Raw genomic sequence first — 111,660 nt, 5'->3', positions numbered from 1 at the left:
CGCCACCGAGACCTCGGAGCCGCTCGCGATGAGAATGACGTCAGGCGCACCGTTCGCGGCCTCGGCGAGCACGTAGGCGCCCTTCGAGACATGGTGCGCGGCCGCCAGCTCGTCGCCGGAAGCCAGGTCAGTGCCGCGCGCAAAGACCGGAATGTTCTGCCGGGTCAGCGCGATGCCCGCGGGGGAGCGGCGCTCGAGCACAGCCTTCCAGGCGTGGGCGGTCTCGTTCGCGTCGGCCGGCCGCACGATCGACAGCCCGGGAATCGCGCGCAGCGAGGCCAGCTGCTCGATCGGCTGGTGAGTGGGACCGTCTTCGCCGAGGGCGACGGAGTCGTGGGTCCAGACGTAGGTGACGGGCACGTTCATGAGCGCGGCGAGACGCACAGAAGGGCGCATGTAGTCGCTGAAGATGAGGAACGTGCCGCCGAACACACGCGTGCGGCCGTGCAGCGCAATGCCGTTGAGGATGGCGCCCATTGCGTGCTCGCGGATTCCGAAGTGCAGGATGCGGCCGTAGGGGTTCGCCTTCCACTCGTGCGTCGAGTGCTCGGTCGGCGCGAACGAGCCTCCGCCCGCAATGGTCGTGAGGTTCGACTCGGCGAGGTCGGCAGAACCGCCCCAGAACTCGGGCAACACGGCGGCAATCGCGTTGATGACCTTTCCCGAGGCAGCCCGCGTCGACACGCTGCTGCCGCCCTCGAAGACGGGAAGTGCGGCGTCGAGGTCTGCGGGCAGCTCGCCCGCCTGCATGCGGTCGAGAAGCACCTTGCGCTCAGGGTTCGCGGCAGCCCATGTCTCGAACCGGTTGTTCCACGCGGCGTGCCGTTCGCGCCCTCGATCGACTGCAGCACGCGTGTGCGCGATGACCTCGTCGCTCACGACGAAGTGCTGCTCGGGGTCGAAGCCGAGAATCGTCTTGGTCGCCGCGAGCTCGTCGCCGCCGAGCGCCGAGCCGTGGATCTTGCCGGTGTTCTGCTTCGTCGGGGCCGGCCAACCGATGATGGTCTTGAGAATGACGAGACTCGGCTTCGAGGTCTCGGACTTCGCCGCCTCCAGAGCCGCATGCAGCGCGTGCACGTCTTCGACGTACTCGCCGGTCTTCTTCCAGTCGACGGTCTGTACGTGCCAGCCGTAGGCGGCGTACCGCGCCGCGACGTCTTCGGTCATGGCGATGTCGGTGTCGTCTTCGATCGAGATCTGGTTCGAGTCGTAGATGGCGATGAGGTTGCCGAGCTGCTGGTGCCCGGCGAGCGATCCCGCCTCGCTCGTGACGCCCTCTTGCAGGTCGCCGTCGCCGGCAATCACATAGATGTGGTGATCGAACACGCTCTCGCCCGCGGGCGTCTCGGGGTCGAGCAGACCGCGTTCGAAGCGCGCGGCGTAGGCGAACCCCACCGCCGACGCGAGGCCCTGACCGAGCGGGCCGGTGGTGATCTCCACGCCGTCGGTGTGACCGTACTCGGGGTGGCCGGGAGTCTTCGATCCCCAGGTGCGCAGAGCCTTGAGGTCGTCGAGTTCGAGGCCGTAGCCGCCCAGGTAGAGCTGCACGTACTGCGTGAGTGAACTGTGGCCCGCCGAGAGAATGAAGCGATCGCGGCCGAGCCACTGGGGGTCGCTCGGGTCGTGCTGCATGACCTTCTGGTGCAGCAGGTAGGCCACGGGGGCGAGCGACATCGCCGTGCCCGGGTGGCCGTTGCCGACCTTCTCGACGGCGTCGGCGGCGAGAAGTCTCGCAGTGTCGACGGCGTCGTTGTCGATCTGGTCCCAGGTGATGTCGGTCATGGCGTCGAAGAGCCCTCTCTCGAATCGGATGCGGACGTCGTCCGCCCTGCACGGACCACTCCCGCACAGGGCGTCGTCGACCCCCGCCAGTATAGAGAGGGCTGTATGCCTCGGAGGGTGCAGGGCAACCTCTATGGTCACCTCCCGTAGACTCAGCCCAGCACCGCCCTCACGACAAAGGGAGCCATGGATACCGCGCTCGAGCACGCCGTCATGACGCGACCGCGAGGAATCCGCCGCACCATCGCGGCCTACGTCGCGCTGACGAAGCCGCGCGTCATCGAGCTTCTTCTCGTCACGACCGCCCCTGTGATGATTTTGGCTGCCGAAGGCCTACCGAGCATCTGGCTGGTGCTCGCCACCCTCATCGGCGGTGCGCTCTCGGCTGGATCGGCCGGCGCTTTCAACATGTATATCGATCGCGACATCGATCGGCTCATGAAGCGCACGAGCAACCGTCCGCTCGCGACGGGGGAGATCTCCGATCGCTCTGCCCTGGTCTTCGCCTACACGATCGGCGTGGTCTCGATCGTCTGGCTGGCGCTCACGACGAATTGGCTGGCAGCGGCCCTCTCGCTGGCCGCCATCGTGTTCTACGTGGTGATTTACACTCTCGTGCTCAAGCGCCGCACCGAGCAGAACATCATCTGGGGCGGCATCGCCGGGTGCTTCCCGGTGCTCATCGGCTGGAGCGCCGTCACCGGCTCACTCGACTGGCCGCCGTTCATCCTCTTCCTGGTCGTCTTCCTCTGGACCCCGCCCCACTACTGGCCGCTCTCGATGAAGTATCGCGATGACTACGCGGCGGCCGAGGTGCCGATGCTCGCCGTCCTGCGCGATCGAGCGACGGTCGGGGTGCAGGTGATCCTCTACGCCTGGGCGACCGTCATCGCCTCGCTCCTGCTCATCCCGATCGCACCTATGGGCGCGCTCTATACGGCCGTCGCCGTGCTGTCGGGCGGCTGGTTCATCATCGAGAGCCACCGGTTGCACGGCCGCGCCGTCCGCGGCGAGGAGGCCGCTCCGATGCGTGTCTTCCACGCGAGCATCACCTACTTGACGCTTCTGTTCGTCGCCGTGGGCATCGACCCGCTGCTGCCGTTCTAGCGCCTCGGAGCGTGCGGGTCAGCGAACGCTGGCGAGCTGCGCGTCTGCGGTCGACTCGACGAGTCGCTCCGACTGCATGCGCCGCAGCGTGAGCAGCACGAGCGTGACAACGGCGATGAGCACGCAGGCGAGCACCATGTGGATGCCCACGAGCAGCTCAGGAAGCCCGAGCCGTGCCTGCGCGAGCCCGACGACGATCTGCACGACCTCGACGGCGAGCAACGCGGTCACCGCTCGACGCAACGGAGCCAGCCCGAGCCGCAGTGCCACCACGAGCAGCAGAACGCTCAACCCGAAGGTGATGTAGGCGGGCCACGAGTGCACGTGCTGCAGCAGTTCGGAGTCGAGCCCGTTGCGAGCGGCGCCGCCATCACCGGCGTGCGGCCCCGAGCCGGTCACGACAATGCCGACGAGCACCGTGATCCACGCGCCCGCTGCCGTCGCGAGCGCGAGCCACTGCACGGGCCGCGGTACGAGCAGCTCGCCTGTCGTGCGGCCGCGGTAGACGCGATGCACGAAGACGACGGCCAGCGCGACGAGCACCGCCGATACGACGAAGTGCAGCCCGACGATCCACGGGTTGAGCTGCGTGAGCACCGTGATCCCCCCGATCACGGCCTGCAGGGGAATTCCGAGCCCGAGCGCGACCGTGAGCCGCAGCAGTTCAGGACGCTCGCGTCGCATGCGCAGTACCGAGAGGAAAGCCAGGATCGCGATGATCACGAGCACGAAGGTCAGCAGCCGATTGCCGAACTCGACGATGCCGTGAATACCCATCTCGGGAGTGGCCACGAACGAGTCTTCGGTGCACCGAGGCCAGGTGGGGCAGCCGAGACCGGAGCCGGTCAGGCGCACGGCTCCACCGGTGCCGACGATGAGTGTCTGACTCACGAGCGAAGCCCAGGCGATGACGCGCACGCGGCGGTCGGCAGTCGAGGCGGGCAACCACTGATACAGCCGGTTCACAGCCAGCTTCCTCCTCTTTCAGCATCCTCCCTGTAGAATCAAGGAGCTCTCCATCAGTGACGATCGTGGGTTCATCGGGCAGTCGAACTGCCCCGCACGACCCGTCGTGCGCCAGTGTAGATGCGCTGGATGAGCATCCGCCGCACGGTGCCGCGCACCGCAGCCGCGAACCGCGGTGCGTGTCGAGAGCGGGAATGTCCTGACCGAATAGCGGGTTGGGTTCGGCAAAGAGAAGAGGAACATCGTGTCTGACGTGCTCATCGACCGACCAGAACTCGAAGGCCTCGGGCAGTACGAATTCGGCTGGTCCGACTCTGACATCGCGGGCTCCACGGCGCGCCGCGGCATCGACGACAGCGTCGTGCGCAACATCTCGACCCTGAAAGATGAACCGCAGTGGATGCTCGACCTGCGCCTGAAGGGCTTGAAGCTCTTTGGCCAGAAGCCCATGCCGCTCTGGGGCGCCGACCTGTCGGGCATCGACTTCGACAACATCAAGTACTTCGTGCGCTCGACCGAGAAGCAGGCGACCACGTGGGAAGAGCTGCCGGAAGAAATCAAGAACACCTACGAGAAGCTCGGCATCCCCGAAGCTGAGCGTCAGCGTCTCGTCGCGGGTGTGGCCGCGCAGTACGAGTCGGAGGTCGTGTACCACCAGATTCGTGAAGACCTCGAGGCCCAGGGCGTCATCTTCATGGACACCGATACGGCGCTGCGCGAGCATCCCGAATTCTTCACCGAGTACTTCGGCACCGTGATTCCGGCCGGCGACAACAAGTTCGCCGCCCTGAACACGGCCGTGTGGTCGGGCGGCTCATTCGTCTACGTGCCGCCGGGCGTGCACGTCGAGATTCCGCTGCAGGCCTACTTCCGCATCAACACCGAGAACATGGGCCAGTTCGAGCGCACCCTGATCATCGCCGACGAGGGCTCGTACGTGCACTACATCGAGGGCTGCACGGCTCCGATCTACAAGAGCGACTCGCTGCACTCGGCTGTCGTCGAGATCATCGTCAAGAAGAACGCCCGCGTGCGGTACACGACGATTCAGAACTGGTCGAACAACGTCTACAACCTCGTCACCAAGCGCGCTGTGGCGCACGAGGGCGCGACGATGGAGTGGATCGACGGCAACATCGGCTCGAAGGTCACGATGAAGTACCCGTCGATCTTCCTCATGGGCGAGCACGCCAAGGGCGAGACGCTCTCGGTCGCCTTCGCAGGCCCCGGCCAGCACCAGGACGCGGGCGCGAAGATGATCCACATGGCGCCGTACACCACGTCGTCGATCGTTTCGAAGTCGATCGCCCGTGGCGGCGGTCGCGCCGGGTATCGCGGTGAGGTGCGCGTCGACGCGACCGCGCACCACTCGGCCAACACCGTGCGCTGCGATGCGTTGCTGGTCGACACGATCTCGCGGTCAGACACCTACCCGGCGATCGACATTCGCGTCGACGACGTGCAGCTCGGCCATGAGGCGACGGTGTCGCGCGTGAGCGAAGAGCAGCTGTTCTACCTGCAGTCGCGAGGCTTGCCCGAAGACGAAGCCATGGCCATGATCGTGCGCGGGTTCATCGAACCCATCGCGCGCGAGCTGCCCATGGAGTACGCACTCGAACTCAACAAGCTCATCGAGATGAGCATGGAAGGCAGTGTCGGCTAGATGAGCTCCACCTCTACGACCCCGTCCGTCGACGAGGCCGGGCACGCCGGCGCGCGGCCGCACTCGCACGGCCCCGGTTCCCCGGTGCCGGTGCAGACACGCTCTGACCGCTTCGCCTCGGCCGTGCACGGCGACTTCGCCGACGTCACCGGTCGCGAGCTCGAGTGGCGGCTGACTCCGGTCGCCGCGGTGCGCGACCTGATCGACGACGAGCTCGACGGCTCGCCGTTCCCGGCTGTCGTGTCCGAGGCCGATGGTGTCACCACCGAGTGGATCGACCGCACCGACGCGCGCATCGGCACCGCCGGTCTCGCGGAAGAGCGAGCGGCCGCCAACGCCTGGTCGCGGTTCGAGGAGGCGCTGTCAGTGACCCTCACGGCTGAAGAGCCCGTTGTCGTGACGATCGACCGCGCCGGTGCCGACAGCACTCCCCGGGCCGCCCACACGATCATCACCGCGAAACCGAACGCTCGCGGGCTCGTCATCATCGACAACCGGGGCTCTACGCGGTTGAGCGAGAACGTCGAGGTCGTCGCCGAGGCCGGCAGCGATCTCACCGTCGTCAGCCTGCAGGAATGGGATGACGAGTCGGTTCACCTGTCGAGCCAGTTCGGCCGTGTCGATCGGGATGCTCGCCTCAAGCACGTCGTCGTCTCACTCGGCGGCTCCGTCGTGCGGGTGAACCCCTCGGTGCACCTCTCCGGTGCCGGTGCCGATGGCCAGTTGCTCGGCCTCTACTTCGCCGACGCCGGCCAACACCTCGAGCAGCGTGTCTACGTGCACCACATCGCGCCTCACACGATCAGCCGTGTCAACTACAAGGGCGCTCTCAACGGTCAGGGTGCTCGCACCGTCTGGGTCGGCGATGTGCTCATCGGCCGCGATGCCACGGGCACCGACTCGTACGAGCAAAACCGCAACCTGGTGCTGAGCGACGGAACGCGCGCCGACTCGATTCCCAACCTCGAGATCGAGACCGGCGACATCGCGGGGGCTGGTCACGCCAGTGCTACCGGGCGCTTCGACGACGAGCAGCTCTTCTACTTGCGTTCGCGCGGCATCGATGAGCAGGAGGCCCGCCGGCTCGTGGTGCAGGGCTTCTTGATCGACGTCGTGCAGAAGATCGGCAACGCCGAGCTCGAGGCACGGCTCGTCGCAGCGATCGAGCGCGAGCTCGAAGCTGTCGAGGTGGTGTGACATGGCGGCAACCCGCGTCTGCGGCCTCGACGAGTTGAGCCCGGCGAGCGCCAAGAAGGTCGTCGTTGACGGCCGCCCCGTCGCCGTTGTCATGGATTCGGCCGGCGCAGTGCATGCACTGGGCGACACCTGCACCCACGGTGAGATCTCGCTGAGCGAGGGCTTCGTCGAAGATGACGCGATCGAGTGCTGGGCACACGGCTCGAAGTTCGAGCTCACCACGGGCAAGCCCCGCAATTTTCCGGCCTACGAGCCGGTACCCGTCTACGCCGTCACCGTGGAGAACGGTGACGTGCTGGTAGACGTCGACACGATCCAGACCCCGTAAGGAAGATTCAGACATGTCAACTCTTGAGATTCGCGACCTGCACGTCAGCATCGAGACCGACCAGGGCTCGAAAGAAATCTTGCGCGGCGTCAACCTCACCATTAACTCGGGCGAGACGCACGCGATCATGGGCCCGAACGGCTCGGGTAAGTCGACGCTCGCGTACACGATCGCCGGCCACCCGCGCTACATCGTCGACACCGGCTCAATCACGCTCGACGGTGAGGATGTGCTCGCGATGAGCATCGACGAGCGCGCCCGCGCCGGGCTCTTCTTGGCCATGCAGTACCCGGTCGAGATTCCCGGCGTGACGGTCTCGAACTTCCTCCGCACGGCGAAGACGTCGCTCGACGGCGAGGCCCCTGCGCTGCGCTCGTGGATCAAAGACCTGCGCGGCTCGATGGAAGCCATGCGCATGGACACCTCGTTCGCCGAGCGCAACGTCAACGAAGGCTTCTCGGGCGGCGAGAAGAAGCGCCACGAAATCGTGCAGCTCGAACTGCTCAAACCGAAGATCGCCGTGCTCGACGAGACCGACTCCGGCCTCGATGTCGACGCTCTCAAGGTCGTCTCCGAAGGCGTCAACCGCGTCAAGGAGAACACCGGGCTCGGCGTGCTGCTCATCACGCACTACACCCGCATTCTGCGGTACATCACGCCCGACTTCGTGCACGTGTTCGTCGACGGCGCCGTCGCTGAAGAGGGCGGCCCTGAACTGGCAGAGCGCTTGGAGAACGAAGGCTACGATCGCTACCTGACCGGGTCTTCCGTAGGCTAGGCGCATGCCCACCGCACTCGAACCGCAACTCTTCGACAAAGTCGAAGAAGGGCTGAAAGACGTCGTCGACCCCGAGCTGGGCGTCAACATCGTCGACCTCGGCCTCGTCTACGACCTCGCCTGGGATGAAGAGAGCGACGCGCTCATCATCTCGATGACTCTCACCTCCGCCGGTTGCCCGCTCACCGACGTGATCGAGGAGTCGATCGCGAACTCACTCGACGGCATTGTCGAGCAGTTCCGCATCAACTGGGTGTGGATGCCCCCGTGGGGCCCCGAGCGCATCACGGACGACGGCCGCGACATGATGAGAGCGCTGGGATTCTCGATCTAACGTGATCTACGCGAAAGGGCCCTTACCGAATGCGGTAGGGGCCCTTCGTCGCGCTAGAGCTACTTCTGTTGCGACCGCTCTGCCGCCGCCCACAGGGCGGGCAACAGTGCGGCGGCAATGGCGGCCTTGATCAGCCCGCCGATGATGAACGGGTAGAAGCCCGCGACGAGCACCGACTGCAGGTCGTTGGGCAGCCCGAGCTGGCCGAGCGAGACGGCGAGCCAGGGCAGCCCAATGGCGAACACGACGAGCGAGCCGCCGATGAAAGTAATGATCGGCTTGTACCAGCCGCGGTCCCAGGCGCGCTCGGCGGCCCAGCCGACGAGGGCGGCCGAGACGATGAACCCGATGATGTACCCGCCGGTCGGGCCGAGCAGCACGCTCCAGCCACCAGAAGCGTCGCTGTAGATCGGCAGACCGAGACCGCCGAGCACCGCGTAGAGCGCGAGCGAAGCGGCACCGCGAGCGGCACCGAGGCTCGCACCCACGAGCAGCACCGCGAGCGTCTGGCCGGTGACCGGAACGGGCCAGAGCGGAATCGCGACCTGGGCGAGCACGGCGACGAGCGCGGTGCCGGCGACGACGAGCGCGATGTCGCTCAGCCAGGTGCGGGTGACCACACGGTCGACGAGAGTGGGGCGCAGCAGGGGAGTGGTGGCAGTCGTCACGACGGGCTTCCTCACGAGAAGTCGGGTGCAGGGGACAGCGTTAGACTATCGGGCTGGCCCCCGCTGACGGGTCTGGCCGAATCCCACCAAAGAAACGGACTTTCGCTGTGCTCGCTGTGCAAGACCTCGAGATCAGGGTCGGAGCGCGCCTGCTCATGGAGAACGTCAGCTTTCGCGTGGACAAGGGCGACAAGATCGGTCTGGTCGGGCGCAATGGCGCCGGCAAGACCACGATGACCCGCGCACTCGCCGGCGAAGGGGCACCGACGGGCGGCTCGATCACCCGCACGGGCGAGATCGGCTATCTGCCGCAAGACCCTCGTGCGGGCGACCCTGAGCAGCTCGCGCGCACGCGCATTCTCGATGCCCGCGGCCTTGGGCAGCTCGTCATCGACATGCAGCAGGCCTCCATCGACATGGGCAGCGCGGATGCCGCGGTGTCGGAGAAAGCCATGGATCGCTATGGACGGCTCACCGACCGCTTCCAGGCGCTGGGCGGATACGCGGCTGAAGCCGAAGCGGCGGCGATCGCGAGCAACCTGTCTCTGCCCGATCGCATTCTCAGCCAACCGCTCAGCACGCTCTCGGGCGGTCAGCGGCGCCGCATCGAGCTGGCCCGCATCCTGTTCAGCGATGCCGAGACGATGATTCTCGACGAGCCGACGAACCACCTCGATGCCGACTCGGTCGTGTGGCTACGCGAGTTCTTGAAGCAGTACCAGGGCGGTTTCATCGTCATCAGTCACGATGTGCAGCTCGTCGAGGAGACGGTCAACCGCGTGTTCTACCTCGACGCCAACCGCCAAGTCATCGACATCTACAACATGGGCTGGAAGCACTATTTGCGCCAGCGCGAGGCTGACGAAGAGCGCCGCAAGAAAGAGCGCGTCAACGTCGAGAAGAAAGCCACGTCGCTGCAGTTGCAGGCGGCCCGGTTCGGCGCCAAGGCATCGAAGGCCGCCGCCGCGCACCAGATGGTCGCCCGCGCCGAGAAGATGCTGTCAGGGCTCGACGAGGTGCGCGCTGTCGATCGAGTCGCCAAACTGCGCTTCCCCGAGCCGGCGCCGGTCGGCAAGACGCCGCTGCAGGCCAAGAACCTGTCGAAGAGCTACGGCTCGCTCGAGATCTTCACCGCCGTCGACCTTGCCGTCGACAAGGGCTCGCGCGTCGTCATTCTCGGGCTCAACGGAGCGGGCAAGACGACGCTGCTGCGCATTCTCGCGGGCGTCGACGCTCCCGACACGGGTGTTCTCGAACCGGGCCACGGCCTGCGCGTCGGCTATTACGCGCAAGAGCACGAGACGCTTGATGTGAGACGCAGCGTGCTCGAGAACATGATGAGCGCGAGCGAGGCCATCACCGAGCGCGAGGCGCGCAGCGTGCTGGGCTCGTTCCTCTTCGTGGGCGACGACGTGCAGAAGCCCGCCGGCGTGCTCTCGGGCGGCGAGAAGACCCGCCTGTCGCTCGCGACGCTCGTCGTCTCGAAAGCCAACCTGCTGCTGCTCGATGAGCCGACCAACAACCTCGACCCCGCCAGCCGAGAAGAAATCCTCGGCGCGCTCGCGAGCTACGCCGGCGCCGTCATTCTCGTGAGCCACGACGAGGGCGCCGTCGAGGCGCTCAACCCGGAGCGCGTGCTCATCATGCCCGACGGCGTCGAAGACCTCTGGACGGCTGATTACGCGGAACTGATCTCACTCGCCTGACCGGGGCAGCGGCGCACGTGCGCCGATCGGGGTCGGGATGCTCGCTCAGCGCTCGCGAGCATCCAGAATCGCATCTTCGACCTCGGCGTCGAGACCGCGCTTCGGTGTCGGCAGCGCCTCGCCTGTCTCGGCCGCACGCGCGGTGCGGTGCTCTTGCCGCAGCGCCCAGCCGAAGCCGACGAAGCCGAGCAGTGCGAAGAGGTACCACTGGAACGTGTAGCTCAAGTGCGGGCCCTCGTCGTTCACGGGCCGAGTCGCGGCTGTCGGCCGTTCGGCGACGCTGGGCGACTCGCTGTCGAGCAGGCCGTAGGCACCGGTGATGACTTCGCCGGCATCGATGCTCTCGGCGAGCTCGGGTAGATGGATGGTGGCGATCTGACCTTCGGGTGCCCCGCGGCCCGCGATCGTCGGCTCGCCAGGCTTGAGACGCACGACGACCTGCACGCGGCCCTCGGGCGGTGCGGGCACGACGTCGGGGGAGTCTTGTGCTGAACCGACAGGCAGCCAGCCGCGGTCGACGATGAAGACCTCGCCCGAGTCGAGCAGCAGGGGCGTCAGCACCTCAAAGCCCGGGCGGGCGTTGAGCGGCCGGTTGCGCACGAGAACCTGCGACTCGAGCAGGTATTCGCCCTCGAGGGCGACGGGCGACCACTCGCTCGCGGGGTCGAGCTCGGCACCGGGCGGCAGCACCTCGCGCAGCTCGACGGGCACCGAATCCCAGTTCTCGGCGATGACGCGCATCTCAGCGACCACCTCAACCCGACGAGACCACTGCCACTGGGCGAGCAGCACGCAGACCACCGCGAACACCGTCGTGAACGCGAGCCAGCCGAGCCACCGGCGCGTCAGGGCCAGCGAGAGGATGCTCATCGAACGCTATTCTGCCGCGTCGGGCAACCGCTCGACGACGACACCGGCCGGGGTGATCGTCACGGGGAAGCCACGGGCCGCCACGTAGTCGTAGAGGTAGTCGCGGTGTTCATCGCACGCGAGCCAGATCTTGACCCGCTCAGGACCGTGAATGCGCGGGTTGCGCCAGTTCACGGCCCAGTCGGCCGACTCGCGGCAGCCGCTGCGCGAGCAACGGATGCTGCTGATCGCCCCCGGCAGATCGATCACGAGGCTCCGTCGCGCGACACGTACGGCAGGAGTGCGCCGGGGCGCTCGACGGCCGGACCGCTGCGGTTCACGACCGTGTTCGCGGCGATCACGGCGAAGTAGGGGAGGGCGATCGCGCCGAGGGCGGGAATCAGCAACCACCAGCCCGGTGTGAAGAAGCACGCCGCGATGCAGATCATGCGGATACCCATGGCCGTCGCGTACCGCACCATGCGAACCTTGCGCTCCTCATCGGGAGACATCGGCAGGCTCGTGATGGCACTCGACGGTTGGCTCGGCACCTCAGAATCGTAGCTCTCGACGTTGCGCATATGCTGGGGAGCCATGACCCCAGGTACGTCTTCCCCCCGCACCGTTCTCGTCACCGGCGGCAACCGCGGCATCGGCTTCTCGATCGCCGAAGAGTTCATCGCGCAAGGCCACCGGGTCGCCGTCACCGCACGCTCAGGCAGCGGCCCCGAAGGCTCGCTCACCGTGCAGGCCGACGTCACCGACTCCGCCTCCCTCGACGCGGCGTTCACGACCGTCGAGGCCGAACTCGGCCCGGTCGAGGTCGTCGTGGCCAACGCCGGCATCACCCGCGACATGCTGCTCATGCGCATGAGCGACGACGACTTCACCGACGTCATCGACACGAACCTCACGGGCGCCTTCCGCACCGTCAAGCGCGCCTCGAAGGGCATGCTGAAGGCTCGCTTCGGCCGCATCGTCCTCATCTCGAGCGTCGTCGGCCTCTACGGCTCGGCGGGTCAGGTCAACTACAGCGCCTCGAAGTCGGCACTCGTCGGCATGGCCCGGTCGCTCACGCGCGAGCTCGGCGGGCGCGGCATCACCGCGAACGTGGTTGCTCCGGGCTTCATCGAGACCGATATGACGGCTGCGCTGCCCGAGGACCAGCAGAAGGCGTACCAGCAGTCGATCCCCGCTGGCCGCTTCGCGACTCCTACCGAGGTTGCCCGCGTCGTGACGTGGCTCGCGAGCGACGACGCCGCGTACATCAGCGGAGCCGTCATCCCCGTCGACGGCGGGTTGGGTATGGGCCACTAAAGGCCCAGCACCGCCAGCACGACCGAGAGGTCACGCTCCGGCACGCTCACGTGCGCCGCGTCGCGCACGACGGGCTTCGCGTCGAACGCGATCGACAGCGCGGCCGCCTGCATCATGGCGAGATCGTTCGCGCCGTCGCCGATCGCCACAGTGCGGGTCAGCGGCACGTCGAACTGGTGCGCCCACTCGAGCAGAGCATCCCGCTTCGCGGCTGCGTCGATGATCGCACCCGTTGTGCGCCCCGTGAGGCGGGCATCGGTGACCTCGAGCCGGTTCGCCCGGTGGGCATTGAGCCCCAGCCGGGCCGCGATCGGGTCGAGCAGTTCGTGAAAGCCTCCCGAGACCACGGTGACGGCGCCGTCAGCGGCGTGGATGCCCTCCACGAGCTGTTCTGCCCCGCGCGTGAGCTCGACGCGCGCCGACACCCGCTCGAGTGCAGCCGCCTCGAGGCCCTGCAGCGTTGCGACGCGCTCGACCAGCGAGCGGCTGAAGTCGAGCTCGCCCGCCATCGCCCGCGCGGTGATCGCGGCGACCTGCTCGAGCGATCCGGCCTCCTCGGCCAGCAGCTCGATGACTTCTTGCTCGATGAGCGTCGAGTCGACGTCGAGCACGACGAGAAACCGTGCCATGGCGGGGCTCCTCGAAGGCTTAGAAGTCGGTCAGCTGATGTGCACGCCCTTGCCGGCTACCGTGATGCCGGTCTCGGTAACGGTGAGCCCCCGGGCGATGTCGGCCGCGTGGTCGACGCCCACCTGAGCGCCGGGGGCCACGACGACCTCTTTGTCGAGAATAGCCCGCCGCACGACGGCACCTGCGCCGATCACTGTGCGCTCGAAGACGACCGCGTCAGTGATCGTTGCCGATTCGATCGTCACCCAGGGTCCGATGACGCTGCGTTCGATGTGCGAGCCCGAGATCACCGAGCCGAGCGAGACGATCGAGTCTATGACGGCACCGGTCGAGCCGCTCGCATCGCGCACGAACTTGGCGGGCGGTGAGTTGAGCTGCTGCGCGTAGATCGGCCACTCAGAGTTGTACAGGTTGAACACCGGCAAGGCCGAGATGAGGTCTTGGTGAGCATCGAAGAACGACTCGATCGTGCCGACGTCGCGCCAGTAGAACTTGTCACGATCGGTCGAACCCGGAACATCATTGAGGTTGAGGTCGTAGACAAAGGCTTCGCCGCGCGTGACGAAATCGGGCACGATGTCGCCACCCATGTCGTGCGACGAGTCGGCGTCGTCGGCGTCACGGGTTACGGCGTCCATGAGCACATCGGCGTCGAACACGTAGTTGCCCATCGACGCGAGAACCTCGTGCGGAGCATCCTGCAGCCCGATCGCGTTCTTCGGCTTCTCGTGGAAGGCGGCGATGCGCTGGGGGTTCGCGGGGTCGGTCTCGATGACGCCGAACTGATCGGCCAGGGCGATCGGCTGACGGATACCGGCCACGGTGACGCCGGCACCGTTGGCGATGTGGGCATCGATCATCTGCCGGAAGTCCATGCGGTACACGTGATCGGCGCCGACCACGATGACGATGTCGGGCTTCTCGTCACGGATGAGGTTGAGGCTCTGGAAGATGGCGTCGGCCGACCCCGAGAACCATCTCTTGCCGAGCCGCTGCTGGGCTGGCACCGACGCGACGTACGAATTGAGCATGCCGCTCAAGCGCCAGACCTGGCTCACGTGACGGTCGAGCGAGTGGCTCTTGTACTGCGTCAGCACGACAATCTGACGCAGCCCTGAGTTGATGAGGTTTGACAAAGCGAAGTCGATCAGGCGGTAGCCACCGGCGAAGGGAACCCCGGGCTTGGCGCGGTCGACCGTGAGGGGCATGAGGCGCTTGCCCTCGCCGCCGGCGAGCACGATTCCGAAGATCTTGGGTGTCGACATGGCCCCACACTAGGCGAGCCACGCGTGCAAGGGGAGAGGCAGGCTGTACTACCGTCAACTCATGCGCGTCGACGTGATCAGCCGTGAATACCCGCCCGAGGTCTACGGGGGAGCAGGTGTGCACGTCGCCGAGCTCGTGCGGGCCCTGCGGCACACGCTCGACGTGCGCGTGCGCTGTTTCGGGGCGCCGCGCAACGAGGCCGACACGCACGCCTACCTCGTGCCCGGCACGCTCAGCTCGGCGAACCCTGCTCTCGCGACGCTGGGCGTCGACCTTGCGATTGCCGATGATGTCGATGGCGCCGACCTGGTGCACTCGCACACGTGGTACGCGAATGCGGCTGGCCAGCTGGCTCAGCTGCTGCACGGTATCCCGCACGTCGTCACGGCACACAGCCTCGAGCCGTTGCGTCCGTGGAAGGCCGAGCAACTCGGCGGCGGCTACCGCGTCTCGCGGTGGATCGAGAAGAACGCTTTCGAAACGGCGGATGCTGTGATCGCCGTGAGCGAGGGCATGCGTCGCGACATTCTGCGGTGCTACCCCGAGATCGACGAGTCTCGGGTCTCGGTGATCCACAACGGCATCGATCTCGACCGCTGGCAGCGCGTGATCGACCACGACGCGGTGCGGTCGCTCGGCATCGACCCTGATCGCCCATCCGTGGTGTTCGTCGGCCGCATCACGCGGCAGAAGGGTCTGCCCTACTTGCTTCAGGCGGCCCGTCGTCTGCCTTCCGACGTTCAACTGATCTTGTGCGCCGGAGCACCTGATACGCCCGAGATTCTGCGCGAAGTGCAGCACGGCGTCGCCGCGTTGCAGGCCGAGCGCACCGGCGTCGTGTGGATCGAGCGCATGCTCTCGCCGCTCGAGCTCTCGGCCGTGCTGTCGAGCGCCACGACCTTCGTCTGTCCGAGCGTCTACGAGCCCTTAGGGATCGTGAACCTCGAGGCAATGGCGTGCGGAGTCGCCGTCGTCGGCACGAACACCGGCGGCATTCCTGAGGTCGTCGACGACGGCGTCACGGGGCGCCTCGTACCGATCGACCAGGTGCACGACGGGTCGGGCACGCCGCTCGACCCCGAGCGCTTCATCGCCGATCTCGCAGCCGTGCTCACCGAGGTCGTGGCAGACCCCGACGCGGCGCGGGCGATGGGTGCCGAGGGGCGCAAGCGCGCCGAGCACATGTTCTCGTGGGACACGATTGCGTCGCGCACGAGCGAGCTCTACGCCGGTCTGCTGGTCTGAGAGCTGCCGGCTCGGTGCTCTACGCTGGAGCCATCATGGCCAGCGTTCTTGAGTTCGACAGCGTCTCTCTGACCCGTGACGGCACGGGCATTCTCGATCAGGTGAGCTGGCAGGTGAACTCTGACGAGCGGTGGGTCGTGCTCGGGCCCAACGGCGCCGGCAAGACCACGCTGCTGCAGCTCGCCGCCTCGCTCATGCACCCGACGTCGGGCACCGCCGTCGTGCTCGACGAGCGGCTCGGCTCGACCGACGTCTTCGAGTTGCGGCCGCGTATCGGCTTCGCCTCCACAGCGCTGGCGCGCCGCATCCCGGGCGATGAGCGCGTGCTCGACGTCGTCATGACGAGCGCGCACGCCGTCACGGGCCGCTGGAACGAGCAGTACGACGAGGTGGATATTCGCCGCGCCCAGCGCGTGCTGCGAGAGTGGCACCTCGACGACTTCGAAGACCGTCTCTTCGGCACGTTGAGCGACGGCGAGCAGAAGCGCGTGCAGATCGCGCGAGCGATCATGACCGACCCCGAGCTGCTGCTACTCGACGAGCCTGCTGCGAGCCTCGACCTCGGCGCCCGCGAAGAGCTGCTGCAGCTGCTCGGTGCCTACGCGAGCGAGCCGAGCTCACCCGCCATGGTCATGGTGACGCACCACGTGGAAGAGATTCCTCCCGGGTTCACGCATGCGCTGCTGCTGCGTGAGGGCCGCATCGCAGCCTCGGGCCCGCTCGACGAGGTCATGACGGCGGCCAATCTGAGCCTGACGTTCGGCCTCTCGCTGTCGGTCTCGCACGACGACGGCCGGTTCGCCGCGCGCGCCCACTGATCGCGGCTGTTCGCGCCGCCCTCTGCTATTCTCGATAGCTGGGCCTGACGGGCCCATCATCGTGCCCCGGTGGTCTACCACCGGCCAAGACTTCTCAAGGAATCCGTTCATGAAGACTGACATTCACCCCGAGTACGCGGCGATCGTATTCCGCGACCTCGCCTCGGGCGAGACGTTCCTCACCCGTTCAACGGTGACGAGCGAGAAGACGATCGACCTCGACGGTGTGACCTACCCGGTCATCGACGTCGAGATCTCGTCGGCCTCGCACCCGTTCTACACGGGCAAGCAGCGCATCATGGACTCGGCCGGTCGCGTCGAGAAGTTCAACCAGCGCTTCAAGGGCTTCGGCAACTAGTCAACCTTCTGCATCACGAAGGGCCCCGCCGCTGGTGGGGCCCTTCGTTGTTGCCGCCGGGAGCGCCTACTGGTCTCTCGAACGCGGACACTCCACCGACTAGGTGATGCGCGCGCGAATGCGCCAAACGGCCAGCGCCGTGAAGACGAGCCCGTAGACCAGCAGCAGACCTGCGACGACGGGCACCGGAACGACCTCGCCCCCGATCACGGTGGTGATGCCGTAGAACTCGCTGAGCGCGGCGGTGGCTGCGGATTCGTCGCCGACGAGAGCGGTGAGGCTCTCAGCCGTGAACTGTTGCCTCATCAGCATGGCCGACTGGGCGAAGGGCAGCGCGTTGACGAGGTCGCGCACACCCGACGGAAACAGCCCGACCGCGATGAACGCCCCGGCGAGAAAGCCGATGAGGGTGCCCACGACCGTCGACAGGGCAGAGAACGCCGCGGTCGTGCGCAGGAACGAGGCCACGAAGGCCCACACCGCGGCAAAGGCGCAGCACGAGAGAGTGATCCAGACCAGGGTGGCCACCACCTCGGCGAAGCCGATCGTCACTCCGTCGACAAAAAACAGATAGGCCAGGCTCACCATCAGCACGATGACGGTCATCACGAGTGCAACGACGATGGTGGCGAGCAGATAGCCGAGCACCAGCTGCCACTGGCGGATCGGCGACACCAGGAAGTCTCGCACTCGGCCCGTCGCGGCGTCGTCGACGAAGACTCCGAGCGCGCCGAGCGAGGTGGTGCTCGAGGTCATCGCGATGATGCCGGCGAACATCCAGGTGTCGACGAAGGCCCGCACGTCTGACATCGTCGCATCCGGGAATGAGGATGCGATCGAGCGCGCCTGCAAATCGGAGAGGAACAGCGCGTAGAGCACGAAGACGATGAGGGCGCCCAGAAGCGAGAAGGCGACGCCTGCGCGGTCGCGGAAGAAGAGCCGCAGATTGCGCCCCATGATCGTGACAGCGAGTCTCATCACGCCCCCTCTGGCTCGGGCGTGCGCCCCGTGAGTGCGAGAAAGACGTCGTCCATCGAACCGTGCCGAAATTCGAAGTCGAGCACGTCATCGCCGTGGTCAGCGATGAGTCGTCGAGCTACGTCGGCACCGTCGACGCGCATTTCGATCACCTCACCGTGCTCGCGCACCTCGAGCCCGTGGACTCGGGCGAGCTTCGTCAACGCCGAGCGATTGCGCGTGGTCACCGAGAGCACGCTCGAACTGTGGCGAGTTCGCAGCTCGGCCGGCGAGCCCTGAGCGATGATGCGGCCTCGTTCAATGATGCTCACCTGATCGGCGTTCTCGGTCTCTTCCATGTAGTGCGTCGTCAAGAAGACCGTCAAGCCGTGACGATCGCGCAGGTCGTGGATGGTCGACCACACCACGGCGCGGCTGGCCGGGTCGAGGCCCGCGGTGGGCTCGTCGAGGAACAGGATCGACGGTGAGTGCAGCAGCGCGCGAGCGATGTCGACCCGGCGACGTTGCCCGCCCGAGAGGGTGCCGTACCGCCTGTCGAGAAACTCCTCCACGCCGATGAGCGCACCGAGTTCGGCGATGCGATCGTCGATCTGCTCACGATCGGCGCCGTAGAAGCGGGCCCGGGTGCGAAGGTTCTCGCGGGCGGTAAGCGGCGCGTCGAGCATCGACTCTTGAAAAACCACTCCGATGCGCTCGCGCACCGGCTCGGGATCGCGGCGCACGTCGTGGCCGTCGACGACGATCTCACCGGCATCGCTCGAGAGCACCGTGGTGATGCAACCGATGGTCGTTGATTTGCCCGCCCCGTTGGTGCCGAGAAAAGCGAAGACACTGCCTGCCTGCACCTCGAAAGAGATCTCGTCGACCGCGACGAGATCGTCGTACCGCTTGGTGAGTCTGCTCACCGAGATCGATGACGCACCTGGCATGCGGAGAGTGTGGCAGACCGCGGGCGAATTCGTCAGTGGCGAACGGGCCAGCCGCGGTCGACTGTGAAGGTGTGATCGCGCTGCGTGCGCATGTAGTCCTCGAAGCTACTGGCCTGCTGGTCGTGCCAGGCGGCCTGCGCGGTCTGCAGCTCCTCTAGCGTGGCAGGCAGAACAGCGGCATGCTGCTCTGCGATCGCGCGGGCCACGAGCCCGGCGGCGATCGCGTCGACGCCCGCGTCGTGCGCCCCGTCGAGAGCGACGCTGTAGTGGGCGGCAGCGGCCTCCAGCGTGCGCTTGCCCTTGCGGTAGCGGTCGACGGCCTTGTCGATGACGAGCGGGTCGATGACGGGAGCCGGGTCGACGAGAGGCGCGACGCCGTGCCGGGCGGCCTCACACGCGAGCAGGGTCAGGTCGTAGGGGGCGTTGTAGACCACAAGGGGCGTGCCGCGGCCGAGTACGGCGCGCAACTCGTCGACAATCTCGGTGACGACCTCGACTGCCGGGCGGCCCTCGGCGCGAGCACGCTCAGTGCTGATGCCGTGGACCGCTGCAGCGCCCTCCGGAATCTCCACGCCCGGATCGGCGAGCCAGTCACGCCTCGAGACGACAGTGCCGCTGGCATCGAGCAGGGCCACGCAGGCGGTGACGATGCGCGAGGTGCGAACATCCACCCCCGTGGTCTCGAGGTCGAACACGGCGAGGTCGCGCTGCAGCAAGGTCACAGAGTCAGCCTAGAGCGGTGCTCTGACTGCGACACAGCGGCACACCCCTCGCCGCTATTCGGCGTGCAGCCAGTAGAAGCTCTGCGTGCCGAGCGTCAGCGTGAGGGTTCCGTCGTCGTTGACCGCCGGGAAGGGCGCACCGCCGAACAGGTCGCGCAGCTGAGCACCCTCGAGCCCGGGCGCCGTGATGGTCGCCGACACCGGGTTGTGAGCGAACGAGAACACGCACAGGATGCGCTCGGCGGCATCGCCGAGGTGCGTGCCGGTGCCGCGGTACTCGCGCACGAAGGCGAGCACCGACTCGTTGTCGGTCTCGAGAATGCGCATCGTGCCGAGCCCGAAGGTCGGGTGAGCCTTGCGCACGTGGATGACGTTGCGAATCCAGTGCAGCAGCGACCGCGACTGCGCCAGCTGGCTTTCGACGTTGATCTGGTTGTAGTGGTAGACGAGCGACTGCACGACGGGCAGGTAGAGCTTGCCGGGGTCGGCGTGGCTGAAGCCGGCGTTGCGGTCGGGCGTCCACTGCATGGGCGTGCGCGAGCTGTCGCGGTCGGGCAGCCAGATGTTGTCGCCCATGCCGATCTCGTCGCCGTAGTACAAGAACGGGCTGCCGGGCAGGCTGAACAACAGAGCGTGCGCGAGTTCGAGCTCTGCGCGCGCATTGTCGAGCAACGGCGCGAGTCTGCGGCGAATGCCGATGTTGGCGCGCATGCGCGGGTCGTAGGCGTACCAGCCGTACATCGCCTGCCGGTATTCCTCGCTCACCATCTCGAGCGTGAGCTCGTCGTGGTTGCGCAGGAACACGCCCCAGGCGCTGCCTTCGGGTGCGGGAGTCTCTTCGGCCATCTGCCGCTGCAGCTCGGTGGCCTGCTGCGACCGGAGGGCGTAGAAGATGCGGGGCATGACGGGAAAGTCGAAGGCCATGTGGCACTCGGGCTCGTCATCGGTGCCGAAGAACGCGGCGACCTCGCTCGGCCACTGGTTCGCCTCGGCGATGAGGATGCGCCCGGGGTACTCGCGGTCGACCATCTCGCGCAGCTTAGCCACGAACTGATGCGTCTCGGGCTCGCTCTCACCCGAACCGCCGTCGGTCTCGTAGAGGTAGGGGATCGCGTCGAGGCGGAACCCGTCGACTCCGAGATCGGCCCAGAACCGCACGACATCAAAGATCTCGTCGTGAACCTTGGGGTTCTCGAAGTTCAGGTCGGGCTGGTGCGAGAAGAAGCGGTGCCAGTAGAACTGCCGGCGAATCGGGTCGAAGGCCCAGTTCGACTCTTCGGTGTCGACGAAGATGATGCGCACGTCTTCGTACTTCTCGTCGGTATCGCTCCAGACGTAGTAGTCGCCGTAGGGCCCCTCGGGGTCTTCGCGCGAGGCCTGGAACCAGGGGTGCTGATCGCTCGTGTGGTTGATGACGAGGTCGATGACGATGCGCATGTTGCGCTCGTGCGCCTTGGTGACGAGCTCACGGAACTCTTCGATCGTGCCGAACTCGGGCAGTACCGAGTTGTAGTCAGAAACGTCGTAGCCGCCATCGCGCAGCGGGCTCTGAAAGAACGGCGGCAGCCACAGCGCATCGATGCCGAGCCACTGCAGGTAGTCGAGCTTCTGGATCAAGCCGCCGAGGTCGCCGGTGCCGTCACCGTTCGAATCCATGAACGAGCGCACCATGACTTCGTAGAAGACGCTGCGGCGATGCCACTGCGGGTCACGGGTCAGGCCGGGCAGGGTGATGGGAGCGGTGAACGACACCTGCCTAGACTAATCACGATGGCCGCCCCCTCTCCGTATGCCGCCGACCTCGCGCGGATCTCCTCGGTCGACCGCACGTCCGAGGTGCTCGGTGCGCGTACGCACTGGGTCGAGTACGGGCCGGTCGATGCTGAGCGCACGCTCGTGCTCGTGCACGGCTTTCGCGGTGACCACCACGGGCTCGGTCCGGTCGTGGCGCAGCTGCCCCACGTGCGCTTTATCGCTCCAGACCTGCCGGGCTTTGGCGCGAGTGCGCCCCTCGCGGCGGGCGCGCACGACCTGGCCGGCTACACCGCCTGGCTCGAGGCCTTCTTGCGCACGACGGGAGTACACGGCACCGCGGTGCTGCTCGGCCACTCGTTCGGCTCGATCGTCGTCGCGGCGGCTGTCGCCTCAGGAGTGCCCACACCCCGCGTGATTCTCGTCAACCCGATCGGGCAGAACGCCCTCGCAGGCCCTCGCGGAGTGCTCACACGCCTCGCGGTCGGGTTCTACCGCGTGGGCGCGGCCTTGCCAGAGAAGCTCGGCTTCGCGGTGCTGCGCAGTCGCCTCGTCACCCGCATCATGAGCGTCACGATGGCGAAGACCGACGACAAGGCGCTGCGCCGCTGGATCCACGAAGAGCACGACCGCTATTTCTCAGCGTTCGCCACCCGGCAGAGCCTGCTCGAAGCGTTTCGTACGTCGGTCTCGCACGATGTGAGCGAGTTCGCGGCGAGCATCCACCAGCAGACGCTGCTCGTCGTGGCCGACCACGACGACATCACGCCTCTCGAGGCCCAGCGACGCTTGGTGACCATGTTTCCGGATGCTGAGCTCGCGGTCATCGAGGGCGTCGGGCACCTCATCCACTACGAGAAGCCCGTCGAGGCTGCTGCCGCGATCGAGACGTTCTTGTCATGAAGATCGTCGTTGATTGCCGCTACGTGCGGTTTCCGCGCCACGACGGCATCAGCCGGTTCACGGCGGGTCTCGTGGATGCTCTGCGCGGCCAGCTCGCCGAGTCCGAGGCGCTCGAGCTGCTGATCAGCGACGAAGGCCAACTCGCCATGCTGCCCGAGGGTCTGCCGTGGCATCTCGTGAGCGGCCCCACGAGCCCGCGTGAGCCTTTCGTGGCGCGCCAGGTCAACCGAGTGTCGCCCGACGTCGTGTTCAGCCCCATGCAGACCATGGGGGCGCTCTGGCGGCGCTACCCGCTCGTGCTGACACTGCACGACCTCATCTACTACGCGCATCCCACGCCGCCGCGCGATCTGCCGTGGCCGGTGCGGGTCGGCTGGCGGCTCTACCACCTGGCGTGGTGGCCGCAGCGGGTACTGCTCAATCGGGCCGACGCCGTCGTGACGGTGAGTGAGACAACGCGCGCGCTCATGATCTCGAAGCGGCTCACGAAGCGCTCGATCACGGTCGTGCCGAACGCAGCGGATCGGCCCACGACGGTGACGCCGCGCACGCGGCCTGAGGGCATCGAGCTCGTCTACATGGGCTCGTTCATGCCCTACAAGGGTGTCGACACGCTCGTCGAGGCGCTGCACCTCCTGCCCGGGGCGCGACTGCACCTGCTGAGCCGCATCCGGCCCGCCGAGCGCGAGCGATTCGAGGCGGCCGCACCCGCGGGGTCGCTCGTCGTGCACAACGGCGTGAGCGACGACGAGTACGCCGAGCTTCTCGACGGTGCCACGGCACTCGTGACGGCCTCGCGCGACGAGGGCTTCGGCATCCCGCTCGTCGAGGCCATGGGGCGCGGCACGCCCGTTGTCGTCAGCGACATCCCGATCTTCCGCGAGATCGGCGGCGACACGGCGCTCTATGCGGTGACGGGGGATGCTGAGGCCTTCGCCGCGCGCATCACCGAGCTGCTGGAACCGGGGGAGTGGGAGCGACGCTCGGCCGCTACTCCCGCCGAGGCCGCGCGCTTCGACTGGGGCCGCTCGGCCGCGGTGCTGCTCGAGCTGCTGCGCGAGCAGGCCGCGCTCGGCCACTCGCGTCGCTAGCGCCTGGGCTGGGGCGTCGTGGCCGGCGCGCTCCCGAATCCAAGGACCCCCGTCAGCGGGTGCCGATGTCGGCGAGCTCGCCGCCCGCCCACTCGATGAGTTGCTGCGGGGCCGCCGGGAACACATCGTAGGCGCTGCCCGCGGCCGACCACACGGTCTCGAAGCGCAGCAGGTCGCGGTCGACGACCGTGCGTACGGGGGCAGGATGACCGAGCGGGGGCACGCCGCCGATCGAGAAGCCCGTCGCCTGCTTGACGGTGCTCGCGTCGGCCTTCTCGATGCGGGCTCCGACCACGGCGGCGAGAGCCTCGAGGTCGGCGCGGTTGTCGCCGCACACGAGAGCGATCAGGGGCTCACGGTGGTCGTCAGCGTGCACGGCGACGAAGACGAGCGACTTGACGATCGCGCCGACCGCGCAGCCGACGGCAGCAGCGGCTTCGGCGGCGGTGTGGGTGGAGTCGGGCATCCGTCGGGGCGTGATGGGCAAGTGCGCCGTCGCCGCGAGAAATCGTTCGGGGCCGCTCGCCATCAGCGGCCTTCGCGGGCAGCGAGCGCGTTCTGCTGCTCGAAATCGTCGGCGAACGGAAAGATCGACTGCTCATCGATCGGGTCGTCGAAGGCGACGAGTTCGAGGGCTCCGTCGGCGTGACGGAACGAGTGCACCGATCCGTTCGTGATCATGCCGCGGTGCCGACCGGGCTCGACCGACTCGAGCACGCTGCGGATCACGCCGCCGTGCGCCACGACGATGATGGCCTCACCGGGGTGCCGCGCCGCGAGATCGTGCAGGGCGTCGACGGCGCGCACGGCGACGGCCTCGCGGGGCTCGCGCCCGGGAACCTCGGCGCCATCGGGGTAGAGAGCGTCGATCTCCGTGCCCGTGAGGCCTTCCGCGGCGCCGTAGTCGCGCTCGACGAGGCGCGGCTCGAGCTCTGGCTCGGCGAGTCCGACATGCGCGCCGATCAGACGCGCGGTCTCGGCGGCACGCGAGAGCGGTGACGCGACAAGCGCGTTCCAGCGTCGGCTGGCTAGCAGCGCGCCGGTCGCACGGGCCTGGTCGCGCCCTGTGTCGTTGAGGGGAATGTCGGTCGAACCCTGGATGCGCCGTTCGCGGTTCCAGTCAGTCTCGCCGTGGCGCACGAGTGCGAACACCGTCATGAGGATTCCCTTTCGATCAACTTTCCAACCCTAAGGGGGCGCGGGCCCCGCCTAAGATCGACCCTGCCTACGTACATCCGGTTGCGGCGTCCGTCGAGAGGCAGTGCAGAGAACCACATGACGAAAAGTTGGCCAATCACTGTTCTCGCCATCGTGGTCTGCCTCGCAGGTATCGCTCTCATTCTGGCGTTACGACTGTTCCTCGTTGGAGCGTCAACAGCGCCTGAGATCGCCGTAGTGGTGGGAAGCGGGCTATTCCTCGTAGGAGTCCATGGCCTGGCCGTCTATTGGTTGATCCGTCCGGTGTCCTGGGCCCTGATTGTGACAACGGTGCTTGGTCTGTGGGCGGTCGCCGACCTGCTCGGTGGGCTGGCCTGGGATTCAATCGCTTCGGCGGTACTAGGGGTTGTCGTGATCACCCTTAGTTGGTTCCCGAATGTCCGCGCGCACGTGAAGCCGGCGGCTGCCGAGTAGTCGCGCCGGCGTGCGCTTCTAAGGCAAGAGGCCGGCTAGGGCAACAGAGCCTCGCTCAGCGCGGCGAGCGTCTCGGTGGTGCCCGCATCAATCTTAAGGGCCGCACGGCTGTCGGCCTTCGTCTCGCCGCGGTTGACGATGACGGTCGGAATGCGCTTCTTCGCGGCCTGGCCGACCAGACGGATGCCCGAGTTCACCACGAGCGATGACCCGAGCACGAGCAGCGCATCGGAGCGGGCCACGATGCCACGGGCCTCTTCGAACTTCACGGGCGGCACGAACTCGCCGAAGAAGACGATGTCGGGCTTGAGGGTTCCGCCGCAGACCGAGCACTCGGGCACCGAGAAGCGTGAGATGTCGGCGACCTCGGCATCGCCATCCGGATTCATCGTCGCGTCGGCGTCGGTCAGCCAGGGGTTGAGGCGGGCGATGCGCTCGGCGACGGCGCCGCGGTCGAAGGTCTGGCCGCAGTGCAGGCACGTGACGCGGTCCATGCTGCCGTGCAGGTCGACGACGCGCCGGCTGCCGGCGCGCACGTGCAGGCCGTCGACGTTCTGGGTGACCACTCCGCTGACGATGCCGCCGAGCTCGAGATCTGCAAGCGTGCGGTGGCCGGCGTTCGGGCCGGCGGCGGCGAAGCGCGCCCACCCGAGGTGGCTGCCCGCCCAGTAGCGCTTGCGGTACGGCTCGTCAGAGAGAAACTGGCTGTAGGTCATGGGCGTGCGCACGGGGGCGCCCGCACCGCGGTAGTCGGGAATACCAGAGTCGGTGCTCACCCCGGCCCCGGTCAGCACGGCGATGCGTCGCCCGCGCAGCAGCTCGATCGCCTGCTCGACGACGGCGCGCGCAGCCGCATCGAGCTCGACGAGCGGTGCGGCGATCGACATGGGGCCTCCGGTGGTTCACTCGCAGACTAGAACGCTCTGGTTTCGGATATGTTTCCGGAGGCTGGCAGGGCGACTGGTGGCCACCGAGCAGAGAGCGGGCATCCATGCACATCGTGCACATCACGACGCTCGACGAACCCGCCCTCGCCGACTACGCGCGTCTCACCGATGTGGCCCTGAGGCGTGTCACCGAACCCGAGGGCGGCCTGTACATCGCCGAATCGATCACCGTGATCGGCCGCGCGCTGCGGGCTGGGCACCGACCGAGATCGGTGCTCACGAGCGAGCGCTGGCTGCCCGAGCTGCAGGCGCTGCTGGGCGACCACGACGTCACGGTTTACGTCGGCGCGCCCGGGTTGCTCGAAGAGCTCACGGGGTTCCACCTGCACCGTGGGGCCCTCGCGAGCATGCACCGCCCCGAGCCGCTCGACCTGACGACGCTGCTGCGGGATGCTCGGCTGGTGGTCATCGTCGAAGACGTCATGGATCACACTAACGTCGGCGCGATCTTCCGCTCGGTGGCGGGCCTCGGCGCGGATGCCGTGCTCGTCACGCCGCGCTGCGCCGACCCGCTCTACCGCCGCAGCGTGCGCGTGTCGATGGGCACCGTGCTGCAGGTGCCCTGGACGCGGCTGCCGGAATGGGACGAGGCCGTGCCGGTGCTGCACGAGGCTGGGTTCACGATCGCCGCGCTGGCCCTTGCTGATGACGCCGTCGGACTGCGCGACTTCGCGGCGACGGCACCCGAGCGCGTCGCGATCGTCGTCGGTGCGGAGGGCGACGGGCTGAGTCGGGCTGCGCTCGACGCGGCCGACGTCGTCGTCACCATCCCCATGGCGCACGGCGTCGACTCGCTCAACGTCGCGGCCGCGAGCGCCGTGGCTCTCTACTCGTTGCAGACCTAGTCGACCGCGATCGCGCGCAGCAGCAGGGCCTGCTCGGGCGCGAGCAGTGGCACGGGCAGCCCGAGATCGGCAAGCAGGCGGCCCGTGATCGTGATGCCGCCCTCGGCGAGCCACGCGGGGGGAGAATCCTGCACCGTGCGCGGCGCCCCGCCGACCGCGAGTGGTTCGATGCGATAGCGACGGTCGGGGTCGAGCCCAGGAAACCGCAGGGGCGGGGGCACCGACACCGGCGCCGTCGCGAGGGTCACGAGGGCGATCAAGGCCTCAGCGTCGTCTGGGGCGACAAGTCCGTGCACGTAGCGGTCGTCGACTGCTTCGTCGGTGCGCACCGTGCGACCCGAGATCAGCAGCGGGCGCAGCAGCTTGACGGTCGCGACCCACTCGCGCAGCGCGTCGAGCTGGGCGGCATCGGCCGTCGTGATGTTCCACTCGATGCCCGCGCTGCCGAAAATCGCCGTGGCGAGCCGGAACGAAAGGTCGTGCGTGCGACCCGTGATGTGGGCGCGCGGGGCGCCGACGTGGCCGCCCATCATCTCGGGCGGCATGAGCAGCCCGCTGTACCGCTGGATGCGCTGGCGGTCGAGAGCGTCGTTGGTGTCGCTCGTCCAGAAGCGGTGCACGCGGCTCGCCATGCCCAGATCGACGCGCGCGCCACCCGATGCGCAGCTCTCGATGGCGACGTGCGGAAAACGGGCGGTGAGGTCGTCGATGAGCCCGTAGACGGCTCGAGTGTGAGCCGCTGCGGTGCCTGCGTGCTGATCGCGGTTATGGTCCCACTTGAGAAAGGCGATGGGGTACTCGGTGAGCAGCGCGCTGAGCGCCTCGAGCACGTGGCCCCGCGCGGCAGGCACGGTCAGATCGAGGGAGTGCTGAAAGCGCCAGGTAGGGGGATGGTGGGTCTCGGTCTCCGTGGACGTTTCGGCGAGCATCCACTCGGGATGCTCGCGCGCGAGCCGCGACTCGGGGCTCACCATCTCGGGCTCGACCCACAGCCCGAACTCCATGCCGTGGGCGACAACCGCGTCGGCGAGCGGGTGCAGGCCGGAGGGCCAGCGCTCAGGGTCGACCGTCCAGTCGCCGAGAGCGCGGCGGTCGTCGGTGCGGCCCGTGAACCAGCCGTCGTCGAGCACGAAACGCTCGATTCCGAGATCCGCCGCGGCATCGACGAGAGGCAGCAGCGACTCGAGGGCATGGTCGAAGTAGACCGCCTCCCAGGTGTTGAGCACGACCGGCCGGTGCGTCGGGGGAGTCAGGGCGCGCACGAAAGGGTGCAGGCGGTCGCTCAGGCCGTCGAGGCCCTCGCTCGACCAGGCAAGCATGGTCTCGGGCGCGGTGTAGGTCTCGCCTTTACCCAGCACGACCTCGGCCGGGTCGAGCAGCTCGGTGGCGAGCAGGCGGCGGTGGCCCGTTGGCAGCGACTCGACGCCCGTCGTGCTGTTGCCGCTCCAGGCGTGGTGCATCGCCCACACTTCGCCGGAGCGGAAGCCGAAGCCGGGCGTGCCGAGCACGGTGAGAAAGGGCGCGTCGTGGCCGGGGCGGCCTCGACGCTGGTCGCGCAGGTGCAAGCCGTCGCGCACGGCACCCCGCTGCGGCATCCGCTCGCCCGCCCAGACGCCCGTGAAGTCGAGCAGGTCGCTCGCTCGTGCGGGAACCGGCAAGGTCGCTGCGAGGCGATGCAATTCGACGCCTTCGGGGGCCTCGGCGCGGGCATCCAGGCCGATGACGAGCACGCCCTGGGGCGTCAGCCGGGCGTGCCAGCCGACCGTGAGCAAGGGGCCGTCGTCGTCGTGCACGACCAGCTCGATCGACACGGAACTCTCATCGAGCTGTGACAGCCCGGTGCGACGGATGCGCAGCGGCAGGCGGGCGGGCCCGCTGGCCGAGCGGTGGGCGATGAGAGCCGGGAACCCGCTCCAGCCCTCTGCGGGGCCGGCGAGAATCGACGGCACGAGTGGCAGATCAGGCGAGCTGGGGGCGACCGCGGGTAGTGCGGTCGCCACCTGCTCGAGCATGAGCGGCTCGACCGATCCGAGGTCGTGACCCCAGTGCGCGAGCCGTGGCACGGCCGTGCCGCGGGCGTCGAGCACGAAGCTGACACCCGCGGCACGGAGGTGGAGAAGCGAGATACCTACTCCTTGACGGGAATCGAGGCCGCCTTGAGGGCTGCGATCGTGGAGGCCTGACCGGCGGTCAGGGCTTCCAGGAGCGTACCGTTGCCCGAGACGGCTCCGGAGAAGCCGTCGGCGACATCGTTGTAGACCTGCGTCATCGTCGGGCCCCACGTGAAGTCGGGGTTGACGTTGTTGCCGGCCTCGGCGAACACCTCGTAGATGTTCTGACCGCCGTAGAACTCCACACCCTCCGAGAACGCGGGCAGGTTGGCGCCCTCGATCGTGGCGGGGTAGATGTTCGCCGTGCGGTTCATCGCCGTGAGCGCGTCAGCATCGGTGTTCAGCCACAGAGCGAACTGCGCGGCCTCGTACGGGTGGTCAGAGCCCTTGAGCACGGCGGTGGTCGAGCCACCCCAGTTGCCCGCTGCGCTCGCGCCGGCCTCCCACTGCGGCATCGGGGCGACTGCCCAGTTGCCGGCCGTGTCGGGCGCACCGCTCGCGATGGTGTTGGCACCCCAGACGGCCGAGACCCAGGTCCACAGCTCGCTCGAGTTGTACGCGGCGTTCCACTCGTCGGTCCACGGCGGGTACACCGCGACGAGGTCGTTGTCGATCAGGCCCTGCCAGTACTCGGCCACCTGAGTGGTCTCGGCACCGGTCAGGTCGACCGTCCACCCGTCGGCGTCGTTCGAGAACCACTGGCCGTCTGCCTGCCACACCAGGCCTGCGAAGGCGTTGATGTCGCTCTGCGAGAAGTTGTTGATGTAACCGCCCTGCTCACGGATCTGCACGGCTGCTGCCTCGTACTCCTCCCACGTGGTCGGAATCGCGATGCCCGCAGCCTCGAAGAGGTCAGCACGGTAGAACATGGCCATGGGGCCGGTGTCTTGCGGAATCGCGTAGACCGCGTTCTCCTCGCCGAAGGTGACCTGGCTTCAGGTCCAGCCCACGAACTGGTCTTCTGCTTCGAGGATGCCTTTGCAGGCCGCGATGTTCTCGAGCCCGTCTTGCACGCGGAAGTTCGGCATCGCGTCGAACTCGATCTGACCCAGGTCGGGCGCGTTGCCGGCCGCGAGCTGGTTGAAGAAGTTCTGGTAGGTGCCGCCGTTGCCGTTGGGGCCGGTCTGCACCTCGACCTGAATGTCGGGGTTCTCGTCGTTCCAAATCGCCACGGCCTCTTCGACGCCGGGCAGCCAGCTCGTGAAGGTCAGGGTGACCGGTCCGTCAGAGGGAGCGCAGTCGCCGCTCGCGCCGGGGGCGTCGGTGCCGCCGGTCGCGCAGGCCGTGAGTGCGAGCGCGGAGATGGCCGCAACGGCCCCCGCACGCGCGAATCGCGTGATCGCCATGCTGTGTTCCTTTCGGTTGGTGGTGCTGGTGGTGGTGCTCCGCTCGACCGCGCTGCGGTCGAGGGCCTGCCGGCGGCTCACTTGAGACCGCCGTTCGCCAACCCCGACTGCCAGAACCGCTGCAGCGCGAGGAAGGTGACGATGAGGGGGATGATCGACAGCAGCGACCCGATGACGACGAGCGCGCGGATGTCGGGAATCTGGCTGACCTGCGTGTTCCAGACGTAGAGGCCGAGCGTGACAGGGAACAAGTTCTCGTCGCGCAGCATGATGAGCGGCAAGAAGAAATTGTTCCAGATCGCCACGAACTGGAAGAGGAAGATCGTGACGAGCGCAGGTGCCATGAGGCGCGTCGCGACGGTGAAGAAGGTGCGCACCTCGCCGGCGCCGTCGATGCGTGCTGCCTCGATGATCTCGTCGGGCACGCTCGCGGCCGCATAGATGCGCGAGAGGTACACGCCGAAGGGGCTGACCAGGCTCGGCAGCAGCACGGCCCAGATGGTGTTCGTCGCACCGGCCTGACTGAAGAGCAGGAAGAGCGGCAGGGCGAGCGCAGTGGCGGGCACGAGCACGCCGCCGAGGATGACGTTGAAGAGCGTCTCGCGACCACGGAAGGTGTACTTCGCGATCGCGTAACCGGCCATCGCGGCGAAGAGCGTAGCCAGCAGTGCTCCGACTCCCGCGTAGAGCGCACTGTTGGCGAGCCACTGCAGGAAGACTCCGTCACGGTAGGTCACGAGCGCCGCGATGTTGTCGAACAGAGCGAAGTCGGCGAACCAGAGCGGGTTCGTCGTGGTGAAGTCGCTGCGGGTCTTGGTCGAGGCCACGAGCAGCCACCAGAGCGGCGTCAAGAAGTACAGCGTGGCCACGATCATGACCGCCATGGCGACCGTGCGCGACACCGCGCTCTCGCGGATGCCGCCGTCGCGAGCGGGCTTCTTCGCGCCCTGCGTGCGCAGCGTGCGGGTGTCAGTCGATTCGGTCATGATGTGGTCCTCCGCTGCGTGAGCTTGAGCACGGTGAACGAGAGCACGAAGGTCGCCAGTGCGAGCACGACCGACATGGCGGCGGCGAGGCTGATGTTCGGCACCGACGCGGTGGAGTAGATCGTGAGGTTGGGGGTGAAGGTGCTCGTGACGGCGTTCGAGAAGCTCTGGAACACCTGCGGCTCGGCGAGCAGCTGCAGCGTGCCGATGATCGAGAAGATGCCCGTGAGCACGAGAGCGGGCACCACGAGGGGGATCTTGATCGAGAACGCGATGCGGAACTGGCCCGCGCCGTCGAGTCGAGCCGCCTCGTAGATCTCTTGAGGTATCGAGAGCAGGGCTGAGTAGATGATGAGCATGTTGTAGCCGACATACACCCACGTGACGACGTTGGCGATCGACCACAGCACCGTCTCAGCCGACAGGAAGTCGACGGTCGACGTCACCGCCGTGAAGGGCGACAGGTTGGGTGAGTAGAGGAAGCCCCACATGATCGCCGCGATGACGCTCGGCACGGCGTAGGGCGCGAAGAACGCGAGGCGGAAGAACTTGGTGCCCCGCACGAGAGGCGAGTCAAGTAGCAGGGCCAGGAGCAGCGCGACGCCGAGCATCACAGGCACCTGCACGACCCCGAAGAGCAGCACTCGACCGATGGATGCCCAGAACGGCTCGTTCTGGAACACCGCAATGTACTGGGTCAACCCGCCGAAGACCTGCACCGCCGGGCCGAAGGTGCCCTCGCGCTCGACCGTCAGCAGCGACTGATAGATCGCGTACAGGATCGGCACGAGGTAGAAGAGCACGAACAGCGACCCGAAGGGGATGAGGAAGACGGCGAGCGCCTTCTTGTGACTGACGGCGTTCGAGGCCTTGACGGCAGTGTCACGCGCCACGATCGCTCCTCTCTGACATGACGACGCGCACCGAGCCGCCGGCTAGCGGAGTGGCGTCATCGACCGTCTCGCCCGAGACCAGGTCGAGACCCGCGACCGGCACCGTGAGGGGCAGGTCGCGATGATTGATGATGAAGGTGAAGTCGGCGGAAGGCGAACGCCTGGTGACGATGTCGACATCGAAACCCACCTCGACGATCGGAACGTCGGAGTCAGCGCACAAGCGGCGCAACAGGGCGAGCAGCCCGTCGTCGTCGAGCATGGTCGCGGTGTACCACGCGGCGCCCGAGCCGACAGCCCGACGCGTCAGAGCGGGGGATGCTGCGGCCGGCCCGTCGACGAAGGTCGCGATCACCTCGGCATCGGCCACGCGCACCGACTCGCTCCAGATGCTGCCGCGCGCACCGGAGGAGAGTGTCACGGTGGCCTCGGCGGCGAGCGGACGGAACTCGTCGATCGTGAGCCCGAGAAAATCGCGGAAGGCGCCGGGGTAGCCGCCGAGGCGGATCGCGTCGCTCTCGTCGACGATGCCGCTGAAGGGCGTGACCAGCACGGTGGCGCCGGTCGAGGCGGCGTGCGCGATCGACGCGGCCTCAGCATCCGTCAGCGTGTAGAGGGTCGGCACGACGACCAGGTTGTAGCCCGACAGCTCGGCGTTCGGCGCGACGAGATCGACAGTCACGCCCAGGGCGCGCAGGGCGCGGTGATAGCGGTGCGCCTCGGGCAGGTAGCGCAGCAGGCTGCTCGGCTGCGAGTCGCCTTCCGCGGCCCACCACGCCTCCCACGAGAAAACGAGAGCAGCGCGCGCGTGAACGCGCGAGCCGACCACCGGGGTAAGCCTGTCGAGCAGTGCTGAGAGCTCGATGCTCTGCGCCCAGCCCTCTCCGGCCGTTCCGCTGTGCGGCAGCAGTGCCGAGTGGAACTTCTCCGCGCCGCTGCGCGATGCCCGCCACTGGAAGAAGCAGATCGAGTCAGCACCGCGGGCCACGTGTCCCAGTGCCGTGCGCACCAGTTCGCCCTCGCGCTTCGCGTGATTGACCGGCTGCCAGCTGACGGCGCTCGTCGAGGTCTCCATGAGCATCCACGGCCCTCCCTGCGCGAGCCCGCGCGTGAGGTCGGCGCTGAACGCCAGCTCGGCCAGTGGGTCGGCGAGACGGTGGTCGAGGTAGTGGTCGTTGGCGATGAGGTCGAGCTCTGGCGCCCAGTCGGTGTAGTTCTGCGTCTGGATGTGCGCCGTGACCATGAGGTTCGTGGTGACGGGAGCCTTTGAGCGCTCGCGCAGCACGGCAGCCTCGGCCCGGTAGTACTCGAGCAGCGCGTCGGAGGAGAAGCGCTTGAAATCGAGCAGCTGCGCCGGGTTGCCTGCTGAACGCGTGGTGCGGGGCGGCAGCACGTCTTCCCACACCCCGTAGCGCTGGCTCCAGAACGCCGTGCCCCACGCAGCGTTGAGGTTCTCGAGGGTGCCGTACCGGGCGCGCAGCCAGGTGCGGAACGCCATCGCCGACTCGTCGCAGTAGCACAACGCGTTGTGGCAGCCCAGCTCGTTCGACACGTGCCACAGCGCCACAGCGGGGTGAGAGCCGAAACGATCGGCCATGGCGGTGACGAGCTCGAGCGCCCTCTGCCGGAAGACCGCAGAGCTCGGGCACCATGCCTGTCGCCCCCCGGGCCACGCGACGGTGCCGTCGGCGGCCTGCGGCAGCGTCTCGGGATGCAGGCGCGCGAGCCACGGAGGCGGCGAGGCTGTGCCCGTGCCGAGATTCACGCGGATTCCGGCTGCGTGCAGCAGCTCGATGATGCGATCGAGGCGACTGAAGTCGAAGGGGCCGGGCTTCGGCTGCAGCTGCGCCCAGCCGAAGATGTTGATGGCGACCAGGTCGACGCCCAGTTCGCACATGAGGGCGATGTCGTCGTGCCAGACCGCCTCATCCCACTGCTCGGGGTTGTAGTCGCAGCCGAGGGTGATCGTGCCCGTCGCCCAGCCCGGCACGAGCGTCAGCTCGCTGCTGAGGGTCAGGGGAGTGGTCACAGTCCGTCCTTCCGGGGCGGGTCAACATCGTCGTTGCTCCGAACCCCCTCCCCTGGGAGCGTGCACAGATCGATGTGACCTGTTGCCCGGGTGGGTTTTCTGTGAGCGCTCACAGAGTAGACAGACCATCGCGCTCCTGTCAACACTTCGTCGACCGGTGCGCCACCGTCGGCCCCCTCGCCGCCTGGTTACACTGAGCGCGTGTCCGATTCGTTGACCCGACTCAAGCGCGCCACGATCTTTGACGTGGCGGCAGAAGCGGGCGTGTCGCGAGGCACGGTCTCGCGCGTGCTGAACGGCGAACCCTACGTCTCAGCAGCTGCTCGAGAAGCGATCGAGGCCGCGATCGCGAAAGTCGGATACGTGCGCAACACGGCCGCCCGTAATCTCGCCAAGCAGTCGTCCGGGGCGATCGCGCTCATCGTGCACGAGCCCGACTCGGTCTTTATCGACGACCCGAACATCGGGGCGATTCTGCTCGGCGCCAACGCGGCGCTCTCGTCTGCCGATTATCAGCTCGTCTCGTTGCTGATCGACACCGACCGCGACTCTGAACGCGTGACGGGGTACCTCGGCGGCGGCTTCGTCGACGGGGCCATCATCGTCTCCGCGCGCGAGGGCGACCCCATCTCGCAAGCCATCGCCGATCTGCGTCTGCCCGCCGTGATGATCGGTCGACCCGACAACCAGCCTCAGCTGCCCTGGGTCGGCATCGACAACCGAGGGGCCGCCCGCGAGATCACCTCGCGCCTGATGGCCACGGGCCGTCGTCGCATCGGCATGGTCGCTGCTGGCCTCGATCGCGACAGCGGCCGCGATCGCCTGGCCGGGTTTCAGGATGCTCTCGGTGCCCGTTTCGAGAGCGCTCTCGTCTCGCAGCAACGCTTCTACACCTATGCGGCAGGAGTGGCCGGCATGCGCGAGCTGCTCGAGATCGCCCCCGACATCGACGGCGTGTTCGCGGCCTCAGACGCGGTCGCGGCGGGAGCCATGGAGACTCTGAGATCGGCTGGTCGGTCGGTACCCGCAGACGTCGGCATCATCGGCTTCGACGACAGCTCGTGGGCGCATCGAGCACAACCCGAGCTCTCGACGGTGCGCCAGCCCGCCGGCCAGCTCGGCGCGCGGGCCGCCGAACTCGTGCTCGAGCAGGTGCGCTCGGGCGCACCGACCGATCAGGGCGTGATGCTGCCCACGGAGATCGTTTGGCGCCACTCGGCGTGATGGTGTTCGACAGGCGATGACAGAGGCGCAGACGGTCCGGCGACGACGGGCGGGTGCGGTAGCGGCTGCGGCCGTCACCGCAATGGTGCTGGCGGCCTCGACCTACGCGGGCTTCGCGCTGCTGGCCCCGCTCGAGCCGATCGAGCCGCAGATGCTCGAGCTTGAGACCGTCGCGACGCCTGCTGCCGAAGTCGCGCTGCCGAGTTACGGCGGCAGTGCGATCGGCGATGCCGAGAGTGATCATCTCTTCGCCGGCGTCGATGTCGACACGCCGCGTCCGATCGCCTCGTTGACCAAGGTGATCACGGCGCTCGTGGTGCTGCACGAGCATCCGATGGAAGCGGGAACCGACGGTGCGACCCTCACCTTGACCGCAGCCGATAGCCGACTCGTCTCGCGGTACGCGGCCATCAACGGCACGACGGCACCGGCTCCGGCCGGCGGCACGATCACCCAGCGGGCAGTCATCGAGCTCATGATGGTGCACTCGGCGAACAACTATGCCGAGACGCTCGCGGTATGGGCATTCGGTTCGGTCGACGCCTACCTATCTGCGGCTCGCAGCTGGCTCGATGAGAACGACCTGATGGGCATCAGCGTCGCAGATACGACCGGGTTCTCGCCCGAGAATCGCGCGAGCCCGCGCTCACTGCTGCGGCTCGCTCGCATCGCCACGGCTGATCCGGTGGTCGCTGCCGCTGCCGCGCTGCCCCGCGTCGCGGTGCCTGGCATCGGCAGTTTCGAGAACCGCAACCTGATCATCGGCGTCGACGGAGTCTCCGGGCTGAAAACAGGCACCCTGCGTGCCTCGGGCTCGTCGCTGCTCTTCTCGGCCGAGCACGCGGGGCCGACCGGCGAGCATCGAGTCGTGGGCGTCGTGCTGAACGGCCCTGACGGACCGCGCGTCGCCGCAGACGCCCGAGCGCTCTTGCTGAGCGTGCGCGACGACTACCACGAGGTAGAGCTGGTCCCTGAAGGTTCACTTGTCGCGCGCTATACCTCTCCGTGGGGCGACATCGCCGAGGTGCGCACCGCCAGCGGGGTAGACGACGTGGTGTGGGGCGAGATGGTGTCGGTCGTGTCAGCGCGGGCGTCTGACCTGCAGCCCGGAGTGGACGTCGACGACGAGCCGACTCTCGAGGTGCGCTATGCCAGTGAGCGCGTGCGCGTGCCTCTGCAATGGATCGGGACGATCAACGAACCACCGCTCGACTGGCGTCTCGCGCAGCCCCTCAAGGAGCTCATCGCGGCGCTCGGTGTCGGTTAGTCCGGCAGAGTCGGCCGCTTGGGGCGCACGAGGTCACCCGACGATTGGTGGCGAATGCGCCTGACCACCCACGGCACGAGGTACTCACGCGCCCACCCCATGTCATCGCCGCGCGCCGAGCGCCACGAGCGCACCGGCAGAGGCTCGGGGTGCAGGGGTTCAAGATCATGCGCGACACCGAGAGCGTCAAGCGTCATGATCGCGATCGTGTGGTGGCCCAGGGGAGAAAAGTGCAGGCGGTCGGGCGCCCACATCTGCGGGTTCTTGAGCTGGCGCAACGCCCACATGTCGGCGACGATCGCGTCGTGTTTGGCTGCGACGTAGCGCAGGTTCTCGTTGTAGATGGCGACTTTGCCGCGCACGCGACGCAGCACCGGGGTCATGCCGATGTCGGGGCCGTTGAACATGACGACCGTGGCGCCGTTCGACCGCAGTCGGCCGATGGTGTCATCGAACAGCTCAGCCACCTGGTCGGGGTCGGTGCCCGGCCGGATGATGTCGTTGCCTCCGCCCGAGATAGAGATGAGGTCGGGGCGCAGCGCGAGCGCAGCATCCACCTGCTCGTCAGCGATCTGCTGCAGGAGGCGACCGCGAATCGCGAGGTTCGCGTAGGCGAAGTCTTCGGTGCGCTCGGCGAGCACCTCGGCCACGCGGTCGGCCCAGCCGCGGGTGCCCCCGGGGCTCTGCGGCTCGGGGTCTCCGATGCCCTCGGTGAACGAGTCGCCGATCGCCACGTAGCGCGACCACGGGTGAAGCTGAGGCATAGCCATAGCCTGTCAGACCTATCGCCCCCCGCGCACGCTGTGCCACAGTGGAACACCCCAACGAAAGGAGAAGCCCATGGGCTTTCTCGCATTCCTCCTCCTCGGCCTCATCGCCGGCGCCATCGCGAAGGCGATCTTGCCGGGCAAGCAGGGTGGCGGCTGGATCTCGACCCTGATCCTGGGTGTCATCGGCGCCTTCGTCGGCGGCTGGATCGGCAGTCTGCTCGGTCTGGGCTCGGTCGACGAGTTCTTCAGCATCGGCACCTGGTTGCTGGCCATCGGCGGTTCGATTCTGGTGATTCTCGTGTGGGGCCTCATCACCCGCAAGCGCTAAGTCTCATCCGCACCGCGAACGCCCCTCGCGTCTCTGCCGACCGTCAGCGCACGGTGACAGGATGGCCGCGTGGGGCGTTCGTCATGAGCAAGCAAGACGGTAGCGGTCGGCTGGTCACCTCGACCCCGACCGCTGACCTCAGCGCGCACATTCTGCACCTCGACATGGACGCCTTCTTCGCCTCGGTCGAGCTGCTCGACCGGCCCGAGCTGCGCGGTCACCCCGTCATCGTGGGACACCGCGGGGCCCGCTCCGTCGTCACTGCCGCCACCTATGAAGCCCGTCGCTACGGCGTCAACTCGGCCATGCCGATGGCAGTCGCTCTGCGACGCTGCCCGCACGCGGTCGTGCTTGAACCGCACTACGAGCGCTACACCGCGGCGTCGAGCGCGGTCATGGGCATTCTCGGTGACGTGACGCCTCTCGTCGAGCCGCTCAGCATCGATGAGGCGTTCCTCGACGTGGCGGGAGCGGTCGGCCTCTTCGGGCCGCCGTACGCGATCGGCACGGCGCTGCGAGCGCGCATCCGCGCCGAGACGGGTCTCGTCGCCTCGGTCGGCGCCGCTTCGACGAAGTTCGTCGCCAAGCTTGCGTCGGGCCGTGCCAAACCCGACGGCCTGCTCGTCGTGCCCGCGACCGCGACCCTCGACTTCTTACACCCCCAGCCGGTCACGGCGCTCTGGGGAGTCGGCGCGGCTTCAGCTCAACGACTCGAGAGGCTCGGCCTGCGCACCATCGGCGATGTGGCCGATGCACCGCTCGACGCCCTCACCCGCGCTCTCGGGCCGGCCAATGCTGGGCACCTGCACGCTCTCGCGAACGGGCGAGACGCGCGCTCGGTGACTCCGGAACGTCTCGAAAAGTCGATCGGTCACGAGGTGACCTTCGAGCGCGACATCACCGATCGCGCCACGATCGACCGCGAGCTGCTACGACTGGCAGACCGGGTCGCCGAACGGCTGCGTCGCGGCGGCTGGGTGACCCGCACGGTCTCGGTCAAACTGCGCTTCGGCGACTTCGAGACCATCACGCGCTCGCAGACGCTCGCTGAGCCGACGGATGTCGCGCAGCGCATCGCGACCGAAGCGCGCGCCCTCTATGCGGCGTCGCCCGTCGTCGGTCGTGGCCTGCGACTCATCGGCGTGCGCGCCGAGAATTTGCTGCCGACAGGCGCCGTCGCGCGTGGGCTGTGGGACGACGACGAGGGATGGCGCGAGGCCGAAGGAGCCATCGACGCGTTGGCAGAGAAGTTCGGGCGCGGCGCCGTGCAGCGGGCATCCCTGCTGCGCGACCCTTCGCCTCGGCGCGGAAGCGTGCCCAACGGCGGGGGCGACTGACGCGATCCGCGCGACGGCGACTCCTGCCGCACCGCCCAGCGACGTCGGAGGGCTGGGCTAGCATCAAGGTCTCGTGACTGCTTCTTTCCGCCGTGCCCCGCACGTGGGCACCTTCGCCGCGGAGCACCTGTCACCCGCGTATCCCGAGCGCGCCGCACGCGGCACGGCCGACAGGCTGAGGGCCTGGCAGGCCGAGGCTCTCGATCAGTACTTCGAGACCGAGCCTCGCGACTTTCTCGCAGCGGCGACCCCGGGTGCCGGCAAGACGACCTTCGCCCTGCGACTCGCGGCCGAGCTGCTGGCGCGCCGCACCGTCGAACGCGTCATCGTCGTCGCACCCACCGAGCACCTGAAGCGGCAGTGGGCCGACGCGGCGCATCGGGTGGGTATCCGTCTTGATCCGGCGTTTCGCAACTCGTCACGCCTGATTCCGCGCGCGTTCCACGGCGCAGCGGTGACCTACGCGCAAGTCGCCGCACAGCCCTTCGTGCACCGCGTGCTCGTCGAGCAAGCGACGACGCTCGTGATTCTCGACGAGGTGCACCACGGCGGTGACGCCCTCAGCTGGGGCGACGCCATGCGCGAGGCGTTCGGCGGCGCCACCCGCAGGCTCTCGCTGACGGGCACGCCGTTCCGCAGCGACACGGCGCCAATTCCCTTCGTGAGCTACGTGCCCGACGCCGACGGCGTGCGCCTCTCGCAGACCGACTATCAGTACGGCTACGGGCGCGCGCTTCGGGACGGCGTCGTGCGGCCCGTCATCTTCCTCTCGTACGGCGGCCGCACGCGGTGGCGCACGACCACGGGCGACGAGATAGAGGCCGTGCTCGGCCAAGACGACACCGCAGACATCACGGCCCAGGCCTGGCGCACGGCGCTCGACCCCGGCGGCGAGTGGATAAGCGGTGTGCTGCGAGCGGCCGAGACTCGGCTGACTGAAGTGCGGCATGCGATTCCGGATGCAGGCGGCCTCGTCATCGCCACCGACCAGGCGACCGCGCGGGCCTATGCAGAACTGCTGGCCTCGATCGCGGGGGAAGAGCCGGTCGTGGTGCTGAGTGACGAAAGCGGCGCGTCTGCCCGCATCGCCGAGTTCGCAGAGTCGGAAGCACGCTGGCTCGTCGCCGTGCGAATGGTCTCCGAGGGCGTCGATGTGCCGCGGCTCGCGGTGGGCGTCTACGCCACGAGCGCCTCGACGCCGCTCTACTTCGCGCAGGCGATCGGGCGGTTCGTGCGCGCCCGCCGACGCGGTGAGATCGCATCGATCTTCGTGCCGAGCGTGCCGAGCATCCGTCGACTGGCGAGCGAGCTCGAGCGCGAGCGCGACCACGCGCTCGACCGGGCGAGCGATGAGCTGCTCGACGATGCCCTGCTCGCGGCGGCCGAGCGGGAGGAGAAGGCGAGCGAATCCGAACTCGCCGAGTTCACGTACCGGGCGCTCGAGTCGAGCGCGATGTTCGACACCGTGCTCTACGAGGGCGACACCTTCGGATACCTCGCGGAGGTCGGCAGCCTCGAAGAGCTCGACTTTCTCGGCCTGCCCGGCATTCTCGAGCCTGACCAAGTGCGCGAGGTGCTGCACGCCAGGCAGCAGCGCCAGTCGCGCCGCGCGGCCGAACGGCCTGCCTCGCAGCCGGCACCGCAAGCGCTCTACCGTTCTCTCACTGAGCAGCGGTCGCTGCTCAACAGCCTCGTCGGTCTGCGGGCGAAGCTCACCGGTCAGCCGCACGGGCACATCCACGCCGAGCTGCGGCGGCAGTGCGGCGGGCCCGCGGTGGGCCAGGCGACGGTCGCCCAGCTGCAGGCGCGCATCGACACGCTGCGTCGGCAGCTGCACGGCACGTAGGCACCCAGCTCGCCGCGGCATGATGGGGGAGTGCGTGATACTCCCTACCTCGCCGTCGACGAGCAGCTGTTCGAGGCGAACCTCACGGCCATGGCCGAGCACGCCCGCCAGCTCGGGGTCGCACTGCGCCCGCACGCGAAGACGCATAAGAGCGCCGAGGTTGCGCGGCGTCAGCTTGCGCACGGTGCGGTCGGACTCACCGTCGCGACCGTCAGCGAGGCCGAGATCTTCGCCGACGCCGGGTTCGACGACCTGTTCATCGCCTACCCGATCTGGGCTGAAGGGCCCCGCGCGCCTCGCCTGCAGGCACTAGCTGGTCGTGTGCGGCTGCGTGTCGGCGTCGACTCGATCGAGGGGGCGCGGATGCTCGCGCACGCGGTCGCGAGTGGCGAGCATCCCGCACCGCTCGCCGTCGCGGTCGAGGTCGACAGCGGCCATCACCGCACGGGAGTCGCACCCGACCAGGCCGGCACTGTGGCCGCCGCGGCCGCCGAGTACGGTCTACGGGTCGATGGGGTCTTCACCTTTCCGGGGCACTCGTATGCCCCCGAGGCGCGGGCGAGCGCGGCCCACGACGAAGCGCTCGCGCTCGAGATCGCGCGCGAGGCGCTGCTCGGCCTCGGCCTGGCGTGCCCGGTCGTGAGCGGCGGCTCGACACCCAGTGCCGACGCCGCCGAGGGGCGGGCGAGCGGGGGCGTGCTCACCGAGTTGCGGCCCGGGGTGTACCCGTTCTTCGACGCGCAGCAGTGGGAGCTCGGCACGGCCGGCCCTGGTCGCATCGCACTCACCGCCGTCGCAACCGTCGTGAGCGTGCGCGGCTCGCGCGTCGTCGTCGATGCGGGCAACAAGGTTCTCGGGGCCGATCGCGCGGGGTACGCGAGCGGCTTCGGGAGACTGCCCGCGTCGCCTGAGGCCCGCATCGTGGCACTCTCTGAACACCACGCGACGATCGAGTTCTCGGCCGCCGATGCGGCGCCCGCTCTCGGCTCGCGAGTGCGCATCGCACCCAACCACGTCTGCGCGGCCATCAACCTCGCCGACGAGCTCGTCGTCGAGCAGAACGCGCGCGAGGTGACGGTCTGGACCGTCGATGCGCGCGGGGCCAACACGTGAGGGTTCAGACCCCGGCCGTCGGGCGCCGTTACCACGAGGCTCTGAGCGAGCCTCGACGACCCTGGTGGGTCGCCACTCTCGCACTGCTCACCTTCGCGGGTCTCGTGGTCATGGTCAGTGTGCTGTTGTCATTCGCGGCCCTCGAGATCGATCTGCGGCTCGGTCTCTCGACGCTCGACAGCGTCGCTGACGGTTCGATCGTCATCACACCGACGGTGTTTCTCGCGAACAACCTCGTGCTCGCAGCGCTCATCCCGATCTCGATGCTGTTGCAGTGGGCGTTCTTCGGCGTGCGCCCGCGATGGATGCTCTCCGTCACGGGCGCATGGCGCTGGCACCTCGTGCGCCGCTCGGCACTGTTCATCGTGCCGATCTTCTTGCTCTACACCGGGGGTGGGCTCGCTCTCGCCACGGTGTCGCTCATCGAGCAGCCGCCCAGCGGCACGACGATCGCCCTGCTCGTGATGATCGTGCTGACCACTCCGCTACAGGCGGCGGGCGAGGAGTTCGGCTTCCGCGGCTTCCTGACCCGCACGGTCGGGTCGTGGTCAGACCGACCAGGAGTGTCGTTCGCACTGGGCACGGCCACGGCATCGATCGTCTTCGCCCTCGTGCACCTCGCGGCCGACCCCTGGCTCATCGCCTACTACCTCGTGTTCGCAGTGTCGATGTCACTGATCGTGCGCGCGACAGGCGGGCTCGAGATCGCGGTGCTGATCCACGCACTCAATAACGTGCTGCTGCTCGGACCTGCCGTCGTGCTGAGCTCGCTTGAGGAGTCGTTTGACCGCGGCGTCGGCTCAGCAGGGCCGCTCGCGCTCGTACCGATGGCCGTGATCGCGATCATCACGCTCATCGTGCTGCGCTGGGCGCCTCGGCAGCTAGATGTTCGAGCGACGCGCACGAACGAAGCAGTACAGCCCGTAGACGATCAGGCCGAGGGCGACGAGTATGAGCATGATCGCTCCTAGCGGCAGCTCGGCGACTGACCGGAAGGCCTCGTCGAAGCCGCCTGCTTCTGAGGGGTCGACCGTGACCGCCGTGATGACGAGCAACACACCAACGGCTATGAGAGCAACACCCTTCGCGATGTAGCCGACGGTGCCGAGCACGATCACGGCCTTGCCGAGGTCGCCGCGCGGAGTGCGGATGTCGTCGAGAAAGGTGCGGCGCACTCCTTTAGCGATGAAGAAGCCGCCCACGGCGACGACGCCCGCGCCGGCGGCGATCAGCGCAGCGATGCCGAGCGGAGACTGCACGAGAAACGTGCTGACCTCGCGTACGTCGGAGTCGGTGTCGACCCGACCGCCGAGACCGATCGTGACGGCGGGCACGGCGAGGGCTCCGTAGGCCAGCGCTTTGGCGAGCATGATCAGACCGCGCTTCCAGTCGCGTGGGAGCAGATGCTCGAGCACGGCTTCCAGCAGCATCCAGAGAGACAGTGCCGCGAGACCTGCGGCCAATACCCAGATGAGCACGATGCCGCCGGGGGTCTGGGCGACTGCCCGCAATGCGCCGCCTGGGTCGGCCTCGTCGGCGCCGACTCCGAGGGCGACCGAGATAGCGAGCACGCCGATGAGCACGTGCAGCAGACCATTGACGGCGAACCCGGCGCGAGCGGCGCGTTCGAACCATGAGCTTTCGTGCACCTTGTCGACCTTCGCCACGGCACGCTTCACCGTCTTCTTCACGTCGTCGACCATGTGCCCAGGGTAGGTCTGCGACGTGGTGCTGCCCATGCCTTGACCGAGCCTCCGAGAGCGGCTAGCGAAGGAGCGGCGATGCAGCCTGACGCGTAGGCACAGGTGTTGCTGGTCGTCAGTCGAGCGTGCGCATCAGTGCGACGCGCGCATGCCCCGGACCGTCGTAGTCGGCATAGGCGGTGACGCCTTCGATCTGCTGGTCGCCGTGCGTCGTGAAGCCCAGGGCTTCATGGAAGGCCTGCGAGCCGCGATTCGCCGGGCTGGTGATGGCATCGACTCGAGTGCAACCGATACCTCGGGCGGCGGAGAAGAGCCTCTCGTAGAGACCGGCGGCAATGCCTCGACCGCGCCACTGCGGATCGACGCCGACGAAGTGGATATATACCCGGTCGGGGTGCGTCGCCGAGTGGAAAGCGATGAGGAAGGCGGCGAGATGAGGGCCGCTTCCCTCGTTGGTCACCTCGACGACCTCGCTGAGCACCGTGAAGTGCTGGAAGAACAGTCGCGGTAGCAGCAGGCCCAGCTCGGGCGCCTGCGGTGTGCCCCACCACTCGCCGACTGCGGCGATCACCGGCAGGTGGTCGCTCTCGCGCAGCGGCCGGCTCGTGAAGCCGGCGGGAAGTGCGGGCGGGGAGTTCATCATGAGTCGATCGTAGGGTTTCGCGCAAACGGCTAGCGGAAGTCACGGCTCGGCATCGTGACGCGCAGTGGCAGCGACTCGACGCGGTCGGCGACGATGTTGACGACGCCCTCGGGTGAGCGCTCGAGCGTGCCCCGGACGATGAGGGCGCGGCTCTCGCGCACCGTGCGGCGGTAGCGGCCCCACAGCCCGACCGAGCAGATGACGTTGACGAGGCCCGTCTCGTCTTCGAGGTTGAGGAAGGTGATGCCGCTCGCGGTCGCGGGCCGCTGGCGGTGGGTGACGACGCCCGCGACCTCGACGCGACGCCCCGGCTCGGCCTGCCGCAGTTCGCGCGAGCTCAGCACGCCGCGTTCGCGCAGCAGAGCGCGCACGAAGCGCACGGGGTGGTCGCCGGGCGCGATGCCCGTCGACACGAGGTTCGCGACCATGACCTCGTACTCGTCGAGGTCGGTGAACAGCGGCGGCTGCACGGCCGTGACCACCCCCGGCAGATACTCGGGCCGGGCCTGCGCCGCCGCACCCGCCGCCCACAGCGCCTCGCGCCGTGACAGGCCGAGCACGTCGAAGGCGCCGGCGGTGGCCAGCGCCTCGACTTGGGGCCCCGTGAGCCCGGTGCGGTAGACGAGCTCGGTGAGGTCGCGGAACGGGCCGCCCCGATCGCGCTCGGCGACGATGCGCTGGGCCGTCGGCCGACCGATCCCGGTGACCTCGGCGAGCCCCAGCCGCACCGCGAGCTCACCGTCGCGGCGGTGCAGCGCGCAGTCGGCGAGGTAGCCGTTCGTCGACGCGGGCTCGAACTCGGGCACGGGCGGCTGCTGGCGGTGGATGCACTGCTCGAGGCCCGTGGGCGACGCGCGGCGAGCATCCGCAGCCACCGGTTCATGCGCTGACGCGGCCACCAGATCGATGCGCTCGAGCCCGGCCTCGACCCCCGACCGCAGGATGCACGGCGTGCGCACCTCGACGCCGTGACGTTCGGCGTCGGCCGTGAGACTGGCGGGCGCGTAGAAGCCCATCGGCTGGGCGCGCAGCAGTGAGGCGAGGAAGACGCCCGGATAGTGCAGCTTGATCCACGAGCTCGCGTAAACGAGCAGCGCGAAGCTGATGGAGTGGCTCTCGGCGAAGCCGAAGTTGGCGAAGGCCTGAATACGGCCGTAGATCTCGTCGGCGAGTTGGCCGGTGATGCCGTTGCTCGCCATGCCGGCGTAGAGGGTCTCGCGCAGAGAGTCGATGCGCTCGAGGCCGCGCTTGCTGCCCATCGCGCGCCGCAGCAGGTCGGCGTCGTCGCCCGTGCAGCCGCCGACCGCCATCGCCACTTGCATCAGCTGCTCTTGAAAGATCGGGATGCCGAGGGTGCGCTCGAGCGGCTCGACGAGCTTGGGGTGGTCGTAGGTGATGGGCTCGTGCCCGAGCTTGCGGCGCACGAAGGGGTGCACGGCGCCGCCCTGAATGGGGCCCGGCCGCACGAGCGCAATCTGCACGACGAGGTCGTAGAACTTGCGCGGCTGCAGGCGCGGCAGCAGACCCATCTGCGCGCGGCTCTCGACCTGGAAGACGCCGATCGAGTCGGCGCGGCAGAGCATGTCGTAGGTCGCCTGCTCCTCTTTCGGCAGGGTCGCGAGCTCCCACTGCTCGCCCAGGTGATCGCGCATCAGGTCGAACGAGTACTGCAGGGCGGCGAGCATGCCGAGGCCGAGCAGGTCGAACTTGACGAGGCCCATCCAAGCGCAGTCATCTTTGTCCCACTGCAGCACCGTGCGGTTCTCCATGCGCGCGTGCTCGATCGGCACGATCTCGCCGACGGGCCGGTCGGTGAGCACCATGCCGCCCGAGTGGATGCCCAGATGCCGAGGGTAGGTGAGCACCTGCTGCGCGAGATCGACGACGGGCTCGGGAATGTCGTGGTCGTCGCTCGAGAGCACCGCGCCCCAGCGCTCGACCTGCTTGCTCCAGGCGTCTTGCTGACCGGTGGAGTAACCGAGCGCGCGTGCCATGTCGCGCACGGCGTTCTTCGGCCGGTAGCTGATGACGTTCGCGACCTGCGCGGCGTTGCGGCGTCCGTACTTCTCGAAGACGTACTGGATGACCTCCTCCCGCCGATCAGAGTCGAAGTCGACGTCGATGTCGGGCTCTTCGTCGCGCAGGGCCGACAGAAAGCGCTCGAACGGCAGCTGATAGCCGATCGAGTCGACCGCCGTGATGTCGAGCAGGTAGCAGACGGCCGAATTGGCTGCCGAGCCGCGGCCCTGGCAGAGGATGCCGAGCCCGCGGGCGTACTGCACGATGTCGTGCACGATGAGGAAGTAGCCGGGAAAGTCTTTTTGCTCGATCACCTCAAGCTCGCGTGCGATGCGGGCACGGTCGGCGTCGCTGGCCTCGGGATACTTGTGCGGCACAGCCGCCCACACGAGCTCGCGCAGCCAGCTCATCGGAGTGTGGCCGGGCGGCACCTCCTGCTTCGGCAGGTTCGGCTTGGCCTGCCGCAAGCTGAAGCCGAGCTCGGTCGCGAGTTCGACGCTGCGCGCCACGGCCCCGGGGTACCGCGCGAACAGCCGCTGCATCTCTGTGCCGCTGCGCAAGTGCGATGTACCGGCCGCGGGCAGCCAGCCCTGCATCTCGTCGAGGCTGCGGCGCGCGCGCAGGGCGGCGAACGCGGTCGCGAGGGGGTACCGCGCTGGAGTCGCGTAGTGCACGGCGCCCGTCGCGACGACCGGCAGCCCGCGCTCGGCGGCGAGAGCGGCGAGCACGTCGTTGTGCACGGTGTCGAGGGGGCGGCCGTGATCGAAGAGCTCGATGCAGACATTGGATGCTCCGAACCGGTCGACGAGCGCGTCGAGCTCGGCGCCCGCCGCGGCGATGTGGGCGCGCGTCGGCCGCGCGCGGGCGACGCCATCCGAGAGAGCACCGTCGTTGCCCGCGCGCCTGGGCTGTGCTTGTTCAAACAGCCGACCTTCCAAGGCCGACCGCACCGCGCCCTTGCGGCAGCCGGTGAGGATCATCCAGTGGTCGCCAGCCGTCGCATCGCCGCCGCGGCCCGCGTGCTCGGCGAGCACGTCGAGGTCGTAGACCGGGCGGCCCTTCTCGGCGCCCGCGAGCTGAGCGTCGGTGATGGCGGCGGCGAGGCGGTGGTAGCCGGCCTGCCCGCGCGCGAGCACGAGCAGGTGGGTGCCCTCGGGGTCGGGCACGCCCTGCTGCGGGCCGGTCAGATCGAGCGAGAGTTCGGCGCCGAACACCGTCGTGATGCCGTACGGCTCGGCCGCTTCGGCCATGCGCACGACGCCGTAGAAGCCGTCGTGGTCGGTCATCGCGAGCCCGGTCAGCCCGAGCCGCGCGGCCTCTTCGAGCAGCTCTTCGGGGCTCGAGGCGCCGTCGAGAAAGCTGAAACTGGAGTGCGCGTGCAGCTCGGCGTAGGGCACGATCGTTGCGGGGTCGGGCTGCTCGATACCTCGACGCTGGTAGGCCCCGCGCTTGTGCGACCACGCGGGGGAGTCGCCCGCATCGCCCCCGAGCGGCGGGCTCGAGCCGGGGCGCGAGCCCTCGCGCAGGTTGCGCTCGAACTCGCTCCACGGTATCGGCGGGTTGTGCCAGCCGGCCATCAGCGCGACCCCGCCGTGCGAGTGCGCTCAGCCGATGCGCACTCAGTCATAGCGCGCCTCGGCCCACCAGCTGCTGCCCTCGAGCACGAGCAGCCAGGCGATACCGGCAGCGTCGACCACCTGCAGACGATGCAGTCGCCGGCGACGGATGCTCCACCACTGCTCGTCGAGCGGCCACGGCCCCGCCCACGAGGTCACGGGCCGTGTCGTTCCGCCCGCAGCGGGGGCGAACCCGGCGGGGGCGGCGGAGAGCCGCATTCGGTCATCGATGCCGACCGGGGCACCCAGCGCGTCGACGACCGTGACCGCATGCCGCGAGGGGAATACGGTGCTGGGCGCCGGTTGCGGCAGGGCGCCGGGCCAGGGCCGCTCGACGGGCCGGGTGATGACGGCGCGGTCACCCCAGGGCACGAGCACGGATCGCTCGGCGAGCGTGCGACCGCCCGTGCGCTGCGCGGTGAGCACGGCCTCGTGGCCGAGCAGGCTCTGCACGCGCGAGAGGGCGTGGTGCACGCGCTCATCGGGGGCGCTGCCCCACAGCCCCGGCTCGTGGTGGGCGAGGTCGTCGACGCTCTCAGGCACGATGCGCACGCGGGTGATGGCCGACCGCAGACCTGGCCCGCGGTCGGCGTCGGCTCTGGTTCCGGCGGTGCGCGTCTCGCCGCTGAGCTGCCAGCGCACGCGGTCGACGATCTCGCTCGCGCGGAACGATCGCGGGTGCAGCCACGCCCGCTCGGTTTCGGTGCCGTGCTCGTCGCGAAACCCGATGCGGATCGCGGTGGCGACGAGCAGCCGGCCGGTGAGGCTCTCGACGAGGTCGTCGGCGAGCTGCCGCACGGCGAAGGCGAGCTGGTCGACGCGATCGAGGGGCGGCTCGAGCTCGAGCACGCGCTCGAGGTCGGGCGGGGGAGTACGGGGCACGAGCATCGTCGCATCGGCCGCACCCGCGAGGGCGTGCCGATGGGCTCCGGCTGCACCGAGGCGGTCGCGCACGGCGTCGGCGGGCAGTGCGGCGAAGTCGCCGAGCGTGCGTACCCCGAGCCGCCCCAGCAGCGTCGCGAGGTCGGGGTCGCCGAGCGTCGTCACCGAGAACGGGGCGAGGAAGGGTGCGGATGCTCCGCTCGCGACAATCTGCACCCCACTGTTCTGATGCGCATCGGAGGGCGCCACCGTGCGCGCGGCGAGCTCGGCCGCGAAAGTTCCGTCGGCGATGCCGATGCGCGTGTCGACCACGTCGTCAGCCCGCACGGCCCCGCGCAGCGCCAGTGCTGCGGCTTTCTCACCTCCGTAGTAACGGGCAGGCCCGCGCGCGGCGAGGGCGAGCAGGCCGGGGCGCACGACCTGCACTCCGGCGACGAGCCCTTCGACGACGTCGATGAGCGGCGCGAACAGCCGATGGTCGCGCCCCTCATCGAACGGCACGACAACGAGACTCGTGCAGAGCGACTGGGCTTCGCGTCGACGCTGCCCCGCGCGCACTCCTTCTGCCCGCGCGGCAGGCGAGCACGCGACAACCCGGTTCGCCGCCATGACGGCGATCGGTGCGCCCGCCGCAGCGAGCCCGTCGCGCACGGCCGCGATGACGGGCCAGTCGGGCACCCACAGCACGAGCGTGCGCTGCATCAGCCGACCTGCCTCGCGAGCTCGGGCGAGCCCTGCCAGCGCTCGCGCGCCCGGTCGGCCGCGACGCCCCGATCGAGGCGACGGATGCCCAACTCGGCATCCGGCATCATCAACCGTCCGCTGCGGGGTCGGCCGCCGCGCTTCGAGCTCACGGTTACCGTCACCTCTCGCTCACTGAGATAGCCGTGGCCATCGCCCAGCCCCGACCAGCGGCTCTCGGTGAGGCTGATCATGGCTTCGGCCTGGGGCCACGGCCCGAGCACGAGCAACGTCGAGCCGCGCTCGCGCAGCCGCCCGGCGAGCTTGGCGATGGCGCCGTCGCTGGCCGCTCGCCCGGGGCGCACGACGACGATGCCGAGCGCATCCGCAATAGATGCCGTTACCGTCAGCCACGCATCGCCCGGATGCGGCACGAGCACGAGCCGGTCGAGGTCGATGCCGACGCTCTCGGCGGCCTCGACGCCGAACTCGGGCATACCGATAACACCGCACCACGAGCCCGCTTGCGAGGGGCCGGCGAGCAGCGCCATGACGAGCGCGCTCGAGGGGCTCAGCGCGTATGTTGCGCCCTCACGCAGCCCGCCGTCGGGCAGCAGGTCGGCGAGCGCCTCGTGGGTGGGCATGAGCCGCGAGTCGAGCCGAGTGCGTTGCAGCGCGTCGATGCGGGCCTGCAGCGCCTGCACGGTCTCGACCGACTGGATGTGCGACTGCCCATCGCGCGCACCCGCCCCGCCGAGGTCGACAGCGGGGGAGAGCGCGAGTGCGGGCATCTCTCCATGATCGAACATACGTTCGAATATGGCAACCTGCACCGACATTCACCCGGCGTGTCGCGAACACCCTCCGCAGACTTCAACGGATGCGGAAGAACACGAACCTGCATCACGAAGTTCCGCATCCGTTGAAGCTTGTCGATGCCGCACATCTGACACGGACGAGCACGGCCATTCGCGCTAACGTTTCAGCGTGCTGATCGTGCTGCGCGGCAATTCAGGCTCCGGCAAAAGCACGATTGCGCGACCGCGGGCATCCCCTCGTCCTCGAGGGAATCTTCTCTGCACCGAGCTACCAGCGGATGCTTGAGCGGCTCGCGCAGGCGGCAACCGTTGCGTACTTCTTCGCTTTTGACCTCACGCTCGAAGAGACATTGCGAAGGCATCGCCACCGCCCGCAGGCCCTCGAATTCGGCGAAGACAAGATTCGAGACTGGTACCACGGCTGGCAACCACTCGACTTCGTCGCCGAGCATCGCATTACAGCTGACGAGACTGCCGAACAGAGCGTCGAACGAGTTCTGCTGACCTGCGGACTGCCGGTTAAGGACCTTTCCGCACCCTGAGCAGTTCCTCCGCATCCCGCCCACGGGCGCGCTGACTTCGAGACGATAGAGGCACGCCACGCGACGAGGAGGATGCCCATGCAGAGCGAGTTCGCCGCCAAGATCTTCGGAGACCGCGAAGACCCGCACGTGCGGCTGCAGAAGCTGTTCGACGACTTCTCGACCACTATGGGAGCCCCACCGAGCGCCCGCACCTGGACAGCCGACGTGTTGAAAAAGCGCCAGATCGATCCGAAAGAGAACCCCGACCAGGCCGTCGCCGCCCTGCGGCAGGCGTACCCCAGGCTCACCGCCAAGGTCGCTCGCTATCTCGTCGACGACGCGCGCATGCGCTAGCTCAGGTCGCGCCCTCGAGTAGCTGCGCGCGAGCATCCCGCCCCATCGCCCGATAGGCGACCGCCCAGTCGTCGGCGCGCGCCATCACCAGGCCGCGCCACGAGGCTCCCGCGCGAGCGGGCACGGTGACAACTCCGTCGTCAGTGCGGATCGCGAAGCCCACGAGCACGTCGATGCTGTGATCGCCTGCGTCGACCGTGAACAACGCCTCGGTCGCGAACCGCGGATGCCCTCCGGGGGCTCGCTGGGCCCCCAGCCCCTTCGCCGCGAGAACGCGTTCAACAGCCTCGACCGTGCCCGGCGGCAGCACGAGATCCCAGTCGTGCGCTTCGTCGGTCAGCCCGAGCGAGACCAGCAATCCAGAACCTCCGACGACAGACAGCACACCCTCGACGGCCAAAGCCTGCTGCAGCGCACGCACGGTCTCGAACGGGGGAGTGCGCGGCATCACGACAGCTCCGCCACCCGTCGTCGCAAGAAGGCTGCGCCCGCGGCATCGTTCACGAGCCGTGGCTCAGTCGCGACCTCGAAGGGCCGCTCGAGCATGCCGTCAGCCGGCCGCACATCGAGGTGCGTGACGGGAATGCCCCGCGCGTGCACCGCGTCAGCCATGAGGTAGTCAGAGCGCGAGTCGCCGACCGACCACCAGCGCTCGGCTGTGACGCCGCGCGCGGCGAACCAGTCGAGGGCGCGGTCGGCGCCGCGATCCTTGTCGAGCAGCACAGATTCGACATCGGTCGAGATGATCGTGGGGTCGATGCGCCACGGCACGCCGCCTACGGCATCGGGATGCTCGCGATCGCCGTACCGCACCCCGAACTCGAGCCCGCACATGAGCGCGAAGGCCTCGTCCTGGAAGCGTGACTGCGCCGCCTGATACTCGGCCGGGGTCACGTCGGTGCTCGCCTCGAGCGAGATCATGACGTGCTTCGCCTCGTCGACGAACATCGTCTCGGCATAGCGCTCGCGCGCGAGACCCTCGACCGCGTCACGCACGGCGGCGGGAATCGCGAGGGCTGCGTCGATCTCGAGCTCTCCGAGCCCGTGCGGAGTGAGCGGTGCCCAGCAGCCGCCCTTCTCGAAGACTCCGAAGACGTGAGAGCGAGCATCCAGACCCCCCGCCATCAGCCGCGCCACGACCTTCTCGCGCATGAAGGCGTCGCTGCGCCCCGTGATGAAGGCGATCGGGATGCCCGCCGCGGCGAGCGTCAGCAGGTCATGGAGGATCGAGTCGATCGCGATGCGGCGCTCGATCGGGCTCGCGATGGGGCCGTCGACGTCGAGCAGCAGGCCGAAGGGGGCAGGAGTAGTCACGGGGTTCCTCAGAAGACTCGGTCGGTGTCGACGCCGCAGTGCCGCAGCACCTCAGATGAGAAGCTCGCGGTGCCGATCGCGAGCACGGTCGGCGCCGAGCGCAGCAGCGCAGGAAGGTCGTCGGCGGTCGCCCACTCGCCCGGCCACTCGTCGCGTTCAGGGTAGTGGAGGTGCACGCGCTCGAGGCCGACGAAGACGACCCGGCCGGCGAGCGTGGCCACGACGGTGCGGAACCCGTCGAGATCCTTCTCGCGCGGAACCGACACGAGCGTGAGTGCAGGCTGAGCACCGGTCTCGCGCTCGACGTGCGCAAGGGCGTTCTCGAAACCGTCGCGGCTGACAGCAGAGTCGACGAACACCGTCGAGTCGTCGAGCTGGTGGCGCGAGAGCCGGCCCGGGTAGTGCACCCTCGCGGCGGCGGCACGCACCTGCTGGGGTGTGGCATCCGGCCGACCGAGTTCGGCGAGCAAGCGACGTGCCGCGATCATGCCGTGCGCCGCGTTCATGCCGCCCAGTCCTTCGGCGACGACGCCCGCGTACGGAGCGCGAGTTGTCGCGTCGACGCGCATCCGGTCAGTCCCGATCGCGTCGCAGTGACGTCGGATGACCGCCTCGGCCTCCTCGCTCTGCGCAAGGTGGCTCACGAAGCGGGTGCCGGGCCGCGCGGCGCCAACCTTGTCGTCGGCGATCGTCGTAATCGTGGGGCCCAGCAGGTCGGTGTGCTCTCGAAAGACCTCGGCCATCGCGAGGCCGGCGAGCCCGACTCGCCCGAGGTCGTCGCGTCGGCCGCCGATGCCCGCCTCCAGCACGAGCACCTCGCAGCCGGTCGCGGCGAAATGGACGAGCCCTGCCATGAGAAAGAAACCGCTCGGGGCGATGTAGCCGTCGGCTGGCGCGGGTAGAGAGCGCAGCGCGGCGTCGACCCGCTCGAGCAATGCCGTGTAGTCGTCGAGCGGCAGCACAGCGCCGTTCACACGCAGCCGATCACGATTGGTCACGAGGCCAGGGCTGAAGACCGTGCCGACCCGCAGCCCCGTCTCCGCGAGCAACGCCGAAGCATAGGCAACCGTCGTGCCCTTGCCTTTCGAGCCGACCACGCCGAGTGCGGGGGCGGGATGCTGCACCTCGACCCCGAGAGCCGCGGCGAGCATCCCGAACCGCGAGGGGTCTGCGCGCTGCCCGGGCGACCGCGCGCTCCACTCCCGAAATGCCGTGCGGGATTCGAGGGTGTCGAGGTCAGGCATGCCGGGCAGAATGTCCCCATGACCCGTCACTGGAATGGCACCGCCATCGTCTTCCTCGTTCTTGCCATCGCCGGCCTTATTGGCACGTGGACCTACAACATCATCGCCATCGTCGAGCAGAACGACTTTCTCGGCGACTGGTTCAACAACGGGCCGGCCGTCGGATCGCTCACGATGGACCTGCTCATCATGGCAGTCGCCGCGTGCGCGTTCATCGTTATCGAAGGCCGACGCCTGGGCATGAAGCACCTGTGGGCCTACATCGTGTTCTCGGGGTTCACGGCGATCGCCTTCACGTTCCCGCTGTTTCTCGCGAACCGCGAGCGCGTGCTCGAGCGACGTCGGGTGGAGGGGCAGTCGACGTCGGAGGCGACCGGTACCGTACCGGCATGACAGGCGCATCGACCATCGAGGTACTGCCCGCCACCGGGCGTTTCGACGACTTCACGGAAGTCGTCGGCGTGAAGAAGCAGGGCGCGGGCGGGTGCTGGTGCATGAGCTATCGCGATTCTCGTGTGAGCAACGAGGAACGCCCTGCCTACATGGCGCGGGAATGCGCCGCTGAACCCGGCCCCGGGGTACTCGTCTACGTCGACGGCGAGGTCGCGGGCTGGTGCTCGGTGGCCCCACGCTCGACCTATCGCCGACTCATGAACTCGCGCACGATTCCGCACCTCGATGAGCGCGACCCGTGGTCGATCGTGTGCTTCGTCGTGCGCCCCGGCTACCGCAAGCGCGGTCTCATGCATGTGTTGCTCGACGGCGCGGTCGAGCATGCTCGGGCCCACGGGGCCGCGGTCGTCGAGGGGTACCCCGCAGAGACGGGCGGCGACCGCATCGACCAGATCTCTGGCTACGTCGGCACGACAGAACTCTTCGAAGAGCACGGATTCACCCGTGCAGCAGAGACGACTGCGCACGCGGGTCATCGCGTGCGCTGGCTCATGCGACGCGAACTCTGACACGATCGCGCCGTAGACAACGAACGGCCCCGGGCTCTCGCCTCGGGGCCGTTCACGGTATTGCTACCGCACTGTCTCAACCAGTTCTTCGACGCACACAGTGTCTGTGCGCGAGGGGGGACTTGAACCCCCACGCCCTTTCGGGCACTAGCACCTCAAGCTAGCGCGTCTGCCATTTCCGCCACCCGCGCTGGTTGTGTCCGCTAACCCCAAGGGGCCGCGCGACCGGAGACGACATTATCACGAACCCGGCGGTGCGAATCGCGCGAGGTAGCGTGGGGGCATGGCTCCGGATGCTCAGCTCGACTCACTCAGCGACACCGCACGCATCGCCCGTGACCTCATCCGGTTCGACACCACCAACTACGGCGAGGGACGCAGCAAAGGCGAGACCGAGGCGGCCGAGTACGTCGCGGCGATACTGCGCGAGCTGGGGCTCGAGCCTGAGCTGATCGACTCTGAGCCTGGGCGCACGAGTGTCGTCGCCCGCGTTCAAGGCCGGTACGAGCATCCCGTCGATCGCAGCCGCGGCGAGCGCCCCGCTCTCGTCGTGCACGGCCACCTCGATGTCGTACCCGCTGACCCGGCGAACTGGAGCGTCGACCCGTTCGCGGGGGAGGTGCGCGACGGCATGCTGTGGGGCCGCGGCGCCGTCGACATGAAGAACATGGACGCCATGATGCTCACTGCGCTCGGCGAGGTCATCGCCAGCGGCGGGCCGAATCGCGACCTGGTCGTGGCCTTCTTCGCCGACGAAGAGAATGGCGGAAAATACGGCTCGCACCACCTGGTGACGACACGGCCCGAGCTCTTCGCGGGCGCGACCGAGGCCATCAGCGAGGTCGGGGGCTATTCGGTCGACCTGGGGGGCCAGCGCGCGTACCTGCTGCAGACGGGAGAGAAGGCGCTCGTCTGGATCCGACTGCGTGCCCGCGGCACTGCCGCTCACGGCTCGCGTGTCATCCGCGACAACGCCGTCACGAAGCTCGCCGTGGCCGTGGCCGCGCTCGGCCGCACAGAGTGGCCACTGCACCTCACCGACACGACCGATCAGCTGCTCGATGAACTTGCCCGCATTCTCGGTCTCGACCGCGAGGCCGTCGGGGTCGACGAAGTGCTGCGGCAGTCAGGCACCGCCGCGGGCTTTCTCACCGCCACGGTGCGCACCACGACGAACCCCACGCTGCTGGCGGCGGGCTACAAGCACAACGTGATTCCTGACACCGCCGAGGCGCTCATCGATATCCGCACGCTCGCGGGCGACGAGGAGGCGGTGCTCGCCGAGGTGCGCCGCATCGTCGGCGACGAGATCGAGATCGAGGTCGTGACGCGCGATGTCGGGCTCGAGAACCCGTTTTCGGGGCCGCTCGTCGACGAGATGGTCGCGACCCTGCTACGGCACGACCCCGAGGCGACGGTGCTGCCTTACCTGCTGAGCGGGGGCACCGACAATAAAGCGCTCTCTGAGCTCGGCATCGTCGGCTACGGCTTCGCGCCGCTGAAGCTGCCTGCCGAGCTCGACTTCGCCGGTATGTTTCACGGGGTCGATGAGCGCGTGCCGCTCGCGGCGCTCGACTTCGGTCATGCCGCCTTGACCGACCTCCTGACCCGCTACTAGAACGGCCACCGTGTCTCTGCTCGAAGCCATCATCCTGGGCCTCATCCAGGGTCTCACCGAGTTTCTGCCGATCTCGTCGAGCGCCCACCTGCGCATCGCCGGCGAGATTCTGCCGAGCGCGACCGACCCGGGTGCGACCTTCACCGCCATCACGCAGATCGGCACTGAGCTGGCGGTGCTCGTCTACTTCTGGAAAGACATCACGCGCATCATCGGCGCGTGGTTCCGCAGCGTGACCCGGCGCGGTGTACCCGCCTCCGATCCGGATGTCCGCATGGGGTGGCTCATCATCATCGGCACCGTTCCGATCGTGATCGTCGGTTTTCTCGCGCAAGACGTCATCCGCTCGACCTTCCGCTCGCTCTGGCTCGTCGCCATCGTGCTCATCGTCTTCGGAATCCTGCTGGGTCTCGCCGACTGGCTCGGGCGCCGCACGCGCGAACTCACCGAGCTCACCTACCCGCACGGCCTCGCCTACGGGGCCGCGCAGATGCTCGCCCTCATCCCCGGCGTCTCGCGCTCGGGGGCCACGACAACCATGGGCCTCGCGCTCGGCTACACCCGCCCCGCCGCGGCGCGCTACGCGTTCTTGCTCGCGGTGCCCGCGGTCTTCGGCAGCGGCTTCTACGAACTGCTCACGGCGATTCGCGAGCCCAGCTCGAGCCCCTTCAACGGCTTCGAGATCGCCGCAGCGACAGTCGTCGCCTTCGGCGTCGGCCTCGCCGTTATCGCCGGACTCATGGCCTACATCTCGAAGCGCTCGTTCTTGCCCTTTGTCATCTACCGCCTGTTGCTCGGCACGACCCTACTGATCTTGCTCTCGACCGGAGTCATCGACCCGCTCTAGCCCGGCTCGCGCTCGCGCGCTGCTCCACCCGAGCATCCGGTCTTCTCCACAATTCAGGAGATTGCATCTTCAAATGCGGGCTCCGGATGCTCAACCGGCGTGTCGCGGACCGCAAAGTTTCGCACCTCCTGAGTTGTGGAGATCAGCGCCTGCAGGCGCGGCCCGGTGACGTGTCGCTCACACCCGGAGTTCGGCGCGACCCATCAGGCAGAGCGGGCGACACGCCGAGGTGCTCAGCCAAACACCGGGGTGAAGCGACACCTGGCCCAGGATTGACCCCGGCACCGCGAGACGAGGCGGCTAACTGGCGCCGGGGCCATCGCCGGCGGCGGGGCTGCCCGGCTCGTCGTCACGCTTGCGCAGGTAGCGCTCGAACTCTTGCGCGATGGCCTCGCCGCTCGCCTCGGGCGCCTCGACGGCGTCGCGCGCCCGTTCGAGCTGGTCGATGTACGAGCGCATCTCGTCGTCATCGTTGGCGAGGGCGTCGATGCCCTCCTCCCACTCGCGCGCCTCGTCGAGCAGGTCGCCGCGCGGAATCACCACGTCGACGAGCTCTTCGAGCTTGTCGAGCAGGGCGAGGGTCGCCTTGGGCGAGGGCGCGTTGTGCACGTAGTGGGGCACGGATGCCCACAGCGACACTGTCGGAATGCCCGCCTCTTCGGCCATCGCCGCGATCACGCTGAGAATGCCGACTGGCCCTTCGTAGCTGCTGCGCTCGACGCCGAGCTCGTCGCGCACCTCGGCGTTCTCGCTCGAGCTGTGGATCGCGATCGGGCGCGTGTGCGGCACATCGGCGAGCAGGGCCCCGAGCAGAATGACGCCCGTGATGTCGGCAGTGAGCGCCTGGTCGACGGTCTCGGTGGCGAAGGTCTTCCAGCCGCGCGACGGCTCGGTGCCGAGAAGCAGGTAAATGTTCTCGTGGTTGGTGCCGCTGACTCCGATCGGGTCATCGGCGATCGTGCGGGTGCGGGGCAGCCCGTCATCGCCCGCGGGGCCGTAGAGCGTGACACCGGGCCAACGCAGCCGCCGCTTGCCCTCATCATCGAGCTCGACGTGCGGTCGATTGAGCTGGAAGTCGTAGTAGTCCTCGGGGTCGATGTCGGCGATCGGCACGACGTCGAGAACGTCTTTCAGCGCCCGCACCGCACCGCTCGCGGCCTCACCGGCGTCGTTCCAGCCCTCGAACGCGACGACGAGCAGTCGCCCGCTGCGGAACAGATCGCTCTGCGTCACCGATGCACCTCTCTGAGCCCCGGCCGTTGCCGAGGGGTCGCCCCAGGATAGAACGCAACTAGACTCGTGCGTCGTGACCGCCCCGACCCCTGCCGCCGTTCTGTGGGACATGGACGGCACCATCGTCGACACCGAGCCCTATTGGATGCGCGCCGAGACCGACCTGGTTGCCGAACACGGCGGCACCTGGAGCGAGGCCCAGGGCATGCAGCTCGTCGGCTCGGGCCTCGTGCAGTCGGCCATCATTCTGCAGCAGGCCGGCGTGGCGCTCGAGGTCGATGAGATCATCAACACCCTGACCGATCGGGTGATGCTGCAGATCGAGACGGACGTGCCCTGGCGCCCGGGCGCGCGCGAACTGATCGCCGAACTGCGGTCGGCGGGCATCCCGATCGCGCTCGTGACGATGTCGATCCGTCGCATGGCGCTGCAGGTGGCCGCGGCCATCGGCGACGACGTGTTCGGGGTGGTGATCGCGGGCGACGACGTCGAGCACCCGAAGCCGCACCCGCAGCCCTACCTGCGCGCGGCCGAACGGCTCGGCGTCGAGATCGGCGAGTGCATCGCGATCGAAGACAGCGAGTTCGGGCTCGTGTCGGCCGTCGCCTCGGGCGCTGCCACGATCGGCGTGCCCCTGCATCTGACTCTGCACGAGGGCCCGACTCACGAGCTCTGGCCAACCCTCGAAGGCTGCACGCTCGCCGACCTCTCGGCCGCCCTGAAGCGCCATCACCATCGAGCGACCGGAGCTGCATCATGACCCAGCGTCGCCAGAGCGGCCCGTTCGTCGAGGGCGACCAAGTGCAACTGACCGACCCGAAGGGCCGGCTCAACACCGTGACCCTCGAAGCGGGCAACGCCTTCCACAGTCATCGAGGGGTGCTGCAGCATGATGCGCTTATCGGCCTGCCCGACGGCAGTGTCATCGAGAATTCGCAGGGCGTTGCCTATCTCGCGCTGCGCCCGCTGCTGACCGACTTCGTCATGTCGATGCCGCGCGGTGCGGCGATCATCTACCCGAAGGATGCCGCCCAGATTCTGGCGCAGGCCGACATCTTTCCGGGCGCACGCATCGTGGAGGCAGGCGTCGGTTCGGGCGCACTGAGCATGTGGCTGCTGCGCGCGATCGGTGAGCAGGGCCACCTGTTCTCGTTCGAGCGACGCGAAGAGTTCGCGCAGATCGCCGAGGGCAACGTGAGCGCCTTCGTCGGCGCGCGCCCCGAGAACTGGACGATCACGCTGGGCGACCTGCAGGATGCTCTGCCGACCGTCGTTCCCGCTGGCACGGCCGATCGCGCTGTGCTCGACATGCTCGCGCCATGGGAGTGCCTCGACGCCGTCGCCGAGGCGCTCACGCCCGGGGGAGTGCTGCTCGTGTACGTCGCCACGGCCACGCAGTTATCGCGGGTGGCGGAGGCCATCCGTCATACCGAGACCTTCACCGAGCCCGTCTCGACCGAGACCATGGTGCGCGGCTGGAACGTCGACGGCCTCTCGGTGCGGCCCGATCACCGCATGGTCGCCCACACGGGCTTTCTGCTGACGGCGCGACGCCTCGCACCGGGCGCCGGGCGCTTTGTTAAGGCCAAGCGCGGCTCGAAGACCGAGCACGGCGATGAGGATGTCGAGCTGTGGACTCCGGGTGCGGTGGGTGACCGTCAGGCGAGTGACAAGCGGCTGCGCAAGGCCGCCCGTGAGGCGCAGGCCCTCGCCGAGAAGTCGGTGCGCCGCCCGATAGAGTGACAGGTGTGACTGCGACTCCCCGGCGCTCTGCGCGCACAGCTTCAGCCCTGCTTCTCGCGACGGCTCTCGCCGGCTCGCTCGTGGCCTGCACGAGCCCCGTGGGCTCTGACGCCTGCGTGCCCGTCGTGCCGGAGGGCGCGAACGCAGCTCTCGTCTCGGCGAGTGGCGCGTTCGGTTCGGCTCCGACCGTCGACTTCCCGACACCCCTGCGCTCGGAGACGCCGCAGAGTGCTGTGATCGACGCGGGGGAAGGCGATGAGATCGCCGCCGGACAGATCGTCGACTTTCAGGTCAGTCTGTTCTCGGCCGTCTCGGGCGACCTCATCACGCAGAGCTCGTACGACGACGCGCAGGCGCCGCTGCGTCGCACGGCCGGCGCCGACGTCGACCTGCTGGCCGAGTCACTGCAGTGCGCGACCGTCGGTTCGCGCTTCGCGGTCACGGGCACCGTCGGCGATGTCTTCGGTGGTCCTGTCGACGAGGCGGGTCTCGCCGAGGCCGACCCCGTTGTGCTCGTCTTCGACGTGCAGGCTGCATACCTGGGTCGGGCGACCGGCACTCCGCAGCTCGGTGCATCAGGCATTCCTGCCGTTGTGACCACGCCCGACGGCATTCCGGGCGTCACGATTCCCGACGAAGAGCCGCCGACCGAATTGCGCGCTCACACCCTGGTGCGCGGCGACGGCACTCCGATCGCCGAGGGCGACCGCGCCGTGCTGCACTACACGGGTTTGCTGTGGGACACGAAGACGATCTTCGACTCGAGCTGGGAGCGCGCCGCGCCCGTGACCTTCACGATCGCGAGCTTCGAAGACGACCCGAACGGTGTCGTGCCCGGCCTCGCGGCGGGCCTCATCGGAGCGACTGTCGGCTCGCAGGTCATCGTCGTGATCCCGCCCGAGCTCGGCTACCCCGAGGGCCAGTCACCGGCCACGATTCCCGCAGGCTCGACGATGGTCTTCGTCGTCGACATCCTCGGGATCGAGGGCTAGAGCGCCTCGTGGCCGACGAGGCACGCAAGGTTCCGGTCGAAGAGCGGCTGTTCAGCCTCGTGCTGGCGCTGCTCGCGACCGAGCAGGGCCTGACGAAGGCCGAGATTCTCTCGACTGTCACCGGGTATGCGGCGCGCTACGAGCAGGGCGGCGATCACGCGAGTCTCGAGCGACAGTTCGAGCGCGACAAAGAAGACCTGCGCGACCTCGGGGTGCCGCTCGAAACCGTTGACGAGCGCGGCGCCGAGGGCGACACCAAGCTGCAGCGCTATCGCATTCCGCCGTCGCGATACCAGCTGCCCGACGACCTCGAGTTCTCGGCCGAAGAGTATGCGCTATTGACGCTCGCCGCTCAGGTATGGCGCGAGGGCTCGCTGTCGACCGACTCACGCCGCGCACTCACCAAGCTGCAGTCACTGGGCTTGCGCATCGACGACAACGTCATCGGTTTCGCGCCGACGATTCGCACGCGTGATGCCGCCTATGAGCCGCTGAGCGCCGCGATCGACCGCGGCCAGCAGGTGTCGTTCGACTACCTCAAGCCCGGTCAGCCGTTGGCCGAGCGCCGCCTGGTCTCTCCGCTCGCTCTGGTCTATCACGAGGGACGCTGGCACCTGCATGCGCACGATGACCGGGCGGATGCTGCGCGCACGTTCCTGCTGCGCCGCATCGTCAGCGTGGTCGAGTCAACCAGTTCACCAGCCACCCACCGGCCCGGCGCCGACGAGCCCGTGCACGTGCTCGCCGAGCTCGAGGCCCTGTGGCAGTCGACCGTTGCGACGGTCGCTGCTCGACCAGGCAGCGAGGCCGACGTGGTGCTGCGTAACCGGCCGGGCACGACAGAGGCCGACGGCCGACTTGTCGTGCACGCGACCGATCTTGACATTCTCGCCGACGAGCTTGCGGCGTTCGGCGCCGACGTGCGCGTGGTAGAACCTGCGGCGGTGCGCGACGCCGTGCGGGCCCGCTGGCAGAGCGTGGTGCAGGCTCATGGCTGAGCGCCCGACGCCGCCGCGGGCGACCGACAAGCTCACCTTCCTGCTGTCGCTCGTGCCCTACCTCATCGACCAGGTGCGCGTTACCGTCACCGACGCTGCCGAGCACTTCGGTATCTCGCCCGAGCAGATGCGCAAGGCCGTGACGCTCATCGCCATGAGTGGCACGCCCGGGGCCGACGGTACTTACACGCACGAAACCCTGTTCGACATCGACTGGGACGACTTCGAGCAGCGCGACCTGATCCGGTTTCGCGCCGCGCCCATGGACGACAAGCCGCGGTTCTCCGCCCGTGAGGCAGCGGCGCTGCTCGCCGGCCTTCAGCGCGTGGCGGCACTGCCCGACTTCGCCGCGCGCGTCGATGTCACCGCGCTCATGGCGAAGCTCGCGCGCGGAGCCTCGTCGACGCCCGCCCCACTCGCCGTGCGCGCTGGTGCGGTCGACGCCGTGCACCGGCAGCTCGGTGCCGCGATCGCCGAGAGCCGACGAGTACGAATCGACTACGTGACGACCCGGGGCGACCGCGAGCTGCGTGACGTCGATCCCATCCGTCTCGACGGCGTCGATGATGCCTGGTACCTGCGAGGGTGGTGCCTCACCCGCGAAGCCGAGCGCACATTTCTGCTCGACCGTATCGCGAGCGTCGAGCTGCTCGGCGACGCCGACGCGCACACGTCAGACGCTGATTCTGACGAGCTGTTCCGCAGCAGCGGTGCAGACCAGAGAGTCACGATCGCGCTACCGGTTGTCGGGCTTCCGCTCATCGCCGACTACCGCGGTCCTGACGACGCCGTACGCATCGAGGGAGATCGCGCTCTGGTCACCTTGGCGATCTCGCACCCCGGCATTCTCGGCCGCATCGCGGCACGATTGGCTGGCGGCGTCGAGGTTCTCGAACCCGCCGACGCCCGCCGTGCCGTCGCAGCGTGGGCTCGTGCCGCGCTCGATGCTGACTCGGCGTGACGAAGCTGCCTTCCGCGCCATGGCGCGGCTCGCAGGTGCGGTCAAGGCCATCGCGCTAGACTGACGACCTCTTCACCCGTCGACCGAAGGACTAGAGCAACATGCCGGCAAATCTCGGAGGCTGGACCGGCCTCATTCTGCTCCTGGTAGTGATTCTTCTGTTCGCCGCCCCGAAGCTTCCCCAGCTCGCCCGCAGCCTCGGCCAGTCGATGACGATCTTCAAGAAGGAGATCAAGAACAAAGACGAGGATGCTCCCGCAGCGGCCGAGACGACGTCGACGCCCGCTCCTGCGCAGGCACCCGCGTCGCCCTCAGCGAGCACCGAGGGCACTGACTCCTCAGCCTCCAAGTAGCACGTGGCTGGCCGCGAGCCGCGGCCCCGGAACCCCGAGGGCCGTATGAGCCTCGGGCAGCACCTGGTCGAGTTGCGCAAGCGCCTCGGCTGGTCTGCTCTGGCGATTCTGGTCGCCTCGATCGGCGGTTGGTTTCTCGCCGACGCCGTCTGGGCTGCCCTCAGCGCGCCGATTCTCGCGGTCGCCGAAGCACAGGGTCGCGAGGCCGCGATCAGCTACACCACCGTCTCTGAAGCCTTCGACACTCGACTGATCATCTCGATCACGCTCGGCATCGTCATCGCTTCACCCTTCTGGCTCTATCAGCTGTGGGCCTTCATCGTTCCCGCGCTGCACAAGAAGGAGAAACGTTACGCCGTCGGCTTCCTGGCCGCGTCGATTCCGCTCTTCCTCGCGGGTTGCGCCGCCGGCTGGCTCGTGCTGCCGAACATCGTGAGTCTGCTCACGAGCTTCGCCACGAGCGACAGCCAAACCCTTCTGACCGCGCGGGTCTACCTCGACTTCGCCGTGAAGCTCGTGCTCGCGATCGGCATCGGTTTCGTGCTACCCGTCGTGCTCGTGATGCTCAACTTCGCGGGGGTCATGACGGGCGCGAGCATCCTCAAGGGGTGGCGCTGGGCGATTCTCGCGATCGCGACTTTCACCGCCCTCGCCACGCCCGCGGCCGATGTCTACTCGATGATCCTGCTCGCGATCCCCATGGTCGGCCTGTACTTCTTGGCGGCGGGTGTGTCGATGCTCAACGACAGGCGTGTGGCCAGGCGCGAGGCCGCGCTCAACGCGGAGTACGGCATCAGAGCCGATGGGTGACACCGGCCTCAGCCCCGCTGAGCGGTACGCGGCGGCCCGAGCGCTGCAGTCGCTCCCGCGTTTGCGGGCGTTCCGCGATGGGCTGACGATCGAGCTCGACCCGTTTCAGCAGGCGGCCTGCGCCGCGCTCGAGCAGGGTCGCAGCGTGCTCGTCGCTGCGCCGACCGGCGCGGGCAAGACGATCGTCGCCGAGTTCGGCGTGTTCCTGGCGATGTTCGAGCCCGCCGCGAAGATCTTCTACACCGCGCCCATGAAGGCGCTCAGCAACCAGAAGTACACCGAGCTCGTCGCGCAGTATGGCGCCGCCGAGGTCGGGCTGCTCACGGGCGACACGAACATCAACGCCCGAGCGCGCATCGTGGTGATGACGACCGAGGTGCTGCGCAACATGCTCTACGCCGACAGCGACCTGCTCGTCGACCTCGCCTATGTCGTCATGGACGAGGTGCACTACCTCGCCGACCGTTTCCGCGGCGCGGTGTGGGAAGAGGTGATCATCCACTTGCCCCAGCACGTGCGCATGATCTCGCTCAGCGCCACCGTCTCGAACGCCGAAGAGTTCGGCGACTGGCTGCAGGCCGTGCGCGGCGACACCGATGTGATCGTCAGCGAGACCCGGCCGGTACCGCTCGACCAGCACGTGCTTGTGCGCTCGAAACTCGTCGACCTGTTCGACTCGTCGGGCAAAGCAGCGACGAACCGCGTCAACCCCGAGCTCATGCAACTCGCCCGCGCTGGCGGCCACACGCCCCACAAGGGGCGGCAGCACCACCCTCGACGCTGGGAAAAGCGGCCGGCAGGGGAGGGGCGTGCCGATCGATCAGAGATCGTCGCCATGCTCGGCTCGCGCAGCCTGCTACCCGCGATCTTCTTCATCTTCAGCCGTGCGGGCTGCGACGCCGCTGTGCGCCAGCTCGTGCGGTCGGGCCTGCGACTCACCGACCAGGCCGAGCGCGACGAGATCCGCCAGATCGTCGAAGAGCGCTGCCGCACACTGCGCGACGATGATCTCGCCGTGCTCGGCTACTGGGAGTGGCTCGACGGTCTGCAGCGCGGCGTCGCCGCGCACCACGCCGGGCTGCTACCCGCGTTCAAAGAGGTGGTCGAAGAGCTCTTTCAGAAGAAGCTGCTGCGCGTCGTCTTCGCGACCGAGACGCTCGCTCTCGGCATCAACATGCCTGCGCGCACGGTCGTGCTCGAGAAGCTCGAGAAGTTCAACGGCGAGGCCCGCGTGCCGATCACGCCGGGGGAGTACACCCAGCTCACGGGCCGCGCCGGGCGACGCGGCATCGACACCGAGGGCCACTCGGTCATCCAGTGGACGCCCGGCCTCGACCCGCAAGCGGTCGCCTCGCTCGCCTCGCGCCGCACCTACCCGCTCAACTCGAGCTTCAGGCCGACCTACAACATGGCCGTCAATCTGATCGAGCAGTTCGGCCGACAGCGCACGCGCGAGATTCTCGAGTCGAGCTTCGCGCAGTTTCAGGCAGACCGAGCCGTCGTCGACCTGGCGCGCACGGTGCGCAAGAACGAAGAGGCCCTCGCGGGGTACGCCAACTCGATGACCTGCCACTTGGGCGACTTCGAGCAGTACTCCGCGCTGCGACGGCAGCTGAGCGACCTCGAGCGCGGCACGAAGCGCGCGGGGGAGCCCGGCGAGAAGGCCGACCGGCTGCGGCGGCAGAAGCAGATCGAAGGCCTGCGAGTGAGCATGCGCAAGCACCCGTGCCACGGATGCTCTGATCGCGAATCGCACGCCCGCTGGGCTGAGCGCTGGTGGCGATTGAAGAAAGACACCGACAAGGTCAGCCGGCAGATCTCGGGCCGTACAGGAGCCGTCGCGGCCGTGTTCGACCGAATCACTGAAATTTTGACCGAGCTCGACTACCTGCGCACCGATGATCACGGACGGCTCGGGCTCACCGTGCATGGCCGATCGCTGCGGCGCATCTACGGCGAGCGCGACCTGCTCGTCGCCGAGAGCCTGCGGCGCGGAGTGTGGAAAGACCTCGACGTGCCCTCGATGGCCGCCATGGCGAGCGCCATCGTGTTCGAAGCGCGCCGCGACGACGGGCAGGCGCCCGAGTATGCACTGCCCCGAGGCGCCTTCCGGCCCGCGCTCGAGCGCACGCAAGAGCTGTGGGCCCGCCTCGATGACCTCGAGCGCGAGCATCGCCTGCCGGGCAGCGAGCCGCTCGCCACGACCCTGGCCCTGCCGATGCACCGGTGGGCCGCGGGCGGCGCGCTCGACGCCGTGCTGCGCGATGCCGATCTCGCCGCGGGCGACTTCGTGCGCTGGTCCAAGCAGACGATCGATCTGCTCGACCAGATCTCTCTCGTCGCCGACGGACAGGTCGGTCGCACCGCCCGAAGCGCGCTCGACGCGATCCGCCGCGGCATCGTCGCCTACAGCTCGGTCGCCTGAGCGGCGCTCTTCGCGCGCTCGCCTAAGATTGCCCCTCGTGACGGAGACGACGAGCGTGGCGACTGTGCGCCCCGCAGCGCCCGTCGCGACCACCACCGCCCCGCCCCTGCCCCTCGGCATCGCCGTGCTCACCGCCATCGCGGGCGGCTGGCTGATGGATCTCGGGTATCCCGACCTCGGCTGGTGGCCGCTCACCATTGTCGGCACCGTCCTGGTGCTCGCGAGTCTGCGGGGCCGTAGCATCCGCGGTGCGCTGCTCGTCGGAGCGCTCAGCGGCTTCACGTTCTACGGCACGCTCATCGAGTGGCTCACGGTGTACCTGGGCGTCGTGCCCTGGCTCGCACTGACGCTCGTCATGGTGGTCTGGACCTCCATGGGCGGGGTGCTCATCATGCTGGCCTGGCGCTGGGTGCCGCGAGCCTGGCCCAGCATTGCGGGGCGGCTCGTGCTGGCGCCGGCAGTCGTCGCCGCGTTGTGGACAGCCCGCGAGGTCGTCGCGAGCACCTTTCCCTGGGGCGGCTTCGCCTGGGGCCGCCTCGCGCACAGCCAGGCAGAGGGTCCGCTCTCGCACTGGGCTGGCTGGCTCGGCTTCTCGGGGCTCACCTTTCTGCTCGCGTGGGTGGCGGCAGCGATCGTCACCGTCGCGATCGAGCGCGAGGTCGGGATGCTGCGCCGCAGCATCGCGCTGGCAGGAGCATCCGCGGCGCTGCTCGTGTGGCCGGCCGTGCCGATCGCCACGAACGGAACCCTGAGTGTGGCCGCGGTGCAGGGCAACTCGAACTCAGGGCTGTTCGCCGCCTACGAGCGCGGCGAAATTCTGCGCGACCACTACGACGCGACCGCACCCCTCTTCGACCAAGGGCTCGACCTCGACGTCGTCGTGTGGCCCGAGAATGCAAGCGATCTCGACCCGTTGCGCAACGCTGATGCCGCGTCGGTGCTCGACCTGGTCAGCGAGCGGCTCGACGCTCCGGTCGTCGTCGGCACGATCACCTACGATGAGCCGACCGACCGAAGCTTCAACTCTGTGCTGCTGTGGAGCGCCGGCAACGGCGCCATCGATCAGTACGACAAGGTGAATCCCGTGCCCTTCGCCGAGTATCTTCCTGCGCGCGACTTCTTCTACCCGCTCGCCCCCGACTTGTTCGATCTCGTGCCCCGCGACTTCTCGTTCGGTGAGCGCGACACCGTGGTCGATCTTGAAGGGGTCATCGCGGGCATCTCGATCTGCTTCGACATCGTGAGCGACGACCTGGTCGCCCGGCAGCTGAACGAAGGGGCGCAGATTCTGCTCGCCCCGACCAACAACGCTGACTTTGGCCCCACTGACCAAGGCTTGCAGCAGTTGGCCATCGCGAGGCTGCGCGCGATCGAATCTGGCCGCACAGTCGTGCACGCCTCAACCGTGGGTGCCACCGCGATCGTGCTGCCCGACGGCTCGACGCTCGACAGCGTGCCGCGGTTTGAGGCCGGCACGATGGTGCAGCAGGTTCCGCTGAGCGACACGGTCACGCCGGCGCACGCCCTCGGGCGCACGCTCGAGTGGGGCGTCATCCTCTTCGGGCTCGCGAGCGTGCTGCTCGCTGGCCTCCTCGTGCGACGCGAGCAGTCGTGATGCGAACGCTTATCGTGATGCCGACGTACAACGAGGCTGAGAGCATCCGCGGCATGGTCGAGCGCGTGCGCCGCTCGGTGCCCGACGCCGACCTGTTGATCATCGACGACGGCTCACCCGACGGCACAGGCGCGATCGCCGACGATCTCGCCGCGACCGATGACCGAGTGTCGGTGCGCCATCGGGCGGCCAAGTCGGGCCTGGGGTCGGCGTATCTGCTCGGCTTCGGAATCGCGGCCGAGCAGAACTACGATGCTGTTGTCGAGATTGACGCCGACGGCTCGCACGACCCCGCCGAGTTGCCCGCCATGCTCGCGCTGCTCGAGAAGCGCAGGGCCGACCTGGTCATCGGCTCGCGCTGGATCGACGGCGGCTCAGTCGTCAACTGGCCCTGGGCGCGGCGCGCGATCTCGCGGTCGGGCAACCGGTACGCGAAGTGGATGCTGCGCTCGAGCATCCGCGACCTGACCGCCGGTTTTCGTGCCTATCGCACCGCCGCGCTGCGCGGGCTCGACCGCGCCGTCGTCTCATCGCAGGGCTACTGCTTTCAGGTGGAGCTCGCGTGGCGCGTCGAGCGCTCCGGGGGAGTGGTGCTCGAGCACCCGATCACCTTCGTTGAGCGCACGACCGGCAGCTCGAAGATGGGGCCTGCGATCGTCGCCGAGGCGCTCGTGCGGGTCACCGGATGGGGCGTCGCCAGCTGGTTCGGGCGCGGGCCGGCGCGCACCGCGTCTCGCGAGCGTGCTCGCTAGGCTCCGAGCCGTTCGCCTCCACCGCGTCGAGCGCGCAACAAATCGAGGCGCTCCTGCAATAGCTCTTCGAGCTCATCGCGCGTGCGGCGCTCGAGCAGCATGTCCCAGTGCGTGCGCGCGGCCTTGACTTCGCCGACCTCAATGTCGATCGGCGTGCCGTCAGGAGCCAGCAGCACACCTTCGGCGCCGTTCTTGGGAGAGGGCCAGACGTCGGGCAGTTCGGCGTCGGCCGAAAAGATCATGTCGAAAGTTTCACCCTCAGCGGTACGGTACTGAGCGCGCTGGCGCGACGCGAACTCGACGCCCTCTTCGCTCTGCATGCTCTGGGATCCGAGCCTCATGCCGCGAAGCGTGCGGTCTGCCATCGTCGTCCTCCCGAGTCGCGTGAATGTCTGTATGAATATGTATAGACCCGTCACGGCCCTCGCCCGGCCAGACGGAGACTCCTCCCAGACCTTTGCCAGCGTCATGCCAGCGAGGTGACCACCTCGAGCCCAATGTCGGCACGGTCAGTGACGATGCCGTCGACGCCGCGCTGGAGCAGCTTGGTCATGGTGTCCGCATCGTTGATCGTCCAGACATGCACCTCGACGCCGGCGGCGTGGAAGGCGCGGATGCGCGCGGGCGTCACAGTATCGAGCCCCAGCGCGCGCTCGGGAATCTGCACCGCGTGTAGCCCGCGCAATGCGGCGCGCACGAGCGGGCCGCCGCGCACGACCGAGGCGAGCAGGGCGCTGGCGAACCGAGGGCCCGACGCACTAGTGGCGACATCGGGCAGCAACCGCAAAGCGGCACGACGGCGACGTTCGCTGAACGACGTGAGCAGAACGCGATCCTGCGCCCGAACGGCGCTGATCGCATCGACGGTGGGGGCAACCGCATCCATCGTCTTCAGGTCGATGTTGAAAAAGGCATCGGGAAACCCGTCGAGAGCCTCGGCGAGCGTCGGCATGTGCTGGCCGTCACCGAGGTCGAGCTCGGCGAGCTCGCGCGCGGTCAGCTCGTCGACGCGCGTCGCGCGACCCTCGACGCGCGACAGATCGGGGTCATGAGCGACCATCGCCACACCGTCGGCGCTCGCGTGCACATCCGTCTCAATATGCGTGATGCCGATGCCGACGGCGGCGGCGAAGGCGAGCAGGGTGTTCTCGGGCGCCTCAGTCGCGAGCCCGCGGTGCGCGAGCACGCGCGGCGTCGGCGCCGCGAAGTAGGGCAGCTGCTCGGGCATCAGGCCGACGGCGGCGTCTTTCCGCCCCGTGCCTGCGGAGCACCCGGGAAGAAGCCTTGGCCGATGCCCTTGAGAGCCTCGGTGAGCTCGCTCGGAATGATCCACATCTTGTTCGAGTCGCCTTCAGCGAGCTTCGGCAGAGTCTGCAGGTACTCGTAGGCGAGCAGCCTGCTGTCAGGGTTGCCCTTGTGAATGGCGTCGAACACGATCGTGATGGCCTTCGCCTCGGCCTCAGCAGTCAGGATCTGCGCCTGGGCCTCGCCCTCGGCCTTGAGGATCGCCGACTGTCGAGCACCCTCCGCTTCGAGAATCTGCGACTGCTTCGTGCCCTCAGCGGTGAGAATGACGGCGCGCCGGTCGCGCTCGGCGCGCATCTGCTTCTCCATCGAGTCTTGAATGCTCACGGGCGGGTCGATGGCCTTCAGTTCGACGCGGTTGACGCGAAGGCCCCACTTGCCAGTCGCTTCGTCGAGCACGACGCGCAGCTGACCGTTGATGTTGTCGCGGCTCGTGAGCGCCTCCTCGAGGTTCAGCCCACCGACGACGTTACGCAGGGTCGTGACCGTCAACTGCTCGACGCCGGCCAAATAGTTCGCGATCTCGTAGGTCGCTGCGCGAGCATCCGTCACCTGGAAGTAGATCACCGTGTCGATCGACACCACGAGGTTGTCTTCGGTGATAACCGGCTGCGGCGGGAACGAGACGACCTGCTCGCGCATGTCGACGAGTGGGCGCATGCGATCGATGAAGGGCACCAGAATATTGAGGCCCGGCTGCAGAGTCTTGCGGTAGCGGCCGAGGCGCTCGACCACGCCGGCGTAGGCCTGCGGCACGATGCGGATCGAGCGCACCAGCACGACGATGACGAAGATCGCCACCACCACGACGAGCGCAGTGACGAAGATCTGGCCGATGAAGGCGGAGGTGGAGATCATGGTGTTTCGCTCCGTTCTCTCGGGGCGACCTCAGCGGTCGCTCCGTCGATGCGAGTGACGACCACGCGGTCGCCCTCAGCAAGGGTCAAGGTCTCGTGCTCGGGCGCGAGGCGGGCTGTCCAGGTCTCGCCGTTCGCAAGCTTCACGAAGCCGGTGGTCTCCGAGAAGCCGGTGGTCACGCGCCCCGCCATGCCCCTGAGGGCGTCGACGTTGGTGAGCGCGGGCTCGTCACCACGATGCAGCAACTTGAGCAGCATCGGCCTGATGGTGAACAGCAGCAGCCCCGAGATGACGGCGGCAGCGAGAATCTGCACCCACCACTCCGCCCCGAGCAGGTTCGTGCCGAGGCCGCCGATGAGTGAGCCGGCGGCGACCATCATGAAGGTGAACTCAAGCGTCAAAACCTCGATGATCACGCACACGACCACGAAGACCAGCCACACGATCCACAGGTACTGCGTCAGGTCGACCATGGCTAGCACCTCTCCTCATTTCGGCGGTTCGCTCACGGTATCACTGGCCCATGACCGCCCGCCGAGCCGTCGCTGACGGTAGGGTCGAGAACCGTGAACACCCCATTGCAGCCCGGCTCGCTCGCCGGCAAGACCGCCCTCGTCACCGGCTCGTCGCGCGGCATCGGCGCCGACACCGTCAAGTACTTCGCCGCCGCTGGCGCCAACGTCGTCATCAACTATCGCGCCAAGGCGCCCCGGGCCGAGAAGCTCGTCGCCGAGATCGAAGCGGCCGGCGGGCAGGCCATCGCTGTCGGGGCCGACCTCACCGACGCCGGCTCGGTCGCCGCGTTGATGGATGCTGTGCGCGAGCGCTTCGGCACCCTCGACATTCTCGTGCTCAACGCCTCCGGCGGCATGGAGTCGGGCATGGGAGAGGACTACGCACTCAGGCTGAATCGGGACGCGCAGGTCAACGTCTTGACGCAGGGCGCCGAGCTCATGGGCGAGGGCGGCCGCGTCGTCTTCGTGACGAGCCACCAGGCGCACTTCATCGACACGGTGCCGACGATGCCCGAGTACGAGGCTGTGGCCAAGTCGAAGCGCGCGGGCGAAGACGCCTTGCGCGCGCTCATCCCGTCGCTCGAAGCGAAGGGCATCGGCTTCACTGTGGTGTCGGGCGACATGATCGAGGGCACGATCACCGCGACGTTGCTCGAGCGTGCCGCGCCCGGCGCCATCGATGCGCGCAAAGAGGCAGCCGGCAAGCTCTACAACGTGAGCGAGTTCGCCGCCGAGGTCGCCCAGGCTGCCGTTGATCCGGTTCCCGCAGACAACACGCGCCTCGTCGGCGACGTCAGCTACTTCACCGAGTACCCGGGGGAGTAGGGCGTGGGTCCGTTGCCGGGCCTTCGGCGGACATCCCGAATGATTCTCATGGATGAGGATGGCGCCGCGTTGCTTTTCATGACGGCGGCGCCTGACTCGACACGCTTTGCCCGCTGGATCACGCCCGGCGGGGGAGTCGACCCGGGGGAGTCGCATGGGCAGGCGGCCATTCGGGAGCTGTTCGAAGAGACCGGCCTCGTCGTCGACAGCGTGGGGGAGCCCGTGTGGAGCCTCGACTTCGACGTCGCGTGGGACGAGGCCGACCACGATCGCGGCCACGCCGAGTACTACGTGGTGCGCTGCGAGCGCTTCGAGCCGGTGTCGACGAACTGGACCGACGATGAGCACGTCGACGTGACGGCGCACGGCTGGTTCACGGCCGACGAGCTGCTGCACTCGGGTCAGCCGTTCGAGCCCTACGACCTGCCGCGACTGCTGCGCGAGGTCGCCGGGGGAGTCTGAGAGGCTCTCGGAATGGATCTCACGGCACTCATCATTCTGCCGATCATCGCCGGACTCGCCGCACTCTGGATCGGTGCCATGGTGTCGATCTTCCGGCGCTCGAGCGCGATGTCGGGCCTCGAGCTGCTCGGCTGGTGCGCGTTCGTCGTGTTCGCCCAGTTCTTCGGCCCGCTGATCTGGTTCTTCATCGGTCGCGATCGCTACGCCGCGCCGCCGTCGTGACACACATGCGCCACGCATCTTGGGCCAGATCTGGGGCAAACGGGCGCTTCAACCACTTCGTTTAGCCGAATTGGGGCGAATCTGGGCACAAGTGTTCACCCGTGCACAGTCCTACCAAGAAGTCTGATAATGCACATTATGTCAGTTCGATCGAATGACGTTGCGACTCCCTAGAGTGTTGCTCATGAACACATCTCCCGACTTCGGCCCCCTCGCGGCATTCGGCGTCATCGGCTTCATCCTGTGGCTGGTCTTCACAGCCGGCATCATCGTGCTCTCGGTGTGGATCGGCTACACGATCATCTGGCGAGCCGTGCGTCGCGGTATGCGCGAGTTCTACTCCGAGCGACCTGAACTGCGCTAAGCGCTACACGCCGTAGAACGGCCGCAGCTCAACGACGCGGTTGCAGGCGCGCGACCCCTCCGCAGCGAGGGCGAGCGCAGCATCCCGATCAGGCGATTCGACGATCCAGAACCCCGACACGTACTGATCACTGTCAAGCAGCGGTCCAGGCGAGACGAGCCCCGCTCCCCCGCGGTTATCGACGACGGCGGATGCTCGCGGCGACGACAGCCCCTCCGCCATGATCAACTGACCCGCGTTCCGAAGCCGCTCGTTGAAGTCGTCGATCGCCGCCATCTCGTCGCCGTCACCTGAGCCAGTCTCACTATCAATCACACAGATCATGTATCTCACCGTTGCTGCGCCCCCTTCGTGTCACGATGCCAGCGACACCATGACCTCCACCGAGTCGCCGAGGTCCTTGTCGAGACGGCGTCGAATGGCTGCGTTCAGCGCGATCATGTGACCACCCGTGCCGGTCGGCATAGCCCCGACATGCGTGAGATCGACGTCGTCGACACGAGCATCCACCCTCACCGACTTTCCCGTGCCGAAGAACTCGGCTGACCCGGGAATCTCGATGCAGGCCCACATCTCACCCTTGACCTCGACTCCGATGGTCGCGTCGAAGCTCACTGAGCGCCCTGGCATGCACCGACCCTACGCGCGGCCGTCGCCACGCGACAAGCCCAGCCGGCACCGCCACGATCCTGCGCCACATTCGCGCGCCCCGACCCGCGCTGGCTAGGCTCGTCTGACTATGGCTACCGCACCGGCAACGCTCGAGCGTGTCGCCCGCATGTCGTTCGGGCAGGTGTACCCGCTGTACATCACGAAGCTCGAGCGCAAGGGCCGCACCAAGGCCGAACTTGATGAAGTCATCACCTGGCTGACCGGGTTCGACACCGAGGCGATCGCCCAGCACGTCGCCGATCAGACGACGTTCGCCGACTTCTTCGAGCGCTCGAACCTCCACCAGAACGCTTCGCTCATCACGGGCGTCATTTGCGGCGTGCGGGTTGAAGAGATCGAAGAGCCGCTCATGCAGCAGGTGCGCTACCTCGACAAGCTCGTCGACGAGCTCGCGAAAGGCAAGGCGATGGAGAAGGTGCTGCGGTCCTGACGCATGGCGACGCGCTGCCCGTGTCTCAGCGGGCTCCCCTATGCCGAGTGCTGCGAACCCCTCCACCGGGGTGACGCTGACGCACCGACGGCCGAGCAGCTCATGCGCTCGCGCTTCAGCGCCTTCGCCCTCGGCGATGCCGACTACCTGCTGGCGACGTGGCACCCCTCGACCCGGCCCGCGACGCTCGAGCTCGACGCCGAACTGCGCTGGTACCGGCTCGACATCATCGACCGCTCGGCGGGTGGCCCGCTAGACACCCACGGCGAGGTCGAGTTCGAGGCGTTCTGGCGCTCCCCGGGCGACCGCGGCTCGCAGCGTGAGCGCAGCGCCTTCGTGCGCGACGGAGGGCGCTGGTTCTACGTCGCCGAAGCGTGAGCCGGGGTGGCCTGCTCGAGCGCGATGACGTCGAGCGCGGTCTGCAGGTCGCGCCAGAGGTCCGCCGCCGACTCGAGGCCGATCGAGAGACGCACGATGCCGGCCCCGGGGCGGGCATCCGGTGCCACCGGACGATGCGTGAGAGATGCCGGATGCTGCGCCAAAGAATCGACGCCCCCGAGCGACACGGCGTGCGTGAAGAGCCTCAGCGACACGGTGAGCGCTTGGGCGGCCGCGAATCCTCCGGCCAAGTCGAGGGCCAGCATCGCTCCGGGCCCGCGCAACTGCGTGCCGAGCAGCCCGCGCGGGTCTGATCCGGGCAGGCCCGGGTAGTGCACGCGCGCGACGGCGGGGTGCTGGGCCAGCAGCGGTGCCAGCTCCCCCGCCGTCGCCTGCTGTGCCTTCACGCGCAGTGCGAGCGTCGGTAGTCCGCGGTGCAGCAGGTAGGCGCCGAGCGGGTGGAGCAGGCCGCCCGTGATCGCGCGCACGGGGCGGATCGCGGTCGCCCACTCGGAGCTCGTCGCCACGACTCCGCCCATCGCATCGCCGTGGCCCCCGAGGTACTTCGTCGCGCTGTGCAGCACGAATGCCGCGCCGTATGCGAGCGGGTTCTGCAGCACAGGTGTCGCGAAGGTGTTGTCGACCATGACCGGCACTGATCCCGCCGCCGCGACGACCGCGGCGATGTCGACGAGCTCGAGCGTCGGGTTGCACGGCGTCTCCATGACCACGAGGCAGGTGTCGGCGCGCACGGCGTCGCCGACCTCTTCGGGAACGCAGAACGTCGTCTCAGCGCCAAGCAGCCCCGAGGCGAGCAAGTGGTCGGTGCCGCCGTAGAGCGGGCGCACGGCGACAACATGACGCCCCCTCCCCCGATTCATCGCCGCGAGCAGCGTGGCCGAGAATGCCGCCATTCCCGACGCGAAAGCCACCGCCTCGTCGGCGCCCTCGAGCATGGCGAGCGCTTTCTCGAAGCGGGCGACCGTCGGGTTCCAGAGGCGGGCGTAGACGTTGCCACCCTCGGTCGGGTGACCGCCCGTCGCGATCGCCTCGTACGAGTCTCCCCCGGCGTCGATGTCGGGCAGCGGATTCGTCGTCGACAGGTCGATCGGCAGCGCGTGCACGCCCAACGCAGTGAGATCGTCGCGCCCAGCGCGCACCGCGATCGTCTCGAAAGCGTCGTCACGACCAGAAGCACCGTTGCTCGTCATGCAGTGATTCTGGCGCGCCCTGCGGAGTGTCAGGCATGGTGCCGCAGAATCCGCGCGCATTGACGCCCAGCGCGCGCATGCTTCATGCTGGCGGGATGCTCGACTCTCCTGTGTCGCAGAATGCGCGCCCCGCCACCCTCGACGCGATCGATATCTCGATACTCGCCGAGCTCGAGCGCAACGGCCGACTCACGAACGCCGCCCTCGCCGCTCGAGTCGGCATCGCCGAATCGACGTGCACGCAACGATTGCGATCTCTGCGCGATCGTGGCGTCATCCGATCGTTTCGCGCCGACATCGACCCCGCGGCACTCGGGCTCACTCTGCAGGCACTCATCACCGTGCGGCTCGGCACCCACGGGCGCGAGCAGATCCGCGGTTTCGAGCAGCGGGTGCGCACCCTGCCGAGCGTGCTCACCGCCTTCCACGTCGCCGGCGCCGACGACTACCTGCTGCACGTCGCCGTCGACTCAGCCGCGACGCTACGCGAGCTCGTGCTCGAGCACCTCACCACGCATCCGCACGTGCGCCACGTCGAGACTCAGCTCGTCTTCGAGGTGATCGAAGGGGCAGGGATGGTTCCTGCGCGCTAGCGGCGCGTGGCCGCTGACCACGCGTCGAGCTTCGCGGCCGCCGCACCCGAGTCGATCGACTCAGCAGCCACCGCGAGCTGCTCGTCGAGCCGCTCGAGCAGGGGACGCCGCAGCTGCTCAGGATCCTGGGCGAGTCTGAACGAGACGAGCCCGGCCGCGGCGTTCAACAGCACGATGTCGCGCACCGGACCGCTGTCGCCGGCCAGCACTGCGCGAGCGAGACCGGCATTGTGCTCCGGAGTCGAGCCGAGCAGGTCATCGATCTGCGACGTCGCGATGCCGAGCTCGCGCGGGTCGAGGTCGTGCTCGGTGACGAACCCGCGCGAGACCTCCCAGATATGGCTGTGCCCGGTCGTCGTGATCTTGTCGATGCCGTCGTCACCGCGATAGACGAGCGCAGTCGCCCCTCGCGTGCGGAAGACGCCCACCATGAGCGGCACGCGGTCGAGACTCGCGACTCCGACCGCCGAGGCCTCGGGCCGTGCGGGGTTGCAGAGCGGCCCCAGAATGTTGAAGACCGTCGAGATGCCGAGCTGTCTACGGGGCGGCCCCGCATGCCGGAAGCCCGGATGGAAGACCGCGGCGTTGAGATAGGTGAGCCCGACCTCGTCGAACACGCGCGCAACCTGCTCGGGTTCGAGCTCGATGTTGACGCCGAGAACGCTCAGCACATCTGAGGCGCCCGACGACGAGCTCGCCGCCCGATTGCCGTGCTTGGCGACGGGCACCCCCGCCGCTGCGACGACGATCGACGCAATCGACGAGACGTTGACGACGGCTCCGAACGGGTCTCCCCCTGTGCCGACGATGTCGAGAACCATGGGGTCGATCTCGATCGATCGCGCATGCCGCAGCGCAGCATCCCGGAATCCGACGATCTCGTCGACCGTCTCGCCCTTCGCCCGCAAGGCGACCAGGAAACCACCGAGCTGCGCTTCTGTCGCCTCACCGGCGACCACCTGCTCCATCGCCCACGAGGCGTCAGCGATCGAGAGATCGTCGCCATCGAGCATTCGCGACAGGATGCTGGGCCACGTGGGAGTCGTCGACATGACTCGATGCTACTTTCTCGGCTCAATCGGGCATGTCGACGGGCCTTCGCTCGCAGGAACATCGGTCATAATGGTCGAGTGACCAGTACTGCACTCTCGAGCTCGCTCAGCGCGCCAACGATCAATCGACCGAACGTCGTCGCCGTGGGCACGATCGTCTGGCTGGGCAGCGAGGTGATGTTCTTCGCCGGCTTGTTCGCCATCTACTTCACCTTGCGCTCCACGTCACCGGGGCTGTGGGAAGCCGGAACAGAGAAGTTCGATGTCACCTTCGCCTTGATCAATACCCTGATCCTGGTCTCGTCGAGCGTCACGTGCCAGTTCGGCGTGTTCGCGGCAGAGCGCCTGCAAGCGCGACGCACCGGGTGGTCTCCCGCCAAGTGGGGCATGGTCGAGTGGTTCTTCTTGACCTATGCCCTGGGCGCGATCTTCGTCGTTGGCCAGGTCTACGAGTACTCGATTCTCACGAGCGAGTTCGTCACCCTCAACTCAGATGCCTTTGGGTCGGCCTTCTACCTCACCACCGGCTTCCACGGTCTGCACGTCACGGGCGGATTGATTGCGTTCCTGCTGGTGATCGGCCGCGCATACGCCGTGAAGGTCTTCACACACAGGGACGCGACAAGCGCAATCGTGGTCTCCTATTACTGGCACTTCGTCGACGTGGTCTGGATCGGCCTCTTCCTCGTCATCTACGTGCTCCAATAACCGCAGAATCGAGACGCACCACACCATGGCTCCTACTTCCCCCGCATCCGCTCGTCGTGCCGGCCGTCGGTCACCGCTCGCCACCGCAGCGCTCCTCGTGGTCGGTCTGCTGGCGACCGGAGGCGCGTACGCTCTGGCGACGACCACCGCGACCGCCGAGACGACCGCGGCCAGTGCGCAACTGATCGACGAAGGCGGCAAGCTCTTCGCGGCGAACTGCGCCAGCTGCCACGGCCTCGACGCCGAGGGCACCGCAGCTGGCCCGACGCTCATCGGTGCGGGCGCACTAGCGGTCGACTTCCAGGTGGGCACCGGCCGCATGCCGATGGCCGCCTCGGGTCCGCAGGCTGAGGTCAAGCCCGTGCAGTTCACGCAAGAGCAGATCGACGCCATGGCCGCGTGGGTCGCCGACCTCGCGCCTGGCCCGGCAGTGCCTGCCGACCGCTACATCGCGGGAGATGGTGACGCCGCGATCGGCGCCGAGCTGTTCCGCATCAACTGCGCGATGTGCCACAACGTCGCGGGCGCCGGCGGTGCCCTGACTGAGGGCAAGTGGGCACCGGGCCTCGCGGGTGTCGACCCCGTGCACATCTACGGCGCGATGGTCACGGGTCCGCAAAACATGCCTGTCTTCAGCGACCTGAACCTCACGCCCGAGGAGAAGAACGACATCATCACCTACCTGCTCTACGTCGAGGAGAACCCCTCGGTCGGCGGGTGGGACCTCGGTAGCCTCGGCCCCGTATCTGAGGGCCTCTTCATCTGGATCTTCGGCCTCGGCGGACTCGTGGCAGTGACCATCTGGCTCACTGCCAAGTCCAACTGAGCCGCTTAGCACTTCTAGGAAAGGACGACCATGGCTGACGCTCACGACGGCCCCGACAACGGCGAGAACGCCGGCACGGCCGTCGCACGGCAGGACGACCACGGCGCGCCGGCACCCGCCGTCGCGGTGGTGCGTGCCGATCGCGTCCCCAACCCGGGGTTCCCGCCGGAGCGCCTGCGTGTCACCGATCTCGACCCCAAGAAAGCTCGACAGGCCGAGCGCACCATCTCGGTGCTCTTCTTCCTCTCGGTGATCGGCAGCGTGCTCGCCGTAGTGGCCTACATCCTCTTCCCGATCGAAGAGGGCGACCCCAGCACGATCCGTCTGAACAACATGCTCATCGGTGTGGGCATCACGCTCGGCCTGCTGGGCATCGGCATCGGTGCTGTGCACTGGTCAAAGGCCCTCATGCACGGACACGAAGAGGTCGAAGAGCGTCACCCCACCCGTGGCAGCGACGAAAGTCGTGAGCGCGCAGTGGAGATCTTCCGAGAGGCGAACGCCGAGTCGGGCTTCACTCGCCGCAGCCTCGTGCGCAACTCGCTGATCGGTGCGCTCGTCGCCACGCCCATTCCGGCGATCGCCCTCTTCCGCGACCTAGCGCCGGCCGAAGACCCCGTTGCGCTTCTGAAGCACACCATGTGGGAGACCGGCACTCGACTGGCCCGCGACCCCTCTGGAACGCCCATCAAGGCCTCGGAGGTCACGATCGGTTCGGCTTTCCACGTGATCCCCGAAGGCCTCGCCGAGCTCGAGTCGCACCGGCTCGAAGAGAAGGCGAAGGCCGCAGTTCTGCTGATGCGTCTGCCCGTTGACGAGCTCAACGAAGACCCGGCCAAGGCCGACTGGTCGTACGACGGCATCGTCGCCTACTCCAAGATCTGCACGCACGTCGGGTGCCCCGTCGCGCTGTATGAGCAGCAGACGCACCACCTGCTGTGCCCGTGCCACCAGTCGCAGTTTGACGTCGCGAACCACTGCGAGGTCATCTTCGGCCCGGCGGCACGACCCCTCCCCCAGCTCCCGATCACTGTGGATGAAGAGGGTTACCTCGTCGCGAAGAGCGACTTCACCGAACCTGTGGGTCCGAGCTTCTGGGAGCGTCAACTGTGAGTACCACTGCGACCCCGCCGACGCCGTCGACCGAGACCGCGCCCGGGCGCGGCATGCGGTTCACGGGCTGGGCGGCCAACTACGTCGACGAGCGCACGAGCGCCTCGACCGCTGTCAAGGCGCTCGGGCGCAAGATCTTCCCCGACCACTGGTCGTTCATGCTGGGTGAGGTCGCGCTCTACAGCTTCGTCGTCATTCTGCTGAGCGGCACCTTCCTGACCTTCTTCTTCGACCCGTCGATGACCGAGGTCGAGTACTCAGGCTCGTATGTACCGCTGCAGGGAATCCCGATGTCGGTGGCGTATCACTCGTCGCTCGACATATCGTTCGAGATTCGCGGCGGTCTGCTCATGCGGCAGGTGCACCACTGGGCGGCGTTGCTGTTCGTCGCGGCTATCGGGCTGCACATGCTTCGCGTGTTCTTCACCGGCGCGTTCCGCAAGCCGCGCGAGTTCAACTGGGTGGTCGGCTTCCTGCTGTTCGTCATGGCGATGGCCCTCGGCTTCACGGGCTACTCGCTGCCCGACGACCTGCTTTCGGGCAACGGCCTGCGCATCATCGATGGCATGATCAAAGCTGTGCCGGTCGCCGGTGCATGGATCTCGTACCTGCTGTTCGGCGACGAGTTCCCAGGAACCGACATCATTCCTCGTCTGTACGTGCTGCATATCATGCTGCTGCCCGCGATCACGATCGCCCTCATCGGCATTCACCTCGTGCTGATGGTGGTCAACAAGCACACGCAGTTTGCGGCCCCGGGTCGCACCAACGACAACGTCGTGGGCTCGCCGATTCTGCCGGGCTTCGCTGCCAAGGCTGCCGGGTTCTTCTTCCTCGTCTTCGGCGTGATCGTACTGATCGCCTCCTTCTTCACGATCAACCCGATCTGGAACTATGGTCCGTACGACCCCTCCCCCGTCTCGGCAGGCACGCAGCCTGACTGGTATATCGGTTTCGCCGACGGCGCTCTGCGACTGATTCCGCCGAACCTCGACTTCGTCGACCCGTTCGGCTTCACCTGGGCGTTCGGCGTGCTGATCCCCCTCGTCGGCCTCCTGGTGTTCCTCGCGGCTGTCGGCCTCTACCCCTTCTTCGAGGCCTGGGTCACGGGCGACCGTCGCGAGCACCACATCGCCGAGCGCCCCCGCAACGCGCCTACGCGCACGGCCATCGGTGCCGCGGGAGTCACGTTCTACGCCGCGCTCTGGGCGGCCGCGAGCTCGGACCTCATCGCTACGCACTTCCGGCTATCGATCGAGGGAGTGATTCTCGCTCTTCAGCTCGCGACGGTCTTTGGCCCGTTCGTGGCCTACTTCATCACGAAGCGCGTCTGCCTGGCGCTGCAGCGCAAAGATCGCGAGATCGCCCTGCACGGGTTCGAGTCGGGTCGCATCGTGCGGCTTCCAGGCGGCGAGTACATCGAGGTGCACGAGCAGCTCGACGACTTCGAGCGCTGGAAGCTCGTCAGCTTCGACGAGTATCAGCCGATCATGGTGCGCCCCAACGACCAAGGCAAGATCACGGTCAACCAGCGGGTACGGGCAAGCCTCTCACGCTGGTTCTTCGAAGACCGCATCGCGCCGGTCACGCAGAACGAGCTCGAATCGCAGAAGCACTAGCGAACGACGGTAGAACGGCCCCGCCCCTCGACAAGAAGGGCGGGGTCGTTCTCGTCTCGCACGTAGCTCAGCGCGCTTGCCACTCGCGGCGCAAAAGCGCGAACCGCTCGAGGGTCGTCCACTCGCCCTTGAACCAGTCGCCCTCGACGACCGAGCCCTCGTGCCTCAGGTCGAGTCGTCGCATGAGCGTGAGCACAGCGGTATTGCGCGCATCCCCCTGCATGACGATCCGGTGCGCGCCGTGGTCGGCCATGAGACCGTGGATGATCGCCTCGAGCCCTTCTGCTGCATAGCCGCTCCCCTGGTGCCGAGGGTCGAGCGTCACACCCAGCTCGTAGGTGTCGGGTTGCGCGGCATCGGCGCCCACCGCGACATCGCCGACGAGCGTCGACACGGTGCCGCTTCGCAGTCGAAGGCCATACTGCACCCATTCACCCGCAGCGGGAAAGCCCAGCCTCGGCTGCTCGCGGATGAGCGCTTCGGCGTCGGCGAGCGAGAAGTCAGTATGCCAGCTCTGGTAGCGCGCGACGTCGGGCTCGCGCCGATAGTCAGCAAAGGCCTGCGCCTCTGCCGCTGTCAGCGGGCTAATGTCGAGCCGCTCGGTAGCGAGATGCACGAGTGCGTGATTCTCGTGGTGGCTAGAAGACCCGACGCATGAACTCGGCGTTCTGCGAGTAGCCGAGTCGGTCGTAGAAGCCGCCGGCGCGGCGTGCAGCGACGGTCAGTTGCCGCACTCCACGAGCGATGCACTCTGACTCGACCTCGTGCACGAGCATCGTGCCCAGCGCGAGACCTCGGGCTGCCTCGTCCACGGCGATCTCCTGCAATTGCGCCGACGGGCCATTGGTCGACAGCAGGCGCGTGATGGTCGTGAGGGCGTAGCCCTGCACGGTTCCGTCGTCTGCCTCGCCGACCAGCAGCAGCGCATCGTCATCATTGAGAATGGTCGTCAGGCTGGCGTCGAAGGCGGCCCGCACCGGCACGAACGTCGCGCCGAGCTGTCGAACGAGGGCGAAGATGGCATCAGCGTCGGCCTGCGTCGCCCGGCGAACCCGAGCCACGTCAGCGACCGAAGTTGCCGCGGTAGTACTCGTAGACCCAGCCGACGAGGCCGATCAGAGCGAACGGCACGGCATAGGCGACGATCCAGAACGAGATCGAGAGCCCGAGGAAGGCTACTGCAGCGCCTGCGGCGAGAATTACCGGCCACCAGCTCCACGGCGGGAAAAAGCCCTGCTCGGCGTCGCCGTCGTCGATGCCGGCGTCGTAGCGGTCTTCTGCGAGTTCGCCGCCCTGGTTGCGGTAGACGAGGCGCAGGTAGAACGCGATGAACAACGACAGTACGGCGCACAGCGACAGTGCTACGGCACCGACCCACTCGACCTGGCCCGTGTCGATGATCGCCCACACCACGTAGATGGCCGCCAGAAGAGCGAAGAAGCCCGTCAGGATCCAGAACAGGTTGATGTTGGTCTTCATGTCGTCAGCCCTACTTCACTTCGCCGTCGGCGAGATCGCGCACCGGCGCCTCTGGAGCGTCTTTGCCGGGTCCGATTCCGACGGGAATGCCTGCCTCGGGGTGGTTCAGGTCGAAGGCGGGCGACTCGGAACGGATGCGCGGGATCGACGTGAAGTTGTGACGCGGGGGCGGGCACGACGTCGCCCACTCGAGCGAGCGGCCATAGCCCCACGGGTCGTTGACGGTCACCAGCGGTGCGCGACGCGCCGTGATGTAGACGTTCAGCAGGAACGGGATCATCGAGGCTGCCAGCAGAATCGAGCCCAGGGTCGAGAGCTGGTTCATCCAGGTGAAGCCGTCTTCCACGAGGTACGTCGCGTATCGCCGCGGCATTCCGACCACACCCAGCCAGTGCTGCACGAGGAAGGTCGCGTGGAACCCGATGAAGAGGGTCCAGAAGTGAATCTGGCCGAGGCTCTCGTTGAGCATCTTGCCTGTCCACTTGGGCCACCAGAAGTAGAAGCCGGCGAACATGGCGAACACCACCGTGCCGAACACGACGTAGTGGAAGTGCGCCACGACGAAGTACGAGTCGGAGACCACGAAGTCAAGCGGCGGCGAGGCGAGGATCACGCCGGTGAGACCGCCGAAGACGAACGTGATCAAGAACCCGATCGTGAACACCATGGGGCTCTCGAACGTCACCGAGCCGCGCCACATCGTGCCGATCCAGTTGAAGATCTTCACGCCCGTGGGCACCGCGATGAGCATCGTCATGAGCGCGAAGAACGGCAGAAGCACCGAGCCGGTCACGTACATGTGGTGGGCCCACACCGTCATCGAGAGTGCCGCGATGGCGATCGTCGCGTAGACGAGAGTCTTGTACCCGAAGATCGGCTTGCGGCTGAAGACCGGGATGATCTCTGACACGATGCCGAAGAACGGCAGCGCCAGGATGTACACCTCGGGGTGCCCAAAGAACCAAAACAGGTGCTGCCACAAGATGGCGCCGCCCGTGGCCGCGTCGAACACGTGCGACCCGAACATTCGGTCGGAGCCCAGGGCGAACAGCGATGCCGCGAGCACCGGGAAGGCCATGAGCACGAGCAGCGACGTCACGAGCGTGTTCCACGTGAAGATCGGCATGCGCCACATCGTCATGCCGGGAGCACGCATCGTGATGATCGTCGTGATGAAGTTCACTGCGCCGAGAATCGTGCCGAACCCGCTCATCGTGAGCCCGAAGACCCACATATTGCCGCCGAGCCCTGGTGTGAAGGTTTGACTCGAGAGCGGCGCATAGGCGAACCACCCGAACGAGGCGGCGCCCTGAGGAGTCAGGAACCCTGCGACCGCGATGAGCGAACCGAACGAGTAGAGCCAGTAGGCGAAGGCGTTGAGTCGCGGGAAGGCGACGTCGGGAGCACCGATCTGCAGTGGCATCAGCACGTTGGCAAAGCCGGCGAAGAGCGGCGTCGCGAACATGAGCAGCATGATCGTGCCGTGCATCGTAAACAGCTGGTTGTACTGCTCTTTCGTCGCCACGATCTCGAGGCCCGGCGCGAAGAGCTGCGCACGAATCACGAGCGCCATCACACCGCCGATGAGGAAGTAGATAAACGACGTGATCAGGTACATGTACCCGATCGTCTTGTGGTCGGTCGTCGTGATCCAGCCGACGAGCACGTTGCCCTTGCGGCGAACGGTCGGTGAGACGTGCTCGGGCGCTGGGCCCGACACGGATGGACGAGGTGCGGTCGTGGTCATGAGCCGCCTACTCCTCTTCGCTGGAGCCGGTGCCCGGCAGGTTCGTGTTGGTGTTGAACTCAGGGCCGAGTCGACCGACGTTGCCTTGAGCCCGCAGCGACTCGATGTAGGCGTCGTACTCGGCGACCGAGACGACCTCGACGTTGAAGAGCATCAGGGAGTGGAATTCGCCGCACAGCTCGGCGCACTTGCCCATGTAGCTCCCCTCTTTCTCGGGGATGAAGTACCAGTAGTTGGTCTCGTTCTCGCCCGGGAACATGTCTTTCTTGTAGAGGAAGTCGACGATCCAGAACGAGTGGATGACGTCGCGCGACTCGAGCTTGATCTCGACCTTCTGGCCGACCGGCAGGTACAGGGTCGGAAGCGTCGACATGTCGATGGTGTTGTTCGGGCCAGTCTCTTGCGCCTGGATTCCCGAGTAGTAGACATCATCGGTGATGTAGTTGAAGTCCCACGCCCAGCGCTTGCCGAAGACTTCGATCGTGACGTCGGGGTCTTCGAGGGGCGCCTCGATGATCGCCTGATCACGGGCGGTGAAGGCGAAGAACCCGAGCACGAGGATGAGCGGAACGACGGTGTACAACACCTCGATCGGCATGTTGTAGCGCAACTGCACCGGGAGGCCGGTCTGGCCCTTGCGACGGCGGTAGACGATCGCCGCCCAGATGATCAGCCCCCACGTGATGACGCCGACGACAAGCAGCACGATCCACGACGTGACCCAGAGGCCGACCACACGGTCGACCTGGTTCGTGGTGCCCGGCTCGGTGGGCAACCAGCCCAGTTGCATCTGTGTCGTGCAGCCCGCGAGTGCCACCGTGGTGACGAGGGCGAGCGGGATCGCCGTCAAGCGAAGACGTCGGTTGGAACGCACCGGAAACCTCTCGTGGCAGGGTTGTGAACTGGTTTTCAGTCTATGTCACGGTCGACCGCGACAGCGCCCAGCGACGCTCCGCAACCGCCCACGAATCGACCTAGTGGAAGCTGTCACCGCACGCGCAGCTACCGCCGGCGTTGGGGTTGTCGATCGTGAAGCCCTGCTTCTGAATCGTGTCTTCGAAGTCGATCGATGCGCCGTCGAGATAGGGCACGCTCATCTTGTCGACGACCACCTCGACACCGTCGAAATCGCGCAAGGCGTCACCGTCGAGCACGCGCTCATCGAAGTACAGCTGATAGATGAGACCCGAGCAGCCGCCGGGCTGCACGGCGAGCCGCAAGCGCAGGTCATCGCGGCCCTCCTGATCGAGCAGCGAGCGCACTTTCGCCGAGGCGGCCTCGGTCAGGCTGACGCCGTGCGTGGTCAATGCGGTATCGGTCATGGTGACTCCTCGAGAGATCGGCTTGCTGTCGCCAGTGTACGCCGCGTTGCTGGATGCTCAGCCGAGGTTGGCACCCGCGTTGAGCCGCGCGAGCAGAACCGATTCAGTCAGCACCGCCCGGTGCAGCACGCCGAGGTGCAGCGATTCGTTGGGGCTGTGAGCACGCGTCTCGGGGTCTTCGACTCCTGTCACGAGCACCTGAGCCTCGGGGAAGGTCTCGACGAGCTGCGAGATGAAGGGAATCGAGCCCCCGACTCCCGCGAGCACGGGTGCGGCACCCCATGCCTCGGTCATGGCGACGATCGCCTCATCGGCGGCCCACCCGTCGACATCGACGAGGAACGGATCACCGAGGTCGACCGAGGCGATGCTCAGGTGAGCCCCGAAGGGGGCGTGCGCGTGCAGGTGGCGTTCGATTGCGGCGAAGGCATCGGCAGCGCGCTGCCCCGGCGCGATGCGTGCACTGATCTTGACTGTGATGGTCGGCGCCAAGGTGTTCGAGGCGTTCTGCACGCTCGGCGCGTCGATGCCGGTCACGGTGAGGGCTGGCTGCGCCCACAGGCGGTGCAGCACTGGTCCGCGCCCGATCGGACGCACGCCCTCGAGCAGTCCAGCGTCAGAGCGGAGGCGTTCGTCCGGCAGGTCGGGAACCTCTTGCTCGTGCGAGGTCAAACCCTCGACAGCGACAGACCCCTCGGCGTCGTGCAGTGTCGCCAGCAGGGCGACCGTCGCGAGCATCGCATCCGGAACCGCGCCGCCGAGCATGCCGGAATGCGATGCGTGCTCGAGAGTCGACACGGTGAGAGAGAAGGTCACGTTGCCCCGCAGGGCGACCGTCAGCGACGGCGTGTCGACCGACCAGTTGTCAGAATCGGCCACGACGATGACGTCGGCGGCCAGCAGCTCGCGGTGACGCTCGAGCAGTGCCGCGAACGATCGCGAGCCGAACTCCTCCTCCCCCTCGATGAACACGGCGAGTCCCACGTCGGGGTCGGGATCGACGTCGAGCAGGGCGCGCACAGCCGCGACGTGCGCCACGACGCCCGCCTTGTCGTCGGCGGCGCCGCGGCCGTAGAGGCGATCGCCGCGCAGCGTCGGCTCGTAGGGGGGCGAATCCCAGCCAGCGTCGTCTCCCGGGGGCTGCACGTCATGGTGCGCGTAGAGCAGCACGGTGGGTCGACCACCGCGGGCTGCGCGGCGGGCGAGCACCGCCGGCTGGCCGAGGGCGCCGCTCGGGGTCGGAGCGCGATCGATGATGACCGACTCGAAGATGTCGAGGTCGCGCAGCAGCTCGGCGGTGTGCTCGGCTGATCGCTGCACGTGGTCGGCATCGAAGCCATCCCACGACACGGAGGGGATGCGCACGAGCGTCGACAAGTCGCCGATCGCCTGCGGCAGCCCGTCGCGCACGTGGCGACGGAGAGTCTCGAGCAGCTCGGGAGGGGTCGCGGGGCGCTCAGGGCGGCGAGTCGATGTCATGCCGGTAATCTTAAGTCTCTGCCCGACTGGAAGGATGTGCCGCTGTGGCCGCCCGCGAGAACGAGAACCACTCCCCCTCTGCCGCTGCGCAAGCGACGGCCGAGGCCCACGCCCAGGCCGAGGCCATCGCGGCTGGTAAGGGCCGACCGACTCCGACGCGCAAAGAGCGCGAGGCCGCGCGCAAGCGCCCCCTCGTGCCCGACGACCGCAAGCAGGCGCGTAAAGAGCACCGCGAGAAGATGAACGCCGCGCGCGAGAAGGCGCGACTCGGCATGGCAGCAGGCGAGGAGAAGTACCTGCCGCAGCGCGACAAGGGCCCGCAGAAGAAGTGGGTGCGCGACTACGTCGACGCCCGCATCAGCATCGGCGAGTTCCTCATCCCCGTGATGTTCTTCGTCATCATCCTGACCTTCATCCCCTCGGTCGAGGCTCAGACGATCTCGATCCTTGGCCTGTGGGCGTTCTTCCTCGTCGCGATTCTCGACTCGGTCATCCTCGGCTTCATCGTTCGCCGCAAGCTCACCCAGAAGTACGGAGCCGACAAGGTCGAGAAAGTGCGCTGGTACGCGGCGATGCGGTCGCTGCAGTTGCGCGTGCTGCGCCTGCCGAAGCCGCAGGTCAAGCGCGGGCAGTACCCCGACTAGAGGCCAATCGCGCGAGCCCGCGTGTGATCTGGCGCGCCCAGAGCGGACCGCGGTACAAAAAGGCCGTGTACCCCTGCACGAGCGTCGCGCCGGCCGCGAGCCGCTCGGCGGCGTCGTCGGCCGTATCGATGCCGCCGACGGCGATCACGCAGAAGTCGGCGGGCACCGCTGCGCGCACACGTCGCAGCACCTGCAACGACCGTTCGCGCAGGGGCGCCCCGCTCAGACCTCCGGCGCCCGCGGCCACGACGACAGCGGGCTCGGTCGTGAGCCCCTCGCGACCGACCGTCGTATTGGTCGCGATGATGCCCGCGAGGCCGAGCTCGAGGGCGAGAGCGCAGACGGCATCGATCGCCGCGTCGTCGAGATCGGGAGCGATCTTGACGAGCACGGGCGTCGCCATCGCCTCGTCGAGAACGGCGGAGAGCAGCGGACGCAGCAGCGCCTCGTCCTGCAGACCGCGCAGGCCCGGAGTATTGGGCGAGCTGACATTGACGGCGATGTAGTCGGCGACGGGTGCGAGCGTGCGAGCCGACAGGCGGTAGTCGTCGATCGCATCCTCGACCGCGACGACGCGGCTCTTGCCAATGTTGGCCCCGATGACCGGCCTGCGGCTGCGGCTGCGCTCGCGGGCGACGCGCTCGGCGGCCGCCGCCGCTCCCCCGTTGTTGAACCCCATGCGGTTGATGACGGCGCGGTCGTCGACGAGCCTGAAGAGTCTCGGCTTCGGATTACCGTCTTGAGCGATCGCCGTGACCGTGCCGATCTCGACGTGGCCGAACCCGAGTGCCCAGAGGCCGCGGATGCTGCGCGCATCTTTATCGAACCCGGCAGCCATGCCGAACGGCGACTCGAAGCGCAGCCCGAGGGTTTCGACTGCGAGCGACGGGTCGGGACGGGTGAATCGTCGGACCAGCCCGGTCAAGCCCAGCAAAGGAATCGCTCGGATCACCGACACTGCGAGGTGGTGGGCACGCTCGGGGTCGAGACGCCGCAGCACCGTGCGGAAGAACAGCTCGTACACGACAGCGATCAGCCCGCGTCGGCCGTGGTCGCGGCGTTGCCGTGCTCGGCGCGCAACTGTACGATCGCCGACTCGAAGTCGTCGAGGTTCTCGAAGGCCTGGTAGACGCTCGCGAATCGCAGGTAGGCGACCTCGTCGAGCTCGCGCAACTCGGGCAGGATCGCGAGACCGATGTCGTTGGCATCGAGCTGCGAGGCGCCGGTGGCGCGCAGGTTCTCTTCGACCTTCTGCGCCAGTTGAGCGAGGTCGGCGTCGGTGACCGGTCGGCCCTGGCACGCCTTGCGCACGCCGAGCATGATCTTCTCGCGCGAGAAGGGCTCGACGACCCCGCTGCGCTTGATCACCATGAGGCTCGCGGTCTCGGTCGTGCTGAACCGGCGACCGCACTCGGGGCACTGCCGCCGTCGACGGATCGACAGTCCGTCATCGCTCGTGCGGGAATCGATGACCCGGCTGTCGGAATAGCGGCAGAAAGGGCAGTGCATCGTGCCGCAAGCCTAGAGGAACCGCGCACGCACGGCGTCGCCATGGGCCGGCAGCTGCTCGGCATCGCTCAAGGCGCCGACGTGGGCGGCGACCTCGGCGAGGGCATGCCGGTCGTACTCGATGATCTGCTGAGGACGCAAGAAGGTGTAGGCCCCCAGCCCCGACGCGAACCGGGCCTGACCGCCGGTCGGCAGCACGTGATTCGATCCAGCCACGTAGTCGCCCAGGCTTACGGGCGTGTGGTCGCCGATGAAGATGGCGCCGGCGCTCTCGAGCTGCGATAGCAGGGCGTCGGGTTCGGCCACCTGCACTTCGAGGTGCTCGGGACCATAAGCGTTGCTGAACCGGACCGCCTGCGCGAGATCGTCGACCAGCACAATCACCGACTGGGTGCCCGCGAGCGCCGTCGCGACCCTCTCACGGTGATGCGTCACGGCGACGGCGGCGGGCAGCCGGTCGCGCACTGCCTGGGCGAGGCCAGGGTCGTCGGTCACGAGCACGCTGCCGGCGAGCTCGTCGTGCTCGGCCTGGCTGATGAGGTCGGCCACGACGTAGTCAGGCCGCGCGGTCGCATCGGCGATGATGAGAATCTCGGTGGGTCCGGCCTCGGAATCGATGCCGACGACCCCCTTGACGGCGCGCTTGGCCGTGGCGACGTAGAGATTGCCCGGCCCGGTGATGACTTGCACGGGCTCGAGCCCGAGGTCGTCGACACCGTAGGCGAAGGCACCGATCGCGCCCGCGCCGCCCATCGCATAGACCTCGTCGACGCCGAGCAGTGACGCCGCGCCGAGGATGGTCGGGTGCACTGATCCTGCGAACTCCGCCTGTGGCGGCGACGCGAGCGCGATCGAGGTGACGCCGGCGACCTGAGCTGCGACGACGTTCATGACCACGCTCGAGGGGTAGACAGCCTTGCCGCCCGGCACATAGAGGCCGACGCGGCTCACCGGCTGCCAGCGCTGCACGATGCGGGCACCCGGTGCCACCTCGGTGACCTGTTCTGCCGGCACTTGCGCTGCCGTCGCCCGGCGCACGCGCTCGATCGCGAGCTCGAGGGCCGTGCGCACCGCGGAACCGAGTGAGGCCTCAGCCGCGCGCAGTTGATCCGGGCTGACGCGCACGCTCGACGGTCGCACGCGATCGAAGCGCTCGGCCTGATCGAGCAGCGCAGCGCTGCCGCGATCGCGGACATCCTGAATCACGGCGTCAACGGCGTCGACGGCGGAGCCCACATCGCTCGCCGCGCGAGGGACGAGGGCGAGCAGGTCGGCGGCTGACAGAACGCGGCCGCGCAAATCGAGTGTTCGCATCATGGCGCACTCAGCCTAATCGCGGCCAGCCTCGGGAATACCCGAGCGTGGATGCGGTTGCATAGACCGTGATGACCACCGCTCCCGACGCCACCGGATTCGACGCCTTCGCCCAGGCGTTCAGACGCCACGCTGCCGGAGTCGCCGTGATCACGGCCCTGACTACCGACGGACGACCCGTCGGCTTCACGGCGACGTCGCTCGCCTCGTTGGCCGCGGTTCCTCCGCTGGCAACCTTCAATATGGCGCGCACCGCGAGCTCGTGGCCTGCGATCGAGCAGACCGACCGCGTCGCGATTCACATGCTGGGCCAGAAAGACTTCGCGGTCGCGAAGATCATGGCGGGCGACAATGCGCGCCGCTTCGACGGCGATCACTGGGAACCCGGCCCGCACGGCTTGCCGATTCTCAAGGACGTCACCGCGTGGATGGTCGGCACGATCGTCGCCCGCACGTCGGTCGCCGACAACGCCATGATCGCGGTGCAGATCGACCAAGGTGCGCTGGGTGAGCCCGACGAGCCGCTGCTGTACCACGAGAGGGCGTTTCGGGCCCTCGGCGCCGAGCTCGACGACTAGGGGAACTACAACTAGGTCAGCGCTCTCGGCCCCAGCAGACTCTTGACCTCGCCGTAGAAGTTCGCCGAGGGCTCGATGCGGTGCGGCAACTCGAAGATGCGAGCCGAATCGTCGCGCAGCAGGCGCAGCCGCACCTCGGTCGAACCGCGGTGGCGGCTGAGCACCGTGTCGAGCTCGCTCACGACCTCCACGGTCGCACGCTGCTCGCGCACGGTGAGCGTGAGCGGCCCCGTGTCGGCGCTCACGCCAAAGTCGGGCTGCTGCAGCGTGATCGCCTGCAGGGTGATGCCGTCGTCGCGGTGGTTGACGCGGCCGCGCACGACCACGATGCTGTCGGCCACGAGCCGCGAACCGAATTCGGTGTACGTCTTGCCGAGAAACATGATCGAGAGTTCACCCCCGAAGTCTTCGAGCGTGATCATGCCGTAGGGATTACCGGAGTTTCGGGCCACGCGGTGTTGCACGCTCGTGATGAGGCCCGCCACCGTCACTTGCTCGCCGTCGGCCGGCGGGTTGTCGTTCAGCTCGGCGATGCTCAGACCAGCGTGCTGGGCGAGAGAGCGCTCGAGACCCGCGAGCGGGTGGTCTGATACGTAGAGCCCGAGCATCTCGCGCTCGAACGCGAGCTTGTCTTTCTTCGCCCACTCGGGCCGGTCGGGCACGTGGTCTGCGCTCTGCTCGGCGTCATCGAAGAGGCTGTCGAAGTCGAAACCCACATCGCCGACCTCTTCGGCTCGCTTCTCTTTCACCGCAGCTTCGACCGCCCCCTCGTGAATCTCCATGAGCGCGCGGCGTGTCGACCCCAGCGAGTCGAAGGCGCCCGCCTTGACAAGCGACTCGATGGCCCGCTTGTTGGCGACCGGGCTCGGCACCTTCTTCAAGAAGTCGAAGAAGCCCGTGAACCGGCCCTTCTGCTCGCGCGCTGCGCGAATGCCCTCGACGACGTTGTGGCCCACATTGCGCACAGCGCCGAGGCCGAAACGGATGTCGTCGCCGACGGCGGCGAAGTACTCGATCGACTCATTGACGTCGGGCGGCAGCACCGTGATGCCCATGCGACGGCACTCATTGAGGTAGACCGCCATCTTGTCTTTCGAGTCACCCACGCTCGTGAGCAGGGCGGCCATGTACTCGGCCGGGAAATGCGCCTTGAGGTAGGCGGTCCAGTACGACACCACGCCGTAGGCGGCCGAGTGGGCCTTGTTGAAGGCGTAGTCGGAGAACGGCAGCAGGGTCTCCCAGAGCTTCTTCACCGCCGCAGCCGAGTAGCCGTTCGCGATCATTCCCGCTTCGAAGTTCTCGAACTGCTTGTCGAGCTCTTCTTTCTTCTTCTTGCCCATCGCCCGCCGCAGCAGATCGGCCTGTGCGAGCGTGTAGCCCGCGAGCTTCTGCGCGATCTCCATGACCTGCTCCTGATACACGATCAGGCCGTAGGTGCCGCCGAGTACTTCGGAGAGCGGTTCAGCGAGTTCGGGGTGGATCGGCTCGATGTCTTGCCGTCCGTTCTTGCGCAGCGCGTAGTTGGTGTGCGAGTCGGCGCCCATCGGCCCCGGCCGGTAGAGCGCGAGCACCGCCGAGATGTCTTCGAAGTTGTCGGGCTTCATCATGCGCAGCAGCGAGCGCATCGGCCCGCCGTCGAGCTGGAACACCCCGAGCGTGTCGCCGCGGGCCATGAGCTCGTAGGCCGCGGTGTCATCGAGCGCGAGGTCTTCGAGCACGAGACGCTCGCCGCGGTTCGCCTCGATGTTGTCGAGCGCGTCGTCGATGATCGTCAGGTTGCGCAGCCCTAAGAAGTCCATCTTGACGAGGCCGAGCGCCTCGGAGGCCGGAAAGTCGAACTGCGTGACGATCTGGCCGTCTTGCTCGCGCTTCATGATGGGGATGATGTCGATGAGCGGCTCGCTTGACATGATCACGCCCGCCGCGTGCACGCCCCATTGCCGCTTGAGGTTCTCAAGGCCCAAGGCCGTATCGAACACCGTGCGCGCCTCGGCGTCGACCTCGATGAGGGCGCGGAAGTCGGCGGCCTCCTTGTAGCGGTCGTGCGTCTTGTCGAAGATGCCCGCGAGGGGCATGTCTTTGCCCATGATCGCGGGCGGCATGACCTTGGTGAGCTTCTCACCCATTCCGAACGGGAAGCCGAGCACGCGGGAGCTGTCTTTCAGGGCCTGCTTGGCCTTGATGGTGCCGTAGGTGACGATCTGGGCGACGCGCTCGTCGCCGTACTTTTCGGTGACGTAGCGGATCACCTCGCCGCGTCGCCGGTCGTCGAAGTCGACGTCGAAGTCGGGCATCGAGACGCGGTCGGGGTTCAAGAACCGCTCGAAGATGAGGCCGTGCTCGAGCGGATCGAGGTCAGTGATGCGCATCGCGTAAGCCGCCATCGATCCGGCGCCCGAGCCGCGACCCGGGCCCACGCGAATGCCGTTGTGCTTCGACCAGTTGATGAAGTCGGCAACGACGAGGAAGTACCCCGAGAAGCCCATCTGCGTGATGACGCCGATCTCGTACTCGGCACGCGCGCGCACAGCATCCGGAACTCCGCCCGGATACCGCACCGCCAGCCCCCGCTCGACCTCCTGAATGAACCAGCTGTTCTCGGTCTCGCCTTCGGGAACCGGGAACCGGGGCATGTAGTTCGCCGACGTGTCGAAGGCGACCTCCGTGCGCTCAGCGATGAGCAGCGTGTTGTCGCAAGCCTCGGGGTAGTCGCGGAACAGCTCGCGCATCTGCGCGGGGGTCTTCAGGTAGAACTCGTCGGTGTCGAACTTGAATCGGTTCGGGTCGTCGAGGGTGCTGCCCGACTGCACGCACAGCAACGCCGCGTGCGAGCCCGCGTCGGCCGCGTGCGTATAGTGCAGGTCGTTGGTGGCGACGAGCGGCAGCCCTAAGTCTTTCGCGAGCCGAATGAGCTCGGTCATGGTGCGGCGCTCGATACCGAGGCCGTGGTCCATGATCTCGACGAAGTAGTTCTCGGCGCCGAAGATGTCGCGGAACTCGGCTGCGGCTTCGCGAGCCTTGTCGTACTCGCCGAGTCGCAGGCGCGTCTGCACCTCACCACTCACGCAGCCCGTCGTCGCGATGACGCCCTTGCTGTACCGGCTCAGCAGCTCGCGATCCATCCGGGGCTTGAAGTAGTAGCCCTCGATCGAAGCGAGCGACGACATGCGGAACAGATTGTGCATGCCCGTCGTCGAGGCGGCGAGCATTGTGAGGTGCGTGTACGCGCCCGAGCCCGACACGTCATCCTCGCCGCCGACCCCCCACTTCACGCGCGTCTTGTCGGTGCGATGCGTGCCAGGCGTCAAGTAGGCCTCGATGCCGATGATCGGCTTGATTCCCGACTCGGTCGCCGTCTTCCAGAAGTCGAACGCCCCGAACATGCTGCCGTGGTCGGTGATCGCGATCGCCGGCATGCCCTGCGAGACCGCTTCGGCGATGAGCGGCTTGACGCGCGCGGCGCCGTCGAGCATCGAGTACTCGCTGTGCACGTGGAGGTGGACGAACGAGTCTGCTCGAGTGGTCACGGGGCCTCCGACGGGTCGATCTGGACCCTCAGTCTAGGTCGTGCGCGCACTCACTCCCGGCCCTCTCGACGGGCGCGTCACCCCTCGCGCAGCACATCGAGAGCGTGCTGCAGGTCGTCGGGGTACGTCGACGAGTACTCGACCCGTTCGCCCGTCGACGGATGCCGAAAACCGAGCCGCATGGCGTGCAGCCACTGGCGCTCGAGGCCGAGCCGCTCACTCAGCACAGGGTCTGCACCGTACATCGCGTCACCCACGCAGGGGTGGCGCTGAGCGGCCATGTGCACGCGGATCTGGTGCGTTCTGCCCGTTTCTAGGTGCACCTCGAGCAACGAGGCCCGGGGGAAGGCCTCGAGCGTGTCGTAGTGCGTGATGGAGGGCTTACCGCCAGCGACGACGGCGAACTTCCAGGCGCTGCCGGGATGCCGGCCGATCGGCGCGTCAATCGTGCCCGAGAGCGGATCGGGATGGCCTTGCACGACGGCGTGGTAGATCTTGTCGACCTCCCGGTCGTGAAACTGCCGCTTGAGCTCGCGATAGGCACGCTCAGACTTCGCCACGACCATGAGCCCGCTCGTGCCCGCATCGAGCCGGTGTACGACGCCCGCTCGCTCGGCCGGGCCCGACGTCGCGATGCCGTAACCTGCCGCGGCGAGGGCGCCGATCACAGTCGGGCCCGTCCACCCCACCGAAGGGTGAGCTGCCACACCCACGGGCTTGTCGACAACGACGAGATCATCGTCATCGTGCACGATGCGCAGATTGTCGACCGGGATGGGCTCGATGCGCGCTTCTCGTCGCGGCTGCCAGGTGACCTCGAGCCAGGCGTCGGCAGCCACACGGTCTGATTTGCCGACGACGCGGCCGTCGAGGGTCACTCCTCCTGCATCTGCGATCTCAGCAGCCTGTGTGCGAGAGAAGCCGAGGAGCGTCGCGAGCGCGACGTCGACACGCTCGCCGGCGCGACCGGGAGGAACGGAAAGGGAGCGCGACTCGGTCACCGTCGCGCTCCCCTGTCCGTTCGAACGGACTGGCTCAGGAGCCGTAGCCCGGGTACTGACTCGGCGGCGGCGATTGCGGTGCCGGGTACGACGGCGCCGAGCCCGGTGCCGGGAACGTCGGAGCGGAGCCCGGGTACGACTGCTCGTAGCTCGGCGACGACTGCGCGGCGACAGGCTGCGATGCGCCAGCCTCCGACGGGGTCGAGCCCGACTGTGTCGATGCCGCCGACGGAACGCTGGCCGGCTGCGCCGTGCCCTCGAGTTCGTTCAGCTGACTCTGAATGTAGGTGCGCAGCTGCTGACGGTACTCGCGCTCGAAGGTGCGCAGCTCGTCGACACTGCGCTGCAGGGTCGCGCGTTGCTGCTCGAGCGCCTGCAGCTGGCCCTGCTGGGCGCTCGCCGCCTCCGCGACGATGCGAGCAGCTTCAGCCTCGCCCTCGGCGATGAGCTGCTCTTTCTTGGCCTGACCCTCGCGCACGTGCTCTTCGTGCAGGCGTCGAGCGAGCTGCAGAAGATTGTTGGTGTCGGCAGAGGCCTCGGCGGCCGGAGGAGCCGCGGGCTCCGGGGCAGGCACGGGTGCGGGAGGCGCGACCATCGGCGCGGCGGCGGGAGCCTGCATGCCGGCGGGAGCACCGCCCCCGCGCTGCAGTTCGGCAATGCGGGCATCGGCAGCGACCAACCGCTGTCGCAGCTCGTCGTTCTCTTGCGTGAGGCGACGGAGCTCGACGACGATCTCGTCGAGGAAGTCGTCGACCTCATCCTGGTCGTAGCCCTCGCGGAACTTGGTCGACTGGAAGCGCTTGTTGACGACATCTTCGGGCGTGAGAGCCATGCGCGTCACCTCGAAACTTTCTGGAGCGGTTGAATAACGATGGGGTAACGCTAGCAACAACTCGTCACATGCGTCACATCCGTGTCAATCAGCGTAGCGCGTGCCGTCTGCACGGCGCACGGGTCATCGTCCGCTGACGAGCGACATCAGGATGAGCAGCACGATCAGCACGATCGTCCAGGCGAGATCGAGCCGGATCGACCCGAGCTGCAGGGGCGGAATCACGCGACGAACCGCCTTGATCGGCGGGTCGGTGATCGTGTAGCTCGACTCGGCGAGCACGACGATCGCGCCCCGCGGACGCCAACCGGGGTTGAGCACCTGCATCCAGTCGAACACGAATCGCGCCCACATCGCGATGAACACGACAAGCAGGGCGAGGTAGATCACGTTGAGGATGATCGAGAAGACGAGCGGCACAGACCTAGTCTCTCAGGTCAGGCTGACAACGAGTGCGGCAGCGGTCAGTCTCGCGCGAGGAATGATGCGTCGACGTCAGGCTCGACCTCGACCGAGTCGCCCGTGGTCGCGACATGCGCGGGTGAGAGCAGGAACACCTTGCTCGTCACGCGCTCGATGCGCCCGTAGAGGCCCTCGGAGAGCCCGCTCGCGAAGTCGACGAGTCGACGGGCGTCGGGCTCGCTCATCTGCGACAGGTTCATGATGACGGGCACGCCCTCGCGGAAGCTCTCGGCGATCACCTGCGCATCTTTGTAGGCCCGCGGGTGCACGGTGAGAATCTCGTTCATCTCCGGCTGTGCGGCGGCACGTGCCGGCGTTGCGCGACGCAGCGGGGTCACGGGGGCGCGCTGCGCGGCGGCGGCGGGCGCCGAAGGCGCCGAAGCGGCGGGGTGCTCGTACTCGACCTCTTCGTCGGCGAGGCCGAGGTACACCATGGTCTTGCGCAGCGGGTTGCTCATGTTCCGTCCTTACCGGTCGTGACAGTCACGAGGTTAGGGCTGCGCGGGTCGTTTTCCCGTGATTGCCGCGCCGATGCGCAGGTGTGTCGCGCCTTCGGCGATGGCCTCGGCGTAGTCGCCCGACATGCCCGCCGAGATCTGCGAGGCGTGCGGCGCCAGTGCGCGCAGCTCGTCGGAGATCGCCCTCAGCCGGCCGAAGGCGGCTCGAGCGGGCTCGTCGAGAGGAGCCACGGCCATCACGCCGAGTAGGCGCAGGGTCGGCACGACGAGCACCGTCTCGGCGAGCCGCAGCACCTCCCCCGGTTCGACACCACCGCGTGCGGAGTCGTCAGTCAGGTTGACCTCGAGGAAGACGTCGATCGGCCGTTCGACCTTGGCGAGCGCGGTCACGAGCGACGAGCGGTCGACAGAGTGGATCACCCGCGCGTACTCGGTGACTGCCCGGGCCTTGTTCGACTGCAGCTGCCCGACGAAGTGCCAGGTGAGCGGAAGAGCTGCCAGGGCGGCAGCCTTCGGCGCAGCATCCTGATGCCGGTTCTCACCGACATCGGTCACCCCCATGGCGGCCAGCTGCTCGATGAGCGACGCGGGATGGAACTTGGTCACGACGACGGTCGTGATCTCGTCGATCGAGCGCCCGGCAGAACGGCACGCCTCGGCGATGCCCTGGGAAACCGTCGCGTACCGATCGGCGAGCTGAGGATCGATCTCGGTCATGACCCGGTCGTCGCACTCAGCGTCGCACTCGGATGCTCACCGCAAGAAGTCGGGAACATCGAGCTCATCGTCGTCATCATCGAGCTCGATCGGATCGATCGGGGCCGTCGCCCCGAGCTCGGCGTCATCAGCCCACGGTCGATCGAGCCGGGCCATCGGGTCAGCCGATGCCGGCGCCGTCGCGGGCTCATCGGATTGCACGTAGGTGGCGCGCTTGTCGCGGTGCACCGTCGTGGGCTCACCGCCGTCGAAGCCGGCCGCGATCACCGTCACCCGCACTTCATCGCCGAGGGTGTCGTCGATGACCGCGCCGAAGATGATGTTGGCCTCGGGGTGCACGGCCTCTTGCACGAGCCGGGCGGCGTCGTTGATCTCGAAGATGCCGAGGTTCGAGCCGCCCTGGATCGACAGCAGCACGCCGTGGGCGCCGTCGATGCTCGCTTCGAGCAGCGGACTCGCGACGGCGAGCTCGGCCGCCTTGATGGCGCGATCGGCGCCGCGAGCCGAGCCGATGCCCATGAGGGCCGAGCCCGCTCCTTGCATGACGCTCTTGACGTCGGCGAAGTCGAGGTTGATGAGGCCCGGGGTCGTGATGAGGTCGGTGATGCCCTGCACGCCGGCGAGCAGCACCTGGTCGGCCGTCGCGAAGGCTTCGAGCATCGAGATGCCGCGATCAGAGATCTCGAGCAGTCGGTCGTTGGGCACGACGATGAGGGTGTCGACCTCGTTCTTCAGCGAGGCCACGCCCGAGTCGGCCTGCGCCTGGCGCCGCTTGCCCTCAAACTCGAATGGCTTGGTGACCACGCCGATCGTGAGTGCGCCGATCGACTTCGCGATGCGCGCGACGACGGGGGCGCCGCCGGTTCCGGTGCCACCTCCCTCACCCGCCGTCACGAATACCATGTCGGCGCCCGCGAGCGCCTCCTCGATCTCTTCGGCGTGGTCCTCCGTCGCGCGACGACCGACCTCGGGGTCGGCACCGGCGCCGAGTCCGCGCGTCAGGTCGCGACCGACGTCGAGCTTGACGTCGGCATCGCTCATGAGCAACGCCTGGGCATCGGTGTTGATCGCGATGAACTCAACCCCGCGCAGCCCGAGCTCGATCATGCGGTTGACGGCGTTGACGCCGCCGCCGCCAATGCCGACGACCTTGATCACGGCGAGGTAGTTCTGGTTCGAGGTCACGTCGGAGCCTTCCGCGGTAAACATTAACCTTCGAGTTGAAGGCTAAAGTTATGCTCAGTATGTACTGCTGAGACGACGGTAGGGCTCACAGCGAGCGGGGCCCCGCAGGCACGCCGCGTGTCGCGCGCACACGGCCGCCGCTCACAGTGCGTTCAGAGCCGCCGCACGACCAGGCTGTCGGGCGCCGAGACGTCGTACTCCCAGGCGACCCCCTGATCGGTCGCGCCGATCGCCGCCGCGAGCACCCGCGCCTTGTACTCCGAGCGCTCCCCGCTCCCCCAGATCACGCGGTGCCCCGCCCCGATCATGCTGAAGCTCACGTCATCGCGGGTGGTCGCCGAGATCACGTCGACGCGTTCGCGCAACTCGCTCGGGAGTGCGAGCAGCACGGCAGCGACACTGCGGAACGGCAGGGCATCCGGATCAGCGGCATCGACGGCGAGCGACGGGATGCCCGCGGGGCGTTCTGGCGACGACTCGACCACCACGCCCGCCGCGTCGACCAGATCCCAGACAGCGCCGCGCGCGACCGCACCGATGGGTTGCCGCTCGACCACCCTCACGACGAGAGTGTGCGGAGGGACGACCTCGGTCGAGTACGACCTGATGAGCGCGAACTGGGCCAGATCGTTGCGAATGCCGCCCTCGTCGAGCAGCGCCAGTGGCGTGCCCCGATGATCGTCGAGGGCCGACTGCACCACATTCGCGTCGAGACGCTCTGTGCCGGCGACCACGATCGTCGTGAGCGCCATGAGCGGAGAGAGGGTCACGAGGGCCACGCCCCCGATGAGTCCGAGCAGCGCGAGCACGACTCCCGCGCCGATCAGGCGGCGCCGTCGACCGCGGCGAGTGAATCGACGACGCTCGGCGCGCTCGGCGGCGCGGCGCTCTCGAGCGGCAGCGCGCGCGGCGGCGCGGGCAGCGCGATCACTCTGGTCGACGTCAGGGTTTCGCTGGTCTGACGCGCGCTGGCGCGGTGCGCGAGCCGTTTCGGCGCGGGCACGCGGCGGTGTCGACTCGGCACCGCTCGACCGAGGCGCTCGATCACCGCGCCACCGGAGCCGTCACGCCGTGAAGCGGCCCGAAGGGCACGATCGCGCGCCGCGCAGGGAGCCCCCGGCACCCGCACCGCGACAGACACGTGCCCCGCGGTCGTCGACGCCTCGGTCGAGCGGTGCCGAGTCGACACCGCCGCGTGCCCGCGCCGAAACGGCTCGCGCACCGCGCCAGCGCGCGTCAGACCAGCGAAACCCTGACGTCGACCAGAGTGATCGCGCTGCCCGCGCCGCCGCGCGCGCTGCCGCTCGAGAGCGCCGCGCCGCCGAGCGCGCCGAGCGTCGTCGATTCACTCGCCGCGGTCGACGGCGCCGCCTGATCGGCGCGGGAGTCGTGCTCGCGCTGCTCGGACTCATCGGGGGCGTGGCCCTCGTGACCCTCTCTCCGCTCATGGCGCTCACGACGATCGTGGTCGCCGGCACAGAGCGTCTCGACGCGAATGTGGTGCAGTCGGCCCTCGACGATCATCGGGGCACGCCACTGGCGCTGCTCGACGAGGGCGGCATTCGCAACGATCTGGCCCAGTTCGCGCTCATCAGGTCGTACTCGACCGAGGTCGTCCCTCCGCACACTCTCGTCGTGAGGGTGGTCGAGCGGCAACCCATCGGTGCGGTCGCGCGCGGCGCTGTCTGGGATCTGGTCGACGCGGCGGGCGTGGTGGTCGAGTCGTCGCCAGAACGCCCCGCGGGCATCCCGTCGCTCGCCGTCGATGCCGCTGATCCGGATGCCCTGCCGTTCCGCAGTGTCGCTGCCGTGCTGCTCGCACTCCCGAGCGAGTTGCGCGAACGCGTCGACGTGATCTCGGCGACCACCCGCGATGACGTGAGCTTCAGCATGATCGGGGCGGGGCACCGCGTGATCTGGGGGAGCGGGGAGCGCTCGGAGTACAAGGCGCGGGTGCTCGCGGCGGCGATCGGCGCGACCGATCAGGGGGTCGCCTGGGAGTACGACGTCTCGGCGCCCGACAGCCTGGTCGTGCGGCGGCTCTGAACGCACTGTGAGCGGCGGCCGTGTGCGCGCGACACGCGGCGTGCCTGCGGGGCCCCGCTCGCTGTGAGCCCTACCGTCGTCTCAGCAGTACATACTGAGCATAACTTTAGCCTTCAACTCGAAGGTTAATGTTTACCGCGGAAGGCTCCGACGTGACCTCGAACCAGAACTACCTCGCCGTGATCAAGGTCGTCGGCATTGGCGGCGGCGGCGTCAACGCCGTCAACCGCATGATCGAGCTCGGGCTGCGCGGGGTTGAGTTCATCGCGATCAACACCGATGCCCAGGCGTTGCTCATGAGCGATGCCGACGTCAAGCTCGACGTCGGTCGCGACCTGACGCGCGGACTCGGCGCCGGTGCCGACCCCGAGGTCGGTCGTCGCGCGACGGAGGACCACGCCGAAGAGATCGAGGAGGCGCTCGCGGGCGCCGACATGGTATTCGTGACGGCGGGTGAGGGAGGTGGCACCGGAACCGGCGGCGCCCCCGTCGTCGCGCGCATCGCGAAGTCGATCGGCGCACTCACGATCGGCGTGGTCACCAAGCCATTCGAGTTTGAGGGCAAGCGGCGCCAGGCGCAGGCCGACTCGGGCGTGGCCTCGCTGAAGAACGAGGTCGACACCCTCATCGTCGTGCCCAACGACCGACTGCTCGAGATCTCTGATCGCGGCATCTCGATGCTCGAAGCCTTCGCGACGGCCGACCAGGTGCTGCTCGCCGGCGTGCAGGGCATCACCGACCTCATCACGACCCCGGGCCTCATCAACCTCGACTTCGCCGACGTCAAGAGCGTCATGCAAGGAGCGGGCTCGGCCCTCATGGGCATCGGCTCGGCTCGCGGCGCCGATCGCGCCATCAAGGCGGCCGAGCTCGCCGTCGCGAGTCCGCTGCTCGAAGCGAGCATCGACGGCGCCCACGGCGTGCTGCTGTCGATCCAGGGCGGCTCGAACCTCGGCATCTTCGAGATCAACGACGCCGCCCGGCTCGTGCAAGAGGCCGTGCACCCCGAGGCCAACATCATCTTCGGCGCGGTCATCGACGACACCCTCGGCGATGAAGTGCGGGTGACGGTGATCGCGGCCGGCTTCGACGGCGGTGAGCCCACGACGGTGCACCGCGACAAGCGCGCCACCTACGTGCAATCCGATGAGCCCGCGACGGCGCCGGCATCGGCTGACCCGATGGCCCGGCTCGATCGACCGTGGGCTGATGACGCCGAGCTCGGGGCGACGGCCCCGATCGATCCGATCGAGCTCGATGATGACGACGATGAGCTCGATGTTCCCGACTTCTTGCGGTGAGCATCCGAGTGCGACGCTGAGTGCGACGACCGGGTCATGACCGAGATCGATCCTCAGCTCGCCGATCGGTACGCGACGGTTTCCCAGGGCATCGCCGAGGCGTGCCGTTCTGCCGGGCGCTCGATCGACGAGATCACGACCGTCGTCGTGACCAAGTTCCATCCCGCGTCGCTCATCGAGCAGCTGGCCGCCATGGGGGTGACCGATGTCGGTGAGAACCGGCATCAGGATGCTGCGCCGAAGGCTGCCGCCCTGGCAGCTCTTCCGCTCACCTGGCACTTCGTCGGGCAGCTGCAGTCGAACAAGGCCCGGGCAGTCACCGAGTACGCGCGGGTGATCCACTCTGTCGACCGCTCGTCGCTCGTGACCGCGCTCGCCAAGGTCGAACGGCCGATCGACGTCTTCCTCGAGGTCAACCTGACTGACGACTCCGCACGCGGTGGTGTCGAACCGGGGGAGGTGCTGCGGCTCGCCGAGACGGTGCTCGTCGTGCCGACCCTGCGCCTACTCGGCGTGATGGCCGTGGCTCCTCTCGACGAGCCCGCTCGAGCCGCCTTCGGCCGGCTGAGGGCGATCTCCGACGAGCTGCGCGCACTGGCGCCGCACGCCTCGCAGATCTCGGCGGGCATGTCGGGCGACTACGCCGAGGCCATCGCCGAAGGCGCGACACACCTGCGCATCGGCGCGGCAATCACGGGAAAACGACCCGCGCAGCCCTAACCTCGTGACTGTCACGACCGGTAAGGACGGAACATGAGCAACCCGCTGCGCAAGACCATGGTGTACCTCGGCCTCGCCGACGAAGAGGTCGAGTACGAGCACCCCGCCGCTTCGGCGCCTTCGGCGCCCGCCGCCGCCGCGCAGCGCGCCCCCGTGACCCCGCTGCGTCGCGCAACGCCGGCACGTGCCGCCGCACAGCCGGAGATGAACGAGATTCTCACCGTGCACCCGCGGGCCTACAAAGATGCGCAGGTGATCGCCGAGAGCTTCCGCGAGGGCGTGCCCGTCATCATGAACCTGTCGCAGATGAGCGAGCCCGACGCCCGTCGACTCGTCGACTTCGCGAGCGGGCTCTCCGAGGGCCTCTACGGGCGCATCGAGCGCGTGACGAGCAAGGTGTTCCTGCTCTCACCCGCGCATGTCGCGACCACGGGCGACTCGGTCGAGGTCGAGCCTGACGTCGACGCATCATTCCTCGCGCGAGACTGACCGCTGCCGCACTCGTTGTCAGCCTGACCTGAGAGACTAGGTCTGTGCCGCTCGTCTTCTCGATCATCCTCAACGTGATCTACCTCGCCCTGCTTGTCGTGTTCATCGCGATGTGGGCGCGATTCGTGTTCGACTGGATGCAGGTGCTCAACCCCGGTTGGCGTCCGCGGGGCGCGATCGTCGTGCTCGCCGAGTCGAGCTACACGATCACCGACCCGCCGATCAAGGCGGTTCGTCGCGTGATTCCGCCCCTGCAGCTCGGGTCGATCCGGCTCGATCTCGCCTGGACGATCGTGCTGATCGTGCTGCTCATCCTGATGTCGCTCGTCAGCGGACGATGACCCGTGCGCCGTGCAGACGGCACGCGCTACGCTGATTGACACGGATGTGACGCATGTGACGAGTTGTTGCTAGCGTTACCCCATCGTTATTCAACCGCTCCAGAAAGTTTCGAGGTGACGCGCATGGCTCTCACGCCCGAAGATGTCGTCAACAAGCGCTTCCAGTCGACCAAGTTCCGCGAGGGCTACGACCAGGATGAGGTCGACGACTTCCTCGACGAGATCGTCGTCGAGCTCCGTCGCCTCACGCAAGAGAACGACGAGCTGCGACAGCGGTTGGTCGCTGCCGATGCCCGCATTGCCGAACTGCAGCGCGGGGGCGGTGCTCCCGCCGGCATGCAGGCTCCCGCCGCCGCGCCGATGGTCGCGCCTCCCGCACCCGTGCCTGCCCCGGAGCCCGCGGCTCCTCCGGCCGCCGAGGCCTCTGCCGACACCAACAATCTTCTGCAGCTCGCTCGACGCCTGCACGAAGAGCACGTGCGCGAGGGTCAGGCCAAGAAAGAGCAGCTCATCGCCGAGGGCGAGGCTGAAGCTGCTCGCATCGTCGCGGAGGCGGCGAGCGCCCAGCAGGGCCAGCTGCAGGCGCTCGAGCAGCAACGCGCGACCCTGCAGCGCAGTGTCGACGAGCTGCGCACCTTCGAGCGCGAGTACCGTCAGCAGCTGCGCACCTACATTCAGAGTCAGCTGAACGAACTCGAGGGCACGGCGCAGCCGGCCAGCGTTCCGTCGGCGGCATCGACACAGTCGGGCTCGACCCCGTCGGAGGCTGGCGCATCGCAGCCTGTCGCCGCGCAGTCGTCGCCGAGCTACGAGCAGTCGTACCCGGGCTCCGCTCCGACGTTCCCGGCACCGGGCTCGGCGCCGTCGTACCCGGCACCGCAATCGCCGCCGCCGAGTCAGTACCCGGGCTACGGCTCCTGAGCCAGTCCGTTCGAACGGACAGGGGAGCGCGACGGTGACCGAGTCGCGCTCCCTTTCCGTTCCTCCCGGTCGCGCCGGCGAGCGTGTCGACGTCGCGCTCGCGACGCTCCTCGGCTTCTCTCGCACACAGGCTGCTGAGATCGCAGATGCAGGAGGAGTGACCCTCGACGGCCGCGTCGTCGGCAAATCAGACCGTGTGGCTGCCGACGCCTGGCTCGAGGTCACCTGGCAGCCGCGACGAGAAGCGCGCATCGAGCCCATCCCGGTCGACAATCTGCGCATCGTGCACGATGACGATGATCTCGTCGTTGTCGACAAGCCCGTGGGTGTGGCAGCTCACCCTTCGGTGGGGTGGACGGGCCCGACTGTGATCGGCGCCCTCGCCGCGGCAGGTTACGGCATCGCGACGTCGGGCCCGGCCGAGCGAGCGGGCGTCGTACACCGGCTCGATGCGGGCACGAGCGGGCTCATGGTCGTGGCGAAGTCTGAGCGTGCCTATCGCGAGCTCAAGCGGCAGTTTCACGACCGGGAGGTCGACAAGATCTACCACGCCGTCGTGCAAGGCCATCCCGATCCGCTCTCGGGCACGATTGACGCGCCGATCGGCCGGCATCCCGGCAGCGCCTGGAAGTTCGCCGTCGTCGCTGGCGGTAAGCCCTCCATCACGCACTACGACACGCTCGAGGCCTTCCCCCGGGCCTCGTTGCTCGAGGTGCACCTAGAAACGGGCAGAACGCACCAGATCCGCGTGCACATGGCCGCTCAGCGCCACCCCTGCGTGGGTGACGCGATGTACGGTGCAGACCCTGTGCTGAGTGAGCGGCTCGGCCTCGAGCGCCAGTGGCTGCACGCCATGCGGCTCGGTTTTCGGCATCCGTCGACGGGCGAACGGGTCGAGTACTCGTCGACGTACCCCGACGACCTGCAGCACGCTCTCGATGTGCTGCGCGAGGGGTGACGCGCCCGTCGAGAGGGCCGGGAGTGAGTGCGCGCACGACCTAGACTGAGGGTCCAGATCGACCCGTCGGAGGCCCCGTGACCACTCGAGCAGACTCGTTCGTCCACCTCCACGTGCACAGCGAGTACTCGATGCTCGACGGCGCCGCGCGCGTCAAGCCGCTCATCGCCGAAGCGGTCTCGCAGGGCATGCCGGCGATCGCGATCACCGACCACGGCAGCATGTTCGGGGCGTTCGACTTCTGGAAGACGGCGACCGAGTCGGGAATCAAGCCGATCATCGGCATCGAGGCCTACTTGACGCCTGGCACGCATCGCACCGACAAGACGCGCGTGAAGTGGGGGGTCGGCGGCGAGGATGACGTGTCGGGCTCGGGCGCGTACACGCACCTCACAATGCTCGCCGCCTCGACGACGGGCATGCACAATCTGTTCCGCATGTCGTCGCTCGCTTCGATCGAGGGCTACTACTTCAAGCCCCGGATGGATCGCGAGCTGCTGAGCCGGTACAGCAAGGGCGTCATCGCGACGACGGGCTGCGTGAGTGGTGAGGTGCAGACGCGCCTGCGACTCGGCGAGTACGACAAGGCTCGCGAAGCCGCAGCCGAGTTCCGCGACATCTTCGGCGCCGAGAACTACTTCGTCGAGATCATGGACCACGGCCTCGGTATCGAGCGCCGCACCATGACCGAGCTCATTCGGCTCGCGAAAGACTTAGGGCTGCCGCTCGTCGCCACCAACGACCTGCACTATACGCACGCGGCCGACGCGGGCTCGCACGCGGCGTTGCTGTGCGTGCAGTCGGGCAGCACCCTCGACGACCCGAACCGATTCAAGTTCGACACCGACGAGTTCTACCTGAAGACCCCCGCGCAGATGCGCGAGCTGTTCCGCGACTACCCCGAGGCTTGCGACAACACGCTGCTCATCGCTGAGCGCACGGAGGTCGCCTTCGACACGTCGGCGAACTACATGCCCCGGTTCCCGGTTCCCGAAGGCGAGACCGAGAACAGCTGGTTCATTCAGGAGGTCGAGCGGGGGCTGGCGGTGCGGTATCCGGGCGGAGTTCCGGATGCTGTGCGCGCGCGTGCCGAGTACGAGATCGGCGTCATCACGCAGATGGGCTTCTCGGGGTACTTCCTCGTCGTTGCCGACTTCATCAACTGGTCGAAGCACAACGGCATTCGCGTGGGCCCGGGTCGCGGCTCGGGCGCCGGATCGATGGCGGCTTACGCGATGCGCATCACTGACCTCGATCCGCTCGAGCACGGCCTCATCTTCGAGCGGTTCTTGAACCCCGACCGCGTCTCGATGCCCGACTTCGACGTCGACTTCGACGACCGGCGACGCGGCGAGGTGATCCGCTACGTCACCGAAAAGTACGGCGACGAGCGCGTCGCCCAGATCGTCACCTACGGCACCATCAAGGCCAAGCAGGCCCTGAAAGACAGCTCCCGCGTGCTCGGCTTCCCGTTCGGAATGGGTGAGAAGCTCACCAAGGTCATGCCGCCCGCGATCATGGGCAAAGACATGCCCCTCGCGGGCATCTTCGACAAGACGCACGACCGCTACAAGGAGGCCGCCGACTTCCGCGCCCTCATCGAGGTCGACGCCGAGGCGCGCACGGTGTTCGATACGGCCTTGGGCCTTGAGAACCTCAAGCGGCAATGGGGCGTGCACGCGGCGGGCGTGATCATGTCAAGCGAGCCGCTCATCGACATCATCCCCATCATGAAGCGCGAGCAAGACGGCCAGATCGTCACGCAGTTCGACTTTCCGGCCTCCGAGGCGCTCGGCCTCGTCAAGATGGACTTCTTAGGGCTGCGCAACCTGACGATCATCGACGACGCGCTCGACAACATCGAGGCGAACCGCGGCGAGCGTCTCGTGCTCGAAGACCTCGCGCTCGATGACACCGCGGCCTACGAGCTCATGGCCCGCGGCGACACGCTCGGGGTGTTCCAGCTCGACGGCGGGCCGATGCGCTCGCTGCTGCGCATGATGAAGCCCGACAACTTCGAAGACATCTCGGCGGTGCTCGCGCTCTACCGGCCGGGGCCGATGGGCGCCGACTCGCACACCAACTACGCGCTGCGCAAGAACGGACGGCAAGACATCGAGCCGATCCACCCCGAACTCGCTGAACCGCTCTCCGAAGTACTCGGCGGCACCTACGGCCTGATCGTGTATCAGGAGCAGGTCATGGAGATCGCGCAGAAGCTCGCGGGCTACACGCTCGCACAGGCCGATCTGCTGCGGCGGGCGATGGGCAAGAAGAAGAAAGAAGAGCTCGACAAGCAGTTCGAGAACTTCGAAGCGGGAATGATCGCGAACGGCTACTCGGCTGCGGCGGTGAAGAAGCTCTGGGAGACCCTGCTGCCGTTCTCCGACTACGCCTTCAACAAGGCCCACTCGGCCGCCTACGGCGTGGTGTCGTACTGGACCGCCTACCTCAAGGCGCATTTCCCGGCCGAGTACATGGCCGCCCTGCTCACGAGCGTGGGTGACTCGAAAGACAAGATGGCGGTCTACCTCAATGAGTGCCGTCGCATGGGCATCACGGTGCTGCCGCCCGACGTCAATGAGTCGATCGAGTACTTCGCCGCCGTCGGCGACGACATCCGTTTCGGCCTCGGCGCTGTGCGCAATGTGGGCCACAACGTCGTCGAGGGCATTCGCGCAGCGCGCGAGCAGAAGGGCCGGTTCACGGGCTTCTTCGACTTCTTGAAGAAGGTGCCGAGCCCGGTCGCCAACAAGCGGGCCATCGAGTCGCTTGTCAAGGCGGGCGCCTTCGACTCGCTGGGGTCGACACGCCGCGCGCTCATGGAGATTCACGAGGGGGCGGTCGAAGCTGCGGTGAAAGAGAAGCGAGCCGAAGAGGTCGGCGATGTGGGTTTCGACTTCGACAGCCTCTTCGATGACGCCGAGCAGAGCGCAGACCACGTGCCCGACCGGCCCGAGTGGGCGAAGAAAGACAAGCTCGCGTTCGAGCGCGAGATGCTCGGGCTCTACGTATCAGACCACCCGCTCGCGGGTCTCGAGCGCTCTCTCGCCCAGCACGCTGGTCTGAGCATCGCCGAGCTGAACGACAACCCGCCGGCCGACGGCGAGCAAGTGACGGTGGCGGGCCTCATCACGAGCGTGCAACACCGCGTGGCCCGAAACTCCGGTAATCCCTACGGCATGATCACGCTCGAAGACTTCGGGGGTGAACTCTCGATCATGTTTCTCGGCAAGACGTACACCGAATTCGGTTCGCGGCTCGTGGCCGACAGCATCGTGGTCGTGCGCGGCCGCGTCAACCACCGCGACGACGGCATCACCCTGCAGGCGATCACGCTGCAGCAGCCCGACTTTGGCGTGAGCGCCGACACGGGGCCGCTCACGCTCACCGTGCGCGAGCAGCGTGCGACCGTGGAGGTCGTGAGCGAGCTCGACACGGTGCTCAGCCGCCACCGCGGTTCGACCGAGGTGCGGCTGCGCCTGCTGCGCGACGATTCGGCTCGCATCTTCGAGTTGCCGCACCGCATCGAGCCCTCGGCGAACTTCTACGGCGAGGTCAAGAGTCTGCTGGGGCCGAGAGCGCTGACCTAGTTGTAGTTCCCCTAGTCGTCGAGCTCGGCGCCGAGGGCCCGAAACGCCCTCTCGTGGTACAGCAGCGGCTCGTCGGGCTCACCCAGCGCACCTTGGTCGATCTGCACCGCGATCATGGCGTTGTCGGCGACCGACGTGCGGGCGACGATCGTGCCGACCATCCACGCGGTGACGTCCTTGAGAATCGGCAAGCCGTGCGGGCCGGGTTCCCAGTGATCGCCGTCGAAGCGGCGCGCATTGTCGCCCGCCATGATCTTCGCGACCGCGAAGTCTTTCTGGCCCAGCATGTGAATCGCGACGCGGTCGGTCTGCTCGATCGCAGGCCACGAGCTCGCGGTGCGCGCCATATTGAAGGTTGCCAGCGGAGGAACCGCGGCCAACGAGGCGAGCGACGTCGCCGTGAAGCCGACGGGTCGTCCGTCGGTAGTCAGGGCCGTGATCACGGCGACTCCGGCAGCGTGGCGTCTGAACGCCTGGGCGAAGGCGTCGAATCCGGTGGCGTCGGGAGCGGTGGTCATCACGGTCTATGCAACCGCATCCACGCTCGGGTATTCCCGAGGCTGGCCGCGATTAGGCTGAGTGCGCCATGATGCGAACACTCGATTTGCGCGGCCGCGTTCTGTCAGCCGCCGACCTGCTCGCCCTCGTCCCTCGCGCGGCGAGCGATGTGGGCTCCGCCGTCGACGCCGTTGACGCCGTGATTCAGGATGTCCGCG

At 67.7% G+C, this 111,660-nt stretch carries 117 protein-coding genes, 1 tRNA gene and 1 pseudogene (1 of these 119 only partly in view); 60 read left to right on the top strand and 59 right to left on the bottom strand.

What is annotated here, in order from left to right; all coding sequences use genetic code 11:
- Positions 1-1,782 carry the 5' portion of a transketolase gene (tkt, locus tag KL788_RS02265; RefSeq protein WP_293168108.1) on the bottom strand. The gene continues 309 nt to the left of window position 1, outside the view, so the window shows 1,782 of its 2,091 coding nt (coding positions 1-1,782); the start codon lies at positions 1,780-1,782; its stop codon lies beyond the left edge, outside the window.
- Positions 1,783-1,968: 186 nt separating this feature from the next.
- Between tkt and KL788_RS02260 the strand changes: the two genes are divergently transcribed.
- Positions 1,969-2,889 (top strand): heme o synthase, encoded by a 921-nt coding sequence (locus KL788_RS02260; protein WP_293168106.1) that lies wholly within the window; start codon positions 1,969-1,971, stop codon positions 2,887-2,889.
- Positions 2,890-2,907: 18 nt separating this feature from the next.
- Here KL788_RS02260 and KL788_RS02255 read toward each other — a convergent pair whose 3' ends face one another.
- Positions 2,908-3,855: a COX15/CtaA family protein gene (locus tag KL788_RS02255; RefSeq protein WP_293168104.1), complete on the bottom strand. Its 948-nt coding sequence runs from the start codon at positions 3,853-3,855 to the stop codon at positions 2,908-2,910.
- A 244-nt stretch (positions 3,856-4,099) separates the two neighbouring features.
- Between KL788_RS02255 and sufB the strand changes: the two genes are divergently transcribed.
- From sufB to KL788_RS02230, 5 genes are read left to right on the top strand one after another with little or no spacing between them, the layout of a single operon-like run.
- Complete coding sequence (gene sufB / locus KL788_RS02250; RefSeq protein WP_293168102.1) at positions 4,100-5,518, top strand: Fe-S cluster assembly protein SufB; 1,419 nt, start codon at positions 4,100-4,102, stop codon at positions 5,516-5,518.
- Positions 5,519-6,715 carry a Fe-S cluster assembly protein SufD gene (gene sufD / locus KL788_RS02245; RefSeq protein ID WP_293168100.1) on the top strand — a complete coding sequence of 399 codons (1,197 nt, stop codon included), beginning with the start codon at positions 5,519-5,521 and terminating at the stop codon, positions 6,713-6,715.
- A gap of 1 nt (position 6,716) precedes the next feature.
- Positions 6,717-7,043: a non-heme iron oxygenase ferredoxin subunit gene (locus KL788_RS02240; protein ID WP_293168098.1), complete on the top strand. Its 327-nt coding sequence runs from the start codon at positions 6,717-6,719 to the stop codon at positions 7,041-7,043.
- A 13-nt stretch (positions 7,044-7,056) separates the two neighbouring features.
- Positions 7,057-7,821 (top strand): Fe-S cluster assembly ATPase SufC, encoded by a 765-nt coding sequence (gene sufC / locus KL788_RS02235; RefSeq protein WP_293168096.1) that lies wholly within the window; start codon positions 7,057-7,059, stop codon positions 7,819-7,821.
- A 4-nt stretch (positions 7,822-7,825) separates the two neighbouring features.
- The gene (locus tag KL788_RS02230; RefSeq protein ID WP_293168094.1) at positions 7,826-8,155 is read left to right on the top strand and encodes a metal-sulfur cluster assembly factor; all 330 of its coding nucleotides are present in this window, start codon (positions 7,826-7,828) and stop codon (positions 8,153-8,155) included.
- 59 nt (positions 8,156-8,214) lie between these two features.
- Here KL788_RS02230 and KL788_RS02225 read toward each other — a convergent pair whose 3' ends face one another.
- Positions 8,215-8,823 carry a biotin transporter BioY gene (locus KL788_RS02225; protein WP_293168092.1) on the bottom strand — a complete coding sequence of 203 codons (609 nt, stop codon included), beginning with the start codon at positions 8,821-8,823 and terminating at the stop codon, positions 8,215-8,217.
- Positions 8,824-8,930: 107 nt separating this feature from the next.
- Between KL788_RS02225 and KL788_RS02220 the strand changes: the two genes are divergently transcribed.
- A complete protein-coding gene (locus tag KL788_RS02220) occupies positions 8,931-10,529 on the top strand; it encodes an ABC-F family ATP-binding cassette domain-containing protein (protein WP_293168090.1) in 1,599 nt (532 codons plus the stop codon).
- Between the two features lie 45 nt (positions 10,530-10,574).
- Here the strand turns inward: KL788_RS02220 and KL788_RS02215 are convergent, their stop codons facing one another.
- Genes KL788_RS02215 through KL788_RS02205 form a run of 3 tightly spaced genes read right to left on the bottom strand, consistent with a single transcriptional unit; the run spans position 10,575 to position 11,974 of the window.
- Positions 10,575-11,399 (bottom strand): SURF1 family cytochrome oxidase biogenesis protein, encoded by an 825-nt coding sequence (locus KL788_RS02215; RefSeq protein ID WP_293168088.1) that lies wholly within the window; start codon positions 11,397-11,399, stop codon positions 10,575-10,577.
- 6 nt (positions 11,400-11,405) lie between these two features.
- Positions 11,406-11,648: a hypothetical protein gene (locus tag KL788_RS02210; RefSeq protein WP_293168086.1), complete on the bottom strand. Its 243-nt coding sequence runs from the start codon at positions 11,646-11,648 to the stop codon at positions 11,406-11,408.
- Entirely contained in the window at positions 11,645-11,974 is a 330-nt protein-coding gene (locus tag KL788_RS02205; RefSeq protein ID WP_293168084.1) for a DUF3099 domain-containing protein, read from the bottom strand. The genes KL788_RS02210 and KL788_RS02205 overlap by 4 nt, the downstream gene beginning before the upstream one ends.
- On the opposite strand from KL788_RS02205, the gene KL788_RS02200 reads away from it, so the two are divergent.
- Positions 11,973-12,695: a beta-ketoacyl-ACP reductase gene (locus KL788_RS02200; RefSeq protein WP_293168082.1), complete on the top strand. Its 723-nt coding sequence runs from the start codon at positions 11,973-11,975 to the stop codon at positions 12,693-12,695. The two genes, KL788_RS02205 and KL788_RS02200, sit on opposite strands and share 2 nt — an antisense overlap.
- Here the strand turns inward: KL788_RS02200 and serB are convergent.
- Together serB and KL788_RS02190 are read right to left on the bottom strand one after the other, a co-directional pair.
- Positions 12,692-13,324, bottom strand: coding sequence for a phosphoserine phosphatase SerB (gene serB / locus KL788_RS02195; RefSeq protein ID WP_293168080.1), 633 nt, complete (start codon positions 13,322-13,324; stop codon positions 12,692-12,694). The genes KL788_RS02200 and serB overlap by 4 nt on opposite strands.
- A 30-nt stretch (positions 13,325-13,354) precedes the next feature.
- On the bottom strand, positions 13,355-14,590 hold the full coding sequence (locus tag KL788_RS02190; protein ID WP_293168078.1) for a glucose-1-phosphate adenylyltransferase: 1,236 nt from the start codon (positions 14,588-14,590) through the stop codon (positions 13,355-13,357).
- A 61-nt stretch (positions 14,591-14,651) separates the two neighbouring features.
- Between KL788_RS02190 and glgA the strand changes: the two genes are divergently transcribed.
- The 3 genes from glgA (at position 14,652) to KL788_RS02175 (ending at position 17,012) form a co-directional block, all read left to right on the top strand.
- Complete coding sequence (gene glgA / locus KL788_RS02185; RefSeq protein ID WP_293168076.1) at positions 14,652-15,836, top strand: glycogen synthase; 1,185 nt, start codon at positions 14,652-14,654, stop codon at positions 15,834-15,836.
- A 35-nt stretch (positions 15,837-15,871) separates the two neighbouring features.
- Positions 15,872-16,654: an ABC transporter ATP-binding protein gene (locus KL788_RS02180; protein WP_293168074.1), complete on the top strand. Its 783-nt coding sequence runs from the start codon at positions 15,872-15,874 to the stop codon at positions 16,652-16,654.
- Positions 16,655-16,763: 109 nt separating this feature from the next.
- A complete protein-coding gene (locus KL788_RS02175; protein ID WP_293168072.1) occupies positions 16,764-17,012 on the top strand; it encodes a type B 50S ribosomal protein L31 in 249 nt (82 codons plus the stop codon).
- 99 nt (positions 17,013-17,111) lie between these two features.
- On the opposite strand, the gene KL788_RS02170 is transcribed toward KL788_RS02175, so the two are convergent.
- The 4 genes from KL788_RS02170 to treS are packed head-to-tail and all read right to left on the bottom strand — an operon-like array spanning position 17,112 to position 21,393.
- Positions 17,112-17,990 (bottom strand): ABC transporter permease, encoded by an 879-nt coding sequence (locus KL788_RS02170; RefSeq protein ID WP_293168070.1) that lies wholly within the window; start codon positions 17,988-17,990, stop codon positions 17,112-17,114.
- Positions 17,990-18,919 (bottom strand): ABC transporter ATP-binding protein, encoded by a 930-nt coding sequence (locus KL788_RS02165; protein WP_293168068.1) that lies wholly within the window; start codon positions 18,917-18,919, stop codon positions 17,990-17,992. The genes KL788_RS02170 and KL788_RS02165 overlap by 1 nt, the downstream gene beginning before the upstream one ends.
- Before the next feature lie 32 nt (positions 18,920-18,951).
- On the bottom strand, positions 18,952-19,641 hold the full coding sequence (locus tag KL788_RS02160) for a 3'-5' exonuclease (protein WP_293168066.1): 690 nt from the start codon (positions 19,639-19,641) through the stop codon (positions 18,952-18,954).
- A gap of 54 nt (positions 19,642-19,695) precedes the next feature.
- Positions 19,696-21,393, bottom strand: coding sequence for a maltose alpha-D-glucosyltransferase (gene treS / locus KL788_RS02155; RefSeq protein ID WP_293168064.1), 1,698 nt, complete (start codon positions 21,391-21,393; stop codon positions 19,696-19,698).
- An 18-nt stretch (positions 21,394-21,411) separates the two neighbouring features.
- Here treS and KL788_RS02150 point away from each other — a divergent pair, with 18 nt between their 5' ends.
- The gene (locus tag KL788_RS02150; RefSeq protein ID WP_293168062.1) at positions 21,412-22,296 is read left to right on the top strand and encodes an alpha/beta fold hydrolase; all 885 of its coding nucleotides are present in this window, start codon (positions 21,412-21,414) and stop codon (positions 22,294-22,296) included.
- A complete protein-coding gene (locus KL788_RS02145; protein WP_293168060.1) occupies positions 22,293-23,387 on the top strand; it encodes a glycosyltransferase family 4 protein in 1,095 nt (364 codons plus the stop codon). The genes KL788_RS02150 and KL788_RS02145 overlap by 4 nt, the downstream gene beginning before the upstream one ends.
- 52 nt (positions 23,388-23,439) lie before the next feature.
- Here the strand turns inward: KL788_RS02145 and KL788_RS02140 are convergent, their stop codons facing one another.
- Both KL788_RS02140 and KL788_RS02135 read right to left on the bottom strand, forming a co-directional pair.
- On the bottom strand, positions 23,440-23,916 hold the full coding sequence (locus tag KL788_RS02140; RefSeq protein ID WP_293168058.1) for a YbaK/EbsC family protein: 477 nt from the start codon (positions 23,914-23,916) through the stop codon (positions 23,440-23,442).
- On the bottom strand, positions 23,916-24,545 hold the full coding sequence (locus KL788_RS02135) for a histidine phosphatase family protein (protein WP_293168056.1): 630 nt from the start codon (positions 24,543-24,545) through the stop codon (positions 23,916-23,918). The genes KL788_RS02140 and KL788_RS02135 overlap by 1 nt, the downstream gene beginning before the upstream one ends.
- A gap of 117 nt (positions 24,546-24,662) precedes the next feature.
- Here KL788_RS02135 and KL788_RS02130 point away from each other — a divergent pair, with 117 nt between their 5' ends.
- Positions 24,663-25,019, top strand: coding sequence for a hypothetical protein (locus KL788_RS02130; RefSeq protein WP_293168054.1), 357 nt, complete (start codon positions 24,663-24,665; stop codon positions 25,017-25,019).
- A 35-nt stretch (positions 25,020-25,054) separates the two neighbouring features.
- Here the strand turns inward: KL788_RS02130 and KL788_RS02125 are convergent, their stop codons facing one another.
- On the bottom strand, positions 25,055-25,906 hold the full coding sequence (locus tag KL788_RS02125; RefSeq protein WP_293168053.1) for a Sir2 family NAD-dependent protein deacetylase: 852 nt from the start codon (positions 25,904-25,906) through the stop codon (positions 25,055-25,057).
- A 104-nt stretch (positions 25,907-26,010) separates the two neighbouring features.
- On the opposite strand from KL788_RS02125, the gene KL788_RS02120 reads away from it, so the two are divergent.
- Complete coding sequence (locus KL788_RS02120) at positions 26,011-26,811, top strand: TrmH family RNA methyltransferase (RefSeq protein WP_293168052.1); 801 nt, start codon at positions 26,011-26,013, stop codon at positions 26,809-26,811.
- Here KL788_RS02120 and KL788_RS02115 read toward each other — a convergent pair.
- The 5 genes and pseudogenes from KL788_RS02115 to KL788_RS02095 form a co-directional block, all read right to left on the bottom strand.
- Complete coding sequence (locus KL788_RS02115; RefSeq protein WP_293168051.1) at positions 26,808-28,898, bottom strand: alpha-galactosidase; 2,091 nt, start codon at positions 28,896-28,898, stop codon at positions 26,808-26,810. The genes KL788_RS02120 and KL788_RS02115 overlap by 4 nt on opposite strands.
- A 41-nt stretch (positions 28,899-28,939) precedes the next feature.
- A pseudogene (locus KL788_RS02110) lies at positions 28,940-30,268 on the bottom strand (ABC transporter substrate-binding protein).
- A 77-nt stretch (positions 30,269-30,345) separates the two neighbouring features.
- Complete coding sequence (locus KL788_RS02105; protein WP_293168050.1) at positions 30,346-31,254, bottom strand: carbohydrate ABC transporter permease; 909 nt, start codon at positions 31,252-31,254, stop codon at positions 30,346-30,348.
- Positions 31,251-32,147, bottom strand: coding sequence for a carbohydrate ABC transporter permease (locus KL788_RS02100; RefSeq protein ID WP_293168048.1), 897 nt, complete (start codon positions 32,145-32,147; stop codon positions 31,251-31,253). Before KL788_RS02100 ends, KL788_RS02105 begins: the two co-directional genes overlap by 4 nt.
- Entirely contained in the window at positions 32,137-34,176 is a 2,040-nt protein-coding gene (locus KL788_RS02095) for a beta-galactosidase (protein ID WP_293168046.1), read from the bottom strand. The genes KL788_RS02100 and KL788_RS02095 overlap by 11 nt, the downstream gene beginning before the upstream one ends.
- 201 nt (positions 34,177-34,377) lie before the next feature.
- Here KL788_RS02095 and KL788_RS02090 point away from each other — a divergent pair, with 201 nt between their 5' ends.
- Positions 34,378-35,400, top strand: a complete 1,023-nt coding sequence (locus KL788_RS02090; RefSeq protein WP_293168044.1) for a LacI family DNA-binding transcriptional regulator — start codon at positions 34,378-34,380, stop codon at positions 35,398-35,400.
- A 16-nt stretch (positions 35,401-35,416) separates the two neighbouring features.
- Positions 35,417-36,667 carry a D-alanyl-D-alanine carboxypeptidase family protein gene (locus tag KL788_RS02085; protein WP_293168042.1) on the top strand — a complete coding sequence of 417 codons (1,251 nt, stop codon included), beginning with the start codon at positions 35,417-35,419 and terminating at the stop codon, positions 36,665-36,667.
- On the opposite strand, the gene KL788_RS02080 is transcribed toward KL788_RS02085, so the two are convergent.
- Entirely contained in the window at positions 36,664-37,431 is a 768-nt protein-coding gene (locus KL788_RS02080; protein ID WP_293168040.1) for an SGNH/GDSL hydrolase family protein, read from the bottom strand. The two genes, KL788_RS02085 and KL788_RS02080, sit on opposite strands and share 4 nt — an antisense overlap.
- Positions 37,432-37,507: 76 nt before the next feature.
- On the opposite strand from KL788_RS02080, the gene KL788_RS02075 reads away from it, so the two are divergent.
- The 5 genes from KL788_RS02075 (at position 37,508) to KL788_RS02055 (ending at position 43,032) form a co-directional block, all read left to right on the top strand.
- On the top strand, positions 37,508-37,765 hold the full coding sequence (locus tag KL788_RS02075) for a GlsB/YeaQ/YmgE family stress response membrane protein (protein WP_293168038.1): 258 nt from the start codon (positions 37,508-37,510) through the stop codon (positions 37,763-37,765).
- Positions 37,766-37,848: 83 nt separating this feature from the next.
- Positions 37,849-39,102, top strand: a complete 1,254-nt coding sequence (locus KL788_RS02070) for a DNA polymerase IV (RefSeq protein WP_293168036.1) — start codon at positions 37,849-37,851, stop codon at positions 39,100-39,102.
- Between the two features lie 73 nt (positions 39,103-39,175).
- Positions 39,176-40,948, top strand: coding sequence for a DEAD/DEAH box helicase (locus tag KL788_RS02065; RefSeq protein WP_293168034.1), 1,773 nt, complete (start codon positions 39,176-39,178; stop codon positions 40,946-40,948).
- Between the two features lie 30 nt (positions 40,949-40,978).
- The gene (locus KL788_RS02060; protein WP_293168032.1) at positions 40,979-42,061 is read left to right on the top strand and encodes an alanine racemase; all 1,083 of its coding nucleotides are present in this window, start codon (positions 40,979-40,981) and stop codon (positions 42,059-42,061) included.
- A complete protein-coding gene (locus KL788_RS02055) occupies positions 42,058-43,032 on the top strand; it encodes a CPBP family intramembrane glutamic endopeptidase (RefSeq protein ID WP_293168030.1) in 975 nt (324 codons plus the stop codon). Before KL788_RS02060 ends, KL788_RS02055 begins: the two co-directional genes overlap by 4 nt.
- Here the strand turns inward: KL788_RS02055 and KL788_RS02050 are convergent.
- The 5 genes from KL788_RS02050 to KL788_RS02030 all read right to left on the bottom strand — a co-directional run bounded on the left by KL788_RS02050 (position 42,943) and on the right by KL788_RS02030 (position 50,396).
- On the bottom strand, positions 42,943-43,764 hold the full coding sequence (locus KL788_RS02050) for a DUF1206 domain-containing protein (protein WP_293168028.1): 822 nt from the start codon (positions 43,762-43,764) through the stop codon (positions 42,943-42,945). The two genes, KL788_RS02055 and KL788_RS02050, sit on opposite strands and share 90 nt — an antisense overlap.
- 115 nt (positions 43,765-43,879) lie before the next feature.
- Positions 43,880-44,407, bottom strand: a complete 528-nt coding sequence (locus KL788_RS02045; RefSeq protein ID WP_293168026.1) for a GNAT family N-acetyltransferase — start codon at positions 44,405-44,407, stop codon at positions 43,880-43,882.
- Positions 44,408-44,436: 29 nt separating this feature from the next.
- Complete coding sequence (locus tag KL788_RS02040) at positions 44,437-48,003, bottom strand: error-prone DNA polymerase (protein ID WP_293168024.1); 3,567 nt, start codon at positions 48,001-48,003, stop codon at positions 44,437-44,439.
- A 42-nt stretch (positions 48,004-48,045) separates the two neighbouring features.
- Complete coding sequence (locus KL788_RS02035; RefSeq protein ID WP_293168022.1) at positions 48,046-49,626, bottom strand: DNA polymerase Y family protein; 1,581 nt, start codon at positions 49,624-49,626, stop codon at positions 48,046-48,048.
- Positions 49,626-50,396, bottom strand: coding sequence for a hypothetical protein (locus tag KL788_RS02030; protein ID WP_293168020.1), 771 nt, complete (start codon positions 50,394-50,396; stop codon positions 49,626-49,628). The genes KL788_RS02035 and KL788_RS02030 overlap by 1 nt, the downstream gene beginning before the upstream one ends.
- 305 nt (positions 50,397-50,701) lie before the next feature.
- Between KL788_RS02030 and KL788_RS02025 the strand changes: the two genes are divergently transcribed.
- Positions 50,702-50,965: a hypothetical protein gene (locus tag KL788_RS02025; protein WP_293168018.1), complete on the top strand. Its 264-nt coding sequence runs from the start codon at positions 50,702-50,704 to the stop codon at positions 50,963-50,965.
- Positions 50,966-51,043: 78 nt separating this feature from the next.
- Positions 51,044-51,301: a hypothetical protein gene (locus KL788_RS02020; protein ID WP_293168016.1), complete on the top strand. Its 258-nt coding sequence runs from the start codon at positions 51,044-51,046 to the stop codon at positions 51,299-51,301.
- Position 51,302: 1 nt separating this feature from the next.
- On the opposite strand, the gene KL788_RS02015 is transcribed toward KL788_RS02020, so the two are convergent.
- Genes KL788_RS02015 through KL788_RS02005 form a run of 3 tightly spaced genes read right to left on the bottom strand, consistent with a single transcriptional unit; the run spans position 51,303 to position 53,859 of the window.
- The gene (locus KL788_RS02015) at positions 51,303-51,749 is read right to left on the bottom strand and encodes a hypothetical protein (RefSeq protein ID WP_293168014.1); all 447 of its coding nucleotides are present in this window, start codon (positions 51,747-51,749) and stop codon (positions 51,303-51,305) included.
- The gene (locus tag KL788_RS02010; protein ID WP_293168012.1) at positions 51,749-52,615 is read right to left on the bottom strand and encodes a hypothetical protein; all 867 of its coding nucleotides are present in this window, start codon (positions 52,613-52,615) and stop codon (positions 51,749-51,751) included. The genes KL788_RS02015 and KL788_RS02010 overlap by 1 nt, the downstream gene beginning before the upstream one ends.
- Before the next feature lie 8 nt (positions 52,616-52,623).
- Complete coding sequence (locus KL788_RS02005; protein ID WP_293168011.1) at positions 52,624-53,859, bottom strand: hypothetical protein; 1,236 nt, start codon at positions 53,857-53,859, stop codon at positions 52,624-52,626.
- 18 nt (positions 53,860-53,877) lie between these two features.
- Here KL788_RS02005 and KL788_RS02000 point away from each other — a divergent pair, with 18 nt between their 5' ends.
- Positions 53,878-54,252 (top strand): DUF2834 domain-containing protein, encoded by a 375-nt coding sequence (locus tag KL788_RS02000; RefSeq protein WP_293168009.1) that lies wholly within the window; start codon positions 53,878-53,880, stop codon positions 54,250-54,252.
- Complete coding sequence (locus KL788_RS01995; RefSeq protein ID WP_293168007.1) at positions 54,249-54,821, top strand: GNAT family N-acetyltransferase; 573 nt, start codon at positions 54,249-54,251, stop codon at positions 54,819-54,821. Before KL788_RS02000 ends, KL788_RS01995 begins: the two co-directional genes overlap by 4 nt.
- Positions 54,822-54,928: 107 nt before the next feature.
- On the opposite strand, the gene KL788_RS01990 is transcribed toward KL788_RS01995, so the two are convergent.
- A tRNA-Leu gene (locus tag KL788_RS01990) sits at positions 54,929-55,012 on the bottom strand.
- Positions 55,013-55,104: 92 nt separating this feature from the next.
- On the opposite strand from KL788_RS01990, the gene KL788_RS01985 reads away from it, so the two are divergent.
- Both KL788_RS01985 and KL788_RS01980 read left to right on the top strand, forming a co-directional pair.
- Positions 55,105-56,439, top strand: coding sequence for a M20/M25/M40 family metallo-hydrolase (locus tag KL788_RS01985; RefSeq protein ID WP_293168006.1), 1,335 nt, complete (start codon positions 55,105-55,107; stop codon positions 56,437-56,439).
- A 10-nt stretch (positions 56,440-56,449) separates the two neighbouring features.
- The gene (locus KL788_RS01980) at positions 56,450-57,286 is read left to right on the top strand and encodes an undecaprenyl-diphosphate phosphatase (protein ID WP_293168005.1); all 837 of its coding nucleotides are present in this window, start codon (positions 56,450-56,452) and stop codon (positions 57,284-57,286) included.
- Positions 57,287-57,586: 300 nt separating this feature from the next.
- On the opposite strand, the gene KL788_RS01975 is transcribed toward KL788_RS01980, so the two are convergent.
- Positions 57,587-58,519: a PAC2 family protein gene (locus KL788_RS01975; protein ID WP_293168004.1), complete on the bottom strand. Its 933-nt coding sequence runs from the start codon at positions 58,517-58,519 to the stop codon at positions 57,587-57,589.
- Between the two features lie 73 nt (positions 58,520-58,592).
- Here KL788_RS01975 and KL788_RS01970 point away from each other — a divergent pair, with 73 nt between their 5' ends.
- The 10 genes from KL788_RS01970 to KL788_RS01925 all read left to right on the top strand — a co-directional run bounded on the left by KL788_RS01970 (position 58,593) and on the right by KL788_RS01925 (position 69,168).
- The gene (locus KL788_RS01970; protein ID WP_293168003.1) at positions 58,593-59,279 is read left to right on the top strand and encodes an HAD family hydrolase; all 687 of its coding nucleotides are present in this window, start codon (positions 58,593-58,595) and stop codon (positions 59,277-59,279) included.
- The gene (locus KL788_RS01965) at positions 59,276-60,262 is read left to right on the top strand and encodes a tRNA (adenine-N1)-methyltransferase (protein WP_293168002.1); all 987 of its coding nucleotides are present in this window, start codon (positions 59,276-59,278) and stop codon (positions 60,260-60,262) included. Before KL788_RS01970 ends, KL788_RS01965 begins: the two co-directional genes overlap by 4 nt.
- A 5-nt stretch (positions 60,263-60,267) precedes the next feature.
- Complete coding sequence (locus KL788_RS01960) at positions 60,268-61,254, top strand: FKBP-type peptidyl-prolyl cis-trans isomerase (protein WP_293168001.1); 987 nt, start codon at positions 60,268-60,270, stop codon at positions 61,252-61,254.
- 8 nt (positions 61,255-61,262) lie between these two features.
- The gene (locus KL788_RS01955) at positions 61,263-62,252 is read left to right on the top strand and encodes a helix-turn-helix transcriptional regulator (RefSeq protein WP_293168000.1); all 990 of its coding nucleotides are present in this window, start codon (positions 61,263-61,265) and stop codon (positions 62,250-62,252) included.
- Positions 62,245-63,213, top strand: a complete 969-nt coding sequence (locus tag KL788_RS01950; RefSeq protein WP_293167998.1) for a helix-turn-helix transcriptional regulator — start codon at positions 62,245-62,247, stop codon at positions 63,211-63,213. Before KL788_RS01955 ends, KL788_RS01950 begins: the two co-directional genes overlap by 8 nt.
- Before the next feature lie 101 nt (positions 63,214-63,314).
- Positions 63,315-63,566 (top strand): twin-arginine translocase TatA/TatE family subunit, encoded by a 252-nt coding sequence (locus KL788_RS01945; RefSeq protein ID WP_293167996.1) that lies wholly within the window; start codon positions 63,315-63,317, stop codon positions 63,564-63,566.
- Between the two features lie 45 nt (positions 63,567-63,611).
- Positions 63,612-64,376 (top strand): twin-arginine translocase subunit TatC, encoded by a 765-nt coding sequence (tatC, locus tag KL788_RS01940; protein ID WP_293167995.1) that lies wholly within the window; start codon positions 63,612-63,614, stop codon positions 64,374-64,376.
- Positions 64,369-66,801: a DEAD/DEAH box helicase gene (locus tag KL788_RS01935; protein WP_293167994.1), complete on the top strand. Its 2,433-nt coding sequence runs from the start codon at positions 64,369-64,371 to the stop codon at positions 66,799-66,801. The genes tatC and KL788_RS01935 overlap by 8 nt, the downstream gene beginning before the upstream one ends.
- 37 nt (positions 66,802-66,838) lie before the next feature.
- A complete protein-coding gene (gene lnt / locus KL788_RS01930; protein WP_293167993.1) occupies positions 66,839-68,416 on the top strand; it encodes an apolipoprotein N-acyltransferase in 1,578 nt (525 codons plus the stop codon).
- Positions 68,417-68,433: 17 nt separating this feature from the next.
- Positions 68,434-69,168: a polyprenol monophosphomannose synthase gene (locus KL788_RS01925; protein WP_293167992.1), complete on the top strand. Its 735-nt coding sequence runs from the start codon at positions 68,434-68,436 to the stop codon at positions 69,166-69,168.
- Here the strand turns inward: KL788_RS01925 and KL788_RS01920 are convergent.
- From KL788_RS01920 to KL788_RS01905, 4 genes are all read right to left on the bottom strand, one after another.
- On the bottom strand, positions 69,165-69,533 hold the full coding sequence (locus KL788_RS01920; protein WP_293167991.1) for an RNA polymerase-binding protein RbpA: 369 nt from the start codon (positions 69,531-69,533) through the stop codon (positions 69,165-69,167). The genes KL788_RS01925 and KL788_RS01920 overlap by 4 nt on opposite strands.
- A gap of 101 nt (positions 69,534-69,634) precedes the next feature.
- Positions 69,635-70,396 (bottom strand): glycerophosphodiester phosphodiesterase family protein, encoded by a 762-nt coding sequence (locus tag KL788_RS01915; protein WP_293167990.1) that lies wholly within the window; start codon positions 70,394-70,396, stop codon positions 69,635-69,637.
- Positions 70,396-71,331 carry an SPFH domain-containing protein gene (locus tag KL788_RS01910; RefSeq protein ID WP_293167989.1) on the bottom strand — a complete coding sequence of 312 codons (936 nt, stop codon included), beginning with the start codon at positions 71,329-71,331 and terminating at the stop codon, positions 70,396-70,398. Before KL788_RS01910 ends, KL788_RS01915 begins: the two co-directional genes overlap by 1 nt.
- Positions 71,328-71,804 carry an NfeD family protein gene (locus KL788_RS01905; RefSeq protein ID WP_293167988.1) on the bottom strand — a complete coding sequence of 159 codons (477 nt, stop codon included), beginning with the start codon at positions 71,802-71,804 and terminating at the stop codon, positions 71,328-71,330. Before KL788_RS01905 ends, KL788_RS01910 begins: the two co-directional genes overlap by 4 nt.
- 93 nt (positions 71,805-71,897) lie before the next feature.
- Between KL788_RS01905 and KL788_RS01900 the strand changes: the two genes are divergently transcribed.
- From KL788_RS01900 to KL788_RS01885, 4 genes are all read left to right on the top strand, one after another.
- On the top strand, positions 71,898-72,671 hold the full coding sequence (locus tag KL788_RS01900) for an SDR family oxidoreductase (RefSeq protein ID WP_293167987.1): 774 nt from the start codon (positions 71,898-71,900) through the stop codon (positions 72,669-72,671).
- 3 nt (positions 72,672-72,674) lie between these two features.
- Positions 72,675-73,133 carry an NUDIX hydrolase gene (locus KL788_RS01895; protein WP_293167986.1) on the top strand — a complete coding sequence of 153 codons (459 nt, stop codon included), beginning with the start codon at positions 72,675-72,677 and terminating at the stop codon, positions 73,131-73,133.
- A 12-nt stretch (positions 73,134-73,145) separates the two neighbouring features.
- A complete protein-coding gene (locus KL788_RS01890) occupies positions 73,146-73,355 on the top strand; it encodes a PLDc N-terminal domain-containing protein (protein ID WP_293167985.1) in 210 nt (69 codons plus the stop codon).
- A gap of 184 nt (positions 73,356-73,539) precedes the next feature.
- Complete coding sequence (locus KL788_RS01885; RefSeq protein WP_293167984.1) at positions 73,540-73,719, top strand: hypothetical protein; 180 nt, start codon at positions 73,540-73,542, stop codon at positions 73,717-73,719.
- 3 nt (positions 73,720-73,722) lie between these two features.
- Here KL788_RS01885 and KL788_RS01880 read toward each other — a convergent pair whose 3' ends face one another.
- Both KL788_RS01880 and KL788_RS01875 read right to left on the bottom strand, forming a co-directional pair.
- A complete protein-coding gene (locus tag KL788_RS01880) occupies positions 73,723-74,043 on the bottom strand; it encodes a YciI family protein (RefSeq protein WP_293167983.1) in 321 nt (106 codons plus the stop codon).
- A gap of 30 nt (positions 74,044-74,073) precedes the next feature.
- A complete protein-coding gene (locus KL788_RS01875; RefSeq protein WP_293167982.1) occupies positions 74,074-74,349 on the bottom strand; it encodes a DUF1905 domain-containing protein in 276 nt (91 codons plus the stop codon).
- 109 nt (positions 74,350-74,458) lie between these two features.
- On the opposite strand from KL788_RS01875, the gene KL788_RS01870 reads away from it, so the two are divergent.
- The gene (locus tag KL788_RS01870; RefSeq protein WP_293167981.1) at positions 74,459-74,821 is read left to right on the top strand and encodes a DUF2200 domain-containing protein; all 363 of its coding nucleotides are present in this window, start codon (positions 74,459-74,461) and stop codon (positions 74,819-74,821) included.
- 3 nt (positions 74,822-74,824) lie between these two features.
- Positions 74,825-75,199: a YchJ family protein gene (locus KL788_RS01865; protein WP_293167980.1), complete on the top strand. Its 375-nt coding sequence runs from the start codon at positions 74,825-74,827 to the stop codon at positions 75,197-75,199.
- On the opposite strand, the gene KL788_RS01860 is transcribed toward KL788_RS01865, so the two are convergent.
- Positions 75,181-76,410 (bottom strand): trans-sulfuration enzyme family protein, encoded by a 1,230-nt coding sequence (locus KL788_RS01860; RefSeq protein WP_293167979.1) that lies wholly within the window; start codon positions 76,408-76,410, stop codon positions 75,181-75,183. The genes KL788_RS01865 and KL788_RS01860 overlap by 19 nt on opposite strands.
- A 95-nt stretch (positions 76,411-76,505) precedes the next feature.
- Between KL788_RS01860 and KL788_RS01855 the strand changes: the two genes are divergently transcribed.
- Positions 76,506-77,003: an Lrp/AsnC family transcriptional regulator gene (locus tag KL788_RS01855; protein WP_293167978.1), complete on the top strand. Its 498-nt coding sequence runs from the start codon at positions 76,506-76,508 to the stop codon at positions 77,001-77,003.
- Here the strand turns inward: KL788_RS01855 and trpD are convergent.
- Positions 77,000-78,055, bottom strand: a complete 1,056-nt coding sequence (gene trpD / locus KL788_RS01850) for an anthranilate phosphoribosyltransferase (protein ID WP_293167977.1) — start codon at positions 78,053-78,055, stop codon at positions 77,000-77,002. The genes KL788_RS01855 and trpD overlap by 4 nt on opposite strands.
- A 78-nt stretch (positions 78,056-78,133) precedes the next feature.
- Here trpD and ctaE point away from each other — a divergent pair, with 78 nt between their 5' ends.
- Genes ctaE through qcrB form a run of 4 tightly spaced genes read left to right on the top strand, consistent with a single transcriptional unit; the run spans position 78,134 to position 82,321 of the window.
- A complete protein-coding gene (ctaE, locus tag KL788_RS01845) occupies positions 78,134-78,763 on the top strand; it encodes an aa3-type cytochrome oxidase subunit III (protein ID WP_293167976.1) in 630 nt (209 codons plus the stop codon).
- Between the two features lie 25 nt (positions 78,764-78,788).
- On the top strand, positions 78,789-79,589 hold the full coding sequence (gene qcrC, locus KL788_RS01840; RefSeq protein ID WP_293167975.1) for a cytochrome bc1 complex diheme cytochrome c subunit: 801 nt from the start codon (positions 78,789-78,791) through the stop codon (positions 79,587-79,589).
- Between the two features lie 30 nt (positions 79,590-79,619).
- Positions 79,620-80,702: a cytochrome bc1 complex Rieske iron-sulfur subunit gene (gene qcrA / locus KL788_RS01835; RefSeq protein ID WP_293167974.1), complete on the top strand. Its 1,083-nt coding sequence runs from the start codon at positions 79,620-79,622 to the stop codon at positions 80,700-80,702.
- Complete coding sequence (qcrB, locus tag KL788_RS01830) at positions 80,699-82,321, top strand: cytochrome bc1 complex cytochrome b subunit (RefSeq protein WP_428846103.1); 1,623 nt, start codon at positions 80,699-80,701, stop codon at positions 82,319-82,321. The genes qcrA and qcrB overlap by 4 nt, the downstream gene beginning before the upstream one ends.
- A gap of 67 nt (positions 82,322-82,388) precedes the next feature.
- Here qcrB and KL788_RS01825 read toward each other — a convergent pair whose 3' ends face one another.
- The 7 genes from KL788_RS01825 to KL788_RS01795 form a co-directional block, all read right to left on the bottom strand.
- On the bottom strand, positions 82,389-82,937 hold the full coding sequence (locus KL788_RS01825) for a GNAT family N-acetyltransferase (protein ID WP_293167973.1): 549 nt from the start codon (positions 82,935-82,937) through the stop codon (positions 82,389-82,391).
- Positions 82,938-82,959: 22 nt separating this feature from the next.
- Positions 82,960-83,382: a GNAT family N-acetyltransferase gene (locus KL788_RS01820; protein ID WP_293167972.1), complete on the bottom strand. Its 423-nt coding sequence runs from the start codon at positions 83,380-83,382 to the stop codon at positions 82,960-82,962.
- A 1-nt stretch (position 83,383) separates the two neighbouring features.
- Positions 83,384-83,800, bottom strand: a complete 417-nt coding sequence (locus tag KL788_RS01815; protein WP_293167971.1) for a cytochrome c oxidase subunit 4 — start codon at positions 83,798-83,800, stop codon at positions 83,384-83,386.
- Between the two features lie 10 nt (positions 83,801-83,810).
- On the bottom strand, positions 83,811-85,547 hold the full coding sequence (gene ctaD / locus KL788_RS01810; protein WP_293167970.1) for an aa3-type cytochrome oxidase subunit I: 1,737 nt from the start codon (positions 85,545-85,547) through the stop codon (positions 83,811-83,813).
- 7 nt (positions 85,548-85,554) lie between these two features.
- Positions 85,555-86,421, bottom strand: a complete 867-nt coding sequence (ctaC, locus tag KL788_RS01805) for an aa3-type cytochrome oxidase subunit II (RefSeq protein ID WP_293167969.1) — start codon at positions 86,419-86,421, stop codon at positions 85,555-85,557.
- A gap of 100 nt (positions 86,422-86,521) precedes the next feature.
- Positions 86,522-86,869 carry a HesB/IscA family protein gene (locus KL788_RS01800; RefSeq protein ID WP_293167968.1) on the bottom strand — a complete coding sequence of 116 codons (348 nt, stop codon included), beginning with the start codon at positions 86,867-86,869 and terminating at the stop codon, positions 86,522-86,524.
- A 57-nt stretch (positions 86,870-86,926) separates the two neighbouring features.
- The gene (locus KL788_RS01795; RefSeq protein WP_293167967.1) at positions 86,927-88,348 is read right to left on the bottom strand and encodes a dipeptidase; all 1,422 of its coding nucleotides are present in this window, start codon (positions 88,346-88,348) and stop codon (positions 86,927-86,929) included.
- Between the two features lie 44 nt (positions 88,349-88,392).
- Here KL788_RS01795 and KL788_RS01790 point away from each other — a divergent pair, with 44 nt between their 5' ends.
- Positions 88,393-88,992: a DUF3043 domain-containing protein gene (locus KL788_RS01790; protein ID WP_293167965.1), complete on the top strand. Its 600-nt coding sequence runs from the start codon at positions 88,393-88,395 to the stop codon at positions 88,990-88,992.
- Here the strand turns inward: KL788_RS01790 and KL788_RS01785 are convergent.
- The 3 genes from KL788_RS01785 to hisD are packed head-to-tail and all read right to left on the bottom strand — an operon-like array spanning position 88,967 to position 91,815.
- The gene (locus KL788_RS01785) at positions 88,967-90,016 is read right to left on the bottom strand and encodes a quinone-dependent dihydroorotate dehydrogenase (RefSeq protein ID WP_293167963.1); all 1,050 of its coding nucleotides are present in this window, start codon (positions 90,014-90,016) and stop codon (positions 88,967-88,969) included. The genes KL788_RS01790 and KL788_RS01785 overlap by 26 nt on opposite strands.
- 8 nt (positions 90,017-90,024) lie before the next feature.
- The gene (gene nrdR / locus KL788_RS01780) at positions 90,025-90,501 is read right to left on the bottom strand and encodes a transcriptional regulator NrdR (protein WP_293167961.1); all 477 of its coding nucleotides are present in this window, start codon (positions 90,499-90,501) and stop codon (positions 90,025-90,027) included.
- Between the two features lie 12 nt (positions 90,502-90,513).
- Entirely contained in the window at positions 90,514-91,815 is a 1,302-nt protein-coding gene (gene hisD, locus KL788_RS01775; protein WP_293173079.1) for a histidinol dehydrogenase, read from the bottom strand.
- A gap of 71 nt (positions 91,816-91,886) precedes the next feature.
- On the opposite strand from hisD, the gene KL788_RS01770 reads away from it, so the two are divergent.
- Positions 91,887-92,393, top strand: a complete 507-nt coding sequence (locus KL788_RS01770; RefSeq protein ID WP_293167943.1) for a flavin reductase family protein — start codon at positions 91,887-91,889, stop codon at positions 92,391-92,393.
- Between the two features lie 11 nt (positions 92,394-92,404).
- Here KL788_RS01770 and dnaE (KL788_RS01765) read toward each other — a convergent pair whose 3' ends face one another.
- The 9 genes from dnaE (KL788_RS01765) to KL788_RS01725 all read right to left on the bottom strand — a co-directional run bounded on the left by dnaE (KL788_RS01765) (position 92,405) and on the right by KL788_RS01725 (position 101,623).
- Entirely contained in the window at positions 92,405-95,920 is a 3,516-nt protein-coding gene (dnaE, locus tag KL788_RS01765; RefSeq protein ID WP_293167945.1) for a DNA polymerase III subunit alpha, read from the bottom strand.
- Between the two features lie 77 nt (positions 95,921-95,997).
- Positions 95,998-96,921: an RluA family pseudouridine synthase gene (locus KL788_RS01760; RefSeq protein ID WP_293167947.1), complete on the bottom strand. Its 924-nt coding sequence runs from the start codon at positions 96,919-96,921 to the stop codon at positions 95,998-96,000.
- 34 nt (positions 96,922-96,955) lie between these two features.
- Positions 96,956-97,753, bottom strand: coding sequence for a DivIVA domain-containing protein (locus KL788_RS01755; RefSeq protein ID WP_293167949.1), 798 nt, complete (start codon positions 97,751-97,753; stop codon positions 96,956-96,958).
- A gap of 123 nt (positions 97,754-97,876) precedes the next feature.
- Complete coding sequence (locus tag KL788_RS01750; RefSeq protein ID WP_293167951.1) at positions 97,877-98,173, bottom strand: YggT family protein; 297 nt, start codon at positions 98,171-98,173, stop codon at positions 97,877-97,879.
- A 44-nt stretch (positions 98,174-98,217) separates the two neighbouring features.
- Positions 98,218-98,673 (bottom strand): cell division protein SepF, encoded by a 456-nt coding sequence (locus KL788_RS01745; protein ID WP_293167953.1) that lies wholly within the window; start codon positions 98,671-98,673, stop codon positions 98,218-98,220.
- 33 nt (positions 98,674-98,706) lie between these two features.
- The gene (locus KL788_RS01740) at positions 98,707-99,390 is read right to left on the bottom strand and encodes a YggS family pyridoxal phosphate-dependent enzyme (RefSeq protein ID WP_293167955.1); all 684 of its coding nucleotides are present in this window, start codon (positions 99,388-99,390) and stop codon (positions 98,707-98,709) included.
- A gap of 36 nt (positions 99,391-99,426) precedes the next feature.
- Positions 99,427-100,575: a cell division protein FtsZ gene (gene ftsZ / locus KL788_RS01735; RefSeq protein ID WP_293167957.1), complete on the bottom strand. Its 1,149-nt coding sequence runs from the start codon at positions 100,573-100,575 to the stop codon at positions 99,427-99,429.
- 152 nt (positions 100,576-100,727) lie between these two features.
- Positions 100,728-101,384, bottom strand: a complete 657-nt coding sequence (locus tag KL788_RS01730) for an FtsQ-type POTRA domain-containing protein (protein ID WP_293167544.1) — start codon at positions 101,382-101,384, stop codon at positions 100,728-100,730.
- 14 nt (positions 101,385-101,398) lie between these two features.
- The gene (locus tag KL788_RS01725) at positions 101,399-101,623 is read right to left on the bottom strand and encodes a hypothetical protein (RefSeq protein ID WP_293167959.1); all 225 of its coding nucleotides are present in this window, start codon (positions 101,621-101,623) and stop codon (positions 101,399-101,401) included.
- A gap of 147 nt (positions 101,624-101,770) precedes the next feature.
- Here KL788_RS01725 and KL788_RS01720 point away from each other — a divergent pair, with 147 nt between their 5' ends.
- The 9 genes from KL788_RS01720 (at position 101,771) to dnaE (KL788_RS01680) (ending at position 110,944) form a co-directional block, all read left to right on the top strand.
- Positions 101,771-101,950 (top strand): hypothetical protein, encoded by a 180-nt coding sequence (locus KL788_RS01720; protein WP_293167542.1) that lies wholly within the window; start codon positions 101,771-101,773, stop codon positions 101,948-101,950.
- Between the two features lie 14 nt (positions 101,951-101,964).
- Positions 101,965-102,621: an FtsQ-type POTRA domain-containing protein gene (locus KL788_RS01715; RefSeq protein ID WP_293167544.1), complete on the top strand. Its 657-nt coding sequence runs from the start codon at positions 101,965-101,967 to the stop codon at positions 102,619-102,621.
- Positions 102,622-102,773: 152 nt separating this feature from the next.
- Positions 102,774-103,922: a cell division protein FtsZ gene (ftsZ, locus tag KL788_RS01710; protein WP_293167957.1), complete on the top strand. Its 1,149-nt coding sequence runs from the start codon at positions 102,774-102,776 to the stop codon at positions 103,920-103,922.
- 36 nt (positions 103,923-103,958) lie between these two features.
- On the top strand, positions 103,959-104,642 hold the full coding sequence (locus KL788_RS01705) for a YggS family pyridoxal phosphate-dependent enzyme (protein ID WP_293167955.1): 684 nt from the start codon (positions 103,959-103,961) through the stop codon (positions 104,640-104,642).
- A 33-nt stretch (positions 104,643-104,675) separates the two neighbouring features.
- Positions 104,676-105,131 carry a cell division protein SepF gene (locus KL788_RS01700; RefSeq protein WP_293167953.1) on the top strand — a complete coding sequence of 152 codons (456 nt, stop codon included), beginning with the start codon at positions 104,676-104,678 and terminating at the stop codon, positions 105,129-105,131.
- A 44-nt stretch (positions 105,132-105,175) separates the two neighbouring features.
- Positions 105,176-105,472, top strand: coding sequence for a YggT family protein (locus KL788_RS01695; RefSeq protein ID WP_293167951.1), 297 nt, complete (start codon positions 105,176-105,178; stop codon positions 105,470-105,472).
- A gap of 123 nt (positions 105,473-105,595) precedes the next feature.
- The gene (locus KL788_RS01690) at positions 105,596-106,393 is read left to right on the top strand and encodes a DivIVA domain-containing protein (RefSeq protein WP_293167949.1); all 798 of its coding nucleotides are present in this window, start codon (positions 105,596-105,598) and stop codon (positions 106,391-106,393) included.
- A 34-nt stretch (positions 106,394-106,427) separates the two neighbouring features.
- Positions 106,428-107,351, top strand: coding sequence for an RluA family pseudouridine synthase (locus KL788_RS01685; RefSeq protein ID WP_293167947.1), 924 nt, complete (start codon positions 106,428-106,430; stop codon positions 107,349-107,351).
- A 77-nt stretch (positions 107,352-107,428) separates the two neighbouring features.
- Positions 107,429-110,944: a DNA polymerase III subunit alpha gene (gene dnaE, locus KL788_RS01680; RefSeq protein ID WP_293167945.1), complete on the top strand. Its 3,516-nt coding sequence runs from the start codon at positions 107,429-107,431 to the stop codon at positions 110,942-110,944.
- Positions 110,945-110,955: 11 nt separating this feature from the next.
- Here the strand turns inward: dnaE (KL788_RS01680) and KL788_RS01675 are convergent, their stop codons facing one another.
- Positions 110,956-111,462, bottom strand: a complete 507-nt coding sequence (locus KL788_RS01675) for a flavin reductase family protein (protein WP_293167943.1) — start codon at positions 111,460-111,462, stop codon at positions 110,956-110,958.
- Positions 111,463-111,660 lie beyond the last annotated feature (198 nt).

This window comes from Microcella sp., from assembly GCF_019739195.1.
Classification (GTDB): Bacteria; Actinomycetota; Actinomycetes; order Actinomycetales; family Microbacteriaceae; genus Microcella.
This window is presented reverse-complemented; position numbering and strand designations above follow the sequence as displayed.

Excerpts from the sequence above, each read along its gene's own strand:
- KL788_RS02260 (WP_293168106.1), top strand. The coding sequence starts at position 1,969 with ATGGATACCGCGCTCGAGCACGCCGTCATGACGCGACCGCGAGGAATC.
- sufD (WP_293168100.1), top strand. The coding sequence starts at position 5,519 with ATGAGCTCCACCTCTACGACCCCGTCCGTCGACGAGGCCGGGCACGCC.
- KL788_RS02240 (WP_293168098.1), top strand. The coding sequence starts at position 6,717 with ATGGCGGCAACCCGCGTCTGCGGCCTCGACGAGTTGAGCCCGGCGAGC.
- sufC (WP_293168096.1), top strand. The coding sequence starts at position 7,057 with ATGTCAACTCTTGAGATTCGCGACCTGCACGTCAGCATCGAGACCGAC.
- KL788_RS02230 (WP_293168094.1), top strand. The coding sequence starts at position 7,826 with ATGCCCACCGCACTCGAACCGCAACTCTTCGACAAAGTCGAAGAAGGG.
- KL788_RS02215 (WP_293168088.1), bottom strand. The coding sequence starts at position 11,399 with ATGAGCATCCTCTCGCTGGCCCTGACGCGCCGGTGGCTCGGCTGGCTC.
- KL788_RS02200 (WP_293168082.1), top strand. The coding sequence starts at position 11,973 with ATGACCCCAGGTACGTCTTCCCCCCGCACCGTTCTCGTCACCGGCGGC.
- KL788_RS02205 (WP_293168084.1), bottom strand. The coding sequence starts at position 11,974 with ATGGCTCCCCAGCATATGCGCAACGTCGAGAGCTACGATTCTGAGGTG.
- serB (WP_293168080.1), bottom strand. The coding sequence starts at position 13,324 with ATGGCACGGTTTCTCGTCGTGCTCGACGTCGACTCGACGCTCATCGAG.
- KL788_RS02190 (WP_293168078.1), bottom strand. The coding sequence starts at position 14,590 with ATGTCGACACCCAAGATCTTCGGAATCGTGCTCGCCGGCGGCGAGGGC.
- glgA (WP_293168076.1), top strand. The coding sequence starts at position 14,652 with ATGCGCGTCGACGTGATCAGCCGTGAATACCCGCCCGAGGTCTACGGG.
- KL788_RS02180 (WP_293168074.1), top strand. The coding sequence starts at position 15,872 with ATGGCCAGCGTTCTTGAGTTCGACAGCGTCTCTCTGACCCGTGACGGC.
- KL788_RS02175 (WP_293168072.1), top strand. The coding sequence starts at position 16,764 with ATGAAGACTGACATTCACCCCGAGTACGCGGCGATCGTATTCCGCGAC.
- KL788_RS02170 (WP_293168070.1), bottom strand. The coding sequence starts at position 17,990 with ATGAGACTCGCTGTCACGATCATGGGGCGCAATCTGCGGCTCTTCTTC.
- KL788_RS02165 (WP_293168068.1), bottom strand. The coding sequence starts at position 18,919 with ATGCCAGGTGCGTCATCGATCTCGGTGAGCAGACTCACCAAGCGGTAC.
- KL788_RS02150 (WP_293168062.1), top strand. The coding sequence starts at position 21,412 with ATGGCCGCCCCCTCTCCGTATGCCGCCGACCTCGCGCGGATCTCCTCG.
- KL788_RS02145 (WP_293168060.1), top strand. The coding sequence starts at position 22,293 with ATGAAGATCGTCGTTGATTGCCGCTACGTGCGGTTTCCGCGCCACGAC.
- KL788_RS02140 (WP_293168058.1), bottom strand. The coding sequence starts at position 23,916 with ATGGCGAGCGGCCCCGAACGATTTCTCGCGGCGACGGCGCACTTGCCC.
- KL788_RS02135 (WP_293168056.1), bottom strand. The coding sequence starts at position 24,545 with ATGACGGTGTTCGCACTCGTGCGCCACGGCGAGACTGACTGGAACCGC.
- KL788_RS02130 (WP_293168054.1), top strand. The coding sequence starts at position 24,663 with ATGACGAAAAGTTGGCCAATCACTGTTCTCGCCATCGTGGTCTGCCTC.
- KL788_RS02125 (WP_293168053.1), bottom strand. The coding sequence starts at position 25,906 with ATGTCGATCGCCGCACCGCTCGTCGAGCTCGATGCGGCTGCGCGCGCC.
- KL788_RS02120 (WP_293168052.1), top strand. The coding sequence starts at position 26,011 with ATGCACATCGTGCACATCACGACGCTCGACGAACCCGCCCTCGCCGAC.
- KL788_RS02105 (WP_293168050.1), bottom strand. The coding sequence starts at position 31,254 with ATGACCGAATCGACTGACACCCGCACGCTGCGCACGCAGGGCGCGAAG.
- KL788_RS02085 (WP_293168042.1), top strand. The coding sequence starts at position 35,417 with ATGACAGAGGCGCAGACGGTCCGGCGACGACGGGCGGGTGCGGTAGCG.
- KL788_RS02080 (WP_293168040.1), bottom strand. The coding sequence starts at position 37,431 with ATGCCTCAGCTTCACCCGTGGTCGCGCTACGTGGCGATCGGCGACTCG.
- KL788_RS02075 (WP_293168038.1), top strand. The coding sequence starts at position 37,508 with ATGGGCTTTCTCGCATTCCTCCTCCTCGGCCTCATCGCCGGCGCCATC.
- KL788_RS02070 (WP_293168036.1), top strand. The coding sequence starts at position 37,849 with ATGAGCAAGCAAGACGGTAGCGGTCGGCTGGTCACCTCGACCCCGACC.
- KL788_RS02050 (WP_293168028.1), bottom strand. The coding sequence starts at position 43,764 with ATGGTCGACGACGTGAAGAAGACGGTGAAGCGTGCCGTGGCGAAGGTC.
- KL788_RS02045 (WP_293168026.1), bottom strand. The coding sequence starts at position 44,407 with ATGATGAACTCCCCGCCCGCACTTCCCGCCGGCTTCACGAGCCGGCCG.
- KL788_RS02040 (WP_293168024.1), bottom strand. The coding sequence starts at position 48,003 with ATGGCCGGCTGGCACAACCCGCCGATACCGTGGAGCGAGTTCGAGCGC.
- KL788_RS02035 (WP_293168022.1), bottom strand. The coding sequence starts at position 49,626 with ATGCAGCGCACGCTCGTGCTGTGGGTGCCCGACTGGCCCGTCATCGCG.
- KL788_RS02030 (WP_293168020.1), bottom strand. The coding sequence starts at position 50,396 with ATGCCCGCACTCGCGCTCTCCCCCGCTGTCGACCTCGGCGGGGCGGGT.
- KL788_RS02025 (WP_293168018.1), top strand. The coding sequence starts at position 50,702 with ATGCTTGAGCGGCTCGCGCAGGCGGCAACCGTTGCGTACTTCTTCGCT.
- KL788_RS02020 (WP_293168016.1), top strand. The coding sequence starts at position 51,044 with ATGCAGAGCGAGTTCGCCGCCAAGATCTTCGGAGACCGCGAAGACCCG.
- KL788_RS02015 (WP_293168014.1), bottom strand. The coding sequence starts at position 51,749 with ATGCCGCGCACTCCCCCGTTCGAGACCGTGCGTGCGCTGCAGCAGGCT.
- KL788_RS02005 (WP_293168011.1), bottom strand. The coding sequence starts at position 53,859 with ATGCCTGACCTCGACACCCTCGAATCCCGCACGGCATTTCGGGAGTGG.
- KL788_RS02000 (WP_293168009.1), top strand. The coding sequence starts at position 53,878 with ATGACCCGTCACTGGAATGGCACCGCCATCGTCTTCCTCGTTCTTGCC.
- KL788_RS01995 (WP_293168007.1), top strand. The coding sequence starts at position 54,249 with ATGACAGGCGCATCGACCATCGAGGTACTGCCCGCCACCGGGCGTTTC.
- KL788_RS01985 (WP_293168006.1), top strand. The coding sequence starts at position 55,105 with ATGGCTCCGGATGCTCAGCTCGACTCACTCAGCGACACCGCACGCATC.
- KL788_RS01965 (WP_293168002.1), top strand. The coding sequence starts at position 59,276 with ATGACCCAGCGTCGCCAGAGCGGCCCGTTCGTCGAGGGCGACCAAGTG.
- KL788_RS01950 (WP_293167998.1), top strand. The coding sequence starts at position 62,245 with ATGGCTGAGCGCCCGACGCCGCCGCGGGCGACCGACAAGCTCACCTTC.
- KL788_RS01945 (WP_293167996.1), top strand. The coding sequence starts at position 63,315 with ATGCCGGCAAATCTCGGAGGCTGGACCGGCCTCATTCTGCTCCTGGTA.
- tatC (WP_293167995.1), top strand. The coding sequence starts at position 63,612 with ATGAGCCTCGGGCAGCACCTGGTCGAGTTGCGCAAGCGCCTCGGCTGG.
- KL788_RS01935 (WP_293167994.1), top strand. The coding sequence starts at position 64,369 with ATGGGTGACACCGGCCTCAGCCCCGCTGAGCGGTACGCGGCGGCCCGA.
- KL788_RS01925 (WP_293167992.1), top strand. The coding sequence starts at position 68,434 with ATGCCGACGTACAACGAGGCTGAGAGCATCCGCGGCATGGTCGAGCGC.
- KL788_RS01920 (WP_293167991.1), bottom strand. The coding sequence starts at position 69,533 with ATGGCAGACCGCACGCTTCGCGGCATGAGGCTCGGATCCCAGAGCATG.
- KL788_RS01915 (WP_293167990.1), bottom strand. The coding sequence starts at position 70,396 with ATGCCCGAGCAGCTGCCCTACTTCGCGGCGCCGACGCCGCGCGTGCTC.
- KL788_RS01910 (WP_293167989.1), bottom strand. The coding sequence starts at position 71,331 with ATGATCTCCACCTCCGCCTTCATCGGCCAGATCTTCGTCACTGCGCTC.
- KL788_RS01905 (WP_293167988.1), bottom strand. The coding sequence starts at position 71,804 with ATGGTCGACCTGACGCAGTACCTGTGGATCGTGTGGCTGGTCTTCGTG.
- KL788_RS01890 (WP_293167985.1), top strand. The coding sequence starts at position 73,146 with ATGGATCTCACGGCACTCATCATTCTGCCGATCATCGCCGGACTCGCC.
- KL788_RS01885 (WP_293167984.1), top strand. The coding sequence starts at position 73,540 with ATGAACACATCTCCCGACTTCGGCCCCCTCGCGGCATTCGGCGTCATC.
- KL788_RS01880 (WP_293167983.1), bottom strand. The coding sequence starts at position 74,043 with ATGATCTGTGTGATTGATAGTGAGACTGGCTCAGGTGACGGCGACGAG.
- KL788_RS01875 (WP_293167982.1), bottom strand. The coding sequence starts at position 74,349 with ATGCCAGGGCGCTCAGTGAGCTTCGACGCGACCATCGGAGTCGAGGTC.
- KL788_RS01870 (WP_293167981.1), top strand. The coding sequence starts at position 74,459 with ATGGCTACCGCACCGGCAACGCTCGAGCGTGTCGCCCGCATGTCGTTC.
- KL788_RS01865 (WP_293167980.1), top strand. The coding sequence starts at position 74,825 with ATGGCGACGCGCTGCCCGTGTCTCAGCGGGCTCCCCTATGCCGAGTGC.
- KL788_RS01860 (WP_293167979.1), bottom strand. The coding sequence starts at position 76,410 with ATGACGAGCAACGGTGCTTCTGGTCGTGACGACGCTTTCGAGACGATC.
- KL788_RS01855 (WP_293167978.1), top strand. The coding sequence starts at position 76,506 with ATGCTCGACTCTCCTGTGTCGCAGAATGCGCGCCCCGCCACCCTCGAC.
- trpD (WP_293167977.1), bottom strand. The coding sequence starts at position 78,055 with ATGTCGACGACTCCCACGTGGCCCAGCATCCTGTCGCGAATGCTCGAT.
- qcrC (WP_293167975.1), top strand. The coding sequence starts at position 78,789 with ATGGCTCCTACTTCCCCCGCATCCGCTCGTCGTGCCGGCCGTCGGTCA.
- qcrA (WP_293167974.1), top strand. The coding sequence starts at position 79,620 with ATGGCTGACGCTCACGACGGCCCCGACAACGGCGAGAACGCCGGCACG.
- KL788_RS01815 (WP_293167971.1), bottom strand. The coding sequence starts at position 83,800 with ATGAAGACCAACATCAACCTGTTCTGGATCCTGACGGGCTTCTTCGCT.
- ctaD (WP_293167970.1), bottom strand. The coding sequence starts at position 85,547 with ATGACCACGACCGCACCTCGTCCATCCGTGTCGGGCCCAGCGCCCGAG.
- KL788_RS01800 (WP_293167968.1), bottom strand. The coding sequence starts at position 86,869 with ATGACCGATACCGCATTGACCACGCACGGCGTCAGCCTGACCGAGGCC.
- KL788_RS01795 (WP_293167967.1), bottom strand. The coding sequence starts at position 88,348 with ATGACATCGACTCGCCGCCCTGAGCGCCCCGCGACCCCTCCCGAGCTG.
- nrdR (WP_293167961.1), bottom strand. The coding sequence starts at position 90,501 with ATGCACTGCCCTTTCTGCCGCTATTCCGACAGCCGGGTCATCGATTCC.
- hisD (WP_293173079.1), bottom strand. The coding sequence starts at position 91,815 with ATGCGAACACTCGATTTGCGCGGCCGCGTTCTGTCAGCCGCCGACCTG.
- KL788_RS01770 (WP_293167943.1), top strand. The coding sequence starts at position 91,887 with ATGACCACCGCTCCCGACGCCACCGGATTCGACGCCTTCGCCCAGGCG.
- KL788_RS01755 (WP_293167949.1), bottom strand. The coding sequence starts at position 97,753 with ATGGCTCTCACGCCCGAAGATGTCGTCAACAAGCGCTTCCAGTCGACC.
- KL788_RS01745 (WP_293167953.1), bottom strand. The coding sequence starts at position 98,673 with ATGAGCAACCCGCTGCGCAAGACCATGGTGTACCTCGGCCTCGCCGAC.
- KL788_RS01740 (WP_293167955.1), bottom strand. The coding sequence starts at position 99,390 with ATGACCGAGATCGATCCTCAGCTCGCCGATCGGTACGCGACGGTTTCC.
- KL788_RS01705 (WP_293167955.1), top strand. The coding sequence starts at position 103,959 with ATGACCGAGATCGATCCTCAGCTCGCCGATCGGTACGCGACGGTTTCC.
- KL788_RS01700 (WP_293167953.1), top strand. The coding sequence starts at position 104,676 with ATGAGCAACCCGCTGCGCAAGACCATGGTGTACCTCGGCCTCGCCGAC.
- KL788_RS01690 (WP_293167949.1), top strand. The coding sequence starts at position 105,596 with ATGGCTCTCACGCCCGAAGATGTCGTCAACAAGCGCTTCCAGTCGACC.
- KL788_RS01675 (WP_293167943.1), bottom strand. The coding sequence starts at position 111,462 with ATGACCACCGCTCCCGACGCCACCGGATTCGACGCCTTCGCCCAGGCG.